This is a genomic window from Agreia pratensis, from assembly GCF_900177685.1.
In the GTDB taxonomy this organism is placed as follows: Bacteria; Actinomycetota; Actinomycetes; order Actinomycetales; family Microbacteriaceae; genus Agreia; species Agreia pratensis.
This window is the reverse complement of record NZ_FXAY01000002.1, coordinates 52,685-168,027: the sequence shown is the minus strand read 5'-3', so window position 1 is coordinate 168,027 and position 115,343 is coordinate 52,685. Positions and strand designations below refer to the sequence as shown.

Genomic DNA, 115,343 nt, shown 5'->3' with positions numbered 1-115,343 from the left:
CGCGCATGCCCGTGTCCTCGATGGTCAGCGAGTACATCGACAGGTGCTCGAGCGCGGGCCAGAACTGGCTGCGGGCGAGCTTCACGAACGCATAGGGGTGCTGCAGCGGCGGGTTCTGCGCCTCGACGTCGAACTTGTGCGGGTTGTTGAAGCCCGCCGTGTCGGGAACGACGGCCGGCCCCGAGCGCTTCACGATGTCACGCGGGTTCGTGTCACGTACGAGAGGCGTGAATGCGGATGCCTCGAGATCGTAGGTATTGCCGAGCACGGCATCCGACATGGTGCCGAAGGCGGCCTGAAGCGAGAAGTCCTCCGGCCTCTCGTGCGAGAACACCACCACGATCTCCGCCTCGTCGTCACCGATGTTCTCGATGTGGTGCAGCGAGCCGGAGTCGATCACGAACATCTGGCCCGTTTCGATCGTGAACGACGAGAAGCTGCTGCCGTTGTCGAGAATCGAGATGAGCACGGTGCCGCTCAGGCAATAGCCGATCTCGTCGGCGTTGGCGTGCCAGTGCGGCTCGCGGATGCTGCCGGGCTGCAGCACAAGGCGCTTGATCGACAGTCCCTTGAGAATGGGAAACGTGTCGGCGGTGAGGCGCGTGATCGAGCCCAGCTCGCTGTTGTGCTGGGATTCGCCGTCGAGCAGCGAACTTACGTGGCGTGATCCGGTGGGGTTCGTCATGCTTCGAACGTATGAGGCGAGTCGCTCATGCGCACTAGACATTCGTCGAAGACCCGGTCGACGGGCGTTCCTACCGCCGATCCCGGCTGTAGCGTCTATTCCATGTCCCGTCGCATCCCCACCGTTCGACACGGTGCCGGCTTCTGGATCGTCGCCGTCACGTTTCTGCTGGTGATGGCCTACTCGACCGTTCCCACTCCGCTGTACCCGCTCTATCAGCAGCGCGACGGTTTTCCGGCGTTCGTGATCACCATGATCTTCGCGGCCTACGCGGTCGGCGTGATCGTGAGCCTGTATCTCGCGGGGCACGTGAGCGACTGGCTGGGGCGCCGCCGGGTGCTCGTTGTCGCTGTGCTGATCTCCGCCTTATCGGCCGTCCTCTTCCTGCTCTTTCCCGAGGTTCCCGGGCTCATCGTCGCCCGCCTGATCAACGGCGCGAGCATCGGGATGCTCACGGCCACGGCCACGGCGCACCTCGGCGAACTGCGCCAGGCGGCCAGGCCCAACGAGAACACTGTGGTGGCGGCATCCGTCTCGGGCGCGGCCAACCTGGGCGGCCTGTCGCTCGGCCCTCTCGTCGGCGGCATCTTCGCCGAGTTCCTGCCCGACCCACTCGTACTTCCCCACCTCGTCTTCCTGCTTGTCTTGATCGTGGCCGCTGTCGCGCTGATGCTCGTACCCGAGACGGTCGACGTTCCCGACGAGCGACGCCCGTACCACCCGCAGAAGCTCTCGGTTCCTCCAGGGGCGAAGCGGCCCTTCGTCATCGCCGCGTTCGGCGCCTTCTCCGGCTTCGCCGTCTTCGGACTCTTCACCTCGTTGGCACCGACCTTCTTGGCAACGACGTTTGAGGCCGGCGACCACCTTCTGGCCGGGGCCACCTCGTTCGCCGTCTTCGCCGCCGCAGCCGCCGGGCAGATCCTTCTCACCCCGATCGCCGTGCACCGGCAGCTCACCGTGGCCATCGTGGCGTGCGCCTCGGGCCTTCTACTGATCGCACTCGGAGCCGTGCTGCCCCAGATCGTGCTGTTCATCGGCGGCGGCGTTGTGGCCGGCCTCGGTGTGGGCCTGCTGTTCAAGGGGGCTATCTCCACTGCCGCCTCTCTCGCCGACCCGAAGCGCAAGGGCGAGACGCTCGCGCTGATGTTTCTGGTCGCCTACGCCGGCCTCGCCATTCCGGTGCTGATCGTGGGAGCAGCACTCGCCTTCGAGCCGGCGACCGGCGTTCTGCTCGTGTTCGTGGCGCTGGTTCTCGCCGCCACCGTCACGGCCGGAACCCTCATGCGGCGCCGGGCACGAGCATCCATTCGCCCCTAGGAACTCTTAACTACGTGCTTTTGTCTGCGCCGAGACGAGCATTTAGAGGACAATCGATACAGGCGTTCGCGATCCATCCGATCAATTCACTAAGGAGCACACCATGGCAGTCTTCTCCCGCGGTTTCGGCTCTCGCAGGCGCGAGTCCGACCCGGAGCTTCCCCCCGGTCAGTACCTCACCGAAGACTTTCCGGTGCTCTCTGCGGGGCCTACCCCTCGCATCGACACCGCCGACTGGAGCTTCAGCATCACCACGGAGTCCGGCCAGGTGACGACCTGGAGCTGGGATCAGCTCATGGCTCTGCCCATCGAAGACGTGCACACCGACATCCACTGCGTGACGCGTTGGTCGAAGCTCGGCACCACGTGGCGCGGCGTCTCGCTCGACACGCTCTTCGCCGATATCGACACCTCGGATGCGTACACGATGGTCGAGTCGTACGGCGGGTACACGACGAACGTGCCGCTCGAAGATCTTCTCGATGGCAAGGCCTGGATCGCGTTCGAGTTCGAGGGCGAGCCGCTCGATCCCGAGCACGGCGGGCCAGCGCGTCTCTTGGTGCCGCACCTCTACTTCTGGAAGAGCGCGAAGTGGGTGCACGGCATCCGCATGCACTCCGACGACGACCCGGGCTTCTGGGAGCAGAACGGCTACAACATGTATGGCGACCCCTGGAAAGAGCAGCGGTACTGGTAGTGGCGATCGTCGCCGGCTGGCTTGTAGGAACGGTGGCTCGGGCCATGCGCGTCACGCCGCAGGGCCGGATTCTCGTTCTCGACGTGCCCGAGTGGCCGGGCAATCTGGCCGGGCAGCACCTCGATCTGCGCCTCACCGCTGAAGATGGCTATCAGGCCGTGCGGTCGTATTCGATCGCGTCGTTCGGCGACGGCACGACTGTCGAGCTCGCCGTCGATATGCTCCCCGATGGCGAGGTCTCGCCCTATCTCGTCGAAGACGTGGAGCCGGGCGACATGCTCGAGGTGCGCGGGCCGCTCGGCAACTTCTTCGTCTGGCGCGACTCCCAGACCGAGCCGGTGCAGCTCATCGCCGGAGGATCGGGCATCGTGCCGCTCGTCTCGATCGCCAGGGCACATCGGGCCGCCGCGAGCACGGCGAAATTCCGGATGCTGTACTCGGTTCGGGCGCCGGAGGACGCGTACTACGCACCAGAACTCGCAGAGCTCGTCGGCGACAGCTTCGTTCTCGACTGGGTCTACACCCGCACCGCGCCTGTCGGATTCGCGCGCGCCGCGGGGCGCATCACGCGCGCCGACATCGAGGCATCCACGCTGCCCGTCGCCGACAACCCGCTCGTCTATGTCTGCGGGCCGACCGGTTTCGTCGAGACCGTCGCGCGCATCCTCGTCGACCTGGGGCATCCGGCGGAGCGCATCAAGACCGAGCGATTTGGAGGCAAATGACATGCCACAGCATGCGCAGCAGGTGAACGTGCCCGTGAGCCGGGTCGACGGCAACGCTGCCGCAGGCCCGCTCGGCGAGATCCTGCGTCTCGACATCACCACGGCGATCGGCACGTGCCGGCACTGCGGATCGGCGGCGCCCCTGAGCGAGGCCATTGCCGAGCGCGACGCCGCTGGAGTCATCATGCTCTGCCGCTCGTGCGGCCACACCCTGGTCACGTACATCAGCCGCGCAGGCCGACAGTACGTGGAGTTCGCGGGCCTGAAGAGCCTGAGCACGCCCTAGGCGCGGATACGCCGATCCGCGCTGGTACCCTGCCTCAATGGCCTCCGCAGTAACGATCTACGATCTGCGCGGCGCTTCCCTGATGGCGCCGTTCAGCGACGAGCAACTCGACGAGCTCGCCGCGCACAGCTTCGTGGTGGCGCTCAGCCGCGGTGAGCTGCTCTTCGAAGAGGGCACGGGCAGCGCGCACTTCTACATCGTGCGCTCGGGCCGCATCCGCATCGCGCGGCGCTCGCCCGAGGGCGCGGAACTCGGCCTCTCCGTCGTCGAGAGCGGCGGAACGATCGGAGACCTCTCGGTGATGGATGGCCTCGCGCGCTCGGCGACGGCCGAGTCGATCGACGAAGCCGAGGTCATCGCGGTGCCGGCCGACCGCATCCGGAGCCTGTTGACGAGTTCGCCCGAGGCACTGATGTCGGTGGTCGAAGAGCTCGCGTCGATCGTGCGCAGACTCACGGGAACCCAGAGCGACCTCATCTTCCTCGACCTGCCACGGCGACTGGCGAAGCTGCTACTGACCTACATTCCCGAGTGGCGACACGACGCGAATCAGGTCGTCGTCGAGTTGCCGATGAGCCAGGCCGGTATTGCCGCACAGCTCGGGGTCGCTCGGCAGTCGCTCAACACCGCACTGCGCACCCTCACCCGCGACGGACGCATCACCGTCGACGGCCGGCGCGTGACCCTCACCGATGTGGCTGCGCTGAGGAACTACGTCGGATCGTAGCGCTGCTCGTCAGCTGGCGAGCGGGGTCGAGACCACCTCGCGCGCCAATTGCTCGAGGTCGTGCACCGTTCGACCGTCGGCGTCGCGGCCGGCCGGATTCGCGAGCGGCCACACGTCGATCGCCTGCTCGTAGAGGCGGCGAGCCGCGGCCGCAGCCCCGAGGCGGCGAGCCGAATCGGCGGCGACGAGCAGCCAGTGCACGGCACGTCTCGCCGCAGATTCGGTGGATGCCGACGGTGCCGTCTGCAGGTGCAGTGCGTCGACGAGGTGCTGGGCGATGACGGCGGCCGATCGTGAGCCCTCGTCGAGCGAGGACTCGAGGAAGTCGACCGTGGCCAGGTGCCGTTCGCTGCGCGACTTGCGCGACTGCATCTCGTAGGCGACCTGGCGAATGAGCGGGTGGCTGAATACATAGTGACCGCGCTCCGACGAGAGCGGGTCGGTGATCGAGATCACGATGCCGCGGGTCTCGAGCGTCGAGACGTCACTCACGAGCTCCCGCGCCGACCGCCTCGACACGGCCGCCAAGGCGGGCATCGAGAACGAGAATCCGAGCACGGAGGCGAGCTGAGCCACGAGCCGCGGGCCGGCATCGAGGGAGTCGAGACGCGACGCGATGAGCACGCGCAGGCTGGCGGGAGGCTCGGCGACCGCGAGCGCATCGGCCTTCACCCCGGGCGCCAGGCGCAGGCCGCCATCGGTGTTCTGCAGCAGGCCGTCATCGACGAGGCTGCGCAGGAGTTCGCGTGCGTAGAGGGGCACCCCGCCGACTCGAGCCGAAAGAAGACGCAGGATGTCGCGGGGCAGCTCGGGCGCGAGGCCCGCGATGAGTGCCACGATCGAGTCGTCATCGAGCGGGCCGAGGTCGAGCACGGTGGTGTTCTCGCCCGCCTCGACGTCGGCACGGCGATCGAGCAGCTCCGGGCGCGTGACGATCACGATCAGAACAGGGGCGGGCGTCGTGCGCTGCAGATGCTGCACGAAGTCGAGCAGACCGTCGTCGGCCCATTGGGCGTCTTCGATCACCCAGACGACGGGGGCGTTCTCGCCGGCGGACATCCGCTCGAACCAGAGCGACCATGCGGCGAAGAACTCGTCGCGCCCATACCCGGCGGAGCCTGAATTGAGCAGCGGGGCGCCACTCGCGCCGGCGCCCAGCAGCGGGGCGAGGCGCTCGCTCATCCAATCGAGGTCAGCCGAATCGGCCTCTCCCGCCGACGCCCAGCTCACGAGTTTGGTGCGCAGTCGACCGACGGCCACAGCCTGGCTCTCACCCTCGACCGCTCCGATGCGCGAACGTACCGCCGATGACAGCGCCGAGTAGGCGACGCCGTCGCCATACGAGAGGCAGCGCGCCGAGTGCCACATGATGGCCATCGGCACGTAGTCGAGGTGATCGCGCAGCTCGAGTACCAGACGACTCTTTCCCACCCCGGCATCGGCCGAGACCACGGCGACATGCGGTCGACCCGTGGCAACGACCCGGTCGAACGATGCGATGAGCACGTCGCGCTCTGCATCGCGCCCGACCAGGGTGGTGAGGATCTCGGCGGCGGGTGCCGCGCCCGACCCGGTCTCGGAGATGACGCGGAGCGCCTGGTAGGCGGGCACCTCCTCGGCGATCCCTTTGACGGCGACGAGCTTCTCGCGCCCGAAGTCGATGCGGTCGACGGTGAGGGCGCGCGTATGCGAGTCGGTGAGCACGGTTGCCGGGGCTGCGGCCGCCTGCAGACGCGCGGCCAGGTTCACGGCGGTACCGGTGACCATGCCCTCGCCCGCCGCTCCGAGCACCACCGCGACCTCATCGGTCACGATGCCGATGCGCACGGCCAGCGACCCGAGACCGGATGCCCGCCCGTAGTCGCCGACGGCCCGGGTCAGCTCGAGAGCCGCACGAACGGCGCGCTCGGCGTCGTCTTCGCGGGTGCGAGTGGCACCCCAGACCGCCATCACGGCATCGCCGATGAACTTCTCGACCACGCCGCCGAGCGATTCGATGGTGCGGCGGCAGAGGGCGAAGTACTCCGACTGAAGCTCACGCATGTCTTCGGCATCGGTGCGCTCGGCGAGCTCGGTGAAGCCCACGAGATCGGCGAACAGAATGCTGGTGTAACGCCGTTCAGCCCGCGGAGACTGCGGGTCGCTCGGCAGCGCGGCTCCGCACTGCGAGCAGAAGTTCGCGGCGTCGGTCGATCGTGTGGCGCATGATGCGCAGATACGGTCGCCGGATGCCGGAGAACCAGCTCGGCCCGGGCTCGCCACCGGTCCAGCGCTCTCTGAATCGGCGTGTGACCACATGCCCCTCATTTTAGGCACGCAGCAGTCGCAGACATTACACCTCGTTACTGCGCCCTGCCTGACGGGATCGAAAGCGACCGCGGATCGGTAAACTACCAGAATGGCTCGTACCCGTGAGTTCGACGATGAGGTGCTTCGCTCTGCCTCACGCGAGCTGTTCTGGAGCAATGGTTTCGCCAATACCTCCGTCGGCGACATTTCTGCCGCGACCAAGGTCGGCAACGGCAGTATCTACGCCGCATACGGCAGCAAATTCGACCTCTTCTTCACGATTCTCGAGTCGTACTGCCGAACACGTATCGACACCGTGGCATCGGCCATGTCGGTCGGACGAACGGCCGAAGAGTCGATCCGAGAGTTCTTCGATGTGATCGTGGCCGATTGCGCGGGCCAGGTAGACCGCCGCGGGTGCTTGATGCTCAACAGCATCGCCGAGTTCGGCGGCAGAGACGACCGCGTGATGGCGCTGTGCCGCACGACCACCGACACCATGGAGCAGCGAGTCGCCGAACGCATCCAGGCCGCCATCTCCTCGAACGAGATCGATGCCGTCGACATCGATATGCTCGCGGCGCAGATCATCCTGGTCTCGCAGGGCCTCATTCAGATGAGTCGGCTGGGAACCTCGCGCGAAAAGCTCGCCGCGGTCGCCGACTCGTACATCGAGACTCTTCCCCTAAACCCCAGTGCGCTCGCATCGGGTTGAGCGGTAGCGTGACTGCAGGGGCGGCCTTGGCCGTGGCCCCTCCATGACCGTGAGGAGCAGTTCGATGACAGACACCACTGAGATGCAGCCCATTCTGAACCACTGGGTCGACGGCGCAGAGTATCCGTCGTCGTCTGGCCGAACCGCTCCCGTCTACGACCCCGCGCAGGGCGTCGTCACCAAGCAGGTCGCCCTCGCCGACCAGGCAGAGATCGATGCGGCCGTCGCGAGCGCCAAGGCCGCGTTCCCCGGCTGGCGCGACACGTCGATCACGAAGCGGCAGCAGGTGCTGTTCTCCTTCCGCGAGTTGTTGGCGTCGCGCAAGGCCGAGCTGGCCGAGATCCTCACCTCCGAGCACGGCAAGGTGCTCTCCGACGCGATGGGCGAGATCACTCGTGGCCTCGAGGTCGTCGAGCTCGCCACAGGATTCCCTCACCTGATCAAGGGCGAGTATTCCGAGAACGTCTCCACGGGTGTCGACGTGTACTCGCTGCGACAGCCGCTCGGCGTCGTCGGAGTGATCAGCCCGTTCAACTTTCCGGCGATGGTGCCGATGTGGTTCTTTCCCATCGCGATCGCCGCGGGCAACACCGTGGTGCTGAAGCCCAGCGAGAAAGACCCCTCGGCGGCCAACTGGCTCGCGGCTCTCTTCAGCGAGGCCGGCCTCCCCGACGGCGTGCTCAATGTGCTGCACGGAGACAAGGTCGCGGTCGACGGGCTGCTCGAGCACCGCGATGTGAAAAGCATCTCGTTCGTCGGATCGACACCGATCGCCCAATACATCTACGAGACGGCGGCGAAGAACGGAAAGCGCGTTCAGGCTCTCGGCGGCGCGAAGAACCACATGCTGGTTCTGCCCGACGCCGATCTCGACCTCACAGCGGACGCCGCGATCAACGCGGGCTTCGGATCGGCCGGAGAGCGCTGCATGGCGATCTCCGTCGTGGTGGCCGTCGAGCCCGTGGCCGATGAACTGATCGAGAAGATCACGCAGCGAATGAAGGGCCTGAAGACCGGAGACGGCCGTCGCAACTGCGACATGGGTCCGCTCGTCACCGAGGCGCACCGCGACAAGGTCGCCGGCTACATCGACATCGCCGCGACCGACGGAGCGACGGTCGTGGTCGACGGCCGCGGCATCGAGGTCGACGGGGCGGCCGAGGGGTTCTGGCTCGGCCCGACGCTCCTCGACAACGTGCCCGTGACAAGTCGCGCCTACACCGAGGAGATCTTCGGACCGGTGCTGTCAGTCGTGCGGGTGGGCTCGTATGAAGAGGGCGTCGCGCTGATCAACGACGGCGCGTTCGGCAACGGAACCGCGATCTTCACGAACGACGGAGGGGCCGCCCGCCGGTTCCAGAACGAGATCGAGGTGGGCATGATCGGCATCAATGTGCCCATCCCCGTTCCCGTGGCGTACTACTCGTTCGGAGGCTTCAAGGACTCGATCTTCGGTTCGAACAAGGCCTACGGAGTGCACGGCTTCGACTTCTTCACCCGCGAGAAGGCGGTGACCAGCCGCTGGCTCGACCCGTCGCACGGCGGAATCAACCTCGGCTTCCCGCAGAACTAGGCACCTACCGTCGGGAGCCAGATGCGCATGGTCGAGGTGCCGCGGTTTCCCCACGAGTGGTACGGCAGGAGCTCTGCCGTGAACGTCGCAGCGTCCTCGTCCGCATCCTCGGACGCATCCTCGGCCGCGCGGAGCTCCGGGGCGTAGGGCCAGCCCTCCGTCGACTCCGGAACCACCCGCAGCGAGACGGTGAGGCGAGCACCGGCATCCGCCTCGCCCACCCGGCCCGTCTCGGCGGGCTGCACCCTGTCGTCGATCTCGATGCGGCTGAACTCCTCCTCGTTGCTGCCGAGCCCTTCCATGCCAGACGACTCGAGCGCGAAGACCTCGGGTCCACGCTCGACCGCGACCGAACCGCGGATCGCGTCGATGCGGGAGTCGGGGCGAGTGAAGCGCGCTCGCATGGGCAGGTTCAGCTCGATCACGTCTCCGGCAGAGAACACCCGCGTCTCCGTGGCATAGCCCGGCGCGACCTCGCGCGACGATCCTCCGACGAGCAGCGTCGCACCTGCCGCCCACGAGGGCACCCGGAGCGACAGGGACATCTCATCGGCCGGCGCCTCGACGACGCGCACGACCACTCGTCCAGAGCGCGGATAGTCGGTCTCGACCTCGACGGCGACACGGCGGCCGTCACCGAGAACCGTGTTGATCGTGGCCGGCGCGAACTGGTGCAGCTGCAGCCCGCTCCCGTCGACGGTGGCGACGTAGGCGGCGAGGCTCGCAAAGGTGCGCGCCACGTTCGGCGGGCAGCACGACACCTCGAACCAGGGCGCCCGAACCGACGACAACGCTCGCGGAGAGATCTCATCGGGCGAACCGGCCTCACCCGGAGTGCGCTGGTGCAGCGTGTTGGCATAGAAGAAGGCGGTACCCGCGGCCGACGGAGAGGTCGCGACCACGTTGAACAGCGTGCGCTCGATCAGATCGGCGTAGCGAGCGTCATTGCCCTCGAGCAGCAGTCGCCAGCTGAACATGATCGACGCGATGCCTGCGCAGGTCTCGGAATAGGCACGGTCGCTCGGAAGCTCCCAGTCTTCGCCGAACGCCTCGTCTTGATGGTGCGACCCCTGCCCTCCGGTGACGTAGGTACGCCGATCGACCGTGCGCTGCCACTGCTTTTTCAGCGCATCGACGAGCCCCGCATCCGAGTTCTCTACCGCGATGTCGACAGCACCGGCCGCCAGGTAGTTCGCCCGCACCGCGTGCCCCCGCAAGACGGTCGCGTCGCGCACGGGAATATCGTCCTGAAAATAGGCTCGCCCGAACTCGATGTCCTTCAAGGTCTGGTGTCCGCGTCGCTCGACGAAGAGCGCCGACAGCTCGAGGTACGACCGGTCTCCCGTGACCCGGCCGAGTTCGGCGAGACCCACTTCGACCTCGGGGTGGCCGCAGAACGACTGGATGCCGTCGGCCCCGAACGCATCGACGATCAGGTCGGCGGCGCGTCGGGCGATTCCCAGAAGCCCATCATCGGCGCCCGGCGCGGTGCGCTCCCGGGCGACAGCCGCCTGGAACAGGTGCCCGAGGCAATAGAGCTCATGACCCCACTCGAGCTCCGACCATCTCGGTTGCTGGCCCGCGTGACCGAAGCGGGTATTCAGGTAGCCGTCGGCATCCTGCGCTGCGGCGACCCGATCGACGACGGCCCGGAAGCGCGTCTCGAGTTCGGCGCTTCGGACGGAGTCGCCGACGCGCCCGATCTCCCACGCGACGGCCTCGAGGTACTTGTAGATCTCGGAGTCGGAGAACTCGCGACCCCGACGCCCTTCGGTGTCGGTGCTGCCCGCGGCGACTCGGTCGAAGTTGGCGAGCCAGCCCTCCTTCTCGAGCCAGTGCTCGATGTGCGCCAGAGTGGCCTCGCCGTTGACCTGTTGGCGGTCGTGCCAGAAGCCGCCGGTGATCTGCACCTCGTCGATACCGAGGGGGCGGAGCGCGCCGGAGGTGGGAACCACCGGAGCTGCGATGGTTCGAGTGGTGAGAGTCATGATTACCCCTTGAAGGCGCCGGACATAAAGCCGCGCACGTAGTGACGTTGAAGTATGAGAAAGAGCAGGATGCACGGGAGGGCCAGAACGACGACGCCGGCCTCGGTCGCGCCATAGTCGACGACGCCCTGAACCTGCCCGCGCAGATTGGAGACGGCGAGCGGCAGGGTCATCTTGGTCGAGTCGTTGATCAGGATGAGCGGCGCCATGAAGTCGTTCCACGCCGCGAGAAAGGCGAACAGCCCTACCGTGATGAGTCCGGGCTTCACGGCCGGAACGAGCACCTTCCACAGAACGGTCCAGGAGTTGCAGCCATCGACCATCGCCGCTTCATCGAGTTCTCTCGGGATCGATTCGAAGGCGATGCGCATCATGAAGGTCGAGAACGGCAGCTGGAACATCGTGAGCACCAGTGCCACGCCCACGAGGGAGTTCGACAGCCCCACCATATTGAGCAGGACGTAGAGAGGGATGAGCAGCGTGGCATAGGGCACCATGAGGATCGCGATCGTCGCGAGGAACAGCGCGTTCTTGCCGCGGAAGTTGAATCTCGCGAACGCATATCCCCCGAGCAGCGAGATCACGAGCGTGAGCACGACGGTCAGCAGCGACACGAACACCGAGTTGCCGATGTACTGCAGAATGCCGTCTTGATAGTTCGCGAGCGTGATGTAGTTGCCGAGCCCCCAGCCGTCGGTCTGGTTCGTGCCCGCGAGCGGTGCGACCGATGAGATCGCGGTCCACACCAGCGGGTAGAGAAAGATCACGGCCAGCGCGGCGGTCAGCACCCAGAACGGCATCTGGATGGCGAGTCCCCCGAGGCTCGTCGTGCGCGGGGCCTTGCGGCCCCCGCGGGGCGGCTCGGTCGGGCGGCCCGCCGCGACGGTGGTGGGCGGTTCGATGAGAGCGGTCACGAATCAGTCCTCGGCTTTCTTGCTGAACGCGCGGATCTGCACGATGTTGATGATGACGAGGGCGGCCAGCACGATGACCGAGAGCGCCCCGGCGACACCGAGGTTGTTCGGCCCCTGGAAGGCCACGTTGTAGATCAGTTGCACGACGGTGATGGTGCTGTTGTCGGGGCCTCCCTTGGTGAGGATGTAGAACTGCTCGAACGCGAGCAGCGATCCGGTGACGCACATCACCGTCGTGAGGGCGAGGGTGGGCTTGAGCAGGGGAATCGTGATGTCGCGGAAGATCTGCCAGCGCGATCCGCCGTCGATACGAGCGGCCTCGTAGACATCCTCGGGAATGCCTTGCAGCCCCACCAGCATCAACAGCATGTAGAAGCCGGCGAATCGCCAGACGATCAAGAACAGGGTCGACCAGAGCGCGGCATCCGGGGTGCCCAGGAAGGTGAAGCCCCACTGCTTGGTGAGCGCGGCGAACGGGCCGGCGATGGGCGAGTAGAGAACGTAGAAGAGAAGGGATGCCGAGGCCAGCCCGAGAGCCGAGGGAACCAGGAAGGCGGTGCGCAGAAAGCCCTTCCACCGGCTGGACTCCTGCACCAGCAGCGCCAGGCCGAGGCCGAGGCCGATGAGCAGCACGGTGGCCAGCACGGTGTACTTCAGAGTGAAGACCACCGAATCCATGAAGAAGCGGTTGTCGAGGGCCTTCGGAAAGTTCTCGGGAAAGTTGATGCCCTGATTGCCCCCGAGCAGCGGCCAGTTCGAACCGGCCATCTGAAAGACCAGCACGAGAGGCACGAGAAAGAGGAGCACGACGAAGAGCGCCGTCGGAAGCGCGAACAGCCAGCCGGTGACGGCGTTGCCCGAGCGTCGCATGCGACGACGGCCTGGCGCACGACCGGTGCGGGTCGTCGCGACCGGCGGCGATGCCGGGGTGACGGTGGTGCTCATGAAGGAGCCTTTCGCTGGAATGACACGTTCGAGATGGGGGGCGGGCTCCTCTCGGCGCCCGCCCCGGGGTGATGCGACTACTGGTGCCGGGCTCTACTGCGACAGCACGTCGGTGATCGCCTTGTTGTCGGCGTCGACCGAGTCGCTGCCGTCGAGCACCTCGTTGCGCACGAGCTGGAGCCACGGGCCGGTCGGAGAGTTGAACGCCTCCTGGAAGTTCTTCGACACGGGGGTGTCACCCTTGGCCGCGACCTCATTGATCGTGACCAGGCGTGGGTCCTTGTCGGAGTACTGGTTGCTCGACAGATCGCTGCGCGACACGACGTCGCTGTCCTTCGCGAGCACCTCTACCTGCGCGTCTTTCGACATCAGCCAGTTGAGGAAGTTCCACGCCTGGGGCGACTTCTTCGAGTCCTTCGAGATGCCGATGCCGTCTCCACCGACGAACGTCGAGGCTCCGCCATCCGGGCCCGGGATGCCGGCCACGCCGACGTCGAACGGGGTGGAGGAGAGCAGCGTGGCCGGGTACGGCATCACGCCGACCTTGCCCTCGGTGAATCCGGCGGTCCAGGTGGGGCCGGCCTCGTCTTTCGAGGAGGGAAGCACGGCTCCCGAACCCCACAGGTCGGCCCAGGTGGCGAAGACGTCTTTCGCGTTCTTATCGGCGAGCAGCGATTCGGTGCCGTCGGCGTTCATCACGTCGTCGCCGGATGCCCACACGCTGGGGAACCAGGTGAAGACGAGGCAGCCGCCGCAGTTGAGGCCGGTGGCGGTTCCATAGGTGTCGGGCTTGTTCAGAGCCTGCACGGCCTTGGCCTGGTCGGCGAACTCCTTGAGGGTCGTCGGCCCCTTCTCGGGGTCGAGGCCCGCCTCCTTGTAGAGCTCCTTGTTCCAGAACATCATCGACAGGTCGAGCACGAAGGGCAGCACGTGCTCTTTGCCGTCGACGGTTCCGGCTGCGAGGTGGCCCTTGTTGATGCTGTCCTTGAAGTCGAGGCCGTCGATGTTCGAGCTGATGTCCTGGAACAGGCCCTGCTCGACCCAGTTCGGCACGTAGACGATGTCGGCGGCGAAGAGGTCGGGGAGGCTGCCGGAACCGGCTGCTGCGCCGACTTTCGCCACATAGTCGTCGTTCGGAACGACGGTGAGCTTGACCTGGTTCTTGTGGCTCGCGTTGTACGCGTCGACCAGCAGATTGGCCTGCTTCTCGAGCGGCGCGCGGGTCCAGAGGGTGAGTTCGCTTCCGTCGTCGGTTCCTTCAGGACCGGCGCTGGCAGCGGGATTGGCGGCGGTTCCGCCACCGGAGCACGCGGCGAGGCCCGCGATGAGTGCGCCGGCGAGCAGCACGCCCCCCGCCCGACGCAAGCGATTACCTGCTGTGGTGATCATCTGTGATTCTCCTTATGACTCGTCGTTGAGCGGACCATACGAGGTCCTTCAGATCGGGGTAGAAGCCGAAAGCTTCGAAACGCCTTTCGGCAGGCTATCGCGTGGTCTGTGGCGACGTCAAGTGCGTTCTCCTGTAGCCTTTTCTTCACGAAAGAGGTGCGCATGTCAGACAACAGAACGGGCACAGCGGGGGGCCGCGCTGCCACGCTCAGCGATGTGGCGAAGATTGCCGGCGTGTCTCTTGCGACCGCATCGAAGGCCATCAACGGTCGCGGCGAGGTTGCGGCAGCGACGCGCCAACGCGTGCTCGAAGCGGCGAAGAAGATCTCGTTCACGCCGAATGAATTGGCGCGCAGCCTGATCAACGGTCGAACGGGAACGGTCGGCCTGCTCACGAGCGACCTCGAGGGTCGCTTCGTGATCCCCATTCTCATGGGTGCCGAAGACGCCTTCGGCGCAGGCCAGGTCAATGTCTTCCTCTGCGACGCCCGCGGCGACGCGATTCGCGAGCAGCATCACCTCAATGCGCTGCTCACGCGACGAGTCGACGGCATCATCGTGGTGGGTCGCTCGACAGACCCGCGCCCGTCGCTCGGGCACAACATCCCCGTTCCCGTGGTCTACGCCTATGCCCCGAGCGAAGACCCCACCGACGTGTCGATCACTCCGGACAACAGGGCGGGCGGCCGCCTCGCGGTCGAGCATCTCGTCGCGTGCGGTCGTTCGAAGATCGCGATGATCACGGGCGAGGCCGTCTATGCCGCCGCCCAGGACCGCGCCGACGGGGTCATGGATGCGCTGGGCGACGCCGGCCTCGAGCTCGTGGGGCGCCCCATGTTCTCGGAATGGTCGGAGCACTGGGGTCGCGACGCGTCGGCGATGCTCTTCCGGCAGTTTCCCGACATAGACGGTGTCGTCGCCGGCTCCGACCAGATCGCGCGGGGCGTGCTCGACACGATGCGTGATCTCGGACGAGAGGTTCCGCACGACGTTGCCGTGGTGAGCTTCGACAACTGGGAGATCCTGGCGACGAACTCGCGGCCCGAGCTCACGAGCATCGACGCCAATCTGCAGCAGCTCGGGCGCATGGCCGCGACCCGCATCTTCGACGCCATCGACGGCACGGCGGTGGCTCCCGGCGTCGAGCACCTCCCGGGCCGACTGGTCATCAGGGGATCGACGATAGCCCGCCGCTGACGGGTCTCGATACACGGCGCTGCCGAGTCGAGGGCCTGCGTCACCGTCGGCCGCCGTGCGAGACTCGAACCGTGACCCAGCCCTCGCGCATCCGAAACCGTCGAACCGCGACCACCCTTGCGGCCGTGGTGCTCGTCTCGCTTCTGTCGTTGACCGGATGCGTGAACACCGTTCGCGACGTGGCCATCGGCATGCGCGACGGAGGCCGCCCCTCACCGGAGATCACACCCGCGCCCAAGCGCACCGGCAACAGGCCCTCCCCGACTCCCCCTCCCGTTTCGCCGCCCCCTGCCGGCTCGACGCCCGCGCCCACCTTCGACCCCTCCGACTTCGACGCGACGCTCTCGGCCGGAACCGTCGCCGACGGCGCGCCCGCCAGCCTCTCCGGCTCGGGATCGGCGATCGTGAACTTCGAACTCGACCCCGCCCTCATGGTGGTCGTCGATCTCGACTGCTCGGCGTGCACGGGCGAGGTCGTCGTGAGCGCCCCGACCCGCAAGAATCCGCTCGGCACATCTCAGGCGCCATTGACAGCCTCGTACCTGAACGCGGTGCTCGACGACGACTCGCCCTCGCAGGGCATCACGGTCAAGGCGACCGGGTCGTGGAATCTGAAGATCACCACCTCGGGCGACTACCCCACCGTGAGCGGCACCCAGTCGGGCTCGGGACCGCGCGTGCTGAACTTCTCTGACTCGGCGAGCCACATCGCCGTCGACTACACGCCTCTCGATGGCGCGGACTCGCTGTTCCTGCGCGTCTTTCCGCTCTCGGGCCACACCAAGATCTTCGGCAACGACGACGCGCTGGTCGAGACGCTCGACGCGGATGTGCCGGGCATCGTCGCGGTATCGACGAACGGCAGCTGGACCCTGACGCCCACCCCGTAAAGGGCTACTGCTCGCCCGTTTTCAGGAATAACGTCGCAGATGAGCGGTTTTCGTACATGCCACCTCTGCTTCTCCTGCGTTGTGGCGACACGACAGAGAAGAGGCACACCATGCGCGCAATCACCTACGCCCACACCGGAGATTCGAGCGTTCTCGCTCTCACCGAGCGCGAGAAGGTCGAGCCGCAGAAGGGCGAGGTGCGCGTTCAGGTCGTCGTCTCCGGTGTGAACCCCACCGACTGGAAGTCCCGCGCGGGCGCCGGAGCCGGAAGCGGCGAGTTCGACGAGCCGAAGGTTCCGAACCAAGACGGCGCTGGCGTCATCGATGCGGTCGGCGAGGGCGTGACGCAGTTCGCGGTGGGCGACCGCGTCTGGCTGTGGGACGTGGCCTTCGGCACGAACATCGGCACCGCCCAGGAGTTCGTCACGCTGCCCGCCTCTCACGCCGTCGCGCTGCCCGAGAGGGCGACCTTCGACGACGGCGCGAGCCTCGGCATCCCGGCCCTGACCGCGGCGCTGGCCCTCGCCGCCAACGAGAACCTGCCAGGGCGCCTTACGCCTGGCTCGCTCGAGGGCCGCGTCATCCTCGTGTCGGGAGGCGCGGGAGCCGTTGGGCACGCGGCCATCCAACTCGCCGCCTGGGCTGGCGCCACCGTCATCACCACCGTCTCCTCCGACGAGAAGGCCGAGCTCGCACGCCGCGCCGGCGCCGAACACATCATCGACTACAAGACCGACGATGTGGCCGCCGGCATCAAGAAGCTCGCTCCCAAGGGCGTCGACACGATCGTCGAGGTCAATCTGCAGGCGAACATCGAACTCGACGAGAAGATCATCACCCGTGGCGGAACGATCGTGAGCTACGCGTCCGACGGCGACGACCGAGCATCGCTGCCGATCGGTGCGGCGATGGGCCGCAACGTGCGGCTGCGCTTTCTGCTCACCTACACGGTGACAGACGACGAGAAACAGGATGCGATCGCCTCGGTCTCCGAGGCGCTGGCCGCGGGCGTTCTGGGCGCCGGCGACGAGACGGGGCTGCCGATCACGCGGTTCACGCTCTCCGAGACGGCGGCAGCGCACGACGCGGTCGAGTCGGGAGTCGTCGGCAAGGTGCTCATCGACGTGGCGCAGTAGCGGGTCTCGAGAGTCGGTTCGTTCCTCGCCCAGCGCGGGGGTGCGCTGATCGAGTAGCCCGGCTCGCCCAGCGAGCCGGGCGTATCGAGATCGCATCCCATACATTGATCTCATGCCGACCTTCTCGACGACCGTCTCCGAGTCAGACCTCTCGCACCTGCGCCGCGCGATCTTCGTGTCGATCGAGGCGAAGCAGCACGGCAACCACCCCTTCGGAGCGGTGCTCACCGACGAGACCGGCACCCAGGTGCTCGAGGCGGAGAACACCGTGGTCACCCACTCCGACGTCACGGGCCACGCCGAGACCAACCTCGTGCGCCTCGCCACGAAGAAGTACTCCCTCGAGCAATTGCGCGGCTTCACGCTCTATACGAGCTGCGAGCCCTGCGCCATGTGCTCCGGCGCCATCTACTGGGCAGGGATCGGACGCATGGTCTACGCGCTTCCCGAACAGGCGCTCATTCCGCTCACCGGCAACGACCCGCAGAACCCGACCCTCGATCTGCCGAGCCGAGAAGTACTGACCCGCGGCCAGCGCACCGTCGTGGTCGCCGGCCCCGCCCTCGAGGAGCAGGCCGCCGAGCCCCACCGAGGCTTCTGGCGCTAGCCGGCACGCACTACTTGTCGCAGGCGATCCCGTCGCCGTCTCGGTCGAGATCGTAGATGTCGGAGCCGACCACGTACACCGGCCCCGAGACGTACGCGGGCCCGTTGCCCGACCCGCCCGCGCAGTCCACGTCTGACGCGATCGGAACGCACGGGCCCGAGTAGTTCGGGTCGCACCCTCCGTTGTCGGGCCCGGGGGCAGGAGCGGCTTCGGGCTCGGGTGCCGGCGGAGGCGGCGGCACCCTCGTGCCCACCGACGTCACCTGATCGACCGGGGCGACACTCGTCACGCTCGATACGACAGTGCGCCCGGTCTCGACACCATCGACGGTCGTCACGGCCCAGGTCGTGACCTTCGTGCCGTTCGCCCCATTCGTGGAGATCGCGGTCTGCCCCACATCGAGGGCGCCATCATCGACAGAGACGGCACCGAACGGGATGGGCTCCGCCACATCGACGTTCTTCACGACGATCACCGGCTTCGGCGTCGGCGTCGGCGTCGCGCTCGTCTTCTCGGCAACGTCGGTCGCCTGAGCCACACCTCCGGCAGGTGATCCGGATGCGCACGACACCGTCGTGAAGACGGTCGCCGCGAGCGCCAGCCCGAAAACGAACGATCGAATACGCGAGTGCGCCACAGAAGTCCCCTTGATGCGCTCCTCTCATCCGCGTCGATGCGATGCCGATCCGTGAGCGTCGGTCGAGGCTACCGAAGTCGTGACGACCTGTAACAGTTCCCCATCAGGGGCGTTTTGTGGCTCAGGTCGAGCCTCGGCCGCTGCGTCAGTCGCTGGGCGCGTCTCGCACGGGCGCATCCTGAACCGGCGCACCCGGCACCGGCGGGGCCTGAACCGGCTCGCCGTCGACCGTGGCCGGCAGCGTCGGCGGGTCGCACAGCCGAATGGCCGTCCAGATCGGCCCGAAGAGCGGCACGAGCAGCCAGAAGAGTTGGGTCCACGCGTTGCCGCCGTCGCGCAGCCGACGCACCGCGATGGCCAGCACGGGAACGACCGTTCCGAGTGTCCACAGGGCCGAGATGGGCCCCTCGGCCGTGCCGTAGGGAACCAGGCCCACCCCACCGAACGACTGGGGCAAACCCGGCAGCATCATGTCGAAGATCCGGGTGCCGGAGTTCACCAATACAACGAAGAGGATGAACCACCAGAACTCGGCGACCCCGGCGCGACCGTTGAAGTCGGCGTACTTGCGAAACCCCGTGGCGATGGCGGTGCCGAAAGACATGCGGGGTGATGTCGTCGTGAAGCTCATGACTGGCACACTACCGAACGCCTGGCGCGGCCGGCAGGTCGTCGGGCTCCGCCGACCCGAGGGGCAACCCGACGTAGCCGACGATGGCGGAGCTGTCTGCGCTGTTGCCGATGGGCGAAGAGATCTGGAACGAAGGACGGCCGGAGCCCTGTGTCCAGTACCGCTGGTCATCGAGCCCGGCGAGGCGATTCGCTACCCGTTCAGCGTCGGCGCTCGTGTCGACATCGACGGCCAGCGACGACCGCTCGGCGGCGACACCGCCGGCCGGGAGGAGGCCCTCCCCCGACGAGAACCAGATCGACCGCACCGAACGATCCTCGGAGAGCCGGATGACTTCGTCGATCATCGACGCCGAGGGAGATACGGCGCCGAGCTCGAGATGCAGCCCCTCCGAACCGTCGCCCGACAATGGGTCTCCCGAGTCGAGCGGGGCGATGAGAGACGGATTCTGCACGGCGCCGACGCCGAAACCGGGGCTGGCGCGAATCCCCGCCGCCACCGTGGGCCACTCGTCGATCCCGGTCGCCTCCACCCTCGGAGGCTCGTCATCTCGCCCGACGGTCACCCGGCTCACGCCAGCTACGCCCGCCAGCGCTCGCGCCGCCGTCACCCGTTCGGCGGCGACCCCGCCGGCGCCCACGTTCTCGTCGAAGAGAATCTCGGCATCCGCATCACCCGCGAGACGAGGCGCAACGATCACGGCGTAGATGTGCGCCTCCGGCCGAGCCTCGACGAGCGCCTCGACGACCTCATCTGCGGCGCGCTCGAGGTCGCGGCCTCCGGCTGCGGCATTCACCGTGAGGCGCACCACCCAGGCCTCGGGATCGGAGACCGATCCCTCGCCTCGGTAGTCGCGCAGCGTCACCTCGGCAGAGACCGACTCGACGCCCGGAGCTCCCGAGAGAGACTCCTTCGCGGTGGCGGCGGCCGCCGACACGGAGTCGGGTGCTCCGGGCAGCAGAGAACACGCGAAGAGACCCGACGAGACCACGACCGATGCGACAACAGCGGCGGCGAACGCGCTCCCCCTGCGTCGCCACGTCATGCCTCGACCGTATCGAAGAATCGCACCCGCACGCTCTTTCACCACGAGTCGCGGTGCCGCTCCTGATCGACCACAGCCTCCCGGTCGGCCAGCCGACGCAGCCCACTGAGCGGCTGCGCCATGCGGTGGTTGTGCCGGATGCGCGGCTCGACCCGGTCGAGAAACGCCCAGTATCCGGCGGTGAAAGGGCAGGCATTCTCACCCAAGCGCACCTTCGGATTGAACTCGCACCCGCCACAGAAGTCCGACATGCGATCGATGTACGCCCCGCCCGACACATACGGCTTCGTCGCCACGAGCCCTCCGTCGGCGTGCTGCGACATTCCGATCACGTTCGCCGGCATCACCCACGGTGTGCCGTCGACGAACATGTCGACGAACCAGTCGTTCAGCTCGACCGGGTCGTAGCCGTGCTGCAACGCCCAGTTTCCGAGCACCATCAGACGCTGGATGTGATGGGCCCAGCCGTGCCTGCGCATCCCGTCGATCGTCTCCCGCAGACAGTTCGAGCGGATGGCCGCCGCGTCGAGAAGCCGGAATTTCTCGGGAAGCGGCCTGCGCGCATCCAGAGCATTGTTGCCGGTGCGGTACCCCTCGCCGAGATACCAATAGAGGTGCCAGACGTAGTCGCGCCATCCCATGATCTGGCGCACGAAGCCCTCGACGCTCGACAGCGGGGCGCGGCCGGCGGCGTGCTCGGCCTCGACAGTCTCGATGGCGTGCAGCGGGTCGAGCAGTCCGAGATTCATGGGGGCGCTGAGCAGGGAGTGCGACATCGTCCAGTCGCCCGAGAGCATCGCGTCTTCGAAGGGGCCGAAGTCGTTCAGGCGCACCTCGACGAAGTCGGCGAGCGCCCGCTCTGCCTCGGCCGCTGTGGCCGCGAAGCGACGCGGACCGTCGTCGCCGACGAGCTGCACGACGCCCTCGCTCTGCCAACGGTCGAGGTCATGTCGCACCTCTTCGTCGATCTCGTCTTCGACGGGCCACCACGGATCGGGGAGGCCGAGACCAGCGGCGTTCTTCGGCGGCGGATTGCGGTTGTCATGGTCGAAGTTGAATCTGCCGCCCTCGGGCTGATCTCCGCGCATCAAGACGCCCGTTCGCTCGCGCACGCCGCGATAGAAGTCCTCGAGCAGCAGACGCTTGCCCTGGCGGGAGTCGGCCCAGACGGTGAAGTCCTTCTCGCTGGTCACGAACCCGCGGCTCGGCAGAACGTGGATGCCCCGCTCGCGCACGAAGCGTCGCGCGGCCCACGAGGTGGGGTCGATCACCTCGAGGTCATCGCGCCTATCGGCGCTGCCTCTGCCGCCACCGCCGACGACGTCGGAGTAGCGCTCGACCCGGTGGTACTCGACCCGGTCTCCGAGCTCTGTGGCACGGTGCCGCATCGCAGAGAGCAGCAGATGCGCCTTCGCCCGGTGCATGGGACGCCGCCCGAACACGGAGCGTGCCTCGACGATCATCATGGGGCCGCCATCGTCGAAGAGGGGGCCGAGCTGTCCCGCGAAGATCCAGCGGGTGCGGGCAGAGGAGGTCACCGGCTCAGACTAGGCCGACCGCACCGCGTCGCCTCAGCCGTTGACAAGGTCTCGTCGGCGGTGCGCTGCCATGCAGGATGAACCGCATCGCCACGTGCGAAAACGTCGCTTTAGGCCGGTTCCTCCTGAATTGAAGCGCGGCCCCCGGCTAGACGACGGTCAGGATGACTCGCTGGTACCCCTTCAAGGCAGGCACCCCGTCGTCGACCGCCTCTGCGATGAGGTGGATCGTCTGCTCGGCGACCGCGTCACCGGGAACCTCGACCTCGACCGAGATCTGCGTATCCGTCGCCCCGTCCACGGGGGTGAGCACCACCTGGCCGGCGTAGCTGCCCGCCTCGCGATACTGCCACCACCGACCGGACACGCTGTCGCCATCGGGATCGGAGACCGCCGCCGACAGCATCACCCGCTCACCGGCGCGCATCTCGAGGTCGACCCGATCGACCATCACCACGGGGGCATGGTTCGCCTCGTCGAAGCGAGACCGCACGCTCCACTGCAGTCGCGCCGCGAAGTCGTTCTGCGCGTCGGCGAACCACCTCGTCACCGAGCTCTCGTCGGATGCTGCTTCGTTGGGCGCTGCCTCATCCGGCGCCGCGACATCCGGCGCCGCGACATCCGGCGCCAGACCGTCGGCGCGCGCATCGACGGCGCCGCGCGTCTCCCAGGTGTCGGGGCCATCGCCGACGCGCCGCGCACGGCCGCCCCATCCGCCGTGCCCCGGATGCTCGTGGCCGCGCAGCCCCGGAACCAGCAGGTTGAGCATGGTGGTCGTGTCGCCCTCGGAGATCCACTCGCCGAGCCGTTGCGGCTCTACCCACACGGCGTAGCCGAGTTCTCGGAGCTCGTCGGCAGTCTGCCCGCTCAGGTGGAAGTAGTCGGTGAAGTCCCCCGGAACCATCTGTCGCCCGTCGCCCCAGGTGCGATAGAGCGCGCCGAGCGGGCCGACGGATGTGACGCTCTCGCGCATCCATTCGGCCCCGAGATACTGCAGCTCGGGTTGCTGAATGACCACGCGAGCGAGGTAGCCCCACGTCATCGTGGCCACGTCGGTGACACGAATATCGGGCCAGACCGGGCGGATATAGCTGTCGTACGTTCCGTCTTGCGACGCGAACTTGGTGATCACGGCCTTGCGCGAGACGGCGGCGTGCACGGCGGGCCACTCGGGCGAGCCGGCGAAGCGCTCTTCGATCGACATCAGAGCCCGCGCGATGGTGCTGGTGCCGGCCCACACCTGCAGGTGCACGGGTCGCGGATCGTCGTCGAGCAGAGTCTCGGCTATGAGTTGCGAGCCCGGAGTCTCTTCAGCGACATCGCCCTCGAACTCGACGTTGCCCACGCGCACGACCGCACGCAGCGCGTCGGCGCTCGGGTAGCGCGAGTCGTGCACGAGGAGGTTCGGATGCACCTGCTCATAGGCGTCGATTGCGTCGTCGATGAACCGCTCGCCCTGCGCCCAGCGCCACGACAGCTGCGGCTCGGTGTACTCCCGGCCGGGAAGAAAAAAGGGGGTCTTTCCGTCGCCCGACCAGTGGAAGCGGCTGCTGGCGTAGATGAGGCCTTCGACATCGAGCTCATTTGCGTAGAGCAGAAAGCGGATCATCGAGTTGAGGTCGTCGAGCTCCGGGTCGGCCGTGACGATGGTGCGGGCGCGGACGGGTCCGGTGGAAGAGACATCAACGCTGAGGGTCATGGCTCAAATCCTAACGATCGCTCGGTTTTTAGCAACCGATCTATTTTTGACCCGCGAGCAGGGCAAACTTGTAGCACCGCCCTCGAGCCAATGGAGCCCCATGTCTGAAGCAGTCGTCGTCACCGTCACTTTTCGCCCGGTCGAGGGAGCGCGCGACGAACTCGTGAAGGCCCTCTCGGTCGGCATCGCCGAAGTGCACACCGAGACCGGATGCGAGCTCTACGCGATTCACGATGCTCCCGACGGAACGATCATCATGCTCGAGAAGTGGAGCTCATCCGAGGATCTCGAGGCTCACGGAGCAGGCGACATCGTGGCGCGCATGAACGCGACGCTTGTCGGCCTGCTCGAGTCGGCTCCCGAGATCACCCTGCTGTCGCCGATTCCCGCGGGAAGCAGCTACCAGGGCCAGCTCTGATGGCGACGATCGGCGAGAGCGGCAGCAACGGCAACGCCGGCCGCGAGCTCGTGATCGTGGGCGGCGTCTCAGGGTCGGGCAAATCGACCGTCGGAGCGCTGCTGGCTCAGCGCCTCGAGGTTCCGTTCATCGACGCCGACTCGCTGCACCCCGAGGCGAACGTGGCGAAGATGGCGGCGGGACTGCCGCTCGACGACATCGATCGGGAGCCCTGGCTGGTGCGCATCGGCGAGGTGCTCGCCGAGCACGCAGACCGCGGTCTCGTTCTGGCGTGCTCGGCGCTGCGCCGCACATACCGCAACACGATCCGAGCGGTCGAGCCGTCGACGGTCTTCGTCACCCTCTCGGGCTCCCGCGAGCTGATCGCGGCGCGCATGAACGCCCGCGCCGATCACTTTATGCCGGCCTCGCTGCTCGACTCGCAACTCGCCGCGTTCGAGCCCCTCGAGGCCGACGAATCCGGCGCTGACATCGACGTCGACGCGCACATCGACGACATCGTGGATGCTGCCGCGAACGTGGTACGCCAGGGGCCGGCGCCGGCCTAGTTGGCCAGCCGTCGGCATCCGGCGCCCGTTTTCAGGAGGAGCCGGGCCGTCGAGTGCGAAACCCGCCCGCAACAGCCGTTTTTCCTGCAGAGCAGCGCGCATCCGACGACCGGCGCTCGACTTTCGTCGGATGCGCGAGGGTCAGGCTCGCAGCGGGATCGAGCCCACCAGCACTCCGACTGCGAGCATCGCCAGCGAGACGATCACGGCCCGCCACAGCACCTTCTTGTGGTGATCGCCGAGGTTCACGTTGGCGAGCGAGACGAGCAGCAGGATGGCCGGCACGAGCGGGCTCTGCAGATGCACGGGCTGGCCGGTGATCGACGCTCGGGCCATCTCGACCGGGGAGATGCCGAAGTGCGACGCGCTCTCGGCGAGTACGGGCAGGATGCCGTAATAGAACGCGTCGTTCGACATGAAGAACGTGAACGGGATAGACAGCACGCCCGTGATGACGGCCAGGAACGGGCCCATATCCGCCGGGATCACCTCGGTGATCCACGAGGCCATCGCCGTCACCATTCCGGTGCCATTGAGAACGCCGACCAGCACTCCGGCCGCGAGAACCATCGAGACCACGCCGACGATCGACGGCGCGTGCGCCACGATCTCGTCGGCCTGGCTCTTGAGCTTCGGAAAGTTCACGATCAGCGCGATGGACGCACCCACCATGAACACGAACGCCAGCGGGAAGAGGTCGAGCACGAGCAGCACCATGACCGCGACCGTGAGAATGAGGTTGAACCAGATGAGCTTCGGGCGCAGTGTCGCCCGGTTCGGGTCGAGCATCGTGTCGGCCATGGCCGTGTCTGCATCTTCGACGAGCGCCGCCGCTGCGACCCCTCCCCGGGCTCCGCGCACCGCGACGATGTTGCCGGTGTGAAGCGTTGCAGCGGCGCCCGGCTTCGACCCGGCACCGCGGAACAGGCGGGGACCGCCGAAGATGCCGTCGCCGCGGGTGCCGTCGAGGCGTGACGTGTCGATCGACCCGGCAAGGCGGCGACGCTCCCCCAGACCGAGGAACCAGGCGAACGTGAGGGTGATGATGAGCCCCGCCCCCAGAGACGGCAGCATGGGCACGAAGATGTCGGTCGGCTCGAGCGAGAGAGCGGATGCCGCGCGCACCGTCGGTCCGCCCCAGGGCACGATGTTGAGAGTTCCATTCATCAGACCCGCCACGCAGGTGAGCACCACCGGGCTCATTCCAAGGCGCAGGTAGATGGGCAGCATGGCCGACGTTGTGATGATGAAGGTCGTCGATCCATCGCCGTCGAGCGAGACCGCGCCGGCCAGCAGCGCCGTTCCCAGCACCACCTTCGCCGGGTCGTCGCCCAGAAGACGGGTGATCAGCCGGATGAGCGGGTCGAACAGGCCGACGTCGATCATGATGCCGAAGTACATGATCGCGAACATCAGCAGCGCGGCTGTCGGGGCCATCGACGAGATCGCATCGATCACCATGTCGCCGAGCCCGAAGCCCGCGCCCGCGAAGAGTCCGAAGATGGTGGGCACGACGATCAGCGCGACCATGGGAGTGAGTCGACGGGTCATGATGAGCGCCATGAAGGCGAGCACCATCACGAACCCGAGCACGACCAGCGTGCCATCCGACGGGGTGAAGGCCAGGTCGTAGCCCTCCTCGTCGGCAGCGGCCGCGAGGGCGGTGAGAACAGGGGGCATCTCGACTCCTTTGTCTGCGGCAAACGTTCCTCGTTAACCGGATCACGCGAATCTATGGACTTCTCGGCCGTCGCGCGCGCTATGTCTCATTGGCAGACCTTCTGCGCGAAGCGCGGGTTCAGCGCATTATGCTCACGGTGGAGGAATGATGAGGTTCGCTACCCGCGTGGTTCTGCTGCAGACGGCGACGGCTGTCGCCGTGGTCGCGGTGTGCGCCGCGGTCTTCTTGCTCCTCGGCGTGCAGCAGTTGCGCACCGAGGCAGAGAACTCCGCCCTCAACATCGCACGCACGGTCGCCGTCGACCCGCAGGTGCGCGCCGACGTGGCCGAGGCGAGCGCCGACCCCGGCACACCCCAGGCTGCCGAGCTGAGAGACGGTGAGCTGCAGCGGCTGGCAGGAGCGGTGACCGAACGCACAGGAACGTTGTTCGTCGTGATCACCGACGACCACGGCATCCGCCTCGCCCACCCCGACACCGACGCTCTCGGCCAGCCCGTCAGCACCGACTTTCGCGAGGTGCTCGCCGGAAAAGAGGTGGTGACCTGGCAGCAGGGCACGCTGGGTGTCTCCGCCCGAGCGAAGGTGCCCGTGCTGCCTCCCGACGGCGAAGGCACCGCGCCCGTCGGTGAGGTGAGCGTCGGATTCGAGCCGTCGAGCGTCTTCAACGACCTCCCGACACTGATCGGCGGAATCGCCGCCGCCGCCGCTGTTGCGCTACTTCTGGCCGCGCTCTCCGCCATGCTTCTGCGACGACGATGGGAGCGCCTGACCCTCGGTCTGCAGCCCGAAGAGCTCGTCGCGCTCGTGCAGAACCAGGCGGCGGTGCTCGACGGAGTCGGCGACGGGGTCGTCGCACTCGATGCCGACGGGATGGTGCGCCTGTGCAACGAGACCGCTCGCGACCTTCTCGGCCTCGCCGACCCGGAGGGCAAGAGCCTCGCCGCCCTCGGGGTCGCTCCTTCCATCCTCGTGGCCGTGCGCGAGGGCACCGCGGGAGACGGCATCGTGTCGGGAGATCGTGTTCTCTACGTCGATGCGCAGGCGGTGCGTCGGGATGGCCGCGATCTCGGCACGGTGTTGATCGTGCGCGATCGCACCGACCTGGTCGCCCTGAGCGAACGCCTCGAAACGGTGCGGGCGATGACGAGCGCGTTGCGCGTGCAGCGGCACGAGTTCGCCAACCGTCTGCACGTCGCGGCCGGGCTTCTCGACGCGGGTCGGGGGCACGAGGCGCGCGAGTTCCTCGGCGAACAACTGCAACGAGGTCCGGTCGACTACCCCGTCGAGAACATCGACCTGATCGGCGATGCGCTTCTTCACGCACTCATCGGGGCGCATGCGCTCGAGGCGGGCGAGCGGGGCGTGAGGGTGTCGGTCGCGGCCGACTCGCTGCTGCTGTCGCCGCTTCGTGACGTCGAGGATGTGGCCGCGGTGCTCGGCAACCTCGTCGACAATGCCGTGCGGGCCGCGGTTGCCGGGCACGAGCCCCGCAGCGTGAGCATCGGCTGTTACGGCGACGGAGCCGATCTCGTGTTGACCGTGTCCGACTCCGGACCGGGCGTCGTGGACGACGTCGACCTGTTTAGCCGCCGCGACAGCTCTCGCGGCGACACTGATCGCGTGCACGGCCTGGGAGTCGGCCTCCCGCTGTCGCGAGAGCTCGCCCGCCGCCGGGGCGGCGACGTCTGGCTCATCGAATCAGGCAGACCGGATGCCGTCGGCGCCGACTCGAATGCAGCCCCCAGCGGCTCGGGCGCCGTTTTCGGCGCACGCCTGTGTGACGTGCTGGAGACGACACCTACACAGACCACCGCTCTGGGGACACCCACCCCCGCAAAGGACGACGCCCCATGACCACACCCGTTCGTGTCCTCATCATCGAAGACGACTTCCGCGTCGCCGGGCTGCACCGCGACATCGTCGCCGAACGGCCCGGATACCTGGTGCTCGAGCCGGTGCGCACATTAGCCGAGGCAGCGGCGGCGGCGCGCGCCGAGCATCCCGATCTGCTGCTTGTCGACGCATTTCTGCCCGACGGCGACGGGGTCGATTTCGTTCGCGATGCCGGCGTCGACGCATTCGTGATCTCGGCCGCGACCGATGCCCGCACGGTGCGCAGGGCACTGCGCTCTGGCGCGCTCGGCTATCTGATCAAGCCGTTTGCGCAGCGCGCGCTCACCGATCTGCTGGACCAGTACCTGCGGTTTCGCAACATCCTCGATGACGACCGAGCGGTCGCCCAAGAAGACATCGATCGAGCCCTGATGATCCTCCGAGCGGGTGGCGACACGCCCTCGGTCTCTCGTTCCGCGACCGAGCAGGTGCTGCTCGAGGCTCTCGGCGACGCCGAGTCGTCGGCATCGGAGATCGCGGACCGCGCAGGCGTTTCGCGGGCCACTGCACAGCGGCATCTGTCGGCGATGGCAACTCGCGGTGTTGTCGACGTGAGACTCCGTTACGGCACGACCGGTCGCCCCGAGCACCGCTACCTGCGCGTGCACGCATGATGCCGGCCGTTCTGCTCGATCAGGTCGTCAACACCAGCTATGGCCAGTTCACCCTGGAGTGGGGCGGTTCCGGCGACGTCTGGGACGGCAATGCCGACCGCTTCTTCGCCGAGCAGCAGAACGGCTGGATCGGTGCCGCGGTCGAGGGAACCGTGGTCGTAGTGCTCGCTCGGTATGGGGGCGGTTCTGCCATGAGAGTCGAGCTGTGGCCCGAGGAGCCTCCGACCGACCTCGCATGGGAGGACTCCGTCGAGGTCTCGATGATCGTCGGCCCGGGAGGCACGGTCGCGTGGGGCACGTGGACGTGGACGGAGAGCGGCACCCTGGCCCTGCCGCCCGGCAGCTACCGACTGCGCGCCAACGCCCGCGGTCGCGACGCCGGCCACGCAGGCGAGTTCGACCCCGACGTCGTGGACTACTACCTGCTGCAGTTCTGGCCGGCTCCCCCGAGCCCCGATGCAGTCGTACGCACGACGAGTGACAACGCCACGTACTGGAATGAATCCTGGGGCAGCCGCCGCTCCTCGTCGTGAACTGCCTGGGCCCGGCTACCACGGCCCGCCCACCCTTTGCTGCCCCGCCGCACGCGCCGGATTCTGCCGACCGCGCCATCCGGGCTCGCGCACGTGCGGCTTGCCGCCGATCATCACGAGCTGCCACGCCGAGGTGTGGATCGTCGCGTGATGGAACGGGCAGAGCAGTGCCAGGTTGTCGATGTCTGTGCGTCCGGCAAGGAAACTGCTGCTCGTCCACGGAACGACATGGTGCGCCTGACACCGCGATGGCGGCGCCGTGCATCCGGGAATCACGCAGCCCCCGTCGCGAGCGGCGAGGGCTCTTCGTTGTCGGCGACTCGCCAATCGCTGCGACTTTCCTTGGCTCAGCACTTGGCCAGCCGCACCAAAGACGGTGGCAGTCAGCTCTGCATCGCACCCGAGCATCTGGATCGTACTCATGGGGATCGGCTCGGTGCTGCCGTCTATCCAGCCGACGCCGCGACCCGCTTCGAGGTCGCTCGCCGTGACGTGCACGTTGATGGTCGGCGCCGACCCGTTCAGTCGAGATGCCGCGGGTGACGCAGCCGCCAGCTCGATGAGCGCCATGACCGCATCGAGCAGCTTCTGCTCGGCGGTGCGCGAGTCGACGACCGCGATACCTTCCGGGTCAGCGGAGCCGCTCGGCCCAGTCGCGCCACTCAAGTCACCCGCGCCGTTCAAGCCGGCCGCCCCACCCACTCCAGTTCCACCGCTACCCCCGCCCGGCGCATCCGGATCGGCCGTGCGCGGACTCAGAATCGAGTCGACTGCGGCGAGGAACACGCCCAACTGCAGGGGCGGAAGCGCATAGCGACCGCGAGCCATTCCATCGACCCCCACCCTCGGGTAGCTGAACCCGCGCAGCTGCTGCTTGACGGCATCCCGTGGCTCGGCCCCATCGGGGTCAAGATGCTCACGGATGCGCGCGGCGAGTCGCGCAAGCTCCTCTACCGTATAGCGAGGCGTCAGCAACCCGTCGGTGTCGGCCTCGCCGAAGGTCTCAGTGGCCGCCTCGACCAAGCGCTGCTCGGCCTCGTCGACCGCCTCAGACCAAGCGACGTGCGACACCACCTCGGAGAGGGTGCGGCAGATGATCGACGCAGCATCGACCCCGACCTGGCCAGCGAAGAGCGCACGTTCGACCGCGGGGAAGCGACTCGGCAGCGGCAAGCCCGTCGGCGATAGCGACGAGCGCACCTGCCGCCCGACGGCCATTCGCGCGCCAGCCGTGCGTTCAGAGATGTTGGCCGTGGCCGCAACCAGCTTCTTGGCCGACGCGAACCCGTGCCGATAGGCCAGGCCCGAACCCTCTAGTTCACGACGCGACTCGTGCTCGACCTCTGCCGCCACCCATGCGCGCGCAGCATCGCTGGCCCGCCCGACCTCTTCCCACACCTGCACCGCCTCGAGCCACCCGTCGCCCGACACCGCGCTCGCAGCCGCCGCGCCGCGCTGCTCGGCGAGCAGATCACGCAGACGCACGGCGATGTCACCGATCGATGCGTCGAGGAGGTCCATATGAGAATTCAAACACCAGCCACCGACATCGATCTCGAGACACCAAACCAGCCTCTACCAGGGGATACACCTGTGGAAAAGCCGCCCATTCGCCCACCTGTGGAGGACTAGTCACCCAGCCACGCGCACACCCGCCTATCCACATAACCTGCCCCTCATTAGCATCGACACCATGCCCATCACACTCGAAAACGTCGCCATCGCGGTGCGCGACCTCGACGCGACGATCGCCTTCTTCACCGACCTCGGCCTCACCGTCATCGGCCGCGACGAGGTCAGCGGCGAGTGGGCCGACACCGCGGTGGGCCTCGACGGAAATCACGCCAAGATCGCGATGCTGCAGACCCCCGACGGCAACGGCCGCATCGAACTCTTCGAGTACATCCACCCCGACGCCATCGAGACCACGCCCACACTGCCGAACGAGATCGGCATGCACCGCATCGCCTTCTCGGTCGACGACATCGACGAGTCGCTCGCGATCGCGGCGAAACACGGATGCACCCCGCTTCGCGGGGTGGCGACCTACGCGGACATCTACAAGCTCACCTACGTGCGAGGTCCGAGCGGCATCATCGTGATGCTCGCGCAGGAGCTGAAGCCCGCTGCGAACGGGTAGCAGCGCAGCCTCGTGGCCGCGCTATCCCGATTCAGCATTGAGGTGCAGCAAATGACCCTTCCCCCGCGCAAAGAGGGGCATTTTGCCGCACAACAACCCCACAACCTTCGGCGCGTGCGGCTCGCACGTTCCGCACGTTCCGGCCCGCCAGTTCCGCCCCGCCCGTTCCGCCCGCATGAGCGGGATCACCGAACCAGAATCCGCCGCCGAGTCATCCATCCCACGACAACGCCGAGGCCCACGGCCGCCAGCACTCCCCCGATCGATCCTCCGGCGACACTCGCCGCCATCACCCCCACCAGAACGCACGAGAGAATCACCGCATCCGCCTGCCACGCTGCCACGACCAGCGCAGACGCATCACCCGCCGGCGTCGGCACGGGAGCCATCAGCTCCTGCGGCAACGGCCCCTTCGTCGAGTCATAGATCCGCACGAGAACGAGCAGCAGCACACCCAGCACAGCCGCGGCAAGCGCCGGCCACAGAGCAAAATGCCACAGCGCAAGGGACCACGGAGCTACGGACCACGGAGCCAGGCCCGACAAGACGGCCCCGACGACAACGCCGACCGCCGAGAACACCACGCCCCCGAACACCGGCAGCACCGCGTGCAACCCGATCAGACGCAGCGTCGACACACCGTACAGCGGAGGCGCCGACGCGACCTCGGCCGCGTGCCGGAATCCGTCGCTCCACACGCCCAGCGCGAGAAACCCCACGATCGCCGCCGCGCAGGCCGCGATCCACACCGCAACCCCGGATGCGCCGACCGCCACCGCGATCAGCAGACCGAACCCGAGGCATCCGGCGCACGCCAGAACGAAGCGCGCCGGCGTGCGCAGCGACCCCACGAGATCGCGCCGCGCGAACACCCCCACCAAGCCACCGCCACGACGACCGCCGCCGCGCCCTAGAGCCGCTAGCCCGCGCCCGCGCCGCGGCACCGCCCGGAACTCCCCCATCGCCATCGCGAGGTCCCCCGTGAAGGCGAGCGTTCCAGCCGCCTGCCAGCGCTGCGCCTGGGCCAGAAGCGCTGGCCCGCGAAGCCCATCGAGCAGCAGCGGAATCGCAGCAAGCGCCGCCGCCGCAAGCACCCCGAGTGCGCCGAGCGCGAAGCTCTGGCCGAGCGACAAGACATCGCCCGCGGGGAACACCGCTGCGATCCACCCCCACGGCAACACGGCAGAGACACCCGGCGCCGCCGCCCACAGCGCCCACGAAGCCAGAACCCCACTCACGATCGCCGCGCGAACCGCAGTCGACGCGCGCTGACCGAGCACCCAGCATCCGCCACACACGACACCGACGAGCGCACCCGCCCCCGCAAACGCGACCGCGCCGCCCACAGACGCGCTGCCCACGCTCACCAGAACGAGCGCGACCAGCAGAGCAGCAGCCGCGCCCGCCACCGCCAGCGCAAGCACCGCTCGCACCACCGGCCGCGCCATCGTGCGCCGCCTCGGATGCCCATTGCCTGCCACCGCGAGCGTCAGAAACGGCGTAAGCAGGGCCGGCCCGCGCACTCCGCCGAGCGCCACGAATGCCGCGCACCCGAGCGCGAAGACGGTTGCGCTGACGGCGGGGCCCACCGCCACGAGCACAGCGGATGCCGCCGGCTCGGCCAGATACAGAACGATGGTTCTCAGAATGGGCGCCACCACGATCGCGGCGACCATGACCCCGGCATACACGGCGTAGGCCACGTCGCCGCGCGAACGCCCCTCCGAGCGCGCCCGCCGGATCACACGAACCGCCCGCAGCACCGCCGCGGTCTCGCGGGCTCTCGGCGCGCGCTCTGGCCGGATGCTCGTGGTCGCCTCGGTCACGAGCCCTCGCCTGCCGGGTGGTCGGCTCGCGAGCCATCGGTCTCAGCTATGCCACCGCCCGCGAAAACGCCACCCAACCGAATCGACCGCGTCGCCACCGCATCGGCCAGCACCGCACTGTGCGTCGCGAACACCAGCGTGCGCCCCTCGGCGATCTCGCTCTGCAGAACCTCGCCCACAACGCCGAGCCGGTCGGAGTCGAGCCGCTGCTCCGGCTCGTCGAGCACGAGCACGTCATAGGGGCGCACCACCGCGAGCGCCAGCGCGAACAGTTGCGACTGCCCCGACGAGAGCTCGTGTGGAAACCTGCGCCTGAGCGCACCCAGCTGCCACCGCTCGAGCTCGTCCGCGGCGCGCTTCCGTGCGGCATCCACCGACTCGCCCCACGACGCGGCGACCAGCGCGAGGTGCTCTTCGAGCGTGAGGTCACGCGCCACGGGAGGCCGTCCGATCGATCCGCTGACCGCCTTGCGAAAGGCAGCGCTGCGCTCGTCGATAGCCGCCCCGTGGATGCGCACAGCCCCCGAGGTCGGTCGCGCCAGGCCGGCGAGAATCCGCAGCAGAGTCGTCTTGCCCGAGCCGTTCGAGCCGGTGACCGCGAGCGCCTCGCCCTGCGCTACCGAGAAGGAGACCGGCTCGAGCAGGGCGACATCGTCGATCGAGAGGGCACATTCTTCGACTTCGACGGCGCTGATCACGCTCTTCAGTATTGCGCAGCGCTCCATTTCAGGGAAAAGGGGCAGGCCGAGCGCGAAAACCACCTCTCCGGCCGATCGCCCCTGAATTGCAGCAGCACAGGCCACAAGCACGGAGTCGATTGGGGGCATCCGCCACCACCGCCCCACCACCGCCCCCCGAGGTCACAATTCCGCATCCGTGGGAACGGTTCCACGAAAACTCTTGACTCCCGGCGAACCGCGACCTAGTGTTTCTCGCAACCCATGGGAACGCTTCCACGGCCTGCGAACGGCCACGAATGAGAGCGCTCTCTGGCCCTGCCCACGCACACAAAGGAGTGACCGTGAAAACTTCACGACGAAAAATCGCCGCGTCAGTCGCCGGCGTCGCAACACTGGCATTACTCGCAACGGGATGCGCGGCATCCGGTTCGTCGGACGGCGGTGACGGCGGCAAGGTGACCCTGTCGATCACCACGTTCGGCACCATGGGCGTCGACGCCAACTACAAGAAGTACATGGAGGAGAACCCCAACGTCACCATCGAGGCGACCAACCTCGAGGGCGGCGGAGCGGCTCGCGACGACGCCTACGCGAAGATCGCGGCCGGCACAGGCCTCAGCGACATCGTCGCCATCGAAGAGGGCTGGCTCGGCACGATCGCCGAGGTCAGTGACTCGTTCGTCGATCTGCGCGACTACGGCATCGAAGACGAGAAAGACACGTGGCTCGACTGGAAGTACGCCCAGGGCACGGATGCCGACGGCCGGGTCATCGGCGCCGGTCTCGACATCGGCCCCCAGGGCCTCTGCTACCGCGGCGACCTGTTCGAGGCCGCGGGCCTTCCGAGCGAGCGCACCGCGGTCGCCGACTACTTCGGCGGCGAAGACGCCACGTGGGATCGCTTCTTCGAGGTGGGCCAGGAGTACAAAGACAAGAGCGGCAAGGCGTTCTATCACAGCCCCCGATTCTTCTGGAACTCCTTCGTGAACCAGCAGGAAGAGGGCTACTACAAGAAAGACGGCGAGACCCTCAACATCGAAGACAACGACGTTCTGAAAGACCAGTTCGTGAAGATCGTCGATGCAGAGAAGGCCGGACTCGGCGCGGGCCTGCCCGGCTGGGACGTCGGCCCCGAGGCCAAGGAAGGCAAGTACGCCGTGTACATGTGCCCGAGCTGGATGCTCGGCATCGTGCAGGGCTACTACGACGAGGGAACCACCGACAGCGGATGGGACTTCGCCGATGTTCTTCCCGGCGGATCGGCCAACTGGGGCGGCGCCTTCCTCGGTGTTTCCGAGTCGAGCGAGCACAAAAAGGAGGCCGCGAAGCTGGCTCTCTGGCTCGCTGCTCCCGAGCAGCAGGCTGCATCGTTCGAACTGGCAGGACCCTACCCGAGCACCGTCGAGGGCCAGAAGCTCGTCGCCGACACGAAGAGCGCCTTCTTCAATGACGCTCCCATCGGTGAGATCTTCGCTGCCCGCTCGGAGGGCGTCATCGCTCAGGTCAAGGGACCGGAGGACTCGAACATTCAGGACAACGTGTTCGGGCCGATCTTCGACCGAGTGAGCCAGGGCGAGATCACCGATGGTGAGACCGCCTGGAAGGAAGCGATGAAGCTGCTCGACCAGATCGTCGGCTAGCTTCCCCGCTCAACCCGGGGCGGCTCGACGAGACCGACAGGACCGACGGATGAACCGCACATCTGTCGCGGGCCTGTCGAGCCGCCCCTTCCCTTACCACCTGCACCCCGCGTCGCCTTTCGGATTGGCTCAAAGATGACCAGCTCCACCCTGACGAAACCGTCACACCCGTCGACACCGCCGAGGTCACCGAAACCGGCGAAGCCCGACCTGACCTTCAAGCAGAAGCTCGCCCGCTTCGACTACAGGGTCTCCCCCTACCTCTATATTGCGCCGTTCTTCATCCTCTTCGCGCTCATCGGCATCTTTCCGATCGCGTACACGCTGAACGTCTCGCTCTACGACTGGCACCTGCTGAAGGGCCAGGGCGACTTCGTCGGCCTCAACAACTACGTCGAGGTCCTCAGCGATCCGTTCTTCTGGAATGCGTTCCGCAACACGATCAGCATCTTCCTGCTCTCGGCCATTCCGCAGCTCATCATCGCCACGGGTCTTGCGGCCCTGCTCGATCAGGCGCTGCGCGGCAAGACCTTCTGGCGCATGAGCATCCTGTTGCCCTACATCGTGGCCCCGGTCGCCGTCGCCGTGATCTTCGCGCAGATCTTCAACCAGTACCACGGGCCCGTCGCCGGGCTCCTCGAGGCGTTCGGGCTCGAGCCCATCCGTTGGGCCTTCGACGTTCTGCCCTCGCACTTCGCGATCGCGAGCATGGTCAACTGGCGCTGGACGGGCTACAACGCGCTCATCCTGCTCGCCGCCATGCAGGCGATTCCGCGCGACGTCTATGAATCGGCCGCCCTCGACGGGGCGAACAAGATCCGTCGCTTCTGGTCGATCACGGTTCCCATGATCCGCCCGACGCTGATCTTCGTGGTCATCACGTCGACCATCGGCGGGCTGCAGATCTTTACCGAACCGAAGCTCTTCGACGGCCGCACCAACGGCGGCAGCGACCGCCAGTTCCAGACGATCGTGCTCTACCTCTACGAGCTGGCCTTCCCCCGTCGAGACTTCGGCCGAGCGTCCGCCACCGCCTGGATCCTCTTCCTCATCATCATTCTGGCCGGGCTCATCAACTTCGCCATCACCCGCGCCATCCGCACGGCCGACGCGAAACCGGTGCCCATCGCATCCGGCCCCGCGGCCGCGCAGCGAGCGAAAGGAGCGGCGTCATGACCGCGCTCATCACCACGCCGAAAGCAGATCCGGATGCGACGCGCCGGCTTCTCGACTCCGAGCGCCGGTCGCGCCGCAAGAAGGCCTACGAGCGCCCGGGCATGCTCAGCTATGCGCTGCTCGCCGCCTTCTTCATCGGCTCCGCGTTTCCGCTCTGGTGGTCGTTCGTCATCGGCAGCCGCCAGTCATCCGATACCAATCTCGTGCCCCCGGCCATCGTGCCCGGCCCGAACTTTCTCGACAAGGCCGCCGAGGTCTTCGCCACGGTGCCGTTCTGGCAGGCGCTGGCGAACAGCATCATCATCTCGGGCGCCATCACCGTCTCGGTGGTGTTCTTCTCGACGCTGGCGGGCTATTCGTTCGCCAAGCTGCGCTTTCGTGCCAGCAACGGCCTGCTGCTTGCGGTGATCGCGACCATGGCGATTCCCACTCAGCTCGGCATCATTCCCCTCTTTATGCTGATGGCGGAGTGGCACTGGATCGGCACCCTGCAGGCCGTGATCGTGCCCGGGCTCGTGACCGCCTTCGGTGTGTTCTTCATGCGGCAGTACCTGGTCGACGTGATTCCCGATGAGCTCATCGAGGCCGCACGCATGGATGGCGCGAGCATGTGGGGCACGTTCTGGCACGTCGCGGTTCCGGCCGCGAGACCCGCGATGGCCGTGCTCGCACTCTTCACGTTCATGGCCGCGTGGACCGACTTCTTGTGGCCGCTGCTCGTGCTCGGCCCGCGCAATCCGAGCGTGCAGACCGCGCTCGCCGCACTCAGCGCCAGCGGCGGGCAGACACCCGACAACTCGATGGTGCTCGCGGGCGCCGTGCTCAGCGTGATTCCCCTGCTCATTCTCTTCATCGTCGCGGGCAAGCAGCTCGTGGCGGGCATCATGCAAGGCGCAGTGAAAGGCTGACATGACCATCGACATCCTTCCCGATACCCGAGAGAGCCCCGAGGGCAACCCCGACTACCGGGATTCCGGTCTCGTCTTCGACACGGCATTCGTGATCGGCTCGGCCACGGCCTCGTATCAAATCGAGGGAGCTGTCACCGCCGATGGTCGCGGCACGTCGATCTGGGACACGTTCAGTGCAAAGCCCGGCGCGATCGTGAACGGCGACACCGGCGAGGTGGCCGACGACCACTACAACAGGCTCGAAGACGATCTCGATCTCATGGCCGATCTGGGGCTCGAGGCGTATCGGTTCTCGATCGCGTGGCCGCGCATCCAGCCTCTCGGCTCGGGCGCCGCCAACGAAGCGGGGCTCGATTTCTACAGTCGTCTGGTCGACGGATTGCTCGACCGCGGCATCCGGCCCATCGCCACCCTGTATCACTGGGATCTGCCGCAGGCGCTCGAAGATGCGGGCGGGTGGACGAACCGCGAGACTGCCTATCGCTTCGCCGAGTACGCCCGTCTCGTGGCGAGCGAACTCGGCGACCGGGTGCAGGTATGGACCACGCTGAACGAGCCGTGGTGCAGCGCGTTTCTCGGCTACGGCTCGGGCGCGCACGCGCCGGGCCGCGCATCCGGGGCCGACGCCCTTGCCGCGATGCACCACCTCAATCTCGCCCACGGCCTCGCGGTGCAGGTGCTGCGCGAGGTCGTGCCGAACGCCGAGGTGTCCGTCACGCTGAACTTCCATGTTCTTCGTGGAGACGACGAGAGCTCGCCGCAGGCCATCCGGCGTATCGATGCGCTGGCCAACCGGTCGTTCACCGGGCCGATGCTGGCGGGCGGCTACCCGGCCGATCTGATCGCCGACACCGCCGAGGTCACCGACTGGTCGTTCGTGCGCGCGGGAGACGCCGCGATCATTCACCAGCCGCTCGACTTTCTGGGCGTCAACTACTACTCCACGGCGAGGGTGCGCATGTGGAACGGCACGTCGCCGCGCGAGAACGCCGACGGGCACAAGGATGTCGGTGGGTCGCCTTGGCCGGGCAGCCTCGATGTCGAATTTCTCACGCAGGATGGGCCGTTCACCGCGATGGGCTGGAACATCGCCCCGGACGGTCTCGAGGAGTTGCTGGTGTCGCTGAGCTCGCAGTTTCCGGAGCTGCCGCTGATGATCACCGAGAACGGTGCGGCTTTTGATGATGAGGTCGTGGGTGGCGACGGCGGCGGTTTGAACGGCGGCGTCGACGGCGCTCGGGTGCATGATGCTGAGCGGCTCGACTATCTGCGGCGGCACTTCACCGCGGCCCATCGGGCGATGTCGCGGGGGGTCGATCTGCGCGGGTATCTCGTGTGGTCACTGCTCGACAACTTCGAGTGGGGCTATGGCTATAGCAAGAGGTTCGGCATCGTGCACGTGGACTACGCGACGCAGCAGCGCACGGTGAAAGACAGCGGGCGGTGGCTGTCGAAGCTCATCCGTTCGCACACGATTCCCGAATAAGCAGCCCTCGTTTGAAACTGACGAAAAGCCAATAAAGTGATGCAAGGCGCGGGCGTTCGCGCTTCTTATTCTTGTTTCGCCAGACAGATCGCAGGGCACCCACGTGACGACCGACATCCCCCGCGTTGAGCGTGCTGTGCGTGAGGTGTCGACCGCTCCTGCGGTCGCGACCCTCGAGGCGGTGGCCGCTCTGGCGGGCGTCTCGAAGTCGACGGCGTCGCGCGTGATCAACGGATCACCCCGGGTCACAGAGCAAGCGATCACGCGGGTGAACGCGGCGATCGCGCAGCTGCACTACGTGCCCAACCGCGCCGCCCGCAACCTCGTGCGTCGCCGCACCCAGATGATCGCGATGGTGATTCCGGAGCGCACGGCGGCGTTCTTCGCCGACCCCTACTTCGCCGAGGTGATTCAGGGCGCGGCCATGTATGCGTCGACGACCGACTACACGCTCACGCTGCTCATCGAGAGCGAGGCAGACGCCGAGAAGACGCACCGCTTTCTGCAGAGTGGAAGTGTCGACGGAGCCCTGCTGCTGTCGCACCACAGCTCGTCGGCCACCTACCTCGAGCTGTCGCGCTCACTGCCTGTGGTCTTCGGAGTGCGACCCGTCGACGACCTCGAGTTCGAGGCGCACACGGTCGATGTCGACAACGTCGCGGCAGCGGCGATTGCGACGCAGCACCTGGTTGATCGCGGGCGCACGCGCATAGCGACGATCACTGGGCCTCTCGCTGCGACGGCCGCGCGGGACCGCTTGGCGGGGTGGCGTTCCACGCTCGAGGCGGCGGGGCTCGCGTCAGGCTCCGCCTCCGAATCTGCTCTCGAACTGGTCGAAGAGGGCGACTACACCCCGGCCAGCGGAGCGGCAGCAGTCGAGCGCTTGCTCGCCCGCGGACTTCCGTTCGACGGCCTCTTCGTCGCCTCGGCCCAGATGGCGTCGGGTGCCCTGTCTGTTCTGCGGGAGCACGGACTCTCTGTACCGGGCGACGTTGCCATCAGCACGATCGACAACAACTCCTTCTCGACCGACACGAAGCCGCAGCTCACGACGGTCGACCTGCACACGTCAGAGAAGGGCGCGGAGATGGTGAAGGCGCTGCTGCAGCTGATCGCGGGCGAAGCGGTCGAGCGCGAGACGTGGATCCCGATCGAGCTCGTGCAGCGCGATTCGGCCTAGGGGCGGCTGCTCCGTCAGTCAGCCGCTCAGGAGGGAAAGAGCGTGGCCACGATGTCGTCTGTGTAGCCGACTGGCGCGAATTCGACGTACGACGTGGCGATCCACAGGCCTCCCCCGATGAAGTGCGTCTCTCCCCACGACGCATAATCATCGGTGCGGTCGATCTCGCAGCGAATGCCTGCGCGCTGCGGGGAGCAAGTGAATCCGGCTGCCGTCATGTCCGAGAGCAGAACTGATTCCTCGTCGCCATCGGTGAGGCTGATGGATGTGGCCAGCCCGCTACCGCTGCCGCCGCCCGGCGACACCCAGAAGCAGTCCAGCCGCTCTTTGGTCTTGAGCAAATCGATCAGAGCCGGCTCGGTAGAGCCCAAGGTGGCTTGCCCCGGGGTGGCCGTCCACTCAGGGTTGAGGGCGATGCCCGGTGTCGATCCGAGCTTGTCGAGGTATGCCGGGCTGTAGATCGACTCGCAGTTTCTCGGCAGCGCGGCGGCGCGGCCTCCGGTTTGGGCGCCGGATGCCTCCGGATCATCAGTTGCCGAGGGTGAAGCGCTCGCCGCAGGTGTCTTGCTGGGCTCACCAGTAGCCGAGGGAGCGTTGCCGACTCCCGCGGAGCATCCGGTCAGCGTCGCCAACGCGAGTACGAGAACGGTCGTCAGCCAGAGAGGACGTGTCACGCATTCACCATAGCGGCGGGGCCGCCATCGTCGGGGGTCGGAGATCCCATCCGAGCCCCGACGATGGCGGGTTCTTAGTACCCGGCTGCGGTGATCGCGTCGTACGTCTGCGTCGCCAGGAAGGTCGCTCCCACGAGGTTGGGGTGCAGCGACGCCGGGTTCACCAGGGGGCCCGTATCAGCGCTGTTGAACGCGATGCCGTTGATGTACGAGCTCGGTCCCTGCGGGCACATGCTGTGCGAGACACTCGCGGGCAGGTTGTCGACGAACGTCACACCCGCGTCAGCTGCCTGCTCGGCAATCGTCTGGTTCAGCTGCACCTCAACGGAGTGCAGGTATGCGACATCGGTCGCGGTGAACGAGACAGAGGAGGGCTCTGTTCCCAGGTCGGTATAGCAGCCCGCTGCAGGGGTGCTGGCGGCATCCGGGAACAACGACGGGTAGCCGACCACGAAGATCTGAGCGTTCGGGGCCGCCTTCTTGATGGTCTTGAACGTCGACTCGAGGTGTCGCGCCACCTTGTCGGCGATGTTCTTCGATAGTGTGTCGACGCCCTTCTTCATGTACTGCTCTGTGCAGTTCGGGTCTTTGAAGTCTTGGTTGCTTCCGGCGACCGGCCCGTCTGCCGACGTGGCGACGCACGACCGGATCACCGGGGCGAAGCCCGCGTCGTTGCCGCCGATGGTCACGGTCACGATGTTCGTGCTGGCGTTGAGGGCGGATGCCTGAACCGGGATGGACGTCGCCGCACCGGATGCATCCGTAACGGACTGCGGGTTCTTGCTGATGTTCTCTGTGACTGCGCCGGAGCACGTCATGTCGGTGAGGTTGTAGCCCAGCTTGGCGGCCAGCTGGTGCGGGTAGTCCTCAGCGGTCTGGTTGCAGCCAGCGGCCGGCTGCCCGGTCGGCGTCGCCAATCCCTGGCCTGCGGCGTACGAGTCACCGAGGGCGACGTAGTTCACCGTTGCATGGGAATCGGTGGTCGCGGCCGTCGCGCCGGCCGCGGGAACCACCGCCATAGAGGCAGCGAGAAGCAGCACCGCGGCTACCCCCGAACGTTTGATGGAACTGTTCACGTTGATCTCCTTCTTTACCCTCGCACGAGGGTCGCGAGAAGCGCCCCGGTGGCGCGACGGTTGATCATACGATCGTCTAACTAAAATTGGCACCGTGAGGTTGGCGCATCACGCCGGACTTTCAGGTTGGTAAACAGCCACCCCGTCGGGTCTACCTGCACACCTCGGCGTAGGCCTGCGCTCCAACTCAGGCTCGACCGGGGCACCGAGCGCGAAAAGGCACTCAGACCACGATTGATCCTGAATTGCAGCGCGATAATGTGGCAGCAGGAGGCCCCATGAGCACCGTCGATCCTTCACTCGCCCGAATTCAACGCACGCCGCGACGCCCCAGCCTCGGCCGGGTCATCTTTCTGCTCATCGTTCTGCTGGGCGGCGGCTTCGGTCTCGGCTACGGATGGGGCGGCTTCGGACTGTTCGACGGCATGGGCGAACCGCCGTGGCAGTCGATCGTCGGCGCGATTGTCGGGCTGATGATCACCATCCTCGGGTCGATCGGATGGTCGTGGACGGTAATGAAGAGAGCTGACGTCGGCATCGGCTACGGTCTCGCAGCGTGGTTCATCGGCGGCGGAACCGGTCTGCTCATCGTCGCGCAGCCGAGTGGCTCTCCCCCACTGGCAGCGATGATCGCCGCTGCGCTTCTCGCACTCGGGGTGCTCTTTCTCGTGCTCGGCCTGGTCGCGGCGATCAGTCGACGGCGACAGAGCTCACGCGACGAACGCACGATGCGCACCGGAACCCTCACCGCCGCCACCGTCAGCAACAAGGGCTACGACTTCTTTCGCGAGAGCCCACGCATTCTGACGACCGTCACCTTCACCTTCGTCGACCGGCAGGGGACCCAACGCTGGGTGCAGAAGACCATGGTGATCGAGCAGAGCGACCCCGTGGTCGACGGCCAAGAGACACGCCTCTGGTACGACGCGGCCAATCCGGGCGATGTGCGAGGCATCGTGGTGGAGCTGGCGCGCGAACGGCAGATGCGCCACTAGGCGCCCAGCGCGCTGATCGAGTAGCTAAAGGCCGCCCGACGCTAGGCGCTGATCGAGTAGCCGAAGGCCGCCCGCGGCCGACGCGTATCGAGATCACCGACCACTGTGCACTCAGCACCGCCCCTGTGCCGTGATGCTCAGCCCGTCGGCCGTGCCGCGAATGGTCGTCTGTTGCACTGGCGCGGTCGTCGATGCAGTGCCGAAAGCAAGTCGGCCCATCGCACCGCCCGCCGGCGACATCCCCGCGGCCTTCCATGAGTCCGTGATGGCGGCGTAGGCCGCGTCGGCGGTTTTCGCGACCTCGAAGACCGGAATCACGACCGACCCCTCCACCCGCAGGCCCGAATCGATCCCCTCGGCCTGGCATGCGACCGTCTGGATCGTCGGGGTGCCGCGGATTCCGGCGATGTCGCCCGCGGCATCCAATAACTGGGCGATGGCGACCTGGTCGTTCGCCACCCGCGCGGCCTGCTCGTCGGGCGTCTCTGGTGCGGGAGGAGGGGGCGGTGGCGCCGGAGCGGGCGAAGGCGTTGGCTTGCGCGCATCGTCGGGAGCCGGCGACCCGGCAGGCAGCCCCACGAAGCCGTCGACATTTACGCGTGACATGTCTTCGGGATACACCGTGACGTCGAAGGATGACCGGGGCATCGCGGCGTCGAGAGCCTGCGGATCTGCAAACGCCTCCAGCTCCGAGGCCACCGTCGCCTGAGTCTGCTCGTCGTTGACGCCGACCGACAGGGCGGGCCGCCATCCTGACCCGTCCGCTCCAAACTGCTGCCCGTCGGTCGGCTGCACACCGGTGAAGAAGACGGATGCGACGCCCGGCTCTGCAGTCAGCCTCCCGATGAGGCCGAGAATCTCGGGCGAAGGAGATGCGGCATCCATCGTCACCCTGGTCGTGTTGTGTGGTTCGTCGCTGGCCGAGTAGAGCACCGTCACAGAGGCGAGGTCGCCGACCCCAAAGTCAGGCAGCTGGCGCACGGCGGTTGCTGCCGCGGGAACATCGGTCGAACTCGCCACCCCGATCGAGGTCGGGTTGTGCAACCGGCCCAGTTCGATTGACGAGACGGAATCGATCGAGGCAATCTGCTCGGCCGTCGTAACGAGCTGGCTCGCCGGAGGCGCATCGGAACTTCCGCCGTCGACAGGGAGCGAGATCGTGGTGCCGACTCCGTGCGCTCCGATAGAAAGGTGCAGCTGGCCGTCCACTGGCACGATCCGCTTGACCGCATCTATGCGATCCGCCACTGCATCCGCCAACCCAGGCAGGTCAGCTGCATTCGACTTCGTCTCGACCGAGATGCTCGCGTACCAAGCCGAGGCATTCGAGAGCGGGCCGCCATCCATAAGGTCGTAGGGCGTGACATTCGAGGTGACGGATGCGACGCCCGCCGTCGAGCGCAGCTCGGTAACGGCATGGTCGACGGCGCTTGAGACGACGCCGGGCGGCTGTGGCTTGAGGAGCGAGCAGCCGGATGCTGTGAGGGCGAGGATGGCTGCGAGGGTGGCGGCCACGATGGGTCGGGAGCGCTTCGCCATTGTGCGCCGCCTCTCCGTCATAACGGCACCCTAGTCATTTGGGCTGTGGGCGGTCGATGACGATCTGTGACGCTAATGGTTGCGCGGGTTGCTGGCGAAGGAGTTGGGCGAGAGAGGTGGGTTTCGATTGAGCTTGTGGAGAGCGGATCGGCGTAGGTCAAACAACTAAGCACCGGACTTCACGCGCAAACAACCACCAACGCCCAGGCACAAACCGTTGAGAGCATCAGGTTGATTGCTTGCAAGTCGGCTCGAAATACCCGAATTAGGTCGCCCTCGTTGAGACCCTGAGTCCACTCGTGGCCCGACTTTGGCATCCGAGCCCAACTACCATCGGACCGTTAGGGGACGCTCGAAAGGACTCCGAATGGACCAGAATCAGTGGCTGGGTGACTTGCCCACTTGGATCACGGCGGGTGCCGTAATATTCGCCGCTCTCCAGTTTCTCGCTGACAAGAAACTGCGCATGACCGAGGAGGCCCGCGAGTCGAAAGCCCAAGCCACCGGCCTGACCGCCTGGACTGTCAGCGACATCACTAAGACGCCGAAACCTCTGGGCGCTGTGGTCTCGAACACCTCGGGCTCGACATTTCATGACATTGAACTCACGGTGCAATTCGGAGGTCGCCAGACCGATCGTCCCATCCGACTCGAGATCCTTCCTCCGGGCAGGTACTTCATCGCATACGACCCGCACGGCCAGTTCCTATGGAAGTTCCCGGTGGGCGTCGAGCATTACGACGGAAAGCTCCAGCCCTACATGAACGCAGCGGGTTTTCAGATCGTGAGCATGAGGTTCGCAGACAACCTCAACCAGCGCTGGTCAACAGATGCGCATGCAGTTCTGACCTCTGCTCAATAGGCCGGTGGCTTTCCGGCCGCGAGAACCTCACGAACCACAAGTTGAAAGACGCATCCTTCATGAAGCCGTCCATTTGGCGCAATCGATCTGAATTTGAATCTGTCATAGTCGAGGCGGCATTCGCCGGGCTGATGTGGGAGAGAGACGAGACAACGCTGTGGCAGGGTGGGAATCGCAAGCTCGTCGACGTCCGCGGCGACGGCCTCACCATTGACGCCAAGGTGGGGTTTGTGCACGACGTACTGCTCGGAGGCGACGAGAAAGTCTCTGCGCTTGGGTATATGGGTTCGAATCGGCCGGCTCCAGAAGTCAGGGCGGGGGTCTCGCATTACGGCATCGGGGTGGTCACAGGATCGACCGATGTGACGGTAGCCGGCCAGAGCATCCAGGTTGAAGGGAATTTGTCGGTCGACCGATATCTGATCCCCGCCGAAGTCATCAACGGAGACTTCAGCCGGAAACACATCCGGGCTGGGGGCACAGGCGCGGGTTTTAACCGGTACCTGCCACTCGATCTCGCCCGCCAGTTCCTCGTTCCCTAACGAACTACTCATTCGCATTCGCCGACTCCGCCATCATGACGTCCTCTAGGGTGAGGAAAGATCACGACCGTCCCTCACGACGCTGTAAGGAATCCGTCCCATGCTCACCCAGGTCACCTCACCTCAGCAAGTCTTCTTCAATCCTCAGCGCCTCATCGTCCCGCTCTTCCAGCGGCCCTACGTGTGGTCTAAGGAACAGCAGTGGGAACCGCTGTGGAACGACATCACCCGGTTGGTCGAGACGATAGAAGCCGGTGACGGGCAGGCAACGCACTTCCTCGGAGCCGTCGTTCTTCAGGGGCAGCCCACGGCTCTCGGTGGCCTCCCCCAATACACGGTCATCGACGGTCAGCAGCGGCTCACGACTCTGCAAATCCTTCTCGACGCACTGCACGGTCAGCTAGAGAGCCGGGGCTTGTCTGGCCTGGCTGGTCAGGTGGAGACTCTTGTCGAGAACCCGGAGGCGTTCCGTCTTGGACCGGACGATCGGTTCAAGGTATGGCCTACAAATCGAGACCGGGAGGTCTTTGCTGCAGCCATGTCAGCATCCACTCCGGTCGGCTACACCACCTTGCCTCCGGGCCGTCTGGCGGAGGCGCACGAGTACTTTTCGACTTCGATCGCAGAGTGGCTCGATGAAAATCCCGAGGACACCCTTACACGGGCGGCGACACTCGTACCGACGATCACCACCCGCCTCCAGATCGTCTCGATTCAACTGCTCGCAACGGAGGACGCCCAGGAGATATTCGAAACCCTCAACGCCCGAGGAACGCCACTGACTGCAGCAGACCTGATCAAGAACTTCGTCTTTCAACGCTTCGAGGGCGACGAGGTCGAGACTGAGCGCGCATACCAGAAATACTGGTCCGACTTCGAAACACCATTCTGGGAAGCGGAAGTTACAGCTGGCCGCATCCGCTACGCACGAAGTGCGCTCTTTCTCACCCAATGGTTGACGGCGCGAACGTTGAGAGATGTCCCCGCACGCGAAGTGTTCGCGCAGTTCAAACGCTACGTAGCGGCGTCAGAGAACGACGTGTTGACTCTGCTCAAGGAGCTACGGGCCGCGGCTGATCGATATCGGCTATTCACGGAACGTGCCGCGACCCGAGATGGATCGCTCAGCAGGCTCGATCTCTTCGTCTATCGAATGAGCACCCTGGATTCTGAGGTCGCCAAGCCACTTCTGATCTGGCTCGGAGAGCCCGAACAAGCAAACATAGAACCCGAGGAGCAGACACGGCTTTTAGCCATACTGGAATCCTGGTTCGTCCGCAGGGCTCTCGTCCGTGCCCAGTCCAAGGGCAACAATCGACTGCTAGTTGACCTCCTCGTGGCCCTGACAAAACGAGGCGTCGATGTGTCGATCGGTGACGCGGCCGAAGGATTCCTCGCCGCTCAAGCATCCGGCACGGGCTACTGGCCCGGAGATGCCGAACTCCGCCGAGAGATCATGGAGCTTAAGGCCTATAAGCGATTGCGAAAAGGTCGGCTCCGGATGGTGCTTGAGGCGATCGAGGACCGCTATCGGGGTTTCCAAGATGAGCGTACCTTTTCCGTGTCACCCGTGCCCCGCGGAATCTGCACGATCGAGCACATCATGCCTCAGGAGTGGCGCGCCAACTGGAATGCCTCGCCCGAACAGGCCAACGAGGAGGACCGTGACTCGTCCATTCATTTACTTGGGAATCTCACCCTCGTCACTCAGAGCTTGAATGCACGACTCTCGAATGCGGCATGGGTCGGCGACAACGGTAAGCGCGCCGCGCTGATTCGCCACGACACGCTCCTCCTTACTCGCGATGTCGTCCACGAACATCCCTATGCATGGACAGAATCTGACATTCGGGACCGTACAGACGACATGATCGAGGCCATCGCTTCGATTTGGCCGGTCCCCGACGGCCACCGCGGCTCGAGCGACGCGGCGGTCGAACGCGCCCAGTATCGAACCGAGGTAGTCGACCTCGTTCGCGCAGGCGCGGTGACGGCGGGAAGCACTCTTTACGCCAAACCTGCAGCGCATCGAGGCAAGACGGCCATCGTCAATTCTGACGGCACTCTCCTCATGGATGGAGTCACCTACGCCACCTTGAGCGGGGCAGCTCGCTTCCTGCAAGGAGGCGGCGCTATTGCGGGTTGGCAATTCTGGTGCGTCGATCCCCACTACACCCGCACGATGGCCGACGTTCGATCTGCCACTGCGGCAGGACCGTCGTGGGACTCGCTTTGACGACCACCGACGTTAAGTTTGAGACGAGGACCGTCCACGCTATTCGAGGGCTGGAATCGCGGACCATTGCAAAACTGGAGTCAGAAGGCTGGGAACTTGTCTCGCAACAACCCGGGCGATTGCGTACGGAATTATCGTTCCGACGGCCCAAGCCGAAAACTCGCTGGCTCCTCTGGACCGCGGGGGGCGGCGGACTAGCAGCGGTCATCGCTGTCGTCATCGTTCTCGGGATCATTGGAGAACGGAACACGCCCCCGGCAAAGACTCCAGCCAGCGAGCAGAGTCTCGCATCGCAAACGCCAAGCCCGTCGCCGTCAGTCGAGCCGTCCAAAGGCGATAGTTCGCAACAACCTGAAAACCAGATACTTACACCCGAAAACAACGCAGAGCTGGCGGCCGTCCTGGCTTTGACCGACTACTGCGACCCATCAATCGCCGCTTTTGCCGGAGCGTACAACGGCAGGACGATTTCCTTTCCTGGAAACATCCAAGATCTGACACCCCACGGGTCTGCCACCACGAGATACGACATTCTCATTGGCGCCGGAGATTACAGCCAGACCACGGGCACTGGGCCTGCATTCCAGTTTCGGGATGAGAATACGACGAACGATCTACACTTCATAGGCTCAGTTCCCGACACGATCGGCATTGGCACGAACCTTGAAGTTACCGCCCAGTTGAAGGCGTACGAGACCAACTCATGCCTGTTTCTCCTCGAACCCGTTTCAACCACTGTCAGATAGCCTGACCTAGAACGGTCGAGGGACGTCGTATGAACAGAAGCGCCATTGAAGAAGAACTGATCCGACAGGACGTCTTCCGCTGGCTCGATCAGAAGCTCGCGACGGGCGCATCTGAGGTCACGCGCGAGGAGCTCCGAAACTACACATTCGGAACCGAGAACATCCCGCTCGTAGACACGGCCCGAGGCATCCGAAATCCCGCCGACTTCGAGTCGACGTTGTCGATCTTGACGAGCATCAAGAGCCCATACGCCGACTCATTCACATCCGACGGCTTCGTTCACTACTCCTACCAATCTCGTGAGGGTGGCGACAACAAGAAGCTCCGCCGGGCGTTCGAAACCAGAGCACCACTCCTCTACCTCCACGCTGTTAGGCCAGGGGCATTCGTTCCCTACTACCCGGTCTACGTTGAGGCCGATGATCAGGAGAGACGCCAGTTTCTGATCTCGCTAGACCCCTCGCTCCACTTCGTGAAGGACCCGCTGAATCTTGATAGCGATGAACGCAGCTACGCCGAAAAGCTCGTAAGAACTCGTCTGCATCAACCACTTTTTCGGGCGCGTGTTATGCGGGCGTACGTGACAACGTGCTCGATCTGTCACCTGAAACATGCCGATCTATTGGATGCCGCACACATCATCGCGGATTCCGATGCCGACGGCATGGCCAGGGTCACCAACGGACTGGCACTCTGCAAGATTCATCACGCCGCATACGATCGCAACCTCCTCGGCATCACACCGGACTACGAGGTGAGGATCGACCGCGAGCTCCTTATCGAGGTTGATGGCCCGATGTTGCGTCATGGGCTGCAGGATATGCACGGCCAGAAATTGACACTTCCGAAGCGACCAAGTGAGCGCCCGGCGCGCGAGTCACTCGCCAGGCGCTTCGCGGAGTTCAGCGCATAAAGCTCGCTGGAGAGCACACTCAGGCGGGAAGGAGCGTGGCGACGATGTCGTCTGTATATCTGTATCGCCGTCAGGCGCAACGTCTTCGCCCAACCTCAGCAGCGCATCGAGGCAAGACAGCCACTGCCAATTCGAAGGGCACTCTTCTCATGAACGGAGTCACCTGCGCCACCCTGAGCGGGGCAGTTCGCTTCCTGCAAGGAGGCGGCGCCATAGCTGATTGGCAGTTTTGGTGCGTGGATTCCAGCTTCAACCGCACTGTGGCCCATGTTCGGGCCGATATCGCGCGCACTGTGGCCCATGTTCGGGCCGATATCGCGGCAGGAACATCTTCAAGCTAATATTGGGCTCATCGCAATATGTAGATTCATGCGCCGCTCCTACCTACAAGGCATACGGCACATGAGTGGATATTCCCGACTCAGCCGTCCACGAATCCGGATGCGGCTCGAATACGCTGCACTTTGGATGAAAGCAAGCGGCCAGTTCATTCGTCCGGATCGTGAAGGTGACGGCGGGCCTCCGGGCGTGGCAGGCTTGGCACATGAGTGAAACTGCCCCCGCCAGAACCTGGCTGACCATCCCAGACGTGTCCGAACGACTCTCGTCTACTCCGGGTCGTGTGCGAAAACTGATCGAGGAGCACCACCTCCTTGCGGTGCGTCGAGACAAGGCGCTCGTAATCCCCGATGTATTCATCCAAAACGGCGAGCCTATGCCCGAGCTCCGCGGCACGCTACTTGTGCTCCAGGACATGAGATTCTCTCCCGAGGAGTCAATGCAGTGGCTACTCGAAGTAGATGACTCCCTGGGTGTCGCTCCGATCGATGCCCTCCTGGCCGGCCGCAAGGCTGAAGTTCGACGGGTCGCCCAGGCGCTCGGCTGATCCGAGCAGGGTCGACGTCTTCGGTGTCTGGATTGATACAACCGAGATCAAAGCGGAAAGGGCGGGTTTTGCGTGCGATGCTCCAACAGAACAGAGAAGACCCCGGCAATCTAGGCCGCTAACGGTATACCTGCTAAGCACCCGATAGCGCCTCACTATCCTCACGGTTGGGTAGCCGCAACTGGTCGAACTTGAGGATGCGGGACCGAGGTGGCTTTCGCGGTACTCCGGCACTAGTTAGAGACTAGTCCTGGGTGGGAGACTCGTTCATGCTTACTATCCTGGGAGTAGACAACAACCGGAGGAGGAACGATGACGGCACACGTACCCTCCGAGGTACTGGTCAAATCAAAACGCCGCGTGGCCGATCATGGCGAGGTATTCACCCCAAACTGGATGGTTGAAGCCATGCTCGATCTGGTAAAGATCGAGTCAGAGCGCATTGATTCTCGCGTGTTAGAACCAGCCTGCGGCTCGGGGAACTTCCTAATTCCCGTTCTCAAACGCAAGTTGGCGACCGTCCATACTCGGTATGGGAAGAGCGATTTCGAGCGCCGGCACCATGCCCTACTCGCTCTCATGTGCATCTACGGCATCGAGTTACTCGCCGACAATGTCGCGGAGTGCAGGCAGAACCTCATGGAGTTGTTCGCCAACTACGTGGACGCCCGCCCTGACAGCCTCGTGGTTCGGGCAGCAGAACATGTACTTGTCGCAAATATCGTCCAAGGTGACGCTCTAACCATGACTGCCGTGGATGGCCGGCCGATCATGTTCCCTGAGTGGGGATATTTGGGCAAGGGGCGCTTCCAGCGTCGCGACTTTCGTTACGACAACCTGACCCAGCGCGCCTCCTTCCAAGGAACCCTCTGGGAGCACTTGGAAGAACATGAGATCTTTACGCCCTCGCAGGAGTATTCCGCTATGACGATCGAGCAGCTCGCGTCATGAGCAAGGACGTCTTCACGATCCGAGGAAGAAACCCAGACGTACTCACCTGTATTGCGAACCTCTCAAATGACGAGGTCTTCACGCCCCCAGAGTTCGCGAACAGGATGCTCGACGAAATAGAGAGGGCCTGGTCCGAATCGAACGAAGGCTCAAGCATCTGGGCTGACCCAAATGTGACTTTCCTTGACCCGTTCACAAAATCAGGCGTATTCCTCCGAGAGATCACTGCTCGGCTGACGCTCGGCTTAGCGAGCGCCATTCCAGATCTCACGGAACGTGTCGATCACATTTTGTCGAGACAGGTTTTCGGTATCGGCATTACCCAGCTGACCTCGATGCTTGCTCGTCGCAGTCTCTACTGCTCAAAGTGGGCGAATGGTGAGCATTCCATCGCCAAGTCGTTGACCACTGAGGACGGCAACATCTGGTTCGAACGCATCGAGCACACTTGGGTGGGACGCAAGATCGAGCGGCGCGCTCATCCGACTGAGAATCGCGGCATCACGGTCTCGCTTGAGGGAACGGGTCGCTGCAAGTTCTGCGGTGCCGGCGAGGCAGAGTACGGGCGCGGTGAGGAACTTGAAACTCATGCTTATGCCTTTATCCATACGAACGACATCAGAGCGCTGATTGCGCAGCTGTTTGGAGCCGAAATGCATTTTGACGTGATCATAGGAAACCCGCCCTACCAACTCAGCGACGGCGGATTTGGCACCAGCGCAGCCCCGATTTATCAACTTTTCGTGGAGAAGGCCCTTGCCCTCGATCCGCGTTACGCCGTTTTCGTTACTCCATCGCGCTGGTTCGCGGGCGGTAAGGGCCTCGATGATTATCGAGAGCGGATGCTCAGCGATCACCGCATGCGAAGCATCGTTGACTACCCGAAACTATACGAAGCTTTTCCAGGAGTGAAGATCCGCGGGGGGATCTCGTACTTTCTGTGGGAACGTGATTTCGATGGGCCATGTACCGTTCAGACGATGTGGGATGGAAAGCCACTCGGCGAGCCGGCAGATCGCTATCTTGATAACTTCGATGTACTAGTGCGCCGAAACGAAGCAGTCCCAATCCTTGAAAAGGTCCGGGCGAAGAAAGAGTCAACCCTAGAGAAGCGTGTGTCCAGCCGTAAACCCTTCGGTCTCGCGACAAACTTCATGGGAAATGCGTCGCAAACGGACCTGAGGCAGCCCGTGAAGCTATTCGCCAATCAGCGAATCGCTTGGATTGAGCGCGGAGATCTTCCCAGTAACGCATCTTGGGTAGATGAGTGGAAAGTTCTCATGACGCGCGTTCAGGGAACCAGTGCCGCCATTGAAACCAAATTTCTCAGCAAACCGATTGTTGCAGGGCCAGGCACGGCATGTACGGAGACCTACTTGGTCGCTGGCCATTTCCAATCTGAGGCAGAGGCCGAGGCCTACGCCTCCTACCTCCGCACTCGGTTCGTTCGCTTCCTAGTGTCGCTGCGGAAGCCGACCCAAGATGCCGCGAAGGGGGTCTACGGGTTTGTTCCTGATCTCAACCTGGATGAGGAATGGACTGACGAGAAACTTTATGCTCGGTATGCTCTTACCCCCGCCGAGGTTGCCTTCCTTGAGTCACAAGTAGCTGCGCATCCTGACGATTCTGGCGTAACCGAAACGCCCGGTGAGATGCTCGTATGACGAAGCCTGACGATGAGCTAATGCCGGAGCGTCCAGACGGACACCTCCGAATTTACGCGTACTCCATCCACGACGAACAGCACGCCGGATGGTTGAAGGTAGGACAAACAACGCAAGCGGTTAAAGCCCGCGTGGCACAGCAATTGAAGACTGCGGCCGTGACAAATTTTGAAATTGAAGTGGACGAATCGGCTCTTCGCGAAAATGGCACGTTCTTTCGAGACTTCGAGGTTCGGGAAAGGCTTAAGGCCAAGGGGTTTGCTAATCCCACACTGGAGTGGATGGACTGCTCAGTCGCCGATGTGCTGACAGCAATCACCGAATTGAGGACGGGCCAGGCGGTTGGAGGCACACATCACGAAACCTTCCCGATGCGCGCGGAACAGAGACGCGCGGTGGAGAAAACGCATGACTACTTTCATTCGATCTGGAAAGAGAACATGCATGCGGTACCGAGGTTTCTTTGGAACGCCAAAATGCGCTTCGGGAAAACCTTCACCAGCTACCATCTCGCAAAGGCGCTAGGTGCCACTCGTGTACTTGTAGTCACCTTCAAGCCCGCAGTTGAAGACGCTTGGGCGACTGACCTGCTCTCTCATAAAGATTTTGACGGCTGGCAGTATGTCTCCAAGTCTTCTGGAATCGATCCCGCAACGGTGGATGAAAAGAAACCACTCGTGTACTTCGGTTCCTTCCAAGACCTTCTGGGTCGCGACAAAGCTACGGGCCTGATGAAGGCGAAGAACGAGTGGATTCACGCAATCAACTGGGATCTCGTGATTTTCGACGAGTATCACTACGGCGCTTGGCGCGACTCAGCTAGAGAACTATTCGAAGGCGAGGATGAGAAAGAGGCCAAGGTAGAACTCGCGGGCGAATATGGCGAAGCTCTAGAAGTTTTCGATGAGGAACTTGACGAGCTTGGCAGCGACGAAAAGGACTTCCTGCCGATCTCAACTCGGGCGTATCTATACCTCTCCGGCACGCCTTTCAAGGCGTTGGCAGCCGGTGAATTCATCGAAGAACAGATATTTAACTGGACGTACACTGACGAACAACAGGCCAAAGCCGAATACTCGGATAAGAACCTCCATCACCTGAATCCGTACGGTGCTCTGCCAGAGATGCGACTTCTGACCTACCAAATGCCAGACGAGCTACTTAGCATCGCGAGCCAAGGCGAGTTTGACGAGTTCGACCTCAACGCTTTCTTCGCCGCAACCGGTGTCGGCACTAACTCATCTTTTAAGCATAAGGATGACGTGCAGAAATGGCTCGACCTGATCCGAGGTCAGCATTCGCCCTCCAGCATCGATGCCATGAAAACGGGAAAGAAGCCGCCGTTTCCCTATTCCGATACTCGCTTACTGCCTTATCTACAACATTCATTTTGGTTCCTCCCTAACGTCGCCGCCTGCCACGCGATGGCAAATCTTCTCGCCGAGCAGCACAACGCACCTTATTGGGGCCAGTACCAGGTGCTCAACGTTGCCGGTCCTGGGGCGGGATTAGGACTGGAAGCCCTTCCTCCTGTTCGCCGAGCGATCGGAAAAGGCGTAGATACGAAGACCATCACGCTTTCTTGCGGGAAGCTGACAACAGGCGTGACCGTGCCGCAGTGGGCTTCGATCCTCATGTTGCGCAACCTGAAATCACCCGAGACATACTTTCAGGCGGCTTTCCGAGTGCAGTCGCCGTGGTCTATCAGGAACCCAAATGGCGACGATCCGCACAAGGAGGAGGTGATGAAACCGGTCTGCTTCGTTTTCGATTTCGCGCCGACCCGGGCGCTGAGGCAACTTTCTGATTACGCAATTGGCCTTTCTCCGGAGAAGTCCAATCCGGAACACGCCGTCGAGGAGCTGGTGTCTTTCCTGCCGGTTTTGGCGTACGACGGCGCGAACATGACTCAGATCGATGCTGGGGGCATCCTCGACATCGCCATGGCCGGCACCTCAGCGACGCTGCTCGCCCGTAAGTGGGAATCTGCAATCCTCGTAAACGTCGACAACGATACGCTTCGCAGGATCATGAATAATGTTTCTGCCATGAGCGCGGTAATGAACATTGAAGGCTTCCGTGCGCTTGGCGACCAGGTCTTCGAAACGGTCGTAAATAAGTCTGAATCAGTGAAGGACACGAAGAAGGTAAAGGGGCACGCCCTCAATGCCAAGGAAAAGAAAGAACTCTCGGACGAAGAAAAAGAGTACAAATCCAAGCGGAAGCAGATCCAAGAGAAGCTGATTAAGTTCGCAACGCGCATTCCGGTCTTCATGTACCTCACCGACTACAGGGAACAGACCCTGAAGGACGTCATCACCAAGCTCGAACCAGGCCTCTTCAAGACTGTTACGGGCCTCACGGTTGAAGACTTCGACCTTCTCGTGTCGCTCGGAGTCTTCAATGCGGCGCACATGAACGCAGCTGTCTTCGCATTTCGTCGTTATGAAGATGCATCTCTCTCTTACACGGGCATAGCTTCGCACGAAGGACTTCGCCGCATAGGGCTATACGACACCGTTGTCGCAATGGAGCACTAAGGCGCACCCTTGGTGTGCCGTCGACCGTCACCTCCGCAGTGCCGTTAGACGGCACTAACTGCTGTGGACGGATGAGCCAACCCTGAAGCGACCTCCGCACGTCGCCACGGGTTGAAGCAGTTCAGCTAAATCAATGGCGACGCCAACTCCTGGGCAATGCTCGCAGAGCCGCCGTCGCTGAACGCGATCATGGTGGATCTCGCCGAGCTGTTCCGCCCCTCACGACCAGACGTCATTCTCGGCATCGAGGCAAACGGCTTTGTTCGGGCGCGGGCCGTCGCCGCCACCCTCGGCATCGGCTTCGTCCCTGTGCGCAAAAAACTCCAGATTTTTCCGGGTGACGTGATCCGCCGGATTACAAATGCAACACGGAGGCGCTCTCGGCCCGGCGAGATCTCATACGGCCGGACCAGCGTGTCGTGTTGATCGACGACTGGACCGAGACCGACCGCCAGAGCCTGGCCTCGGCGCAGCTCGTCTCGGCCCGCGGCGCAGAACTGTGTGCGGTCGTCGTCATCGTCGATGAAGCGAACCAGGATGCTCGCGTGCAGGTTCCACCCGTCCAGGCGCTCATGACAGCCAAAGAAATTCCAGGTCAGTCCAACTAAGAACCTTTTGCGCTGTCCAATAGCTCGTCTACCGTTGCCCTCCGGTAAGACGAGCGAGGCGACTGATCCGCAGGCAGGTGAATATGTCATCCTGGCCACCGGTGAGCCGACCTTTCAACGTGGTCAGAAAACGGGCGCAGGAGATTGAGGAGTTCGGAGGGGCCGCGTTGTTCAGCGGTTGTGACCGGACTCGATCAGCGAGGATAAGACAGGGAGCGTCAGGTTCTAGCAGAGCCCTCTCGATGTGCCCGCACAGCAAGCACAAAGAGGGCCGCTGAGGCGGCCAAGAACGCAGCGGCCAGAGCCCCATTGGTTCGACAACGCCGTCGCGATCGCAGCGGCGGGAAACCCAACGCGCCTTTTTACCACGTCGGTTCCTTCGTCGCGCGACTACTCAATCGGCGCGGGCTGCGCTGACCGAGTAGCCGCCCGATTCAGCACGCCGCGCTACCGGCTTCGCGGCGCCGCGAGGCGTCGAGCCGCCTCGACAACGAACTCGCGGCGGCGGGCGCTTTCCTTCGTGTCACCGGTGGGCGCATTCGTGATCATCTCGGCCAGCTGCGGCACTGTTTGCCACCAGGCGGCCAGCGCGATCGTGGCGAAGACAAGGTGGCCGGGATCGAGTCCGCGATCGAGCAGTCCGTCGCGGTGGGCAGCGGCGAAACGCGCCACCTTCTCGCGATAGTGAGTTGTTCGCCCGACGATGTCGGCAGCCGGTCCTCCTTGCAGCCCCTCCCATTGCAACAGGCGGCCCAGCTCAGGGTGATCTGCGTGGTCAATGCGCTGGCGCCGCGGCTGCGGCGCACGAACCTCGTCACCGGCATGAGCGTCGGGGGCGATTCTACCGAGGCCGCAAAGGGCTCAGTTCGTCTCGCATTGCTGCCCGACGACGGGCCCACAGGAGCCCTCTGGTCTTGGGACGGTAAGCGCGCGCCCTGGTCAGCCGAGCGCCTCTAATTCGTTTATTGAGAACCCTTATCGATAAGCTCAGATCCCGCTTCCCGACGACTTGCAAGGATCACCATGCCCGCACGCCCCCTTCTCTACCCCGCCCTCGCCGCCACTTCCCTTCTCCTTCTCTCCGGCTGCACCACGACGACGTCAGCCACTCCCCCAACCCCGGCCAATCACAGCTGGCTCGTCACCGCCGATGCCACGGCAAAAGAGCTCTACATCAACAACGCCATCACGGGCGAGAACACCGACACCCTGAACGGCATCACCCTGGGCACCCACGCGGGCTCCGTGCAACTCGGCGGCGGGCGGATCGCGTTAATGGACGAGTCCAAGCCTCAGCTAGACATCCTCTCCATCGACTCGAGCGGCAAAGCCACCATCGATCAGCACTACGCGATCCCTAATGACGACGGGCGCTGGAAGCGTGCCGGCTGGCTCTCGACCGACACGAGCCGGCGCTACGTCGCCATTGGCTCCGACTTCGACGACTCCACCGATCAGCGCGTCACCGTGGTCGACCTCGAGAAAGACACCGAGCAGACGGCCGACATCACCACCTCCGAGGTGACGCTCGCCACCACGGGCGAGACCGGAACCGAAGAGGTCGAGACCTTCTTGGTCGGCGATCCGCTGCGCCTCGTCGTCACCGCCGGCGGCCACCTCGACGCCTACTCCGTGTCGGCGATCATGGGCGGCGACATGCATCCGACCCCCGTCGCCACGACTCCGCTCAACGCCTACCCCCACGGCCCCATCGTGAATTCCGACGGAACCGTGATCGGCTCCGATCTCGCCACCGGGGTACAGACCGTCGGCGTCACCGACACCGGATTCACCGACTCCCAGTTCTCGTCGTACCCGCAGGCGAGCGTCGAGAGCTACCGGCCGCGCATGGCACCGGATGGCGCGACCGCCGTGGGCGCGCAGGCCGGCGCCACAGAGAAAGACGCCGGGTGGGACACCATTCCCGCCTACCTCACGAGTGCATCCACGACATCCGGCAAGCTGACCTCGGTGAGCCTGGGCAACGGCACGTTCACCCGCGTCGCCGTCACGCCACAGTTCGCCGCCGTGGCGCTCACCTCGGGCTCCGGCGATTCGCTCGTGCTCGTGAAGAAGGGCGACGACGGCGCCTTCAACGGAGAGCAGACGACGGTGGCGCTCGACCCCCTCAAGAACGGACCCGTCGTCGGCCAGCCGGCGACGAAGGCATCCGTTCGTTTCACCGCAGCCACCGACGACGGCAACAGCGTCTTCGTGACCCGCGGCGGCGAGGGCCAGATCACGCAGATCGACACCTCGAGCTCGATGCCCTCGGTGACGCGCACGATCACGGTTCCCTCAGATCTCTCAGACGGCGGATATCTGACGACCGTCGACTCCGCGGTGAAGCCCTACGACCTCAGCGGCCGCTGATCGGATATCAACCTGCCTCTCGAAGAGCGCGGTCAACACTGTCACATCGCTCACGGGCGAGTTTCTTTTGGGCCGCCGGGCGACATCGCACCTTGGCGCCCTAGGAATACGGACCGCTCCACCCCTCAGTTGCACATCTTTGGCACTTGGTGTCCCCAAAATATTCACCAGTCCCCCTGAATGGGGAATTACGAGGAACTGTCACGTCTGCCAGGCTCAGCGATCATGACATACCAAGAACCAGGGGTGGGCTCGCAGCAGAACCCGCCCACCTATGCACAACCACAGCAACCAGAGAACCCTTACCTCCAGCCGGGACATCGACCAAGTCCCGGCCGCAACATACTCGCCCTCGTGGCCTTCATCGCCTCAATCGTCGGGTTCATATTTTCCTGCATCCCCGGCGCACTCATCGTTGGCTGGATCCTGCTGCCGATCGCGTTCATCCTCGCCATCGTTTCGCTTTTTCTCAAAGGAACAGGAAAGGGGCTGGGGATCGCCGGACTGATCATCTCCGTCGTCGGCACGATCGTCGCTTTCGTAGTTTTCTTTGCGGTAGTGGCTACCTCATTCAACGACGCATTCGGCGATAAGAACGTCACCATCGACGAACCGGCTTCCTCGAGCCAAGCTCCGGCAGACGAAGCCCAAGCAGAGGACGCGAAGCAGGAGCCGGCTGGTGAAGCGGGCACACGTGAGAGCCCCGTTGCGGTCGGCTCAGTTATAACGGGTGACGACTGGACCATCGTGATCAACTCGTTCAACCCAGATGGCGCTGCCGTTGTCGCCGAAGCGAACCAATTCAACGAAGTGGCCCCTGCCGGCTCACACTACGGGATCGTCAATTACACCGTGACCTACACCGGCGAGGACTCCGCCTATGCAGTCGAAGTGGGTGTGGATATGGTCACCGGTTCGGGGAACGTGATCAACGGCTACGACGCTCTCGTTGTACTAAACGACAGCATCGGCCTCGGCGAACTTTTTACGGGCGCGTCCGCGACTGGTTCTGCCGCCTTCGTGATTCCGGATGGCGAGACCGCGCTCATCCGGGTCAGGCCGGGAATGCTCGCAGACGACATTTTCGTCAGCCCGTAACAACCCATCCGCAAGAGACCCTCGGACCGCGCTCCGAGGGTCTCTTGCGTTGCAGCACCCGCCTGTCGACTCGGACCCGCGGCGGCGAAGGCCAGATCACGCAGATCGACACCTCGAGCTCGAAGCCCTCGGTGACGCGCACGATCACGGTTCCCTCAGATCTCTCAGACGGCGGATATCTGACGACAGTCGACTCCTCGGTGAAGCCATACGACCTCAGCAGCCGCTGACCGAAGCCCAGCGAGGTCGTCCGTTCAAGCAACGATTTGGCGAGATCGACGCCCCGCTTTCGCCCTGGTTCAGTAGTGGTATCGCGCCTGAAGAATCGTTACCTGATCATCGCTCGCGACGTAGACCAGTCTGTTCGCCTCGTCGATTCGCCTGGACCATGCGCCGGCCAGAGCGTGCTTGAGAGCCTCGGGCTTGCCGATGCCTTCGAATGGATCATCGCGAACGATGTCAGCGATAAGTAGGTTAATGCGCTTGAGAACTTTTCGATCCTGGTTCTGCCAGTAGACGTAGTCCTCCCACCCCTCCGCAGTCCAGCAAATGCGTCGAGCACTCACGACTCGAGAAGCTCGCGTTCCTCAACGCCACCCGACCGCGCCTGCTCCAATGCACTCAACAGACGACGAGCATTCTTTGGAGACCTCAACAAGTAGCTGGTCTCGACGAGAGCGTCGTACTCGTCTTTCGACATCAGAACCGCAGAACCGCGCTTCGACGTGATCTCAACTTCGGTGTGATCGAGGTTGACGCGCTCGATTAGTCCGAACAGATCGCGACGAGCCTCGCTTGTTGTGATGGCCATGACTTCTCCTTAGTCGTACCAAATATGGTACCACTGGTTCCAAAACTGGCACGAGGATTCCGCGAATGCCCAATATCGCAGCCCATCGTGGCCAGTGAAGCGCTCGCGAGCATCGCTGAACCATTAGTAGACCCAGTCCAGTAATTCAAAACGCGTTTGCCCGTGCGCTAGGCAACAGCCACAGACCGTCCACCTCTCGGGCGGAGGCTTTACGCGTCATTCCCTTCCGTCACCCAGCGGAGACGCACGCCGGCGGCATGTTGCCCGCGACCGCCGGCGCCCCTAGAAGCACTACTGCCTACCCGAAAGCAGAAACGCGCACCATGAGTTCGAGCAAGCCCGAAAAGAACGCCCCCGACGTCACGCTGAACGCGGCGCCTCCCCTCGACAAGTCCAAGGCGTATCACGCCGATGTGCAGCCCGGTCTGAGTCGGCGCACCATCCTCCTGGGCGGGGCCGCCGCCATTCTTGCGGGGGTCGCTGCCGCATCCGGGCCGGGAGCGTTCGGCGAGAGGGCGGCAGCCGCATCCGGTCTCGCGACCAGCGCCAAGGCCGGGGCGACCAAGTCGATCAACGACGTGAAGCACGTGGTGATCTTGATGCAGGAGAACCGCTCGTTCGATCACTACTACGGCACCCTGCGCGGCGTTCGCGGCTTCGGCGACAAGCAGATGGTGGAGTATCCGGGCGGCGGCAACGCGTTCGCCCAACCCGATGCGACTCGGCCGGATGGCGGGGTGATGCTGCCGTTCCCCCTCGACAGCACGCACTACAACGCGCAGAACGCCGGCGGCCTCGACCACTCGTGGGGCGGCGGCCACACCGCCTGGAACAAGGGCGCCTGGAACAACTGGGTCGCGGCCAAGAGCCAGCAGACCATGGGCTACTTCACCCAGGAAGACCTGCCGTTTCACCACGCGCTCGCCTCGTCGTTCACGATCGCCGACCACTATCACTGCTCGGTGATCGGCCCGACGACCCCGAACCGCCTCTACCAGTGGACGGGCACCATCAACCCCGAGGGCGACCACGGCGGCCCCGCCACCGACAACCCCGACGACTACAAGCCCGTCTTCACCTGGGGCACCTACCCCGAGCGGCTGCAGAAGGCCGGCGTCACCTTTAAGACCTACGCCAACAACGAGATCGGCGACGACGGCACCCACCCCTACGTGGGCGACTACGGCGACAACCCCCTCTGGCTATTCCAGAGCTACCACGATGCACTCGCCTCGAAAGACCCAGCAGTGCGCGACCTCGCCCTGCGCGGCGGACTGAACGACGGCTGGCTGCCCGACTCGGGTAAGGGGCTCGACGTCACCTACCTGCTCAGCGAGTTCGGCAAAGACGCGGCCTCGAACACCCTGCCCGCGGTCTCGTATGTCGTCGCTCCCTACGGCTACAGCGAGCACCCGGCCGCGAGCCCCGACTACGGAGCGCACTACACGAACGCCGTCGTGCAGGCGCTGATGAGCAACCCCGACACCTGGGCGAGCACCGTGCTCATTCTCAACTTTGACGAGAACGACGGCTACTTCGACCACATGCTGCCCCCGCTCGCCGAGCCCGGCACGGCCGGCGAATACGTGGATGGCCTGCCGATCGGCTACGGCACCCGGGTGCCCCTCACCCTGGTCTCGCCCTGGAGCCGCGGCGGTTGGGTCAACTCGCAGGTGTTCGACCACACGTCAGTCATCCGGTTTCTCGAAACCTGGACGGGCGTGCACGAGCCCAACATCTCGTCGTGGCGGCGCACCATCTCGGGCGACCTCACCTCGTGCTTCGACTTCGCCAACCCCGACTTCTCGCTGCCGACCGCCTCCGAGGTGCCGCCGCTGAGCGTCACGCAAAAGCTCGTCGCCGCCGCAGACGCCGACATGGCGAAGCCCGACATTCGCGAGCCCGCCATCGGCGCGCAGACAATGCCGGTGCAGGATGCCGGCACGGCCCAGCACCGGCCGCTTCCATACCGGCAGCACGCCAACGTCGAGGTCGACCGGGCCGCCGCCACGGTCACGCTCACCATGCAGAACACCGGACACCAGGGCTTCTCGCACCAGGTGTTCGCCAACGCGCACCTGCCGTTCGAGTCGACGCCCTTCACGGTGCCCACGGGCAACTCGGCGACCTATGTCTGGAATGCGGCGGCGACCGGCGGGGCGTACGACTTCAGCGTGTACGGACCCGACCGCTTTCTGCGGCGCTTCGCCGGCACGGTTCACGCTGCTGGTGCGGCTGGCGCCGTTGGTCCTGTTCCTGTGGTCGTGGGCAATCCCGTGCGAGGCGAGCGCCGGTCGCTGCGGCTCGAGCTCGCGAACGTGGGCGACGCCCCGGTCACGTACTCCCTCGCAGCGAACGACTTCGTCGAGAACACGCAGTCGGTCACCGTCGCAGCCGGCCAGACCGAGCGCGCCTCCTGGCCCCTGGATGCCTCGGGTTACTACGACGTGATCGTCACCGCCGACTCGGGTGACGGGTTCCGCTACCGCTTCGCGGGGCGCATCGAGTAGGAGGCGCCGACCGGGGGGCCTCGGTTGCATCCATTCGTCTCATAACGCTCTGATTCGCGAGGATCAGAGCGTTTGGGCAGCAATGGATGCGCGTGGCGCTCGAGCTCAGGCCGCCGGCTGGTGGAGGCGGTCGGCTCTTCACGCATGTTCGCTCGCCGTCACCGTGGGGCCTTCGGGAGGACAAATTACGTGGGAGCGACCGGTACGAGGGGCGAGACGAAAATGTCCTCACTTAGCCACAGGGCTGCTCGGTTGATCGTTCTGCGCGAGCTAACGGAGCACGAAGAGGTCAACACGCGGTAGTCGCACGCCGGAGTGGCGGCGTGTCCCCCGATCCGTGCTCCGTTAGCCCGCCAGGCAGCGAAGCACCCTGAGCGACGTCACCACTTCGACAGGCTCAGGAGAACCATGCCGGCTCGCGCCTCGCGTAGCTACTCGATCAACCAGACGCTCGCGCCGGTCGCGCCGCCCGCGCCGGTCGCGCCGCTTGCGCCGGTCGCGCCGGTCGAGTAGCCCGAGGCCGCCCGCGGCCGAAGCGTATCGAGACCACCGTGCAGTGATCTCGATACGCGGTGCTCGTTCCTCGCGACCGCTACTCGATCAGCGTCAGAATTCCGCCGATTGCTTAATGAGAACAATTCTCAGCTAGAGTTCGAATCGGCTCCTCTGCCACTCCACACTCTGATCGAGAAAGTACTTCTATGCGCTCTTTGCGTTCCCCCGGGTCGGTGATGTCTGCATCCACCTTCCTGATCGTCGGGGTCGTGTGCGCGGGCATTCTGACCGCGTGCGCCTCCTCCCCCTCCGACGCTCGACACTCCCTGCCCGACACCGCGCCCGCGTGGGCAAAATCCGCGGCGCAGGGCAGCGATACTGCAGCACCCGACGGCGTCACCTCGGCCGTCGTGCTCTTCACCGAGAACGCAGACACCGCATCCATCTCGGCCGCCCGCACCTGGCTCGTCACCGCCGGACTCGACCTCGGCGACCAGCACGACAGCGTGCACAGCCAGTCGATCAGCGGCTCCTACGACGACTTCGCCCGCGCCTTCTCGACGACCTTCGCGACCACAGACATCCATGGCCGCACGGCCGTTGTGCCCACCATCGATCTGTCGGTGCCCGCCGACCTGACGGCCATCGAGACCGTCGCCGGCCTCGTGAGCACGGATGCGATGCAGCCCACGCTCGTGGACGCGTCGGCAACATCGGCAAGCGCCGCGAGCGCCACCACGAGTGCCACGACCACCGCGCTCGCGAGCCCGGCCGCCACCGCCACGGCACCCGCCGGCGCCGCACCCGCAGCCGCAGCACCCGCAACCGCAGCACCCACCGCGGCCACCGCCGCTCCCGTCACCAGCGACGACTGCGCCGCCTACTGGGGCCAGACCTTGAGCTCCGAGTGGCCGGAGTCGGTCACGGTCGAGCACCGCTCCAACGCGCTGTGCGGCTACGGTCCGCAGCAGTTGCGTGCCATCCATCAGCTGCCCGACGACGCCACGGGCGCCGGCGCGACCATCGCGATCGTGGGCGTCTTCGACGATGCGACCGTCGAGGCGAACACGAACGCCTACTTCACCAAGGCCGGCGCGCAGCCCCTGCGCGACGGGCAGTACACGCACCACGCCCCGACGAAGCCCGACAACAGCCGCTGCGGCGGCCCCAGCTCGTGGACTGTCGAGCAGCACCTCGACGTGCAGGCCGTGCACGCCATGGCACCCGATGCGAACATCGTCTACTGGGGAAGCGACACCTGCGAGGCCCAGTCGCTCTACCTGCGACTGCTCGACGCCGTCGAGAGCGGCACCCCCGAGAACGGCGCGCCCAACGTGATCTCGCTCTCGTTCGGCGCCCCCGAAGAGCTCGATACTGCCGCCGACCGCACCCTGCTCACCCGCGTGCTCGTCGAAGGCGCCTCGCGTGGAATCTCGATCTTCGCCTCGACCGGAAACGACGGCGACTACAGCCAGGCCGGCGACCACCAAGACGGCACCGATGTGGCCTCGCCTGCCTCGAGCCCCTATGTCACCGCGGTCGGCGGAATGAGCATCGGCCTCAACGCCGACAACACCGTGGCCGTCGAAGCGGGCTGGGAGACGCAGACGCGGTTCGCCCGCAACGGTGCCATCGTTCCGCCCGGCTTCATCTACGGCGCGGGCGGAGGAGAATCGGCGTACTACGACCGCCCCTCTTGGCAGCGTGACACCATCGCGCAGCCCGGCACCAAACGGCTACTTCCGGATGTCGCGTCGCTGTCTGACCCGAACACCGGCTTCATCGTGAACGCGCCCTCGAACGGCGTCGTGAGCGCCGAACCACACGGCGGCACGAGCCTCGCCACCCCGATGGTCGCCTCGATGGTGGCCATCGCCAAGGTGCGAGGCGGCAGTCACGTCGGCCTCGCCACTCCATCGCTCTACGCGCTCAGCGGCTCGACCGCCATCACCGACGTGCAGCCCGCGTCGGCGGCCACGTGGTTCCGCCGCTCGCCGTCGACCGGAGCCCTCTGGCTCGAGACCCTCTACCTGTGGGACACCAAACCGCAATCCCTGCAGTCAGGCCCCGGCTGGGACAGAGTCACCGGACTCGGCATTCCCCGCGGCACCGCTTTTCTCGACCAGTTCGGAGCACAGAAATGACTCGACGCCCATCCCGCTCCGTGCGGCTCATGACCGCGGCGGCCCTCGCGGGGATGCTCGCACTCGGCTTCACGGCGACCGCCGCGACGACCGCGATCGCCGCACCCGCGGCATCCGGAACCACGACCGCGAGCGCGACACTCGTCGCGGCCGCCGCCCAGACCGCCGCCACCAAACCCACCCCCGCCAACAGCGCCTTCGGCGTGCAGATGCTCGACTCAGACGGAGGCACCCTGCAGGCCTCCACTCCGCTCGCCGAGTGGACCTCGGGCGACACCGTCACGCAGAACGCTGCATCCACCGGCGACCTCTACAAACTGAACACCACGCGCACCGAGGGGCTCGTCTCGCGGGCCGCGTCTGACGGAGCGCGCTCGACCATCGCGTTGGGAACGTTCCAGCTGCGCGACCGCGTGCCCGTGGCGTTCACCGGGCTCACCTCCGAGTGCACCGCCGACGGATCGAGCACAGTGTCGTTCGACACCCTCACCGTGAACGGCGTCGACGCCCTCGACCCGGCGCGCATCGCCGCCGGCTACACGGTCGACCTGCCCGACTCGTCGACGTGGGGCGCCACCAAGCTCTACATCGGCGAGCGCACAACGGATGCGTCGGGTCGCGCTCAGACCACCGCGTTGCGAATCGAGGCCGAGGCCGGATCGTCGGAGATCTGGCGCGTGAAGCTCGGCCAGGTCGCCTGCTCCCCCGCGGCGCCGACCACCACGCCGGCACTCGTCTCGGGCATCACCGTGACCGCTCCGAACGGAACACCGATCGTGGCGGGCGAGCCCAGCCTCTCGGCATCGGGAACCAAGACCGACGCCACGTTCTCTGCGAAGGCTCCGCCGATCGCGGCGAGCGGCGTCACGGTCAGCCGCACCGACGACAGCGCGGCGAAGGTCTCGATCGACAGCTTCACGCAGGTGCCCGACACCTCGTCGATCGGTGATTACGTGTGGTCGGCGTTCCGCGTCTACGGGCTCGCCCTCGACGTGGCGGCAGACGGCAGCTCTGTCGTGTCGTTCCCCGGATCGAACTCGGGGCTCTTTGTGAACGGCGTCTGGATCAACACCGGAACCGACCTCTACACGGGCCTCGACGCGCAGGGCACCCCACGTGTGACCGTGCGCTTCAACGAGCGGGTCGCGCAGCCAGACGGCAGCGTACTCATCACGGCCGTGCACTACACCGACCTCACCGGCACCTACCCGTCGGTCGCGCTCGGCACGGTTCGATGGTCGGCGCCCAGCGCGGCTCCCACGCCCGACCCCGAGCCCACACCTCAGCCCGAGCCGCCGCTGCCGAGCCGCTATGCCTATGCGCTCAGCGCATCCGGCCCGTCGGTCGTGTCGCCCGTGGCTCTCGTGACACCGGATGCCGCTGTCGCGGCCGCCGCGACCGAGGCCGCCACCGAGAAGGCGCCGAACGCCGTGTCGGACTCCGACGCGGCTGCGTCTGATGCCGCCACCCTCGGCGCAGCCCAGCTCGAGGTCGCGACGGTGACCGACGGCGTCGCCGGGCAGATCTCGGCGACCGGAGCACGCGCATCCAACGCCGCGGGCACCGCGACAGCCCAGGTCGACTCGCTCACGCTCTACCCGGGGTCGAGTCTCGAGGTGTCGCTCAGCAACATCCGCGTGGCGCTCACGAAGACCGGCGCGACCATGACCACCGGAGGCGGAACCGTGGCGGGCAAGACCATCGCCGCCGGCGAGATCGCTCCCAACACGGTCGTGCAGCTGCCAGGACGATCGGCCGTGGTCACACTGAACCTGCAGACGGGTTCGGCCGCTGACTTCTCGGTCACCGGCGTCGACGTGAACGACACGCTCGGCCTGGGCGCGCGGGTGCGGGTGGCGGCGATCACGGCAGACGCTCCGGATGTTCCCACACCGGGCGATCCCGGAAGCGGGCCGGGCAGCGGCTCGGGTTCGCCAGGAGCCGGTACGCCGGGTACCGGGTCGGGCTCTGGAGCTGGCTCCGGCTCTGGTGGCGAGCTGGGCAACGGTGCGATCGGGCAGAACTTCGTCTCACCGCAGGCGAGCTCCACCCGCCCGCTCGCCAACACGGGCATGACGGCAACTCCCCTTGCCATAGCGGCGGCACTCTCCGTGCTCGCCCTGGCGACGGGGGCCGGCCTGCTCACGCGGCGGCGTCGGAGGCCCGCCGCATCCTGATGCACGCGCCGGCCGCGGTCTTCTCGCCCGCGGCCGGCGCGGCTTCGCGCCGGGCTGCACGCATGACCCTGCGCGACCCCACATTGCCCACCCACTTGTCAGAAATCGACCCATATTCGCGAACTTAGGTCGATATGCGCCAAGTCGCGTGGTCTCAGGCTCGTACTGAGTGAGCACTCACGTCGCTCCTTGCTCGCGACTACTCGATCAGCACAGAGCTCGGCCACACCTCGCCGCGGCCACGCGTAGGATTTTCTAGTGCCCCTGCAACCGCTGTACCTCGAGTGGCTGAGCGAACCCGACGGCAGGGTCTTGCGGGCCAAGGCCGCCAATCTGCGGCAACTGCGAATCACGTGGAACATGAGCCTGCGGAAGGCGCTTGGTCATCTGAATGCCGCGTCGATGCTCTGGTATCTCACCATTGCGCTCATCTCCATCGACACCGAGATCGACAAGCGGCACGACGGGCAGGTGCTGGGCAGCGACTGGGGCAGCCTGGCCTGGATGCTCGGAATCCTCGGCGTGTGGATCTTCGCCTCCGCAGGCATCGCCCATAGAACACGCTCGAGCGCGCGAGCGCAGTCGACCGTCACCGAGTGGCGACAGAATCTCACCGCGCTCGCCAACGGCTTTGAGCCTCAGCCCTCGCAGCGGGCGACATTCACGTCGATGATCACCGCAGACGGGGACTCCGTGGTCGAGAACCCGCGCTTCACGGCATCCGGTCTGGAATTCGGCTCTCTCACGACCACGCGACCGGGCAGCACGACCTGGCACTACCTGGCCGCGACCCTTCCGGCGCCGCTTCCGCGTCTCGTGCTCGACTCCACCTCGAACAACGCCTCGCGCAGCGATCTGCCCCCTCACTTCGGGCCGCTGCAGCGCATCTCGCTCGAGAGGGAGTTCGACCGGGCATTCGTGACCTACGCGCCCGTGGACAATCGCGCCGACGCCCTGTACGTGCTCTCGCCCGAGGTGATGTCCGAGCTGGTGCAGCACGCCAGCGACTACAACGTCGAGATCGTCGACGATACCCTCGTGCTCTTCACCGCGGCCCCGACAGACTTCACTGACGCGCAGAGCTGGAACGCGGTGTACACGCTGGTCAACACGGTCGTTCCTCGCCTCATCGAGAGAACACAGCGTTTCGTCGATGAGCGGCTGCCACGACCGCATCGTTCGCTTGCGACCGCGTTCGGGCGCACCGCGTTCGAGGGCACCGCAGCGCAGCCGGTCGCCTCGCCGGTTGCGCCGCCCGTCGCAGTCGGGGTGCTCGCCGGCGCCCCGGTTCCGCTCATCGCCCGAAGCGGCCGACGCTTCGTGGCGCAGAGACGCCCGTGGCGTCTGAGTTCCTTCCTCCGCGGCGCGGGCATGTACCTGGCCTACTTCGTGGGGTACTTCGTGCCCATTGTGCTGATCTTCGCGGCGATCATGTCGATCACCGACGGTCGGCCGTAGCGAGCTGCGCCGTCGCGCACCCCCGTCAGTCGTTGCCGCTCGCCGGCGGCGGACCCAAGGCCTCGATCGCCTCGAAGAAGCCCGCGGGCACCACGGCGTCGCGAAGACCCGACAACTGCTCCAGTCGCGCCACGGAGGAGACGCCCACAACGGTCGTCGCGACCAGCGGGTGACGCAGTGAGAACTGCAGCGCGGCAGCCGCGAGATCGACCGACCACTCGTCGGCGAGCGTGCGCACCACCGCAACATGCCGTGCGAACGCGGGCGGCATGGCGCGGTAGCCATAGTCCGACGAGCCGTTCGCCAAGGTGCCCCCTCCGAAGGGCGCGGCGTTGAAGACCGTCATCTCGAGCTCGCGGGCGAGACGGAAGGTCGGCTCGGCCGTTCGGTCGACCAGCGTCAGGCGATTGTGAGACAGCACGGCATCGAAGACACCGGTGGCCACGAAATCGTGCACCTGCGAGATCGTGCCCGAGGCGATGCCGATGGCGCCGATGACCCCTTCGTCTCGCAAGGCGATGAGCGCTTCGACAGGCCCACCGGATGCCATGGCCTGCTCGAACGAGATCGTGTACGGGTCGTGCAGGTGGTACAGCGGCAGAGAGTCGACGCCGAGACGCGTCAACGACTCGTCGAGCGAGCGACGCACCCGATCGCCGTCGAAGACCCCGGTCTCGATGTCTCGATCGGCCTTCGAATAGATGAGTAGACCAGGCGGAACGCCCCCGGATCGTGCGATGGCCGCTCCCAGAAGCGCCTCGCTGCGGCCCCCGGCATACATATTGCTCGTGTCGATGTTGCCGAGTGTCGATGCCAGCAGGGCGTCGGCCAGGGCGTCTCCCGCCGGGCGTTCGCCCAGGCTAGACGTGCCCAGCGTGATGGGCGTCGTTGTGATGGGTTTCATGATGTGCGCCCTCAGCCGGTCACGGATGCCCACGGGCCGTTCGGATCTCCAGGCTCCTGTCCGCGAGTCCACCATCTGGCCACGTACTCGACGCCGCCCAGCGTGGCGTGTTCGCCCGCCTCGAAGATGCGCGAGGGCGTCCAGACCGCGACTCCGTCGACCTCGATGAGCTGCTGCCACGGCCCGTTCGGGTCGCCGGGCGTCTGCCCGCTGGTCCACCACGAGGCGAGCCACACCGATCCATCGAACGCCACGGTGTCACCGCCGTTGTAGGCGGTCGAGCTGTTCCAGGCGACCCGCACCGCGAGGGTCAGCGTCGCCTCGACGGGCGCTGCATCCGTCGCCGTCAGCGAAGGGTCGACGGTCACCGTGACCACAGGGTCTCCCGCAACATCCGAGACGAAGCCCGCAACCTGGAACTGCTCGGGAGTGAGCGTCGCCGTCGTTCCATCGGCCCGCGTGGCGGTCACCGAGAGCGTCCCCGCATCCAGCGCCTCGCCGATCGTGAACACCGAACGGTCGCTGTGAACCGAGACAGAGGTGACCGCCGAGCAGAGCGACGCCGCAGCCTGCTCGAGTGCCGCACGGGCACCGTCGAGCGACGCTTGCGAGGCGGCGGGGGCAGCGAGCACGGCCTGCGCCGTGGCGAGTGCGGCAGCGAACGGCTGCCACGAGGTCGAGCCGTAGTCAGCCGACTCGCGCCCCGATTGCGCATCGACCAGAGCCTGCAACGCCGTGGGGTCGGAGGGCTGAGCCACGAGCGAGAGTCCATCGATCGTCACCGATTGATTGCCTCCGGCGCTGCGAGCCTCGATCGAGACCGTGACCGCGCCACCGGTGAGCGCGAGGTCGGGAAGCTCGACGTTGGTCCAGTCGCCGCCGACCGCAGCCAGGTCGAGGGTGTAAACCTCGCCGGCAGCGCCCGTGATCACGACCCGGGCATGCTCCAGGCCTCCGGTCGACTTCGCTTTCGCGGAGAAGCGGTAGACCCCCGCCGGCACGTCGTTCGTCTGCTGCACCGCGCCCGAGAACGCGCCGGCCGCGCCGAGTCGAAGAGCGAAACGGGTCTTGTCGGCGCCCGGCGACACGTTGCTCGTGAACGACGCGGCCGCGTTGTCGGCATCGGGCACGTTCGTCCAGCCCGTGATGTTCGACACCGCGACCCGGTCGGCCGCGAAGTCGGGATTCAGCACGTAGTTGTTCTTCGGGCCGACCCGCCACTCGCCGGTGACAGCGTTGAACTCCCAATTGCTCAGGGAGTTGAATTCGAGACCGTCATCGGTCTTCGAGAGCGGCGTCCACTGGTTGTAGCCACTGCCGTTCCAGGCGAACTCGGCCCAGCGGTCGCCCGCATAGAGCACCGTGTCTTGCTTCGTTCCGTGAACCGTCACGAAGAAGCCCGTCTGGGTGACGTGGCTGTAGTCCTTCTCGGTTCCGGGCAGCACGTACTCGGGGCCGTACGTGCCTTGGATGCCCGCGCCTGTCGACTCGACCACGTAGTTCACCGAGGTGTTCCAGCCGTGCAGCGCGGATGCGGCCACGTAATAGGTGTCGTCGAGCCGGAACATGGCGTTTCCCTCGCGCCCGGCAGCGTTACGACTGATCGCGGTCGCCGGCTCGATCGAGAGCGAGTCCGAATCCGCGATCTTGCTGACGAATCCCGTGCCGCGCCCGCGCGAGTTGGAGAAGATCAGATAGTCGGTTCCGTCGTCGTCGGTGAACACCGTCTGATCGCCCGTGCCTCGCGTGGGGGAATTGACGATCTGGGTCTGCAGATTGGCGTAGCTGAAGTCACCTGTCGGCGAGTCAGCCTGCAGAAAGAGCACGCTGTAGACGTTGGCGGCGTTCGGGTCGTTGTTGTTCATCTGCGAGATGAGCACGAACTTGCCGGTGTTCTCGTTGTAGGTGACGCCTAGGCGCCCGACCCAGGCGGCGTCTCCGAGAGTCTTCAGATCGGAGAAGTACGATCCGGCCGAGGCTGGAATGGACAACGTCGTGTCACGAGTGGCGACGTCGTTCTCGAAGGTCCAGTTCACGAGATCCTTCGAGGAGTACACCGGAATGGAGCCGAAGGTGGCCTTGCTGTAGATCTTCGAGGGGCTCTGACGGTAGGGGTCGGCCTCGAGGTATCGAACTCCGTACCAGTAGTAGGTGTCGCCGAAACGAAAAATTCCACCGCCCTGCGACGAGATCGGGTTGCCGTCTGTATCGGTCCAGAACGTGTTGTTCGTGATCGGCTCGAAGCTGCCCGCCGACACCGTCTGCAGAGCGGCGGCCGCGTCGAGAAGCGAGGTCTTGGCCTCGATGATCTGCGCGGGCGTGGACTCGGCCGATGCTCGAACGAGCTGAGCCGAGGTCAGGGCGGCCGCGAACGGGGCCCATGACTCTTCGGTGTAATCGGTGGGCACCCGAGAGAAATAGTCGTCGACGATAGATCCCAGGCCACCGCTCTCGGTGGTCGCGGTGGGTGCGCTGGCCGCCGCGGCAGCGGGCTCGGCTGCCGTGGCCGACAGAGCCGCACCGGATACGAGCATCGCGGCCGCCAGGGCCATCGCCGCGAGTGTCGAGGCGAGCCGGCTCGCCCCGCGTCGTGTTCGTGCGCTCATGTGTCATCTTTCTACGTCGTTGTAGCCACCCCGGTTTGCGAGGGCACTTCTAGGGTGCTCGGCCGAAGCCATCGCGCTCCATAGCCGAACCGCCGGATCGCCTGGACGATCCTCCGACTCGCCCGCACGACGCCGTGGTGCCGTTCGCGGCATCCATTCGGCATCCGTTCGGCATGCATTCGCGGCATCGATTCGTCCATGGTGTTCCTCTGCCGCACTATTCCTCCCGGAGCCCGCATTGGGCCATGGTTGTGTGGTGACTGACTTCTCCACGCCCGGCGCACCGCAGCGCATCCGGCTCTCGAACTCCCCCACCTCTTCATCGATCTCGACGCTTCGTCTCGGCGATGGCGCACCGGATGACGCCATCGTCGTGCGAGAGGGTCACCTCGAACGCGGCGGCATGCCATGGTTTCCGGTCGCCGGTGAATACCACTACGCCCGAACCGACCCGAAACGGTGGCGTGAAGACCTCGCCGCCCTTCGCAGCAACGGCATCACTCTTGTGTCGACCTACGCGATCTGGATCCTGCATCAGGAGCAGGAGGGGCCCGTGAGCTGGAAGGGCGCCCTCGACCTCCGCCGATTCGTCGAAGAGGCACGGTCGGTGGGTCTGGAGGTCGTGCTGCGCATCGGGCCCTGGGTGCATGGAGAGACCCGCAACGGCGGCTTTCCCGACTGGGTGCAGTCGGCCGCGGTCGTTCACCGCACCGACGACCCCGCCTATCTCGATCTCGTGCGGCCCTGGATCGAAGCCATGGCCGAGGAGCTGAGCGGGCTCTTCAGGAGCGCCGACGATCCGAGCGCACCGATCGTCGCCATCCAGGTCGAGAACGAACTCTACGATCAGCCTGCTCACCTCAGCACGCTCCGCCGCATGGCCGAGGATGCTGGCATGACGGCTCCTCTCTGGACCGCGACCGGTTGGGGTGGAGCGCAGCTGCCGCCGAACGAGTTTCTGCCCGTGTTCGCCGGCTACGTCGACGGGTTCTGGGAGGACAGCGACGCGGGTTGGCCGGCGAACTACGAGATGCACTTCCGCTTCACCGCGGAACGCGACGATCTGGGTGTGGGTGCGGATGTGCGGGCTGCCGCCGGAATCAGCGGCGAGATCGCCGAGGGCGCCGAGGGCGACGCAGACACGGGTGACGACGCGGGCGGCACGGATGCAGCCACCCGGGTGAGCGCCGTTCCGTACGCCACGTGCGAGCTCGGCGGCGGCATGCCCGTGGCCTACCACCGTCGCCCATTCGTCGACTCCGACGACGTGGCCGCCGTCGCCCTGGCGAAGATCGCGAGCGGTTCGGTCTTTCAGGGCTACTACATGTATCACGGCGGCGTTCAGGTGCTGGGGCGCGAATCCAGCACGCAGGAATCGCACGCGACCGGGTACCCGAACGATGTGCCTGTGCGCGACTACGACTTCGCCGCGCCCATCGGGGCGTTCGGCCAGCGTCGCCGGCATGCCGATCTGCTTCGCCTGCAGCATCTCTTCGTGCAGACCGCCGCGACCGAGCTGGCGCCGCTGACACCGTCGTTCTTCGACGGCGATGTGCGCGCATCCTTTCGGGCCGACGACGAGCAAGGATTCGTCTTCTTCTCGACCTACCAGCCGGCGGTCGCCCCGCTGCCGGCCGCCGAGGTTCAGTTCGAGCTGACCACGGGAGAGCACAGCACCGTTCTGCCCTCGAAGCCGACGCACATTCCGTCGGGCGAGTTCTTCGTGTGGCCCGTGCGCCGCTTGCTGCCCGACGGCAGCCGCTTCTCGGCGACAGCCCAGCTGGTGGCAGACGTCGAACTCGGCGGCATGCCGACCATCGTGCTCTTTCAGACGGCCGGGGTGCCGGTCGAGATCATTCGCGAGACAGCGAGCGGCGAGACGGAGCAGCACCTCTTGCCGGCGCTCGCGGTGCCGACGCTCGAGTCGACCGCACAGATCGGGGGCGCGCGGGTGATCGTCGTCGACGAGCCCACAGCCGAGTCCCTCTGGCTGGGGCGCATCCACGGCGAGCTGCATCTTGTGCTGAGCACGAGCGATGTCACCTTCGATGGCGGGCTGAACATCCGCATCGCCGACACCCCCGTGACGTTCTCGACTCTGCCCGCGCTGGCCCGGATCGCGGCGGGCGTTGAGCGAATCAACCCGAGCGATGACCTTCTGGCGCGGTACAGCATCGATGCCGCGCCACTGCCCGTGGCCGAGCTCGACGTGGTGCTCGAGAGCGCCGCTCTCGCAGCCGCCCCGGTGCGGCACGGCGGCAGCTCCAACAGGCTGTCCGCTCCGCTCGCCGACGATTTCGACCTTGCCGCGCGCTATCGGGTCGGGCTGTCCGATGCGCCAGCGCATCCATCGGATCGGCACATTCTGCAGATCGACTGGGTGGGCGATGCCGGTCGAGCCATGCACGGGGACGAGTTCATCTCGGATCAGTTCTGGAGTGGTCGACCGTGGGAGATCGATGTGACCGAGCTGACAGGAGAGCTGACCCTGTCTCTGCTGCCGTGGAGCGCCGACAGCCTCGTTCACCTCGACGGTCGCATCCGCCCCGAGGCCGATCGTGCGGGTCTTGCCGTCTACGGCGCCCGCGTGCATCGCAGCCGTCTGGTGCGCGTCACAGCCTGAGGGCACGAAGAAGGCCCGGCTCCTCGGAGCCGGGCCTTCTTCGTGCGGTTCGCTCTACTTGCCGGTGACGGTGAAGCCCTGCTCGTTGCCGTAGCTCACGAGCGTCTCCTGCCACTTCTTCAGACCGGGGTTCAGATCTGAGTTGTTGGCGTACGCCTGGCCGACCGAATCGGCGAAGATGGTCTGCGCGTAGGTCTGGTAGGGCAGGTACTGCCATCCGTCGGGCACCGTCTCAGACGCCGCGAGCAGAATCTTGTTGACCTGCTGGCCACCGAAGTAGTCCGACGTGGCATCCGCGAAGTCGGGGGCCTTCAGATCGCTGACGGTCGACGGGAAGCTACCGGAGTCCTGCAGCACCTTCACACCTTCTGGGGAGTCGTTCATCCACTTCACGAAGGCCGCCGCGAGCGCCGGGTTCTTGCTCTGCGACAGCACGCCCTGGGCGCTTCCGCCGAAGTTCGCCGAAGCGGCGGTTCCGTCGTACGTCGGCATCGGGGCGGCACGCCAATCGCCGGCGCCCTCGGGAGCCGCGGACTCGAGAAGGCTGGGCATCCAGGCGCCGCTGATCAGTGCGGCGATCTGGCCGTTGCCGAGCTGCTTGTACCAGTCATCCGTATAGCTCGGCGTGGGTGACAGCAGCTTCTTCTCGACCAGGTTGTTCCAGACACCGGTCCACTTCTTGGTGCCTTCGTCTTGCAGGTCGATCGTCACCTTCGTTCCGTCGACCTGGTACGGGTGTCCGCCCGCCTGCCAGATCATGCTGCTCGCGAAGTATCCGTCTCCACCATCAGAGGTGAGGTACTGGTTCGGGTCGGCGGCGTGCAGCTTCTCGGCTGCGGCACTGAATTCGTCCCAGGTGGTGGGAACGGTGATGCCGTACTGGTCGAAGACGCGCTGGTTGTAGAACATCGCCATGGGGCCCGAGTCTTCGGGAAGGCCGTATACCTTCTCGCCGTCCGCGACGGCGCCCCACGAACCCGGAATGAAGTCGCTCTTGAGGTCGCCGAAGCCATAGCTCGACAGGTCGACCAGCGATTTCGCCAGGTAGAACTGGGGCATCGCGGTGTACTCGATCTGGGCCACGTCGGGGGCGCCGGTGCCCGCCTTCAACGCGTTCGTGATCTTGGTGTATTCGTCGACGCCACTGCCGGCGTTCACGTAGTTCACTTTGACGTTGGGATACTTCGCCTCGAACGCCTTCGCCTTGGCTTCACCGGCCGGGGCCCAGGCCCAGTACGTTATCTCGCCGCCCTTTGACAGGGCCGCGTCGAGGTCGGCGGGCTTGCCGGCTGCGGATGTGTCGGATCCGCCACCGGGCGAGCAGGCGGCAAGCCCGACTGCGAACAGAGCGGCGGTCAGGGCGGCCGCTGCGATTCTCATGCTGCGTTTCATGGGTGTCACTTCCTTGTGTTGATGATGCTGTGGGTCGTGTAAAGCGGGAGAGCTACTTGACGCTTCCGGCGGCGAGGCCGGACTGCCAGTAACGCTGCAGAAAGAGGAACACGGCGATCAGCGGGATGATCGCGATGAGCGATCCCGTGATGATCAGGTTCTGGATGGGATCGGCGTTGGTGCCGGTCGACTGGGCGTTCCATTGGGCCAGCCCGAGCGTGAGCGGATACAGCTTGGGGTCGCTCAACATGATCAGGGGGAGGAAGTAGTTGTTCCAGGTCGTGACGATCGAGAACAGCAAGACGGTGACCAGGCCGGGAGCCAGGAGCCGCAGAGACACAGTGAAGAAGGTGCGGAACTCGCCCGCTCCGTCGATTCGTGCCGCCTCGAGTATCTCGCTGGGCACGGCATCCGTCGCGTAGGTCCACATCAGGTACAGACCGAACGGGCTCACGAGCGACGGGATGATGATGGCCCACGGCGTGTTGACGAGCCCGATCGAGCTGAAGAGCAGGAATGTCGGCAGCGCCAAGGCCGTTCCGGGAATCGCGACCGCACCGAGCACAACGGCGAAGACGGCGTTTCGACCGCGGAAGCGGAACTTCGCGATTCCGTAGCCGGCCAGCGCCGCGAGAATCGTCGCGCCGCCCGCCGAGACCACGACGTAGAAGATCGTGTTCAGAAACCAGCGCGAGTAGATGCCGTCGTTGTAGCTGAAGACCTCGCCGATGTTCTGGAAGAGGTTGAAGCTCGATCCGAACGAGAGGCCGAACGAGGTGAAGAAGTCGTCTTGCGACTTCGTCGAGTTGATGACGAGGTAGGCGAGCGGCACCAGCGTGTACAGAACCAGCACGACCATGAGGATCGTGAGGCTGATCGACGAGCGGGGAACGAGCCGGGAACGCCGCCGCTCGATGGGTGTGGCTCTCATGCCAGTTCCTTTCGGGTGCCCCGGAGCTGCACGACGTAGGCGATGATCGCGGTGATCAGCCCCATGACGATCGCTATGGTCGCCGAGTAGTTGTACTGCTGGCCCGCGAACGAGAGGGTGTAGGCATAGAGGTTCGGAGTGAAATTGCTGGTGATCGCATTGGGCGCGATCGGTTTGAGCAGGTTCGGCTCGTTGAAGAGCTGGAAGCTGCCGATGATGGAGAAGATCGTGGTGATCACGAGGGCTCCCCGCAGCGCAGGCAGCTTGATCGACATCACCGTGCGCAGGGGCCCGGCGCCATCGAGAGAGGCTGCCTCGTAGAGTTCGCTCGGCACCGTGCGGAGTGCCGCGTAGAAGATCACCATGTTGTAGCCCGCGAACTCCCACACCGAGATGTTCGCGATAGAGGCGAGAACCCAGTCGGGGGTGAGCGGTGTGAAGATCTGGGCGCCGAGAAAGTTGTTGATCGAGCCGACCAGGCCGAACCGTGGGCCGTAGATGAAGCCCCAGATCAGCACGGCGACGACGCCGGGAACGGCGTAGGGCAGAAAGAGCAGGATGCGATAGAAGCCGGGGGCTCGCAGCCGACCGCTGTCGATCGCCAGGGCTGCGATCAGCGAGAACGCCAGCATGATCGGAACCTGCACGATCATGAAGGCGATCACACGCCCTACGCCGGCCCAGAACTCGGGATCGGTGAAGGCTCTGACGTAGTTGTCGAAACCGACGAAACCCGACCCGCCAACTATCTGCTCGCGAAAGAGACTCAGGTAGATCGCGTAGACGACGGGGGCGAGGATCGCAATGACGAAGAACACCAGGAAGGGAGTGACGAACCCCCATCCGATGGGAATCCCCAGGCGTCGACGCGTGCGCGTCGGCGTCTTGGAGACGCTGGCAACCACTGCAGCCATGAGATCAACACTCCCTCGGGTTCTATAGCCCAAGGGCTACAACGAGCGATACTACGGATGCCGGGCAGCGCGCTCCGATAGACGGACAGATGATCCCCCTGGACAAATCGATGCCAGCGCGCTCCAGCTGATTCCCGATCCTGTTCATTTCCCGGGGAATCGCCTGGGCGGCGCTGGACGGATCACCTACACAACGGGGCCCGAACGATTGCGTGAGGTCAGCCGAAAGTCCGTTGGGCTCGTTCCATTGATCGCCCGGAATTGCCGGGAGAAGTAGAACGGATCGTCGTAACCGACCGCTCGCGCGATGTCGGCCACCGCCGCGTCCGTGGTGATGAGCAGCTCACGCGCCCGCGCGCTGCGAAGTCGCTTGTGATATTCGACCGCGCCCATGCCGGAGGCGAGCCGGAAGCGCGCCGAGAAATGAGAGATGCTGAGCCCCGCGATCTTCGCGAGCTCGGCCACGCTGGTGGATGCGTCGAGGTGCTCCCGCAGATAATCCTGCGCCGCCAGAATGGGATCCCCGACCTCCGTCGTTCCGCGTGCACGATCGGCAGCGAGCTGGGCGAGCAGGCCCCAGGCGGCACCGGATGCGGCGAGAAGGCTCGCCGTCGTGTCGTCGCGTTCCAGAGAGACCAGCACGTGCTCGAGCGCGGCCCGCGCAGCATAGGGGTCGTGCGCCTGGATGACCGGAAAGAACTCCCCAGCGGGCCGCGCGATCGCCGTGGCGAGGTCGTCGGCGTCGGCGCCCGTCACGTGCATCCACCAGATCGTCCATGGGTCACGAGGGTCGGCCCGATAGCGGTGAGGTTCGCCCCTCGGAAGAACCACCACTCGACCCGGTGCCATCTCGTACTCCTGGCCTCGAACCTCGACGTGACCGGCGCCCGAGGTGCACAGAATGACGACCACTTCGTCGGCGCCGCGTGGCCGATCTCGGCCATGCTCCGCGGCATGAGGGAACTGCCCGGCATCCGTCACCAACAACCGCTCGGTGACCGGAGAGCGCAATGCGTCTGCGACTCGAGGAGCGGGAAGCACTCGGAGGCGCTGGCCAGGGAATCCGTCTCGAATCAGCACAATCGCCAGTCTAAGCGCACCGATCAGCGATTTGTCCAGGCAGACCAACGGAGCAACTATGGTGCGACCCTCGTGCAATTCCTTAGCCTCGACGCTGTGAGCCATGCCGACGACGCCTATAGTCGCATCGATCTTCCCGATGCACCCGCCGACCAGAAGGCCGTCCTCGACGCGGGCGGCGTGGCCTGTTGGAGCGAGGCCATCGAGATCGACAGCTACGAGCCGGGAGAGCCGGATCGGTATCCGCTCTTTCTCGATCGTCGCGTCTACCAGGGCTCGAGCGGCAAGGTGTATCCGATTCCCTTCGTCGATCGCATAGCCCAGGAGAAGGCGCCCCGGCTGTGGCAGGCCATCCATCTCGAGAATCGTTACGTGCGCCTGGTTCTGCTGCCCGAACTCGGCGGTCGCATCCATATCGGCTACGACAAGACACGCGACTACGACTTCTTCTACCGCAACAACGTGATCAAGCCTGCGCTGGTGGGGCTCGCGGGCCCTTGGATCTCGGGCGGTGTCGAATTCAACTGGCCGCAACACCACAGACCCGCCACCTTTTTGCCCGTCGAGACCAGCATCGAACGCACCGACGAGAACACCGTCACCGTCTGGCATTCCGACCTCGATCCACTGCAGCGCATGCGTGGAGACCACGGGGTGCGTCTGCGTGGTGACAGTTCTGTCATCGAGGTGGCCGCGCGACTGCACAACCGAACGGATGAACCGCAGACCTTCCTCTGGTGGGCCAACGTGGCGGCGCGCTCGCACGACGATTACCAGTCGTTCTTCCCCACCGACGTCGGCTATGTGGCCGATCACGCGCGACGCGCGATCACGGCCTTCCCACGAGCAGACCGGCCGTACTACGGCGTCGACTATCCGGCGCTGGCCGACGACGAGCATCCGGATGCCGATCGGCTCGACTTCTACGGCAACATCCCGGTGCCCACGTCGTACATGGTCACCGACACCCGCGACAGCTTCTTCGGCGGCTACGACCATCGCGAGGGTGCGGGCTTCGTGCACTGGGCCGACCACTCCATCTCACCCGGCAAGAAGCAGTGGACGTGGGGCGATGGCCCTGTCGGCCACGCCTGGGATGCCCAGCTCACCGACGCCGACGGCCCTTACGTCGAATTGATGGCTGGCGTCTTCACCGACAACCAGCCCGACTTCAGCTACCTCGCGCCGGGCGAGACTCGCTCGTTCAGTCAGTTCTGGTATCCCATTCAAGACATCGGCCCGGCGCATCAGGCCAGCAACCGACTCGCGGTTCGCTTGGACGTCTCCGACGCCCGCGTTCGCGTCGGGGTCGCGAGCGCGAGTCGCATCGACGATGCCCTGGTCGTGCTGGAGCGCAACGACGGCGACGAGCCGACGACATCCATCGCCGAATGGACGGTGTCTCTCGAACCGGGCCGACCGTTCATCGAGACCTTCGCCGAGGTGCCCGGCGCTGGCGCGCTGACCGTGCGGGTGCTTTACGACGGCGTGGAGCTGATCGCGTACACCGCGACGCAGAACGAGTCTCGGGAGCAGGAGCCGTGGGTGGCCACGGAGCCCGCAGGCCCGGAACAGATCGACAGCATCGACGAGCTCTACCTGACCGGGGTTCACCTTCAGCAGTATCGTCATCCGACACGATCGCCGCTGCCGTACTTCGAAGAGGTGCTGCGTCGTGATCCGTTCGACTCCCGCGCCTCGACCGCGGTCGGCGCGCTGCACTACCGCCGCGGCGATTACGCGGCAGCGCGCGAGCACTTCGAGCGCGCGCTGCACCGGCTCACCCACCGCAATCTCAACCCGGCGAGTGGCGAGGCGAGTTATCGACTCGGCCTCGTTCTCGAACGGATCGGCGACCTCGACGAAGCCACCGGTCACTTCGGCAAGGCCGCGTGGGACGCGGCCTGGGCGTTGCCCGCCGAGCTGGCCCTGGCACGAATCTCGCTGCGCCAGTTGAGAGCCGACGACGCGCTGCGTCACGCTGCCGCCGCGGCGCAACACGACGCGGCGAATCCCGACGCCGCACTTCTGAACATCCTCGCCCTTCGCGCTCTCGGCAGACACGATGCCGCAGCCGCCGCGCTCACCGCGCGCGTGGAGGCCGATCCGCTCGACAGCGTGGCCCTGTCGCTCGCTGCGCTCGATAGCGGTGGAGCGGCGGAGTTCGCAGACCCGAAAACCGCGCTGACCGCTGCCGTCGACCTCGCCCGGCGGGGGCAGCTGCGCGACGCGCTCCTGCTCTCGACCCCGGTTGTCGCCCCTCGCACCCCCGCCTCGGCGCAGATCAAGGCATTCGGCAATCCCGTGCCCATTGCTCACTATCTGCGCGCGCTGTGGTGGCAGCGGCTCGACGAGCCGATCCGAGCCGCTGAGGAACGGATGGCCGCGCGCGAGGCGGACTCCAGATACGCATTCCCTTTCGGTCTCGACGAATACGACGCGCTCGTCGCGGCCATCGCGGCCGATGCGAGCGACCCCGTCGCGCCGGCCCTGCTGGGGGCGTGGCTGCTCGACGCGGGTCGCACCTCCGACGCCCTCGCCGCGCTGACGTCGGCGATGGAGCTCGGCAGCGCCGACCCGGTGGCGTGGCGCAATGCCGCCATCGCAACCGTCAACACGGGCGGCGACGCCGATACCGCCGACCACTACCTTGCCCACGCCCTGCAGCTGAGTGCCGACGACGCGCGCCTCGTGTTCGAACGCGACGTGCTTGCCCGCGTGCGCGGCATCGACGATCGCGAACGCCTTGCGGCGCTCGAACAGCACGGCCCCGTCGTTCTCGAGCGCGATGACCTCGCCGTGCACTACCTCGAACTCCTCGTGGCCGCCGGTCGCGCCCCCGAGGCTCTCGACATCCTGAGCACCAGGCGCTTCCAGCCGTTCGAGGGCGGGGAGGGCCAGGTGATCCGCGTATACGACGCCGCCTCATTCGAGGTGGCGCGAACGTCGATAGAGAGCAATCCCGCCGCTGCCATCGAGCTGCTCGAGGGCGGCATCGCGGTGCCCGCGAATCTGGGCGAGGGCCGTCATCCGGCCGGTTCGATGGCCGAGCGATTCGTTCTGCTCGGCGACGCCTTCAATCGGGCCGCACGCGTCGACGACGCCCGGGCCGCGTGGCAGCGGGCTCGCGCCGGAGCCGGCCCCCTGGCAGTGACCGCGCGCCCGGCCGAGCAAGCCGACTATTGGGTCGGGGTCGCTCATCTGCGCCTGGGCGAGCTGTCAGAGGCGGCGGCGGTGTGGACGTCGCTCGACGATCGTGCCGATGTCGTCGAGCAGCAGAGGGATGCCGTCGACTACTTCGCGACATCACTTCCTGAGCTGCTGCTGTTCGACACCGACACCGAGGGCGCCCGAAACGAGACGGCCCGGCAGTTGCGGGAGTGCGCCCGTCGGGGCCGCGCTCTTACGGCCGGGGCGCGCGACTGATCTGAGAATCAAGGGCACGGGCGCGTCGCCCGATGTCGCTCACATGCCGCAGTCCTGGCCGACCGCCTCGCCGCACATAATTCCGAGGGCGCCGTAGACGACCACGGCAACGATGACCGTGATCACCGCGAGAATCGGGTTGCCGATCACCAGAATCCAGCTGATCGCCGTGAGCCCCCGGCCGCGACGAGGCACCTTCGGCTGGCGGCGCCCCAGCGCCGAGTGGATGATGACCAAGACCATCGAGACAAGCCACAGTGGCAAAAGGGTCGCCACCCACAGCCCGACCGGCAGCGTTCCGTCGGTGAACTGCGCGAGCACTCCGCGCGGACCACCCGGCGCGGCGAAGATCGAGAAGAACATGATCACGTCGACGAGCACGAACACTACGCCGAGTGCGAAGCTGACGATCACCATCCACAGTCTCGGATCGGACCGCGGCGGCGGCTGAACGGAGCGCACCAGCTGCCATGCGGCATCCGGTGGCCAGCCTGCACCCACCAGCGACTGCACCACGGCTTCTGGCTGCTCGCCCGCTTCGAGACTCGACCGGGCGAAGTGCTTGGTGGCATCGTCCATGGCTCAACAGTATTCGAGGGTCGCAGACGGGTCTCGAACTAAGGGACCGGCGAACGCTGATGCTCTAGCCGCGTCAGGTTCGGGCCGAGCCCTTTCGCTGGGCTCGCACGGCGAGTACGAAGAGCGCTGCCGAGATCGCGAGGAATGCGGCGGCCAGCGCCCACTGGTTGGAGAGTGCGGTTGCGATCGCGGCGACGAGAAAGCCCACCGCTCCGATGTACCAAAGAACTGTTGTCATGATGCGTCCCCCTTGTGGCGTCGTTGTCGGGGGTAGTTTTTCATGCACGCGGAGTCGGCGTCAGCCCCCTTGTATCGCGGATGCGATCTCGATACGCGCTGCTCCTTCGTCGCAGTTCTGCGTTGGTCGAGTAGCCCGAGGCCGCCTGCGGCCGAAGCGTATCGAGACCACCGGATTCGATCTCGATACGCCGGCTCGTTCCTCGCGCGACTACTCGATCAGCGAAGCGCTGCTCCTTCGTCGCGACCGCTACTCGATCGGCGCAGAGGGCACAGCCAGCTCAGCCCAAAGGGGCCGGCTCTGCCGCCACTCCGAAGTTGTCGCGGAACACGAAGTCGGGGTCGACCTCAGCCTTGATAGCCCGAAGCCGCGCCAGCGTTGCCGGCGGGAACGCCTGCGCCACGATCTGCTCGCCCGTTCTGCTCTCGAAGCTCAGATACAGCCCGTCGAAATGCTCTGCGAGGGAATCCCACAGCTGCTCGAACCGCGCACTCCTGCCCACCGAGGTGATCGAGAAGTTGGCGGATCTGTGGGCGTAGGCCGTCGCATCCGGGGCCACGTCGTTGATCGCGCCGCCCACCGGGCGGATCTGGAACCACGGCGCCGAACCCGACGTCGCCAGGGCGGCCGCGGCGCGGGCGGTCGGCGCATCCAGGTGCTCGACCAGGCCCGAGCGGAACGACGGCTCGCCCTGCGCGTTGTGCGCGACATCCGAAGCGTTCGCCATGACCGCGGCATAGGGAAGCAGCTGCACCTGCTGGCCGACCAACGGGGCAAGCTCAGCGAACGGCTGCAAGCGCGCGATGATCGTGTCGGGGTCTGAGGAGTTCACCACTCCGTACATCTGCGCGGTCGCGGGCTCGGCGGGGCGACCGCCGCTCAGGATCAAGAACAGCGTCGTGTCCCGCGGTGACTCCTCTTGAAGGCGCCCGAACTCCTCGAGAAACTGCGCCGCATCGTCGACCTGGAACGCGAGCTGAGCCCATCCCACGTCACCCACCGCGTCGGCCACGAAGTCGAACGACACCACGATGCCCACGTTCGCTCCGGCGCCGCGCACGGCCCAGAACAGCTCAGGATTCTCCGTAGCCGAGGTGTGTGCCAGCGTTCCGTCGGCGAGCAGCACGTCGGCCGCCACCATGTGGTCGATGGTCAGGCCGTGCTCGCGTCCGAGAAAGCCCACGCCGCCGGCCGTTGCGAGTCCGCCCACGCCGACTCCGCCGTAGTCTCCGCTCGAGAGCGCCAGGCCGAAGGGCTGCAGCGCGGCGGCCACATCCATCCAGCGCGCGCCGGGGCCGATGCGCACGAGCCGGGTCTCTGCGTCGATAACCTCGATCTCGTTCAGTTTCTTGAGGTCGATCACGATGCCGCCGTCATTGGTGCTGCGCCCGCTGATGCCGTGTCCTCCGCTGCGGATGCCGAGCGGCAGCGACGGGTGCCGTCGCGCAAACAGCAGCGCATCGCGCACCTCGTCGACCGTGCTCGGTCGCAGCACGAGGCCGGGTGCACCGCCGCGCATATACGTGGAGCGCGCTCCCGCGTACGCCGAGTCTCCGGGCTCGATCGCACTCTCGCGCAGCGACTCGGGCAGCTCGTCGTAGGCGATGCCCTCGCGCCTCAGCGCGATCGCGCGGGCGGGCCGGATGTTGTCGCTCGCCACGGTTCCGCTCGTCGCCCTCGCCTCGGCGACGGTTTCGCGCAGCTGCGGCATGGTCTGCTCGGCGAAGCGCTGCAGCACCGCGGGGTCGTCGCCCATCACGATGAAGGTACCGATGCCATCGTCGAGCGCCATGCCCGCGAGCTGGTCGAGGCTCTCGGTTCCGGTGATGTTGAGCAGGCGCCGGATCTCCGCGGGATTGCGCCCCGCCTCGGCCGCCGCGTCGTCGATGCGGGCGTTTCCTGAGTGAAGGTCGCCCGGCTTGAGATAGGGCAGGCTCGGCAGCCATCCATCGCCCTTCTCGCCTGTGAGCCGCAGCATGCGCGGCTTGTAGGCGCCCACCCAGATGGGAATGTCGTGCGCCGGGGCGGGCCCGCGCTTGGCACCGTTGACCGGGTAGTACTCGCCGCCCTTGAGCACGGAGCGCTCGCCCGCCGCCCACGTGCCGCGCATGATGTCGATGGCTTCGCTGAGGGCATCCACGGCCTGACCCGGGGTCAGGCGCCGCCCGCCCATCGCCTCGATCGCATCCCAGAACCCGCCGGCGCCGAGGCCGAGGCTGAAGCGCCCGCCGCTCAGCAGATCGAGCGACGCGGCCGCGCGGGCCGTGACCGGCGCCGGCCGCAGGGGCAGGTTCAGCACGTTGGGCGAGATCTGGATGCTCGTGGTCGCCGCCGCGACGTACGACATCAGAGTCCAGGTGTCGAGAAACGACGCCTGATAGGGGTGGTCTTGAAAGGTGACGAGGTCGTAGCCGAGCGACTCACTCAGCTGCGCGAGCTGAACCGCGGCCTGGGGCTGCGCGGCGGTGGGGGTGATGAAGGTGCCGAAACGGAGGGTGTGTCCGTAATCCATGGGGCTAGTTCTTTTCTGCGGGAGCTGTGTCTTGGTGAGCCGCGCCGGGGCGCTCGGCCTCGGGGCGCTCGAGGTTGTTGGCTGCCCACTGGCCGAGCTGCTCGAGTAACGGAAGGAGCTGCTCGCCCTGCGGCGTGAGGGCGTAGGTGACGGCCACGGGCGGGCCGGCGTCGACGCTGCGGGTGAGCAGCTTGACCTCGGCCAGCCCGGTGAGGCGATCGGAGAGCATGGCGTCGCTGATGCCGGGAACCCCGCGCTTGAGCGCTGCGAACGAGAGAGGCCCGTTGCCCAGAGTGGAGAGCAGCATGCCGTTCCACCGCTTGCCCAGAATGCTGAACGCCAGGCTCACGGCGGCATCACACGTGTGCAGATCATGGGAGGAGGAGGCGGGCTTCGGGGTCATGCGCTACACAGTACACCGCTAGTTATTGAATAGCAACTCTGAAATATAGAGCGAGTGCGCTGATCGAGTAGCCGCGCGACGAAGGAGCCGGCGTATCGAGATCACAACGATGGATGGCCTCGATACGCTCGTTCCTCGCTACTCGACCAACGCGAGCATCCCAAGGTGGCGCTTGCTCAGCCCAGAACCTCGCCCTCTGCCGCCGCGCCGAGGCGCAGTGCGGGCCAGCCTTCGACGTCGCGGAGGAGCTGCCGATCGTGACTGGAGAGCACCACGGCCGCTTTCGTCGCGCCGAGGGCGTCGGTGAGTTCGTCGACGAGCGCGATCGACAGGTGATTGGTGGGTTCATCCAGCAGCAGCACGTGTGGCTTCGACGCGAGCACCAATGCCAGGTCGAGCCGACGCTGCTGCCCCATCGACAGTTCGCCGATACGTTTGCTCGACTCCCGCGCGCGCAGGAGCCCGAGCTGTGAAAGCCCGACCGCTTCAGAGCCAGACAGCGTTCCGGCCGCGACGAGCGCATCGACGTGGGCGGCGTACACCTCGCTCACCCGCCGTTGCAACGGCAACTCAGTCTCTTGTCGCAGGAAACCGAGACGAACACTCTGCGGCATGCGCACCGAACCCGTATCGGGGTGCAGCTCGCCCGCGATCACGCCGAGAAGGGTGGACTTGCCAGACCCATTCGGGCCGGTCACGACGAGTCGTCCGCGGTGCGAGAGCGAGAACGACACCGGCCCGGCCAGCCTGCCGTCGACACCGACGCACTCCGCGCTCAGCAGCGCTGCGCCTGTGCGGGTTGGCAGATCAGGGAACCGGAAACGCAAGGGCGGTTCCGGCACGGTCACAGCGTGCGCCTCGAGCTGTTCCTGCCGGCGATGCACGCTCTGCACGAGCCCGCCCGCGCGGGTCGCTCGGCCGTGCTTGTTGGAACCCTTCTCGGGTCGCCACCCCGAAACGAGGCGGTTCTGCGCCGAGCTGAGGCTGTCTTGCAGGCGGGCCTGCTCGGCTTGTTGCCGGTCGTATTCTTGCTCCCACCGTTCCCGCTCGGCCTGCCGGCCCTCGCGATATCCGGCGTATCCGCTGCGGTACACCCGCACCCGCTCATCAGGTGTCGGATCCAGGTCGACGATCGTTGCTGCGACGTCTGACAGCAGCGCGCGATCGTGTGTGACGATGACGACTCCGCCGGCGCGGGATCGGAGCTGCTCGCTTAAGAACTCGAGTCCGGATCGGTCGAGGTGGTTCGTCGGCTCATCGAGCAGCAAAAAGTCATCGCCAGCTCCAAGCAGGCACGCCAGACGCACGCGATACCGCTGCCCGACAGACAGGTCAGCAAGCAGTCGGGCCGGGTTGCTTTCTGCGTCGAGCGCGTCGAGTGCGATCTGCACCCGCCGCTCTGCATCCCACGCGTCGAGCAGTTCGGCGTGCTCCAACGCGGCCGCGTAACGCTCGTCGGCGCCAGGCGCGGCGACCGAGAGCGCCCGCGCCGCCGCGTCGAGAGATGCCAGAGCGTCGAGTGGTTCGGCTATTGCGTGCGCAACGGCCTGGCCCACCGTGCGGTCGTCGCCCGCAGACATTTCCTGTTCTGCGACACCGAGCGTACCGGTGCGATGCACCGTGCCTGAATCAGGAACGAGCGTGCCGTCGAGCACGTGAAGCAGCGTGGACTTTCCTCGTCCATTCTCGCCGACGATCGCCACGCGGGAGGAGGGCGTCAAAGCGAGGTCGACGTGGTTCAAGACGCGGCGAGCGCCGCGCATCACGGAGACGTCGGAGGCAATGAGTTGGGCGCGCTGGCGCGCCGGTAGATGGTTGGTCGGGCTGAGCATTCGAATCCTTCGAGACGACGCACCAACGAGCCCGCGCCAGGCGGGGAGGGTGCGCGGATGACGACGACCCACGATGTGGGGGTCGAGAACAAGCGGCCTCCGCAAGCTCGGACTACTCAACGAGCGCGGTGGGCCTACTCAGCCGTCAAAGGAAAAACAAATGCACGCCACGATCGTACGGCGCCGTCGCTACGGTGCGCAAACGATCCCTACTGGACAGAGAGGTGACGCGACTCGACGGATCCTTTCGGTGGCTACCTGCTACGACTCGATGCTCCGAATAACTCGCGCCACGTGCGCGCTCGCCCATTCGGGATCGAAAGTCTGGCTCCGAAGTAGCCAGCGATAGAAGATCGGACCGACGAACAGCTCAGCTACATCGCCTGACGCCGGCACCCCAGCCTCATCAAGCCGGGCAGAAATAGCACTGAGTTGAGGCCCAAGTAGCAACTCTCGGTACTGCGCGGCAAGAGCAGCATCCGATTGCAGGTCGGCCGTGACGGCGCGCAGCAAAGCCTCCTCGGTCGGGTCTGTCAGTTCCTCGATCATCCCGGTAGCCAACGCGAGAAGGTCACTCGTCAGGTCGCCAGAGTTCGGCACCACCACTCGGCCGCTGTCGTCGGCGGTGCGTGCCAGAAGCGCGTCGAACAGGACCGCTCCGGTAGACGGCCACGACCGGTAGACGGTTTGCTTGCTGACACCAGCCCGCCCTGCGATCCCCTCCATAGTCAGCATCCCTGTCCCGTTCGCATCGAGAGCCAACGAGAGGGCGGCAGCGTGCACTTTCGCACGGGTGTGGTCGCGGGCCATGCTCAGCAGCATACGCCAGTAAACGAGACGCTGCGTCCAGTTTCGCGATACGCTCGACATATGACTTCACCGCAGACCTGGATGATTACCGGAGCCAACCGCGGCCTAGGCCGAGCCCTCGTCGACGCGGCCCTAGAAGCCGGGCACATCGTCGTCGCGACCGTTAGAGGAGAGAGCGCCCTACCCACACGCGACCACTTAACGGTGCTGAACCTCGACGTGCGGGACCGCTCGGCAGCACAGTCGACGGTGCAGCGCGCCGCCGACTTGCTCGGAGGAATCGACGTCCTTGTGAACAACGCTGGCTATGGCCTCATTGGGGCGATCGAAGAGGCGTCAGAGGAGGACGCCCGTGCGATTGTCGATACGAATCTGCTGGGCCCGCTCTGGCTCAGTCAGGCCGTAATCCCCGGCATGCGTCGCCAAGGAGGCGGGCACATCGTGCAAATTTCCAGCGTGGGCGCGGCCGGCACGATGCCGATGCTCGGGCTCTACAACTCCACCAAGTGGGGGCTAGAAGCGTTCAGCGAGGCAATGGCCGGCGAGGTCGAGCGATTCGGCATCCGCGTATCTCTGATTGAGGCAGGAGCCCTCGACACGGACTGGGCCGGCAGCAGCATGCGATTCAGCTCGCCGCTGCACGCCTACGAGGCGCAGCGAGTCGAGATGTTCGGGACGGCGGAGGTTCCTTGGCCGTCAGAGGGAGAGGCGACCGGGGGAACGGCCCCGCGCGATGCCGCGACAGCGATCCTTGAACGGGTCGCCGCATCCGATGACCACCGCCTTCGGGTGCTCATCGGAGACGACGCACCCGATCAGGTTCGGCAGGCGCTCGATCTGCGCCAGCAGGACTACGCCCGCGATCTTCGCTACGCGGGCGCCGCCCAATAACGATGGTTTCTGGTCCGGTTGAGCCGCGACTTCTTTTCGATTCCCACGGCGCCGGCGGCGCGAAACGGCCTGGGTGGAGTCATGGGGTTCCGCGTATCGTGGACTCTTCACAACCCGGAGGTCATCGAGAGTGAGAACTGCACGTGGAATGAGTCCCCTGCTCGTTGTAGGGCTATCGATAGTCGGCTTGGCCGGCTGTGCATCCGATTCGCCGAAGGCCATGGTGCCTGCCTGCGGCCTCGTTTCACCCGAATTGGCCAAGCAAGCAGTGCCGGATCTGCCACGTGAATCCTCGACCGGAGTGGGGCTGATCCGCGACGGCGACTCGATCACAGTCGATCTTGATGACGCGCAAGGAGCCGAATGCACTCAGTCGAGCGCTACGGACAGTGGGAACACCCTCTCGATCCGCATCACTGCCCCGACCGAGGGAGAAATCGACCGGTTGAGAGCCGGGTCCCTCGACGCCGATGACCAGAAAGAAGGCTGCGAACCACTCGGAGTGGCAGGCGCGATTGGCTCGACCTGCCTCGTCGCCGGGCCCTCGAAACCGGTGGTTCATGTCTATTCAATCTGGGACTCGTACGTCATCTCCATCGACCTCAGCCGCAGTGACGGTCCGGCTGCAGATGATCGAACGCTAGCGGCCGAGATCGCTCAATCGGTCGAAGAACATCTGGAATAGCACGCACCGTAAACCATCGCTTATGGACAGTGCCATTACGGGATGTCGGTGAGGGTCTTCTCAATCGCATCGAGGCGAGAGTTGATGCTCCCGAGCGTGTCGAGCAGCGCGCGATTCGAGGAGGCTTGATCGTCGAGCGCCCGCACGAGTCGCCTGCGCCCGCCTATCTCTCGGGCGATAGAGATCGCTCCCCAACAGATGATTCCGGCGATCGCGATCCAGGCGAACCAGGGGATGTATTCCATGTCAGTTCTCTTCTCAGTCTGTTTCGTCGGCGGGTGAGATCGGCGACAGCGCCACCGCTGCGCTGATGGTCGGCAGGTCGATGGTGAGCACGAACGGCGTCGCCTCGAAGTACTTCAGTGCCTTGCCGTCCGCACTCAGCTCCAGCCCGCCGACGACGAAACCGGCGGCCTCGAGCTTGGTGAGGTGCATATAGAGCAGTGCGCGGCTCATGTCCACGCGCCGAGCCAGCGCGCTGACGTGCAGTCTGTCATCGGCAAGCGTCGCGAGGATCCGTAGCCGCTGCGGACTCGCGATCGCTGCCAGCGTCGCGGCTAACTGCTCGATATTCACTCATGCCTCTCGTATGCACCTGTAATAAAAACATTACACATGCAAGTCTTGGCGATCAAGAGCGTCTGGGGTGACCGGTGCCTGTCCCACCGAAGTTGACACGAGGTTGTCGAATGTCTCTAACGGTCGACGAGCTGCCGTAATCGATCGTTACTGGGGGCACTCCCATTACGAATGCGTACGCCTTCTCGATACAACCCGCGTTGGGCTGGACTTTCTGTAGCCGATCCCTGAGACGATCGAGAGGTGAGCGAGGAAACGAAAACGACGTGGGCCAATCCTGAGCCGCCCATCCATCACGCGATCGCACTATGGGCGGCAAGATGCGCAGAGCGCGCCCTGCCCATCTTTGAGAAACAGCGACCAGATGATGACCGCCCTCGCGCAGCGATCGCAGCCGTCCGCGCGTGGGAGCGCGATGAGCTTCCGATGACAGCATGCCGCACCGCTGCGTTTGCAGCCCACGCCGCTGCGCGCGACGCGACCGAAGCAGGTGAGACAGCGGCCGTCGCCGCCGCTCGTGCCGCCGGCCAGGCGTGCGCAGTAGCCCACATGTTCGACCACGCGCCGCACGCTGCGACCTACGCCGCGAAAGCCGTTGGCCTCTACGGTGACGGCAATGTTGCTCGAGACACTGAGCGCGCCTGGCAGTGGGAGAACTTAGCCCCCGAACTGCGCCCCATCGGCTTCCCCAACGGCAGCATCACACGCGTGCAGGTCGATGGGAGGAGGCGGGCGGCGGGCAGCTCATCCATTCGTCGCGAAATGCTCTCTCGGAGGTGAATGAGAGCATCTGGGCCACAATGGATGCGCCATTGTCGCCCTATGCCCCGAAATAGGCCTTCACGGCCGCCGGGCTGGGTCAGACCATTCGGGTGGCGATGAACACCAACACGAGCGGCATGACGATTCCGGCCGCTCCGAGAATGATGCCGATCCGCGCCTGCGCCATCCCGTCTCCTCCGCGAGCCGCCAAGCGAAGCGCACAAAGCCCGAAGATCACCGCCGCGACCCCCTGAAACGCGGCGAGCGCTCCCGCGATCGTGCCGAACCCGGAGATCAGCGCGAGGAGGGCGAACAGGGCAGACCCGCAACCCACGACGAGAGCCGTGGACGCGAGCGGGTTGGTCGATGCGGCCGCAGGCGTTCTCTTCATGTGGCCATCGTGACACAACCGGGCAGCGTGCCAGGCTGGAGTCATGACTGGCGAACTCCCCACCATCGAGGTTGCCGATGCGTACTCCGGTCGGGCGGCCGAGTACATCGAGCTCCTCGGATCGGTCGAGGCCATGCACCCCTCCGACACAGCGCTCATCGCAAGCTGGGGCGCTCAGATCGAGGGCCCGGCGTTCGACGTCGGATGCGGCCCCGGCCATTGGACCAACTTTCTCGCCGAGCGGGGCGTCGACATTCGCGGCGTCGACCTCACGCCCGCGTTCGTCGAGCACGCTCGCGCCACCTACCCCGACGTGCGGTTCGCGACGGGCGGCGTCGAGGCGCTCGACGCATCCGACGCCTCACTCGGCGGCGCGCTCGCCTGGTATTCGCTGATTCACCACAGGCCGGATGCGATCGGCTCGGCTCTCGACGAGATCGCGCGCGTGCTGCGGCCGGGCGGGCTCCTGCTGGTGGGGTTCTTCGAGGGGCCGGTGCTCGAGCCTTTCGACCACGCGGTGACGACGGCCTACCGCTGGCCGGCGGCCGAACTCGGGGAGCGGCTGCGCGCATCCGGATTAGAGATCGTCGAGACGCACACTCGCACCTCGCCGAACACCCGACCGCACGCCGCCATCGTCGCTCGACGCCTCGAACTGTGAGGCTTATCGCTGGTTGAGCAGCGAGGAAGGAACGTATCGAAACCACGTCGACGGTGATCTCGATACGCGGGCTCCTCCGTCGCGCCACTACTCGATCAGCGCACAGGGCGCCGAAGCGTGAAACCTCCTCGCTGGTCGAGTAGGCCGCCCGCGGCCGTATCGAGACCACCGCGGGGTGATCTCGATACGCGGGCTCCTTCGTCGCGCCGCTACTCGATCAGCGCACAGGGCGCCGCTACTCGATCAGCGCACAGGGGTGCCGAAGCGGATCGAGCGCGCGCTTAGCGGGCGAGCGCGCCGGCGCCGAACGCGCGGTCGCCCGCTAAAGGCGCGCTCAGCAAGCTGGCACTCGCTCGAAACATGAACGGGCACCGCGAAACCTGAATTTAACAATCGCGAAACGGGCGCGCAACTGCCGTCGCCCAGCATGGGAGCATCACCTGTCAATCGACAGGTATTCGAGTCCCTGTCCGCGGAAGGTCGCGCCCATGAGTGCCCCGGAACCATCCCCGATCCACCTCGCTCCAGCCCACCAGAACCACAAGCTCTACCGCCAGGAACTGCACCGCGGTGTCGGCTCCTTCGCCTCGTTCGCCGCAGGCTTCTCGTTCGTCTCGATCCTCACTACCGTGTTCCAGCTCTTCGGGCTGGGCTTCGGAATCGGCGGCGCCGCCTTCTTCTGGACCTGGCCGCTGGTGTTCGCCGGGCAGCTTCTCGTGGCGCTCAACTTCGCTCAGCTCGCCGCGCGCTGGCCGATCGCCGGCTCCATCTTTCAGTGGGCGAGCCGCCTCGCAGGCACGACCTTCGGCTGGTTCACCGGCTGGGTCATGATCGTGGCGCAGACGCTCACCGTCGCGGTCGCCGCCATCGCGGTGCAGGCCGTGCTCCCGGCCATCTGGGACGGCTTCCAGATCGTCGGCGGCCCCACCGCAGACCCCACGCTCACCTCTCCGACCGGCGCCCAGAACGCCGTGCTGCTCGGCGTGATCCTGCTCGTGATCACCACCGTCGTCAACATTCTCAGCGTGCGCATCATGGCCCTCGCCACGAGCGTGGGCGTGATGATCGAGATCGTCGGCGTCGCAGTGCTGGTCACCGCCCTGCTCCTACTTCCCGCCCGCAGCCCGTCGGTGGTCTTCACGACCGAGGGCACGGCTCCATCCGACTCTCCGTATATCTGGGCCTTCCTCGCCTCGTCGCTGATGGCGGCCTACGTGCTCGTGGGCTTCGACTCGGCCGGCGAACTCTCCGAAGAGACGCACGCTCCGCGCAAGACGATCCCCAAGACGATCATCCGCGCGGTCGTGGTGTCGGGCCTCGGCGGTGCACTGCTGATCATCGCCGCCCTCGTCGCGGCCCCGAGCCTCACCGACGGAAGCCTCGCCGGCGGTGGCATCGCCTACGTCGTCACCGAGCGCCTCGGCCCGGTCTTCGGTCGACTGCTGCTCGTGGCCGTCGCGGTCGCCGTGTTCGCCTGCACCCTGGCGGTGCAGACATCCGGTTCGCGCATGATGTTCTCGATGGCCCGCGAGCGCGCGCTGCCCTTCTGGCGCACGCTCGCGAAGGTGTCGCCCCGCACCGGAACCCCGATCGCCACCAGCATCGTCATCGGAGTGGGCGCGGCCCTCGCCCTGGCAGTCAACTTCGGGCAGGCCGCCATCTTCACCGCCCTCTCGAGTCTGTGCATCGCCATGCTCTATCTGGCCTACCTCGGCGTCACGGTGCCGCTGCTCGTGCGTCGCCTCAAAGCACCCGATCAGGGATTCCCACCCGGCGTCGACGAGACGGGCAAGCCGCTGTTCAGCCTGGGCCGGTGGGGACTTCCGGTGAACATCATCGCCGTCGCGTACCAGATCGGCATGGTCATCAACCTGGTCTGGCCCCGCGCCGAGATCTACGACCTCACCGGCGAGACCTGGTGGCTGCAGTGGAGCGCGCTGCTCTTCATCGGCGCCACCCTTGTCGTCGGCTTCTTCGTGCACAGGCACGCCCGCACCCGCCACGGAGCGATCAGTCTCGGTCACCTGCCGGCATCCGCGAGGCCGAGCGGCACGCACGCCGAGGCCGGCGCCGTCGCAACCATCGCCTAGAGCCGCCGCCCAGACCGGCCGCGTAGACCCACCGCCCGGGCCGCGTCACACGGATGCCGTGACGCGGCCCGACAGCACCCCGCACCACCCGAAAGAGAGCACCACCACGATGACCTCGATAGCCGACGACCACCAGACCGACAGCGTGCTGGCGGCGCGGGCCGACGCACGAGCCCAGGCCGTCCGCACCGCCGACTACATGCCCTACCGTCCGGCATCCACCTCGCCGGTGGTGCCCGACGGAGTCGATCGCAACAGCCTGGTCTGGGCCGAGACGGTGGCGCCCGGCGGCTACACCCATCGGGTCATCGCGCGCGGCACCCGGCTGCGCCTCGATGACCCGACGGGCAGCGCCTGCGCTCACGTCATTCTCTACAACGCGCTCGAGACGAACGAACGACTGAACGTGGCCGACACGATCAAGATCCCGTGGCAGGCGTACCTCGGAACCGGTCATCCACTGCTCTCGGGAGACGGCCGCGCGCTGGCGACCATCACCGCCGACACCTCCGGCAGGCACGACACGTTCTGCGGCACCAGCACCGACGAATCCGCGACGGCGAGATACGGATCGGCGGCTCCCGAGGGGCCGTCGCCATCCGGCCGCTCGCGCTTTCTGCTCGCCGCCGCCAAGCATGGCCTCAGCGGGCGCGACCTGCCACCCAGCGTCTCGTTCTTTCAGGGCGTTCACGTCGAAGCGGATGGCGGACTCACCTTCACGGGTAGCGCCGGCGAGGGCACGCACGTCGAACTCGTGGCCGAGCTTCCCCTGCTCGTGCTGATCGTGAATGTGCCGCATCCGCTCGACCCTTCCAACGACTACCTGGTCGGGCCGCTCAGGGTGCACGCCTGGCCGGGCGCCCCCACCCTGCCCGGCGACCCGCAGTTCACCGCGACCCCCGAAGTGAACCGCGCCTACCTCAACTCGATCGACTACGCGGAGGCCCGAGGACTATGACCGCCACCACCACCCACACCATCGGCGACCGCGTCATCGAGACGACAGTTCCGGTCGGCGCCCACTACGCAGAGGGCACTATCCTCGACCCGAACGGCCCACTCGCGAGCGGCGCCGACGCCCACGCCGACGCCGACGCCGACGCCGTCGTCCTCGACGAGACCGTCGCACCGCTCGCCCCCTGGTCGGCTCGGCTCCTCGCCGGCCAGACCCTCACGATCGTGGATGTCGGTGGCAATCAGTCCGCAGACTTTCTGGTCTACAACGCGCAAGACACTCTCGAGCGGTACTCCACCCCCGACACTCTGGCCTGGCAGCAGAACGCCTATCTCAGGCAAGGATCGATTCTCCGCTCGAACCTCGGCCGCCCCCTGATGACCGTCACCGGCAACGAGATCGACCGCCAAGACACGATCGGTGGCGCCTGCTCCAAGGAGTCGAACACCCTGCGCTACGGCTTTCACACCGAGCACCAGCACGGCTGCCGCGAGAACTTTCTCGCCGAAGCCGCCCGGCACGGCCTGGGCGCCCGCGACCTCGTCTCGAACATCAACTGGTTCATGAACGTTCCGGTCGAGGCCGACGGCACCCTCGGCATCGTCGACGGCATGTCCGCCCCCGGCAAGCGCGTGGCGCTGCGAGCCGAGATGGACGTGCTCGTGATCGTCTCCAACTGCCCGCAGATGAACAACCCCTGCAACGACTTCAACTGCACCCCGCTGCGAATGATCGTGACCAGCCCAGCGCTCGCGACGAAAGAGAACCACGCATGACCGGCGCCTTCGACACCCTGCTCATCGCCAACCGCGGCGAGATCGCGCGCCGCATCATCCGCTCGGCTCGCACCCTCGGCCTGCGAACGGTGGCGGTCTACTCCGACGCCGACCGTGCAGCCCCGCACGTGCGCGAGGCCGATGAGGCCGTGCGGCTCGGACCAGCACCCGCCAAGGAGTCGTACCTCGACATCGACACGATCCTCGAGGTCTCCGAGCGACTGGGCGTGGGCGCGATCCACCCCGGCTACGGCTTTCTCTCTGAGAACCTCGACTTCGCCCGCCGCATCGAGGCCGCGGGCATGAGCTTCATCGGGCCCACCGCCGGGCAGATCGCCTCGTTCGGCGAGAAGCACACGGCCCGAGAGCTCGCCGCCCGCGCCGGTGTTCCGATGCTCGCCGGCACCGGGCTTCTCTCCTCGGCCGACGAAGCCGTGGTCGAGGCCGAGCGCATCGGGCTGCCCGTGATGCTCAAGGCCACGGGCGGCGGCGGCGGAATCGGCATGCAGGCCTGCATGAGCATCGACGAGGTGCGCGAGGCCTACGACCGAGTCGCCCGCCTCGGCGAGAAGAACTTCGGATCGGCCGGCGTCTTCCTCGAGCGCCTGGTGCGCCCAGCCCGCCACGTCGAGGTTCAGCTCTTCGGCGCGGGCGACGGCCGCGTCGCCGTGATCGGCGACCGCGACTGCTCGCTGCAGCGACGCAACCAGAAGGTCATCGAAGAGGCGCCCGCCCCCGCGCTTCCGGATGCCGTGCGGCGGCAACTGCACGATTCCGCCCGCCAGCTCGCGGCATCCGTCGACTACCGCTCGGCCGGCACGGTCGAGTTCGTCTACGACCCCGTGCGTGAGGAGGCTTCCTTTCTCGAGGTGAACACCCGCCTGCAGGTCGAGCATCCAGTCACCGAGGAGGTCTACGGCGTCGACCTCGTGGCCATGATGCTGCGCCTCGCCCGCGACGGCGCCGACGGCATCGACCCCTCGATCTTCACGACGCCGTTCGAGCCGAACGGCCACGCCTTCGAGGCCCGCGTCTACGCCGAAGACCCCGACAAGAACGGACTGCCCAGCTCGGGCCTCGTAACCCACGCGGCGTTCCCCGGCTTCGGCAGCGCCGAGCTCAGCGGCGTGCGCGTCGACGGCTGGATCGAGACCGGCCTCGAGGTCTCGCCCTATTACGACCCCATGCTGGCGAAGGTCATCGCCGCCGCTCCCAGCCGCGACACCGCGCTCGACCTGCTGCGCGAGGGGCTCGATGCCAGCCGCGTCGACGGCGTCGTCACCAACCTCGGCCTGCTGCGCTCGCTCACCGACGAGACCGGGCTGCGCGCCGCCGTGCACTCGACCTCCACCCTCGATCAGACCGCAGACCCCGACCCTCGCATCGATGTTCTGGATGCCGGAGCGATGACGACGGTGCAGGATCTGCCCGGGCGCACCGGATACTGGCAGATCGGCGTGCCGCCGAGCGGTCCGATGGATTCCGTCTCGTTCTCGGAGGCGAACCTCGCCGTCGGGAACCCGGCCGGCGCCCCGGCGTTGGAGATCACAGCCACCGGCCCGACCCTCAGATTCAGCGCGCCGAGCCTGATCGCCCTGACCGGCGCACCGGCATCCGCCACCCTCGACGGAGTCGAGGTGCCGTTCTGGGAGCCGATCGAAGCGGCCGCCGGCAGCGTGCTGGCCATCGGCACCCTGCTCGGGCCGGGCCAGCGCGCCTACCTCGCCGTGCGCGGCGGCATCGACGTTCCCCTCTATCTCGGCAGCGCATCCACCTTCACGCTCGGCAAGTTCGGCGGGCACGCCGGCCGCGCCCTGCTGCCCGGCGACGTGCTGCGACCCGGCTCGCCCGATTCGGATGCCGCGCATCCGGCTTTCGCGACAGGCACGCGCCTGTCGCTGGTCGGCGGCCCGACCCCCGCCGATCGCAGGCCAGCGCTCACTACGAGCTGGCAGATCGGCGTGACGGAAGGGCCACACGGCGCCCCCGACTTCTTCACCCGCGCCGACCTCAACGTCTTCTATGCGACCGACTACACGGTGCACTACAACTCGGCCCGCACCGGCGTGCGCCTCGACGGACCGCGCCCGGAGTGGGCTCGCGAAGACGGCGGCGAGGCAGGGCTGCACCCCTCGAACATCCACGACAACCCCTACGCCGTGGGGGCCATCGACTTCACCGGCGACACCCCGATCATCCTCGGCCCCGACGGCCCCAGCCTCGGCGGCTTCGTCTGCCCCGCCGTGGTCGCCAGCGGCGAGCTCTGGAAGCTCGGACAGCTGCGCCCCGGAGACACGATCCGCTTCGTGCCCGTGCGCGAGGCCGACGCGGCCGCCCTCGACGCCGACCGCGCGTCATTCAGCGTCAGAAGTTCTGGCGGCGACGGCGACGACGGCGTGATCGACCGGCTCGCGGCAACCGAGTCGCGCCCGTCTGTGACGTATCGCCGCGATGGCGACGACAATCTGCTCGTCGAATACGGCGACCTCACGCTCGACCTGGGGTTGCGGATGCGCGTGCACGCGCTGATGGAGAGACTGCAGAGCGAGTCGCCGACCGGGGTGCTCGAGCTGACCCCGGGCATCCGCTCGCTGCAGATTCACACCGACTCCTCCGAGCTGAAAGCCACCGCGCTGGCGGGCCTGCTGCGCGAGCTGGAGAACGATATTCCGGCCACGCACGAGCTTGTCGTGCCCTCGCGCACGGTGCGGCTGCCGCTGTCGTGGGACGACCCGGCCACGCATCTCGCCATCGAGCGCTACATGAACGGTGTGCGCGCCGATGCGCCGTGGACCCCGTCGAACATCGACTTCATCCGCCGCATCAACGGCCTCGACTCGGTCGACGACGTGATGAAGACCGTGTTCGACGCCACCTATCTGGTGCTCGGGCTCGGCGACGTCTACCTCGGTGCCCCCGTGGCCACCCCACTCGACCCCCGGCACCGGCTCGTGACCACCAAGTACAACCCCGCTCGCACGTGGACGGCAGAGAACTCCGTCGGCATCGGCGGCGCCTACATGTGCATCTACGGCATGGAGGGGCCGGGCGGCTACCAGTTCGTCGGCCGCACCGTGCAGGTCTGGAACCGCTTCCGCCGCGGCGGCCTGTTCCAAGAGAACCCGTGGGCGCTGCGCTTCTTCGACCGCATCGAGTGGTACCCGGTGGGTGCCGACGAGCTGCTCGAGCTGCGCGCCGAGACCGACGCCGGCCGAGGCCACTACGAGACCGAAGAGGGAACCTTCGCGATCGCCGATTACCAGCGCTTCCTCTCCGAGAACGCCGGCTCCATCGCCGATTTCCGCGAGACGCAAGCCCGCGCGTTCGGCGAGGAGAAGGAGCGCTGGCGCGCATCCGGCGAATTCGACGTGCGCCCCGACGAGAAGCAGGCCGCACCCGCCGACGCCGTCGTCGTCGCGGAGGGCTCGGTCGGAGTGGCAGCTCCCTTCACCTCCACCGTGTGGCAGATCGGCGTCGAGCCGGGCCAGGCGGTGAGTGCCGGGCAGAAGCTCATGGCGCTCGAGGCCATGAAAATGGAATCGGCGGTCGTCGCCGCATCGGAGGGCGTTGTGGGCGAGATCCACGTGCGACCCGGAGACCAGGTCTCGCCCGGCCAGATTCTCATCTCGATTATTGGAGCAGCAGCATGACGCCCACCAGCACCGCCGTCGATCGGGTCGCCGCCGCATACGAGCGCATCCGCGCCGTGGATCGCCCCGAGATCTGGATCAGCCTGCGCGACGAGCAGGATGCGCTCGACGAGGCCGCGTCGATCGACGAGCGCGTCGCGGCGGGCGAAACGCTGCCGTTGGCCGGAACCGTGGCCGGGGTCAAAGACAACATCGACGCGGCCGGTTTCGACACGACGGCCGCGGCCCCGAGCTACCGCTATCGCCCGGATGCGGACTCGACCGCGGTCAGTCGCCTTCGCGAGGCCGGCTCGGTGATCATCGGCAAGACCAACCTCGACCAGTTCGCCACCGGGCTCGTCGGCACCCGCAGCCCCTTCGGCGCGGTGCGCAACGCGTGGCGACCCGACCGCATCTCAGGCGGCTCAAGCTCGGGCTCCGCCGTGGCGGTCGCTCTCGGCCTCGTCGATGTCGCGCTGGGCACCGACACCGCGGGCTCGGGTCGCGTGCCCGCCGCGCTCAACGGCATCGTCGGCGTCAAGCTCACCCGCGGTCGCATCCCGACCACGGGCGTTGTGCCCGCCTGCCGCACCCTCGACTGCGTCACCGTCTTCGCCCGCGAGGCCGCCCTCGCCTACAACACGGCCGAGCTGCTGGCCGGGCCCGACGGCATCGATCCCCTGGAACGCACCCTCGAGGAGGCCGCGCGCGCGACCGGCACCGCGCTTCCCGCACGCCCCCGTGTCGGTATCCCGACCGCAGAGCATCTGGATGGCCTCGCCCCGGGGTGGGCAGACGCGTTCCACGCCGCGGCGGGCCGCCTCGCTGACACCGGCGTGGAGATCGTCGAGGTCGACATCGCTCCCCTGCTGCAGGCAGCACGGATGCTCTACGAGTCGTCTTTCGTGGCCGAGCGCTACGCGGCCGTCGGCGAGCACATCGACGCTCACCGAGAGCTCATCGGCACAGACCTCGACCCCTCGGTCTCGACGATCGTACTGGGCGGCGCCGACCGCACCGCGGTCGAGCTCTACCGCGACCGCGAGCGGCTCGACCGGCTCGGTGCGGTGGCCAAAGCCGCGCTCTCCGGATGCGACGCGCTGCTCACCCCGACCACCACGTGGCATCCGACCCTCGCCGAGATCGCCGCCGACCCGATCGGCGGAAACAGCCGAATGGGCCGCTATACGAACTTCGCCAATCTGCTCGACATGGCCTCCAGCTCGGTGCCCGCCGGCACCGTCGACGGCCTGCCCTTCGGAGTGATGATCACCGCTCCGGCCTTCCACGACCTCGCCGTGCATCAGCTGGCACAGCGCCTACTCGCACCGGCCCTCGAGATTCTGGTCGTGGGCGCCCACCTCACCGACCAGCCGCTCAACCACCAGCTCGTGGCAGCCGGAGGCTCCTTCGTTCGAAGCACAACGACCAGCTCCGACTACGCGCTCTTTGCTCTCGACACCACCCCGCCCAAGCCGGGACTGCTGCGAGTCGCCGGCGATGGGGCATCCGTTGCCGGCGAGATCTGGTCTCTACCGGCATCCGGTTTCGGCACCTTTGTCGCCGCCCTGCCTGCCCCGATGACCATCGGCCGGGTCACCCTGGCCGACGGCGACTCGGTGTCGGGCTTTCTCTGCGAGCCCATCGCCACCGAGGGGGCCGAGAACATCAGCGCGCACGGCGGCTGGTTGGCGTGGCAGCGATCCCGGGTGGTCGAATGACCTCTGCTCCCAGCGAATGAGAGCATGGGTCATATGAGTTCTGTCACCACATCGGGCAAAGCGGGCCGGCCACGCGCCAGCGCACCCAAGCAGAATTCCGCGCTGAGTGCGCGCGAGCAAATTCTCGACGCGGCGGCGGCACTGTTCTCCGAGACCGGTTTCTCGGGGTCGTCGACGCGCGCCATCGCCGACCGCGTGGGCATCCGGCAACAGTCGCTCTACTACCACTTCGCCGGCAAAGACGAGATTCTGGCCGAGCTGCTCAGCGGATCGGTGCGACCGAGTATCGAGTTCGTGCAGCGCATCGAGGAGCGCGTGCCCGACGAGATCACGCCGGCGGGCGCGCTGTTCGCTCTGGCCAGCATCGATGCCCGTACGCTGCGGCAGACCCCGCACAACATCGGCACCCTTTATCTGCTTCCCGAGATCCAGGAGTCGCGCTACGACGCGTTCCGCATCGAGCGCGAGCAGCTGCGCGCGAGCTACGGCCGGCTCGGAGTCGCCGCGGCACACCCCGACGTGGCGGCGACGATGGGCGAAGACCGCATCGGCGCCATCCTGATTCAGCTCGCCGAGCTCGTCATCCGGCTGCGTCGCGATGGCGGCACAGCGGCAACGCCCGAAGACGACGACACCACGATCGCCACGTCGTGCCTGCGGGTGCTCGGGCTGTCGTCGGCCGAGATCGCCGCGGCCCGCGACGAAGCGGGCGCGGTGACCGCGCTCAGCGCATCCCTATGACATCAGCGGCAGTCGACCCACGATCTTGTCGATGCGGTTCTTCGGCCCCACGGGCAACGACGACGTCGTCATTCATGTCGGCGTGCGCCACACCAACGATCTCTACGCCTTCGTCATCGACCGCGATCCGCCACGTGGCGGCCGAGCGCGCGCACAGCGGGCGAACGCGCCGTCGTGCGCAGCGCGTTCGCCCGCTGACGGCGCGCTCGAAGGCAGCGGCCAGCCGCCCACCTCAAGAAAGTACTTGCCTAATTGGAAAGTACTTGCCATGATTGAGGAAACGACGAGGAGACCTCTCATGGAGAACAGAACACCCGTAGCCCCGGCCGACGCGCAACTGCTGCTCGACCGGGCCGACCAACTCAGCAGATCGGCGCACAACGCCACGCGCTGGCCGTACATCACGTTCATCCTGTCGCTCGGAGTAGCGACCTCGATGGGCACGCTCGCCATGGGCCTCACGACCGGCAACGCCTTCGGTCTGGCCTACTTCGGCACGCTCGCTGCAGCCTTCGCCCTGATCATGTTCTTCATGATCTCGATCCGCGGCCGCTCCGCCTTCTCGCGCGGCCGTCGGTGGACCGGCTACATCGCCGCCTGGTTCGTGACCTACGCCGCGGCCATCTCGGTCGTGATCTGGGCGCACGGCTCGGTGCTGTGGTCGGGCGTTACGTCGGCGCTCATCCTGCTCGTGACCATGGCGTGCGCTGCTCGCGAGGCCCGCCCGTGACCGCCGTTGAGCAGCACCCGCGTCACCGCCTCGACGAGCTGCTGCAGAACCCCGTGCGCTTCTCGATCGTGGCCGCGCTCGATCGCGCCTCGACCCTCTCGTTCAAAGAGGTTCGCGACGCCGTCGAGATCACAGACTCGGCCCTGAGCAAGCAGGTCTCCCTGCTCGAAGGTGCCGGATACCTGGCGGTCGGCAAGTCATTCGCGGGAAAAATGCCGCGCACCTCGCTCACGCTCACCAAGCAGGGCCGCACCGCGTGGAACGCACACCTCGCGACGCTGCGCGAGATCGCCGGGCTGGAGTAGCGCCTCACAGCGGCCCTCCTGCTGCGGGCCCGCGCCAGTAGCGGACCAGATGTGAGCGCGCCCTTATCGGGCGAGCGCGCCACTCTGCACCGCGCGCGTGCCCGCCAAGGGCGCGCTCGACCCGGGGCGAGCGTCGGCATACGCTTGACGAGTGAAGATCGCCTGCTCGTTCGTGGGCGGCGCCGGGCACCTGGTGCCCCAGCTTCCTCTGCACCGCGCCCTCGCCGAGGCGGGGCACCAGCTCACCGTGATCGGTCGGCAGTCGGCGCTCGCCGCGGCGCCCGCCGAACTCTTCGAAGCAGCGGTCGCACGCCCCGATCCTCGCTCGGCGACATCATCCGCCATCGCACCCCTCAAGCGCGTCGACGTCGATGCCGAGTTGACCGTCGTCGCAGACCACTTCGCCGCACGCGCAGCACAGCAGTCCTTCCAAGCCGTGGCACCCGCCCTCGTCGGAGCCTCGCTTCTCGTCTGCGATGAGCTCGACTTCGGCGCGATGGCTGCTGCAGATCTGGCCGGTGTTCCGGTCGTCGTGGTCTCGGTTATCGCAACGGGTTCACTGGTGCGCCCGCCACTCGTCACCCCGTCCGTGCTCCGGCTGCGGGAGCTTTACGGCATCACCGGCTCTCCCCGACTCCGCGGCGACCTGTTCGTGGTTCCGTTCGCACCCTCGATGCGGCAGGCCGCATCCGAAGAATGGGCCGACGGCCCCGACACGCTCTGGATGCGCCCGGGCGCCACGAATCAGCAGATCGACAGTGCGGCCACAGCACCCGATGACTCGATCGTCGTGACCCTCGGCACGGAGTTCAACACGGAGTCGGGTGATCTCTTCGACCGCATTCTGGCGGCACTGAGCACGATCGAAGCACCCGCCGTCGTCGCTATCGGGCGAGACCTCGACCCCGCTCGCTTCGGCCCTCAGCCGGCACGCATTCGCGTCGAACGGTTCGTCGACCTGGCCACACTGATTCCGCGGGCGAGCGTGGTCCTCCATCACGGCGGCAGCGGGGTATTCACCGTCTCGGCTCTGGGCGGCGCGCCACAGATCGCGTTCCCGATGGGCGCCGATCAACCGTTCACAGCAGAGAGAGTCACCGCGCTGGGCATCGGCCTGGCGATGGATGCGATGACGTCGACTCCCGAGCAGATCCTGGGAGCCATTCAGCAGCTTCGGGCCGACACGGCCCAGCGAACGAAAGCAGCAGCATTGCGTGACGAGCTGCTCTGCCTGCCGAGTCCGGAGTCTCTGCTGCCGGCGATCATGGCACTGACCGGTTGAGCTCGCGCCGAGGCCGAGTTGTAACCCGAGCGCGCCTCCAGCGGGCGAGCGCGCCTTCCTGCATGGCGCGCTCGCCCGCTAACGGCGCGCTCGCCGCGGTGCCTCCGGCGCTCGCCTGGCACAATGGCTCGATGCCCGACTCCGCCGACTCCGCGCTCGAACCCGCCCTCGTTCCCGAGTTTCTCGTCACCAACCTCGACGCGAGCCTCGCCTTCTGGCGCGATCTGTGCGGCTTCACCGTCTTGTACGACCGGCCAGAGGAGCGCTTCGCCTACCTAACGCTCGGCTCCGCCCACCTCATGCTCGAAGAGATCGGCGACGGTCGACACTGGATTACCGCCCCGCTCGAGCTGCCGTTCGGTCGAGGCATCAACTTCCAGATCAGCGTTCCGGATGCCGAAGGCCTCGCCGCCTCGATGTCCGCGGCGGACATCCCGTTCTTTCTGCCGCTCGAGACCACCTGGTATCGCGTCGGCGACGAGGAGACCGGCGTGACTCAGTTCATCGTCACCGATCCCGACGGCTACCTCGTGCGTTTCCAGTCGTCGCTGGGCCGCCGCCCGCTGCGCGTCAGCGCAGCGTAGCCGGCACCAGTCCCGCCTCCGCGAGCGCGGTCCACAACGCGGGCGGCACCTCCGTCGTGGCGCGCGCCACGTTCTGCTCGACCTCCTCGGGCGACCTCATGCCGAGCGCCACTGCGGTCACCGCGGGGTGCAGCAACGGATACGCCATCGCCGCTGTGGGCAGGTCGACCCCGTGGGCCTCGCAGATGTCTGCAATCGCGGTCGCACGAGCGAGAGCATCGGCATCAGCGGCGCGGTACTCCAGGGTCGCCCCGGCCCGAGGCCTCGGCGATGCGAGCAGGCCCGTGCCGAACACTCCCACCGCGACCACGGCGACTCCGGCAGCCTCGGCCGGCTCGAGAACGCTCGCGACGGCATCCTCGGTCAGCAGGCTGTACCTGTTCGCCAGCATGATCACGTCGACGGTGCCCGCCTCAATATGAGCATCGAGGCCCACCGCGGAGTTGGTGCCGACACCGACGGCCTTCACCCGGCCGTCTGCTTTCAGTGCCGCGAGCGACTCGAGGCCCTCGTTCGCGGCACCGGGCCAGGCCTGGTCGGGGTCGTGCACGAACAGAACATCGATGAAGTCCAGCCCGAGGCGCTCGAGGCTCTCATCGAGCGAACGCTCCACACCCGAGAACGAGAAGTCCCAGCGCCTGGCGAGGTCGCCCGGCACCGCGAAGCCGTCATCGTCGAACTCCTGCGGATTCTCTGCCGGCACGACGAGTCGGCCGACCTTGCTCGAGACCACGAAGTCCTCACGCTTTCGTCCGGCGAGACCAGCCCCGAGACGACGCTCCGAGAGACCGAGCCCATAGTGCGGGGCCGTGTCGAAGTACCGGATGCCCCTCTCCCACGCTCGCTCGATCGTCGCCTCGGCCGCCTCATCGCTGATGGCGGATCCGAAGTTGCCGAGCGGCCCGCCACCGAGGCCGATCTGCGACAGCGGGGCCGGGGGCGCGGTACGACCCACGCGCTGGAACAGGTCACTCATCTCGGGTCCAATCTCTAGAAGCGTGCGGCATTCGCGCCCGGCTCAGCGCCATGCGACGACGCCGGCGCCGAGCTGGCTCAGCGGCCAGTCAGAACCGTACATCACTCGCGACGACCCGAAAGCGCCGAAGCCTGTACTTACGATGTGAGCGAGATGGGCCTCGGTCTTCACTGTGCACAATAACTGTTGCGCAATGGTTCTTGTGTAGTTACGGTGGGTGCATGACCCCGAAAGACCGAAGCCACAGCCCCCTCACATCGGCGGCCTCGATGCGAGTTCTCGCACACCCCACCCGCCTGACATTGCTCAGCCTCCTGCGCGAACGCGGCCCGCAGACGGCCGCCCAACTCGGTGACATCGTTGATGAGGCACCGGGCACGGTGAGCTATCACCTCGCCAAGCTGGCATCCATCGATCTCATCGAGCCGGCCGTGCCGCAGAGCACCGACAAGCGGGAGCGGTGGTGGAAAGCCACGGCACCGCTCACCAGCTGGGACATGGCCGAGTTGCTCGACGATCCCGAGAAGGCAGCGGCCTCGTGGGCGCTGCAGAAGTCGATCGGGCAGGCCTATGCCGCGCGCTTCTCCGACTACATCGACGCCGCGCCGGCGATGCCGCGCGAGTGGGTCGAAGCCGGCGCGACCGGCGACCGCGTGCTGCAGCTCACGGTCGACGAGCTCGCCGCGCTGACAACCGAACTCGAGTCGCTGGTCACGCGCTATGCCGAGACGAGCGCGGGCCGCGGCGACTCCGATATCGAGACCGCGCCCGTGTCGGTGATGTACCAGGCCTACCGCCGGCCGTGACCGCTGTGCCGCCGCTGACATCACTCGAACGGCGCCGCGCATTCGGATCGCTGTCGGCCCTGCTCGCTGCACACGCGATCTCGCAGACCGGCAACGTCATTACGACCTTCGCGATCCCCTTCTACGTGCTCGGTCTCGGGGGATCCGGCGTCGAGGTGGGAATCGCCGCCTTCTTCTCCACGGTTCCGATCGTGATCGGCGGCGCACTGGGAGGCGTGGTCGTCGATCGCGTCGGGCATCGTCGCGCCGCCATCGTCGCCGACGCGATCAGCGGAGCCACCGTCCTCGCCATCCCCGTGCTCGCGCTCACGGTCGGGCTGCCGTTCTGGGCGCTTCTCCTCCTCGTCTTCGCAGGCGGCCTGCTCGACACCCCCGGCCAGACCGCGCGCCGCGTGATGCTGCCGCGGATCACGGAACGGGCGGGCATCCCGCTCGAGCGCAGCGTCGGCCTGCTCGACGGATCGGATCGACTGGCCCGATTGTTGGGCGCCACACTCGCCGGGTTACTCGTTGCGCTGATGGGGCCTATCGCCGCACTCTATGTGAACGCAGCGACCTTCGTGGTCTCGGCACTGCTCACCTGGGCGTTCGTCGTCGCGGCTCCGGTTGCGCCCGCCGACAACGCGCCCACCGACGCGACCGGGCCCGATGAGCCGAGCGGCTACTGGCGCGACCTTGCCGCGGGCCTGCGCTTCGTCATCCGCGACCCGCTCATGCGGCTGATCGTCGCCCTGGTACTCATCACGAATCTCATGGATGCCGCGCGAGGCTCGAGCCTGCTGCCTCTGTATGCGAACGACCGGCTCGGCGGCGCGGCCGCGCTCGGCCTGCTCGTCGCCGTGATGGGCGGATGCGCGTTGCTCGGCAACGTGGGTTTCGGATTCGTGGCGCATCGGGTCGGGCGCCGGGTGACGCTGGTGGTGTGCTTCGCGCTGGCCGGAGGCCCATCCAGCGCGGCCTTCGCCCTCGGCGCGCCTCTTCCGGTACTCGTGGCCGCGACGGCCCTGGGTGGACTCGCCGCCGGAGCGATCAATCCGATTCTCGGCGCCGTCCAGCTCGAGCGCGTTCCCCAGCACATGCGCGGCCGGGTATTCGGCCTCGTGAACGCGGGAGCATGGGCGGGGGTACCGTTCGGCGCGCTACTCGGAGGAATCGCGGCGGACACCATCGGGGTGAACTGGGCATTCGGCATCATCGCGATCGCGTACACGCTCGTGACCCTGACCCCGCTGCTCGGCGGATCGTGGCGACAGATGGAGAGGCAGCCCTCGCCGAGCGCGGGAGTTCACGACCACCGCGGTGGTTGAACCCGAGCGCTCGGCGAGAAGGACCGCGCTGACGACGGGATCAGCTCGCCGGAACCACATCCCAGTGCTCGCGGATGAGCTTGTCATCGACCCTGAAGATGTCGACAGCCAAGAACGGATCGCTCGCCTTCGCCCCGACGCTCTGCGAGAAAGTCCACACGAGGTCACCGTCCGAGAGCGAGATCGAGGACTCCTGCGGCGGGAACTTCGTGGATCCCGAGAAGAAGCCCTTCAGCGCGGCCGTGCCGTTCGGTGCCACGGAGTTGTGCTGTAGGTAATTCGGATCGAACGAGGTGTCGAGCACCGAGACGTCCTGGTCGCGGAACAGCGTGTTGTAAGCGCCGACGGCGAAGGTTCGATTGGTCTCTTCCTGCGCCTCGGTCACCGACCCCGGCTTGGCCGCCTTCGCGTAGAGGTCGCTGAACATGGTGTTCGTGTTGCCGCTCGCCGGGGTGCCCGTCGGGATCGGCTGCGCGAACGACCACCGCTCCACGATCTTGCCGTCGGTCACGCGGAACAGGTCGACCGCGGCCTCCCCGGTGCGCTCATCGTTCGGGTCGGAAGCGACCTGCCAGTGCACGGCCACGAGGTCACCGTCGGCAGCCGCGTGCTTGACAACCGCCTGGGCGTTGGCGACGCGGGTGTGCGCCGCTGCGAACTGATCGAGCAGGCCGCTCGGTCCGGCTGCGAGGCCGGTTCCGTGCGCGACCGCGTCGGGGGCGACCACCGCTGCGGCTTCGGTCTTGGCCGACTCCGATGTCGGATCGGGGAAGACGTCGGCGAGAAGGGTGAGCACCGTCTTCTCATTGGCAGCTTCGACGGTCGAATTCGAGCGGTCGGCGCTCGTTCCGCCTGCTGAGGTCGTGTCGACCACCGCAGCCGCTGTCGGGCTGGATGCCTTATCGCCGGACGATGAGGCCGAACCGGCCGTCGAGCATCCGGCAAGAATGGCGACGCCCGCAACGGCCGCCGCCACCCGAGTGACCATGCTGAGGGTTCCTCTATTAGTTGTCATGACAACTATTCTTCGGGCGGAGACTGAGAGTGGCCCCACAGTCAGGTGCGGTTAACCCGTCAGAGCTCGGGGTCACAGGGAAGGGACAGGTTCGAGCATGCCCCCCCTCGCCTGCCGTCATGTCATCGAGAACGGCATACTGGGCGAATGACTCGTGCGCTGCTCATCGTCGACATCCAACTTGACTACTTCGACGGGGGCGCCTTTCCCCTTGTCGGGCCCGATGCTGCGGCCGCTGCGGCGCGCACCGTCCTCGACGCCTTCCGCGCATCCGGTGAGCCTGTCGTGCACATCTTTCATGTGTCGACCGATGCCGACGCGACTTTCTTCGCACCGGGAACGCCAGGCATCGGCATCCACCCGCTCGTCGCTCCGGTCGGCGACGAGATCGTGCTGGAGAAGCACGAGCCCAACAGCTTCATCGGAACGGGATTGCAGCAGGTGCTCGCCGACGAGGGAGTGACCGAATTGGTCGTCGTCGGCATGATGAGCAGCATGTGCATCGACTCCACGACACGCGCCGCCAGCGAGTTGGGCTTCGAGGTGACCGTCGTGAGCGACGCCTGCGCGGCACCCGATCTCAGCTTCGGTGACACCGTGATCCCGGGCGCGATGGTGCACGCGTCGTTCATGGCCGCGCTCGACGGCAGCTTCGCCACGGTGCTCGCAAGCGACGAGTTGGAGAAGTGATGTCCGACGATCAGGGAATCCTCCTCTTTCTCGGCGCAGGAGTCGTCGTGCTCGCGCTCATCGCGGTGATCGGAATCACTTCCGGTCGGCGCAAGAAGAAGGCGGGCGTTGCGTCGTGGAGTGTGACGGTCGACTGGATCGGCGACCAGCCCCTCCTGTCATCGAGCGATGCCCTCCTGAACGATGCATGGCAATGGAAGCAGTTTCAGGAGCGCTACCCGATCGGATCGCCCGTCGACTCGATACGCGTCGGCGATGAGACACGCACACTCCACATATCGAGGGTGTCGCAGGGCCTCCGCGCCGGCTGGCCTCTGGCGAAGGCGGGCTTCACGGCCTACTTCGAGGAGTACGAGATGAGCGAATTCCCTGTCGCCTTCACCGTGAAGGCAGATCGCGGCGTCGTCGAAGTACGTCTCGACCACGCGGGCCTAACGGCGGTCGACGCATCCGGCACCCGTGTTTTTTCGGGCCCGTGGTCGACGCTGCTGTTCTCTAACGGACCCGACCTCATTCTCACCAACGACACGGGCATGATTCACGTCACGTTGGGGCAGGGCGGCAACGACGCGCTCGAGGAGCTCGTCGTCAAGTACGGCACCCTGAAGCAGATGCACTTCTGATCCACGCGGGCCACGTCGGCTCGCGTACGATTCGGCTCGGCACCGCAAGGGGATGTCGGCCACGCCGCCCCCGCCGTACGATGCCGACATGAGCTCACACGACAAGACCCAGGACGCCCCCATCATGGACGGCGCGAACGAAGCGACCGAAGCAGAGAAGCAGGCTGGGCGCGAAGACCAGATCAAGGCCGACAACGCCCGCGACGGAGGACTCGACGACGATCTCCGCAGCATCCGCGTCGTCGACGAGGGCAAGAACCGCGCCCGCACCGAGGGCAACGGCAGTGGAGCCGACGGAGCCGTCGACATCTCGAACAGTTCCGACGTCGAGCGCACCGGCGACAACGACTGAGATGACGCAGTCGGCGACCTGACGCTGTGTCCAGGTCGCCATCTGCGACATATCGGCACCGCTGCCGGCTAGCGCGGCATCCACCCGGTGACCCATGATCGAGGGATGACCTACCTCGCAGACTCGGCCCGTTACGACCGCTTCCCCTACCGACGCACAGGCCGAAGCGGCCTCAAGCTGCCCGCCGTCTCGCTTGGCCTCTGGCAGAACTTCGGTGACGACGTGGCCATCGAGACGCAGCGCGCGATTCTGCGCCGCGCCTTCGACTCGGGAGTCACGCACTTCGACCTCGCGAACAACTACGGCCCGCCCTATGGCAGCGCCGAGACGAACTTCGGCCGTATCTTCGCAGAGGACTTCGCCGGCTACCGAGACGAGCTCGTTCTCTCGACCAAGGCGGGCTACGACATGTGGCCGGGGCCTTACGGCGACCACGGATCGCGCAAGTACCTGCTCGCCTCGCTCGATCAGTCGCTGGCCCGCATGGGCGTCGACTACGTCGACATCTTCTACAGCCACCGCGCAGACCCCGACACTCCCCTCGAAGAGACGATGGGCGCGCTGCACACGGCCGTGCAGTCGGGGCGCGCACTCTACGCCGGCATCTCGAGCTACTCGCCCGAGCGCACCGTCGAGGCAGCCCGTATTCTCGCCGAGCTCGGAACTCCCCTGCTCATCCACCAGCCCTCGTATTCGATGTTCAACCGCTGGATCGAAGACGGCCTGCTCGACACCCTCGGCGACCTCGGCGTGGGATGCATCGCGTTCTCGCCGCTCGCTCAGGGCCTGCTCACCGACCGCTACCTCGACGGCATCCCGGCCGATTCGCGCGGCGCGCGAGGCGGCTCGATGCAGAAGCGGATGCTGACCGACGAGACACTCGCGCGGGTTCGGGGTCTCAACGAGATCGCTTCAGAGCGCGGGCAGACCCTCGCGCAGCTGGCGCTGTCGTGGGCGCTTCGCGACGAGCGCGTGACCTCGGTGCTGATCGGCGCTTCATCGGTCGCGCAGCTCGACGACAATCTCGGTGCGGTGCAGAATCTCGCGTTCACGAACGACGAACTGGCTCGCATCGACGAGCTCGCGGGCGACCGCGACATCAACCTCTGGGCGAACTCGAGCGCCGTCTAAGCTTGCATCGAGGCCAGCCGCCGGCGAGGCCCCTCGTCAGGTGGCTCGTCATGCCCTAGAGCGGCGCAACGCTGCTTCGGGCACCAGTTGCGGGTGGCTGCCCGCCGGAGAGGCTTGCAGGAGGGCGCCCCAGCGGAACCCTCTCGGTACACTGCGACGGTGCACTTCATTGATTGGCTCAATCGATTCAATGCCACTCATCCTTGGAGCCATAACGACTTCTACGGCCCCTGGATTGTCCGCCAGGTGAGGTCGAGAGGAGCTCGAAAAGTCCTTGACGTGGGGTGCGGAACCGGAAACCTTGTGGCTCGTCTGATTCCGTGGGCAGATTCGATCACGGGTTTGGAACCTCACACAGCGACCGCGAGAATCGCGGCCGAACGTTTTGCGAGCAACGAAGCCGTCGAGATTCGACCGGAGCCCTTCGAACAGAGAGATCCAGGCGACAGATTCGAGGCCATCACTCTCGTCGCAGTACTGCACCATTTACCGCTTCAAGCATCGATGAAGGGCCTCGCTTCGGCTCTTGACTCCGGTGGACGTCTCGTGATCGTGGGGTGTTATCGCGAGTCAACGCGAGCTGACCGCCTGGTTTCATTCGGAGCGCTCTTGCTCAACCCAATGATGGGGCTGATAAAGACCCTTCGAGACACACCTGCCGATCGGGAGGGCATGACTGCTCCTACCGCACCGGCACGCGAATCTCTCGCAGAAATAGCCGCTGAGGCTGCACTCTTCCTTCCCGGGGCGCGAATTCGGCGGCGGCTGTTTTGGCGGTATTCATTGGTCTACGACGCGCCCCGCAGAGGGGCCCTCAGTTGATTGGGCGAAGGTTCACCGCCGAATCAGTCAACAGTCATGCGCGCCGCGCCGCACTCCGCCTCTAGCTAGCGGCGCGCGATCGGCTGGATGCCGAATGCCTTGGCGAGACGGTCGATCTTCTCGGCGCGTCCCAACCTCGGCAGGTCACTGCCGTCGCGGATGACCCGGCCGCGCGACTCGAAGTCGTCGAGAAAGTCGCGCGCCCACGTGGCATCCGACACCGTGGGGCTGATCGTCTCGTTGATCACCGAGAGCTGGTCGAGGTCGAGGCACAGCTTTCCCGTGAGCCCCATGGCCACAGCGTGCTCCGACTTCTGGCGCAGCACCGGATGGCTGCTGCCGACCGTCGGGCCGTCGATAGGGCCGGGCAGGTTGCCGATGCGGCTGGCCACGACGAGGCGTGATCGCGGGTATGCCATGGCGAGGTCGTCGGCGCTCGTGCCGGTGTCGCGCCGGTAGTCGCCGCTGCCGAAGCCGAGGCGGAAGGCGCCTCGGGCGCGGGCGATCGAGGGCGCCTCTTCGATTCCGAGCGCCGACTCGACGAGGGCGAGAACGGGCACCGTGCCGCCGAGGCGGTCGAACGTCTCGGTCACGTGCTCGGCCGATTCGGTCTTGGCCAGCATCACGCCGGAGAGGCCAGGGACACCTTTGAGGCCGTCGACGTCGCCGCTCCAGAACTCGGTGCTGCGGTCATTGATGCGCACCCAGCCGACACCGCCGGCCGTGAGCCAATCGATGACCGAGCCGCGCGCATCCGCTTTGAGCTTGGGGTCTACGGCGTCTTCGATGTCGAGAATGATCTGGTCGGCGCGAGAGTCGCTGGCCGCATCGAACTCTTCGGATCTGATGCCTGAGACGAGCAGCCAGGAGCGGGCGATTGCGGGATCGATGGTCGATGCGGTCATCTACTGTCTACTTCTCTGTCGGAGATTCG

At 66.0% G+C, this 115,343-nt stretch carries 103 protein-coding genes (1 of these 103 cut by a window edge); 64 read left to right on the top strand and 39 right to left on the bottom strand.

Annotated elements, in window-relative coordinates; translation table 11 throughout:
• Positions 1-685 carry the 5' portion of a cupin domain-containing protein gene (locus tag B9Y86_RS06210; RefSeq protein WP_139824774.1) on the bottom strand. Its footprint begins 362 nt before the window's first position, so only the first 685 of its 1,047 coding nucleotides appear in the window; its start codon is at positions 683-685; its stop codon lies off the left edge, out of view.
• Positions 686-787: 102 nt separating this feature from the next.
• Here B9Y86_RS06210 and B9Y86_RS06205 point away from each other — a divergent pair, with 102 nt between their 5' ends.
• From B9Y86_RS06205 to B9Y86_RS06185, 5 genes are all read left to right on the top strand, one after another.
• Entirely contained in the window at positions 788-2,002 is a 1,215-nt protein-coding gene (locus B9Y86_RS06205) for an MFS transporter (protein WP_139824773.1), read from the top strand.
• A gap of 103 nt (positions 2,003-2,105) precedes the next feature.
• On the top strand, positions 2,106-2,699 hold the full coding sequence (locus B9Y86_RS06200; RefSeq protein ID WP_085484121.1) for a sulfite oxidase-like oxidoreductase: 594 nt from the start codon (positions 2,106-2,108) through the stop codon (positions 2,697-2,699).
• Complete coding sequence (locus B9Y86_RS06195; protein WP_342351715.1) at positions 2,699-3,424, top strand: ferredoxin reductase; 726 nt, start codon at positions 2,699-2,701, stop codon at positions 3,422-3,424. Before B9Y86_RS06200 ends, B9Y86_RS06195 begins: the two co-directional genes overlap by 1 nt.
• A gap of 1 nt (position 3,425) precedes the next feature.
• On the top strand, positions 3,426-3,710 hold the full coding sequence (locus B9Y86_RS06190) for a DUF6510 family protein (protein ID WP_085484119.1): 285 nt from the start codon (positions 3,426-3,428) through the stop codon (positions 3,708-3,710).
• A 37-nt stretch (positions 3,711-3,747) separates the two neighbouring features.
• On the top strand, positions 3,748-4,437 hold the full coding sequence (locus B9Y86_RS06185; protein WP_085484117.1) for a Crp/Fnr family transcriptional regulator: 690 nt from the start codon (positions 3,748-3,750) through the stop codon (positions 4,435-4,437).
• Between the two features lie 9 nt (positions 4,438-4,446).
• Here B9Y86_RS06185 and B9Y86_RS06180 read toward each other — a convergent pair whose 3' ends face one another.
• Positions 4,447-6,735, bottom strand: coding sequence for an ATP-binding protein (locus B9Y86_RS06180; protein ID WP_176223279.1), 2,289 nt, complete (start codon positions 6,733-6,735; stop codon positions 4,447-4,449).
• A gap of 100 nt (positions 6,736-6,835) precedes the next feature.
• Between B9Y86_RS06180 and B9Y86_RS06175 the strand changes: the two genes are divergently transcribed.
• Positions 6,836-7,441 (top strand): TetR/AcrR family transcriptional regulator, encoded by a 606-nt coding sequence (locus tag B9Y86_RS06175; RefSeq protein WP_085485253.1) that lies wholly within the window; start codon positions 6,836-6,838, stop codon positions 7,439-7,441.
• A gap of 64 nt (positions 7,442-7,505) precedes the next feature.
• A complete protein-coding gene (locus tag B9Y86_RS06170; protein WP_085484112.1) occupies positions 7,506-9,014 on the top strand; it encodes a CoA-acylating methylmalonate-semialdehyde dehydrogenase in 1,509 nt (502 codons plus the stop codon).
• On the opposite strand, the gene B9Y86_RS06165 is transcribed toward B9Y86_RS06170, so the two are convergent.
• From B9Y86_RS06165 to B9Y86_RS06150, 4 genes are all read right to left on the bottom strand, one after another.
• Positions 9,011-11,002, bottom strand: a complete 1,992-nt coding sequence (locus B9Y86_RS06165; RefSeq protein WP_085484110.1) for a glycoside hydrolase family 127 protein — start codon at positions 11,000-11,002, stop codon at positions 9,011-9,013. The two genes, B9Y86_RS06170 and B9Y86_RS06165, sit on opposite strands and share 4 nt — an antisense overlap.
• A gap of 2 nt (positions 11,003-11,004) precedes the next feature.
• Positions 11,005-11,916 (bottom strand): carbohydrate ABC transporter permease, encoded by a 912-nt coding sequence (locus B9Y86_RS06160; RefSeq protein WP_342351714.1) that lies wholly within the window; start codon positions 11,914-11,916, stop codon positions 11,005-11,007.
• Positions 11,917-11,919: 3 nt separating this feature from the next.
• A complete protein-coding gene (locus B9Y86_RS06155) occupies positions 11,920-12,861 on the bottom strand; it encodes a carbohydrate ABC transporter permease (RefSeq protein WP_085484108.1) in 942 nt (313 codons plus the stop codon).
• Positions 12,862-12,954: 93 nt separating this feature from the next.
• Entirely contained in the window at positions 12,955-14,250 is a 1,296-nt protein-coding gene (locus B9Y86_RS06150; protein ID WP_085484106.1) for an ABC transporter substrate-binding protein, read from the bottom strand.
• A gap of 162 nt (positions 14,251-14,412) precedes the next feature.
• On the opposite strand from B9Y86_RS06150, the gene B9Y86_RS06145 reads away from it, so the two are divergent.
• From B9Y86_RS06145 to B9Y86_RS06130, 4 genes are all read left to right on the top strand, one after another.
• Complete coding sequence (locus tag B9Y86_RS06145) at positions 14,413-15,447, top strand: LacI family DNA-binding transcriptional regulator (RefSeq protein ID WP_085484104.1); 1,035 nt, start codon at positions 14,413-14,415, stop codon at positions 15,445-15,447.
• Positions 15,448-15,518: 71 nt separating this feature from the next.
• Positions 15,519-16,337 (top strand): hypothetical protein, encoded by an 819-nt coding sequence (locus B9Y86_RS06140; RefSeq protein WP_085484102.1) that lies wholly within the window; start codon positions 15,519-15,521, stop codon positions 16,335-16,337.
• A 110-nt stretch (positions 16,338-16,447) separates the two neighbouring features.
• Positions 16,448-17,473 (top strand): NADPH:quinone reductase, encoded by a 1,026-nt coding sequence (locus tag B9Y86_RS06135; RefSeq protein WP_085484100.1) that lies wholly within the window; start codon positions 16,448-16,450, stop codon positions 17,471-17,473.
• Positions 17,474-17,585: 112 nt separating this feature from the next.
• A complete protein-coding gene (locus B9Y86_RS06130; protein WP_085484098.1) occupies positions 17,586-18,080 on the top strand; it encodes a nucleoside deaminase in 495 nt (164 codons plus the stop codon).
• Between the two features lie 10 nt (positions 18,081-18,090).
• Here the strand turns inward: B9Y86_RS06130 and B9Y86_RS06125 are convergent, their stop codons facing one another.
• From B9Y86_RS06125 to B9Y86_RS06110, 5 genes are all read right to left on the bottom strand, one after another.
• Positions 18,091-18,717, bottom strand: a complete 627-nt coding sequence (locus B9Y86_RS06125; protein WP_244894658.1) for a G5 domain-containing protein — start codon at positions 18,715-18,717, stop codon at positions 18,091-18,093.
• Positions 18,718-18,862: 145 nt separating this feature from the next.
• Positions 18,863-19,348 carry a DUF805 domain-containing protein gene (locus B9Y86_RS06120; protein ID WP_176223278.1) on the bottom strand — a complete coding sequence of 162 codons (486 nt, stop codon included), beginning with the start codon at positions 19,346-19,348 and terminating at the stop codon, positions 18,863-18,865.
• 10 nt (positions 19,349-19,358) lie between these two features.
• Positions 19,359-20,393 (bottom strand): hypothetical protein, encoded by a 1,035-nt coding sequence (locus tag B9Y86_RS17495; protein ID WP_176223277.1) that lies wholly within the window; start codon positions 20,391-20,393, stop codon positions 19,359-19,361.
• Between the two features lie 38 nt (positions 20,394-20,431).
• Entirely contained in the window at positions 20,432-21,931 is a 1,500-nt protein-coding gene (locus B9Y86_RS06115; protein ID WP_244894657.1) for a cryptochrome/photolyase family protein, read from the bottom strand.
• Between the two features lie 148 nt (positions 21,932-22,079).
• Positions 22,080-23,630: a DUF1593 domain-containing protein gene (locus tag B9Y86_RS06110; protein ID WP_085484092.1), complete on the bottom strand. Its 1,551-nt coding sequence runs from the start codon at positions 23,628-23,630 to the stop codon at positions 22,080-22,082.
• A 100-nt stretch (positions 23,631-23,730) separates the two neighbouring features.
• On the opposite strand from B9Y86_RS06110, the gene B9Y86_RS06105 reads away from it, so the two are divergent.
• Positions 23,731-24,048 (top strand): putative quinol monooxygenase, encoded by a 318-nt coding sequence (locus tag B9Y86_RS06105; RefSeq protein ID WP_085484090.1) that lies wholly within the window; start codon positions 23,731-23,733, stop codon positions 24,046-24,048.
• Entirely contained in the window at positions 24,048-24,596 is a 549-nt protein-coding gene (locus B9Y86_RS06100) for a gluconokinase (protein WP_085484088.1), read from the top strand. Before B9Y86_RS06105 ends, B9Y86_RS06100 begins: the two co-directional genes overlap by 1 nt.
• Positions 24,597-24,737: 141 nt before the next feature.
• Here the strand turns inward: B9Y86_RS06100 and B9Y86_RS06095 are convergent, their stop codons facing one another.
• Complete coding sequence (locus tag B9Y86_RS06095) at positions 24,738-26,276, bottom strand: CitMHS family transporter (protein ID WP_085484086.1); 1,539 nt, start codon at positions 26,274-26,276, stop codon at positions 24,738-24,740.
• A 148-nt stretch (positions 26,277-26,424) separates the two neighbouring features.
• Between B9Y86_RS06095 and B9Y86_RS06090 the strand changes: the two genes are divergently transcribed.
• From B9Y86_RS06090 to B9Y86_RS06080, 3 genes are read left to right on the top strand one after another with little or no spacing between them, the layout of a single operon-like run.
• Entirely contained in the window at positions 26,425-28,131 is a 1,707-nt protein-coding gene (locus B9Y86_RS06090; RefSeq protein WP_085485249.1) for a sensor histidine kinase, read from the top strand.
• Entirely contained in the window at positions 28,128-28,784 is a 657-nt protein-coding gene (locus B9Y86_RS06085) for a response regulator (RefSeq protein ID WP_085484084.1), read from the top strand. Before B9Y86_RS06090 ends, B9Y86_RS06085 begins: the two co-directional genes overlap by 4 nt.
• Positions 28,781-29,317: a hypothetical protein gene (locus B9Y86_RS06080; protein ID WP_085484082.1), complete on the top strand. Its 537-nt coding sequence runs from the start codon at positions 28,781-28,783 to the stop codon at positions 29,315-29,317. The genes B9Y86_RS06085 and B9Y86_RS06080 overlap by 4 nt, the downstream gene beginning before the upstream one ends.
• Positions 29,318-29,332: 15 nt before the next feature.
• Here the strand turns inward: B9Y86_RS06080 and B9Y86_RS06075 are convergent, their stop codons facing one another.
• A complete protein-coding gene (locus B9Y86_RS06075) occupies positions 29,333-30,838 on the bottom strand; it encodes an HNH endonuclease signature motif containing protein (RefSeq protein ID WP_085484080.1) in 1,506 nt (501 codons plus the stop codon).
• 172 nt (positions 30,839-31,010) lie between these two features.
• Here B9Y86_RS06075 and B9Y86_RS06070 point away from each other — a divergent pair, with 172 nt between their 5' ends.
• Positions 31,011-31,457, top strand: a complete 447-nt coding sequence (locus B9Y86_RS06070; protein WP_085484078.1) for a VOC family protein — start codon at positions 31,011-31,013, stop codon at positions 31,455-31,457.
• A gap of 185 nt (positions 31,458-31,642) precedes the next feature.
• Here the strand turns inward: B9Y86_RS06070 and B9Y86_RS06065 are convergent, their stop codons facing one another.
• Positions 31,643-33,283 carry a hypothetical protein gene (locus B9Y86_RS06065; RefSeq protein WP_085484076.1) on the bottom strand — a complete coding sequence of 547 codons (1,641 nt, stop codon included), beginning with the start codon at positions 33,281-33,283 and terminating at the stop codon, positions 31,643-31,645.
• On the bottom strand, positions 33,280-33,981 hold the full coding sequence (locus B9Y86_RS06060) for an ABC transporter ATP-binding protein (protein WP_139824772.1): 702 nt from the start codon (positions 33,979-33,981) through the stop codon (positions 33,280-33,282). Before B9Y86_RS06060 ends, B9Y86_RS06065 begins: the two co-directional genes overlap by 4 nt.
• Before the next feature lie 323 nt (positions 33,982-34,304).
• Between B9Y86_RS06060 and B9Y86_RS06055 the strand changes: the two genes are divergently transcribed.
• The 5 genes from B9Y86_RS06055 (at position 34,305) to B9Y86_RS06035 (ending at position 40,356) form a co-directional block, all read left to right on the top strand.
• Positions 34,305-35,603, top strand: a complete 1,299-nt coding sequence (locus tag B9Y86_RS06055; RefSeq protein WP_244894656.1) for an ABC transporter substrate-binding protein — start codon at positions 34,305-34,307, stop codon at positions 35,601-35,603.
• Positions 35,604-35,738: 135 nt separating this feature from the next.
• On the top strand, positions 35,739-36,779 hold the full coding sequence (locus tag B9Y86_RS06050) for a carbohydrate ABC transporter permease (protein ID WP_085484070.1): 1,041 nt from the start codon (positions 35,739-35,741) through the stop codon (positions 36,777-36,779).
• Entirely contained in the window at positions 36,776-37,687 is a 912-nt protein-coding gene (locus B9Y86_RS06045) for a carbohydrate ABC transporter permease (protein WP_085484068.1), read from the top strand. The genes B9Y86_RS06050 and B9Y86_RS06045 overlap by 4 nt, the downstream gene beginning before the upstream one ends.
• Before the next feature lies 1 nt (position 37,688).
• Entirely contained in the window at positions 37,689-39,176 is a 1,488-nt protein-coding gene (locus B9Y86_RS06040; protein WP_085484066.1) for a GH1 family beta-glucosidase, read from the top strand.
• A 103-nt stretch (positions 39,177-39,279) separates the two neighbouring features.
• Positions 39,280-40,356: a LacI family DNA-binding transcriptional regulator gene (locus B9Y86_RS06035; protein ID WP_244894655.1), complete on the top strand. Its 1,077-nt coding sequence runs from the start codon at positions 39,280-39,282 to the stop codon at positions 40,354-40,356.
• A 26-nt stretch (positions 40,357-40,382) separates the two neighbouring features.
• Here B9Y86_RS06035 and B9Y86_RS06030 read toward each other — a convergent pair whose 3' ends face one another.
• Both B9Y86_RS06030 and B9Y86_RS06025 read right to left on the bottom strand, forming a co-directional pair.
• On the bottom strand, positions 40,383-41,030 hold the full coding sequence (locus B9Y86_RS06030) for a hypothetical protein (protein WP_085484062.1): 648 nt from the start codon (positions 41,028-41,030) through the stop codon (positions 40,383-40,385).
• Positions 41,031-41,104: 74 nt separating this feature from the next.
• Positions 41,105-42,106 (bottom strand): SGNH/GDSL hydrolase family protein, encoded by a 1,002-nt coding sequence (locus B9Y86_RS06025; protein ID WP_085484060.1) that lies wholly within the window; start codon positions 42,104-42,106, stop codon positions 41,105-41,107.
• A 278-nt stretch (positions 42,107-42,384) separates the two neighbouring features.
• Between B9Y86_RS06025 and B9Y86_RS06020 the strand changes: the two genes are divergently transcribed.
• Positions 42,385-43,101: a DUF3592 domain-containing protein gene (locus B9Y86_RS06020; RefSeq protein ID WP_085484058.1), complete on the top strand. Its 717-nt coding sequence runs from the start codon at positions 42,385-42,387 to the stop codon at positions 43,099-43,101.
• A gap of 111 nt (positions 43,102-43,212) precedes the next feature.
• On the opposite strand, the gene B9Y86_RS06015 is transcribed toward B9Y86_RS06020, so the two are convergent.
• The gene (locus tag B9Y86_RS06015) at positions 43,213-44,640 is read right to left on the bottom strand and encodes a hypothetical protein (protein ID WP_085484056.1); all 1,428 of its coding nucleotides are present in this window, start codon (positions 44,638-44,640) and stop codon (positions 43,213-43,215) included.
• 367 nt (positions 44,641-45,007) lie between these two features.
• Between B9Y86_RS06015 and B9Y86_RS06010 the strand changes: the two genes are divergently transcribed.
• From B9Y86_RS06010 to B9Y86_RS05960, 11 genes are all read left to right on the top strand, one after another.
• Positions 45,008-45,502 carry a hypothetical protein gene (locus B9Y86_RS06010; protein WP_085484054.1) on the top strand — a complete coding sequence of 165 codons (495 nt, stop codon included), beginning with the start codon at positions 45,008-45,010 and terminating at the stop codon, positions 45,500-45,502.
• A gap of 59 nt (positions 45,503-45,561) precedes the next feature.
• Entirely contained in the window at positions 45,562-46,044 is a 483-nt protein-coding gene (locus tag B9Y86_RS06005) for a hypothetical protein (protein ID WP_085484052.1), read from the top strand.
• Between the two features lie 100 nt (positions 46,045-46,144).
• Entirely contained in the window at positions 46,145-48,280 is a 2,136-nt protein-coding gene (locus tag B9Y86_RS06000) for a GmrSD restriction endonuclease domain-containing protein (protein ID WP_085484050.1), read from the top strand.
• Positions 48,277-49,026 (top strand): DUF4839 domain-containing protein, encoded by a 750-nt coding sequence (locus B9Y86_RS05995; RefSeq protein WP_176223276.1) that lies wholly within the window; start codon positions 48,277-48,279, stop codon positions 49,024-49,026. The genes B9Y86_RS06000 and B9Y86_RS05995 overlap by 4 nt, the downstream gene beginning before the upstream one ends.
• 29 nt (positions 49,027-49,055) lie before the next feature.
• Positions 49,056-49,940, top strand: coding sequence for an HNH endonuclease (locus B9Y86_RS05990; protein WP_085484046.1), 885 nt, complete (start codon positions 49,056-49,058; stop codon positions 49,938-49,940).
• Positions 49,941-50,484: 544 nt separating this feature from the next.
• Complete coding sequence (locus B9Y86_RS05985) at positions 50,485-50,826, top strand: Rv2175c family DNA-binding protein (protein WP_085485247.1); 342 nt, start codon at positions 50,485-50,487, stop codon at positions 50,824-50,826.
• 312 nt (positions 50,827-51,138) lie between these two features.
• Entirely contained in the window at positions 51,139-51,777 is a 639-nt protein-coding gene (locus B9Y86_RS05980; RefSeq protein WP_085484044.1) for an N-6 DNA methylase, read from the top strand.
• The gene (locus B9Y86_RS05975) at positions 51,774-53,441 is read left to right on the top strand and encodes an Eco57I restriction-modification methylase domain-containing protein (protein ID WP_085484042.1); all 1,668 of its coding nucleotides are present in this window, start codon (positions 51,774-51,776) and stop codon (positions 53,439-53,441) included. The genes B9Y86_RS05980 and B9Y86_RS05975 overlap by 4 nt, the downstream gene beginning before the upstream one ends.
• Positions 53,438-55,981, top strand: a complete 2,544-nt coding sequence (locus B9Y86_RS05970; RefSeq protein ID WP_085484040.1) for a DEAD/DEAH box helicase family protein — start codon at positions 53,438-53,440, stop codon at positions 55,979-55,981. Before B9Y86_RS05975 ends, B9Y86_RS05970 begins: the two co-directional genes overlap by 4 nt.
• 156 nt (positions 55,982-56,137) lie before the next feature.
• Complete coding sequence (locus B9Y86_RS05965) at positions 56,138-56,407, top strand: type I phosphoribosyltransferase (protein WP_085484038.1); 270 nt, start codon at positions 56,138-56,140, stop codon at positions 56,405-56,407.
• A complete protein-coding gene (locus B9Y86_RS05960; protein WP_139824771.1) occupies positions 56,404-56,589 on the top strand; it encodes a hypothetical protein in 186 nt (61 codons plus the stop codon). The genes B9Y86_RS05965 and B9Y86_RS05960 overlap by 4 nt, the downstream gene beginning before the upstream one ends.
• A gap of 447 nt (positions 56,590-57,036) precedes the next feature.
• Here B9Y86_RS05960 and B9Y86_RS05955 read toward each other — a convergent pair whose 3' ends face one another.
• Positions 57,037-57,333 carry a hypothetical protein gene (locus tag B9Y86_RS05955; protein WP_244894654.1) on the bottom strand — a complete coding sequence of 99 codons (297 nt, stop codon included), beginning with the start codon at positions 57,331-57,333 and terminating at the stop codon, positions 57,037-57,039.
• Positions 57,334-57,612: 279 nt separating this feature from the next.
• Between B9Y86_RS05955 and B9Y86_RS05945 the strand changes: the two genes are divergently transcribed.
• The 3 genes from B9Y86_RS05945 (at position 57,613) to B9Y86_RS05935 (ending at position 60,290) form a co-directional block, all read left to right on the top strand.
• Positions 57,613-58,962, top strand: coding sequence for a hypothetical protein (locus B9Y86_RS05945; RefSeq protein ID WP_085484032.1), 1,350 nt, complete (start codon positions 57,613-57,615; stop codon positions 58,960-58,962).
• A 354-nt stretch (positions 58,963-59,316) separates the two neighbouring features.
• Positions 59,317-60,060, top strand: a complete 744-nt coding sequence (locus B9Y86_RS05940) for a hypothetical protein (protein ID WP_244894653.1) — start codon at positions 59,317-59,319, stop codon at positions 60,058-60,060.
• Between the two features lie 44 nt (positions 60,061-60,104).
• Positions 60,105-60,290: a hypothetical protein gene (locus B9Y86_RS05935; protein ID WP_085484030.1), complete on the top strand. Its 186-nt coding sequence runs from the start codon at positions 60,105-60,107 to the stop codon at positions 60,288-60,290.
• Positions 60,291-60,359: 69 nt separating this feature from the next.
• On the opposite strand, the gene B9Y86_RS05930 is transcribed toward B9Y86_RS05935, so the two are convergent.
• Together B9Y86_RS05930 and B9Y86_RS05925 are read right to left on the bottom strand one after the other, a co-directional pair.
• Positions 60,360-60,626: a Txe/YoeB family addiction module toxin gene (locus B9Y86_RS05930; protein ID WP_085484028.1), complete on the bottom strand. Its 267-nt coding sequence runs from the start codon at positions 60,624-60,626 to the stop codon at positions 60,360-60,362.
• Positions 60,623-60,871, bottom strand: a complete 249-nt coding sequence (locus B9Y86_RS05925) for a type II toxin-antitoxin system Phd/YefM family antitoxin (protein WP_085484026.1) — start codon at positions 60,869-60,871, stop codon at positions 60,623-60,625. The genes B9Y86_RS05930 and B9Y86_RS05925 overlap by 4 nt, the downstream gene beginning before the upstream one ends.
• A 323-nt stretch (positions 60,872-61,194) precedes the next feature.
• On the opposite strand from B9Y86_RS05925, the gene B9Y86_RS05920 reads away from it, so the two are divergent.
• The 4 genes from B9Y86_RS05920 (at position 61,195) to B9Y86_RS05905 (ending at position 69,655) form a co-directional block, all read left to right on the top strand.
• A complete protein-coding gene (locus tag B9Y86_RS05920) occupies positions 61,195-63,381 on the top strand; it encodes a phosphocholine-specific phospholipase C (RefSeq protein ID WP_085484024.1) in 2,187 nt (728 codons plus the stop codon).
• Between the two features lie 701 nt (positions 63,382-64,082).
• Positions 64,083-66,020, top strand: a complete 1,938-nt coding sequence (locus B9Y86_RS17825; protein WP_280522297.1) for a S53 family peptidase — start codon at positions 64,083-64,085, stop codon at positions 66,018-66,020.
• The gene (locus tag B9Y86_RS17820) at positions 66,017-68,197 is read left to right on the top strand and encodes an LPXTG cell wall anchor domain-containing protein (protein ID WP_139824770.1); all 2,181 of its coding nucleotides are present in this window, start codon (positions 66,017-66,019) and stop codon (positions 68,195-68,197) included. Before B9Y86_RS17825 ends, B9Y86_RS17820 begins: the two co-directional genes overlap by 4 nt.
• Positions 68,198-68,455: 258 nt before the next feature.
• Entirely contained in the window at positions 68,456-69,655 is a 1,200-nt protein-coding gene (locus B9Y86_RS05905) for a hypothetical protein (protein ID WP_085484020.1), read from the top strand.
• 25 nt (positions 69,656-69,680) lie between these two features.
• On the opposite strand, the gene B9Y86_RS05900 is transcribed toward B9Y86_RS05905, so the two are convergent.
• Both B9Y86_RS05900 and B9Y86_RS05895 read right to left on the bottom strand, forming a co-directional pair.
• A complete protein-coding gene (locus tag B9Y86_RS05900; protein ID WP_085484018.1) occupies positions 69,681-70,559 on the bottom strand; it encodes an aldo/keto reductase in 879 nt (292 codons plus the stop codon).
• Between the two features lie 11 nt (positions 70,560-70,570).
• Positions 70,571-73,165: a family 43 glycosylhydrolase gene (locus tag B9Y86_RS05895; protein WP_085484016.1), complete on the bottom strand. Its 2,595-nt coding sequence runs from the start codon at positions 73,163-73,165 to the stop codon at positions 70,571-70,573.
• Positions 73,166-73,421: 256 nt separating this feature from the next.
• On the opposite strand from B9Y86_RS05895, the gene B9Y86_RS05890 reads away from it, so the two are divergent.
• Positions 73,422-75,788 (top strand): beta-galactosidase, encoded by a 2,367-nt coding sequence (locus B9Y86_RS05890; RefSeq protein WP_139824769.1) that lies wholly within the window; start codon positions 73,422-73,424, stop codon positions 75,786-75,788.
• A gap of 54 nt (positions 75,789-75,842) precedes the next feature.
• On the opposite strand, the gene B9Y86_RS05885 is transcribed toward B9Y86_RS05890, so the two are convergent.
• From B9Y86_RS05885 to B9Y86_RS05870, 4 genes are all read right to left on the bottom strand, one after another.
• Complete coding sequence (locus tag B9Y86_RS05885) at positions 75,843-77,168, bottom strand: ABC transporter substrate-binding protein (protein ID WP_244894651.1); 1,326 nt, start codon at positions 77,166-77,168, stop codon at positions 75,843-75,845.
• Positions 77,169-77,232: 64 nt separating this feature from the next.
• Positions 77,233-78,111: a carbohydrate ABC transporter permease gene (locus B9Y86_RS05880; protein ID WP_085484009.1), complete on the bottom strand. Its 879-nt coding sequence runs from the start codon at positions 78,109-78,111 to the stop codon at positions 77,233-77,235.
• Positions 78,108-79,025, bottom strand: a complete 918-nt coding sequence (locus B9Y86_RS05875; protein WP_085484007.1) for a carbohydrate ABC transporter permease — start codon at positions 79,023-79,025, stop codon at positions 78,108-78,110. The genes B9Y86_RS05880 and B9Y86_RS05875 overlap by 4 nt, the downstream gene beginning before the upstream one ends.
• Positions 79,026-79,211: 186 nt before the next feature.
• Positions 79,212-80,105 carry an AraC family transcriptional regulator gene (locus B9Y86_RS05870; protein WP_244894650.1) on the bottom strand — a complete coding sequence of 298 codons (894 nt, stop codon included), beginning with the start codon at positions 80,103-80,105 and terminating at the stop codon, positions 79,212-79,214.
• A 96-nt stretch (positions 80,106-80,201) separates the two neighbouring features.
• Here B9Y86_RS05870 and B9Y86_RS05865 point away from each other — a divergent pair, with 96 nt between their 5' ends.
• Positions 80,202-83,531 (top strand): DUF5107 domain-containing protein, encoded by a 3,330-nt coding sequence (locus B9Y86_RS05865; protein ID WP_085485238.1) that lies wholly within the window; start codon positions 80,202-80,204, stop codon positions 83,529-83,531.
• Positions 83,532-83,570: 39 nt separating this feature from the next.
• On the opposite strand, the gene B9Y86_RS05860 is transcribed toward B9Y86_RS05865, so the two are convergent.
• The 6 genes from B9Y86_RS05860 to B9Y86_RS05840 form a co-directional block, all read right to left on the bottom strand.
• Positions 83,571-84,110 (bottom strand): hypothetical protein, encoded by a 540-nt coding sequence (locus tag B9Y86_RS05860; protein ID WP_085484005.1) that lies wholly within the window; start codon positions 84,108-84,110, stop codon positions 83,571-83,573.
• Between the two features lie 73 nt (positions 84,111-84,183).
• Positions 84,184-84,348, bottom strand: coding sequence for a hypothetical protein (locus tag B9Y86_RS17490; RefSeq protein WP_176223275.1), 165 nt, complete (start codon positions 84,346-84,348; stop codon positions 84,184-84,186).
• 280 nt (positions 84,349-84,628) lie between these two features.
• A complete protein-coding gene (locus B9Y86_RS05855; protein WP_085484003.1) occupies positions 84,629-86,860 on the bottom strand; it encodes an LLM class flavin-dependent oxidoreductase in 2,232 nt (743 codons plus the stop codon).
• Between the two features lie 4 nt (positions 86,861-86,864).
• A complete protein-coding gene (locus tag B9Y86_RS05850) occupies positions 86,865-87,263 on the bottom strand; it encodes a winged helix-turn-helix transcriptional regulator (RefSeq protein WP_085484001.1) in 399 nt (132 codons plus the stop codon).
• Positions 87,264-87,439: 176 nt separating this feature from the next.
• A complete protein-coding gene (locus tag B9Y86_RS05845; protein WP_085483999.1) occupies positions 87,440-89,095 on the bottom strand; it encodes an ABC-F family ATP-binding cassette domain-containing protein in 1,656 nt (551 codons plus the stop codon).
• A gap of 261 nt (positions 89,096-89,356) precedes the next feature.
• Positions 89,357-89,905 (bottom strand): TetR-like C-terminal domain-containing protein, encoded by a 549-nt coding sequence (locus B9Y86_RS05840; protein ID WP_085485236.1) that lies wholly within the window; start codon positions 89,903-89,905, stop codon positions 89,357-89,359.
• A 60-nt stretch (positions 89,906-89,965) separates the two neighbouring features.
• Between B9Y86_RS05840 and B9Y86_RS05835 the strand changes: the two genes are divergently transcribed.
• The gene (locus tag B9Y86_RS05835; protein WP_244894649.1) at positions 89,966-90,796 is read left to right on the top strand and encodes an SDR family NAD(P)-dependent oxidoreductase; all 831 of its coding nucleotides are present in this window, start codon (positions 89,966-89,968) and stop codon (positions 90,794-90,796) included.
• 148 nt (positions 90,797-90,944) lie between these two features.
• Positions 90,945-91,481, top strand: a complete 537-nt coding sequence (locus B9Y86_RS05830) for a hypothetical protein (RefSeq protein WP_139824768.1) — start codon at positions 90,945-90,947, stop codon at positions 91,479-91,481.
• 35 nt (positions 91,482-91,516) lie between these two features.
• On the opposite strand, the gene B9Y86_RS05825 is transcribed toward B9Y86_RS05830, so the two are convergent.
• The gene (locus B9Y86_RS05825) at positions 91,517-91,726 is read right to left on the bottom strand and encodes a hypothetical protein (protein ID WP_085483993.1); all 210 of its coding nucleotides are present in this window, start codon (positions 91,724-91,726) and stop codon (positions 91,517-91,519) included.
• Between the two features lie 13 nt (positions 91,727-91,739).
• A complete protein-coding gene (locus tag B9Y86_RS05820; RefSeq protein ID WP_085483991.1) occupies positions 91,740-92,057 on the bottom strand; it encodes an ArsR/SmtB family transcription factor in 318 nt (105 codons plus the stop codon).
• A 246-nt stretch (positions 92,058-92,303) separates the two neighbouring features.
• Between B9Y86_RS05820 and B9Y86_RS05815 the strand changes: the two genes are divergently transcribed.
• Entirely contained in the window at positions 92,304-92,840 is a 537-nt protein-coding gene (locus B9Y86_RS05815; protein ID WP_342351713.1) for a putative immunity protein, read from the top strand.
• A 79-nt stretch (positions 92,841-92,919) separates the two neighbouring features.
• Here B9Y86_RS05815 and B9Y86_RS05810 read toward each other — a convergent pair whose 3' ends face one another.
• Positions 92,920-93,213, bottom strand: a complete 294-nt coding sequence (locus tag B9Y86_RS05810) for a hypothetical protein (RefSeq protein WP_085483989.1) — start codon at positions 93,211-93,213, stop codon at positions 92,920-92,922.
• Between the two features lie 43 nt (positions 93,214-93,256).
• Here B9Y86_RS05810 and B9Y86_RS05805 point away from each other — a divergent pair, with 43 nt between their 5' ends.
• The 11 genes from B9Y86_RS05805 to B9Y86_RS05755 all read left to right on the top strand — a co-directional run bounded on the left by B9Y86_RS05805 (position 93,257) and on the right by B9Y86_RS05755 (position 106,687).
• On the top strand, positions 93,257-93,874 hold the full coding sequence (locus B9Y86_RS05805) for a class I SAM-dependent methyltransferase (RefSeq protein ID WP_085483987.1): 618 nt from the start codon (positions 93,257-93,259) through the stop codon (positions 93,872-93,874).
• 488 nt (positions 93,875-94,362) lie between these two features.
• Positions 94,363-95,964: an APC family permease gene (locus B9Y86_RS05800; protein WP_085483985.1), complete on the top strand. Its 1,602-nt coding sequence runs from the start codon at positions 94,363-94,365 to the stop codon at positions 95,962-95,964.
• Between the two features lie 58 nt (positions 95,965-96,022).
• The gene (locus B9Y86_RS05795; RefSeq protein WP_244894648.1) at positions 96,023-96,922 is read left to right on the top strand and encodes an urea amidolyase associated protein UAAP1; all 900 of its coding nucleotides are present in this window, start codon (positions 96,023-96,025) and stop codon (positions 96,920-96,922) included.
• On the top strand, positions 96,919-97,695 hold the full coding sequence (locus B9Y86_RS05790; protein ID WP_085483983.1) for an urea amidolyase associated protein UAAP2: 777 nt from the start codon (positions 96,919-96,921) through the stop codon (positions 97,693-97,695). Before B9Y86_RS05795 ends, B9Y86_RS05790 begins: the two co-directional genes overlap by 4 nt.
• On the top strand, positions 97,692-101,345 hold the full coding sequence (gene uca, locus B9Y86_RS05785; RefSeq protein WP_085483981.1) for an urea carboxylase: 3,654 nt from the start codon (positions 97,692-97,694) through the stop codon (positions 101,343-101,345). Before B9Y86_RS05790 ends, uca begins: the two co-directional genes overlap by 4 nt.
• Positions 101,342-103,045 (top strand): allophanate hydrolase, encoded by a 1,704-nt coding sequence (locus B9Y86_RS05780; RefSeq protein WP_085483979.1) that lies wholly within the window; start codon positions 101,342-101,344, stop codon positions 103,043-103,045. Before uca ends, B9Y86_RS05780 begins: the two co-directional genes overlap by 4 nt.
• A 33-nt stretch (positions 103,046-103,078) precedes the next feature.
• Complete coding sequence (locus tag B9Y86_RS05775) at positions 103,079-103,786, top strand: TetR/AcrR family transcriptional regulator (protein ID WP_085483977.1); 708 nt, start codon at positions 103,079-103,081, stop codon at positions 103,784-103,786.
• A gap of 298 nt (positions 103,787-104,084) precedes the next feature.
• The gene (locus tag B9Y86_RS05770; RefSeq protein ID WP_085485231.1) at positions 104,085-104,516 is read left to right on the top strand and encodes a chemotaxis protein CheY; all 432 of its coding nucleotides are present in this window, start codon (positions 104,085-104,087) and stop codon (positions 104,514-104,516) included.
• Positions 104,513-104,821 carry a winged helix-turn-helix domain-containing protein gene (locus B9Y86_RS05765; protein ID WP_085483975.1) on the top strand — a complete coding sequence of 103 codons (309 nt, stop codon included), beginning with the start codon at positions 104,513-104,515 and terminating at the stop codon, positions 104,819-104,821. The genes B9Y86_RS05770 and B9Y86_RS05765 overlap by 4 nt, the downstream gene beginning before the upstream one ends.
• A gap of 151 nt (positions 104,822-104,972) precedes the next feature.
• Positions 104,973-106,103, top strand: a complete 1,131-nt coding sequence (locus tag B9Y86_RS05760) for a glycosyltransferase (protein WP_085483973.1) — start codon at positions 104,973-104,975, stop codon at positions 106,101-106,103.
• Positions 106,104-106,165: 62 nt separating this feature from the next.
• The gene (locus tag B9Y86_RS05755; protein ID WP_217809178.1) at positions 106,166-106,687 is read left to right on the top strand and encodes a bleomycin resistance protein; all 522 of its coding nucleotides are present in this window, start codon (positions 106,166-106,168) and stop codon (positions 106,685-106,687) included.
• Here B9Y86_RS05755 and B9Y86_RS05750 read toward each other — a convergent pair.
• Positions 106,674-107,663, bottom strand: coding sequence for an aldo/keto reductase (locus B9Y86_RS05750; protein ID WP_085483972.1), 990 nt, complete (start codon positions 107,661-107,663; stop codon positions 106,674-106,676). The genes B9Y86_RS05755 and B9Y86_RS05750 overlap by 14 nt on opposite strands.
• A gap of 221 nt (positions 107,664-107,884) precedes the next feature.
• Between B9Y86_RS05750 and B9Y86_RS05745 the strand changes: the two genes are divergently transcribed.
• Both B9Y86_RS05745 and B9Y86_RS05740 read left to right on the top strand, forming a co-directional pair.
• Positions 107,885-108,469: a winged helix-turn-helix domain-containing protein gene (locus tag B9Y86_RS05745; RefSeq protein WP_176223274.1), complete on the top strand. Its 585-nt coding sequence runs from the start codon at positions 107,885-107,887 to the stop codon at positions 108,467-108,469.
• On the top strand, positions 108,466-109,776 hold the full coding sequence (locus B9Y86_RS05740) for an MFS transporter (RefSeq protein ID WP_139824765.1): 1,311 nt from the start codon (positions 108,466-108,468) through the stop codon (positions 109,774-109,776). Before B9Y86_RS05745 ends, B9Y86_RS05740 begins: the two co-directional genes overlap by 4 nt.
• A gap of 40 nt (positions 109,777-109,816) precedes the next feature.
• On the opposite strand, the gene B9Y86_RS05735 is transcribed toward B9Y86_RS05740, so the two are convergent.
• A complete protein-coding gene (locus B9Y86_RS05735) occupies positions 109,817-110,791 on the bottom strand; it encodes a nuclear transport factor 2 family protein (protein WP_085483968.1) in 975 nt (324 codons plus the stop codon).
• 147 nt (positions 110,792-110,938) lie between these two features.
• Between B9Y86_RS05735 and B9Y86_RS05730 the strand changes: the two genes are divergently transcribed.
• The 5 genes from B9Y86_RS05730 (at position 110,939) to B9Y86_RS05710 (ending at position 114,409) form a co-directional block, all read left to right on the top strand.
• Positions 110,939-111,481 carry a cysteine hydrolase family protein gene (locus tag B9Y86_RS05730; protein WP_085483966.1) on the top strand — a complete coding sequence of 181 codons (543 nt, stop codon included), beginning with the start codon at positions 110,939-110,941 and terminating at the stop codon, positions 111,479-111,481.
• Positions 111,481-112,104, top strand: a complete 624-nt coding sequence (locus B9Y86_RS05725; protein WP_085483964.1) for a hypothetical protein — start codon at positions 111,481-111,483, stop codon at positions 112,102-112,104. Before B9Y86_RS05730 ends, B9Y86_RS05725 begins: the two co-directional genes overlap by 1 nt.
• Positions 112,105-112,192: 88 nt before the next feature.
• A complete protein-coding gene (locus B9Y86_RS05720) occupies positions 112,193-112,456 on the top strand; it encodes a hypothetical protein (RefSeq protein ID WP_139824764.1) in 264 nt (87 codons plus the stop codon).
• A gap of 105 nt (positions 112,457-112,561) precedes the next feature.
• Positions 112,562-113,587, top strand: a complete 1,026-nt coding sequence (gene mgrA, locus B9Y86_RS05715; RefSeq protein WP_085483960.1) for an L-glyceraldehyde 3-phosphate reductase — start codon at positions 112,562-112,564, stop codon at positions 113,585-113,587.
• 93 nt (positions 113,588-113,680) lie between these two features.
• A complete protein-coding gene (locus B9Y86_RS05710) occupies positions 113,681-114,409 on the top strand; it encodes a class I SAM-dependent methyltransferase (RefSeq protein WP_342351712.1) in 729 nt (242 codons plus the stop codon).
• A gap of 65 nt (positions 114,410-114,474) precedes the next feature.
• Here B9Y86_RS05710 and B9Y86_RS05705 read toward each other — a convergent pair whose 3' ends face one another.
• Positions 114,475-115,314: an HpcH/HpaI aldolase/citrate lyase family protein gene (locus tag B9Y86_RS05705; protein ID WP_085483958.1), complete on the bottom strand. Its 840-nt coding sequence runs from the start codon at positions 115,312-115,314 to the stop codon at positions 114,475-114,477.
• Between the last annotated feature and the right edge of the window lie 29 nt (positions 115,315-115,343).

Bases quoted from the DNA above. Each gene is read 5' to 3' on its own strand.
- B9Y86_RS05970 (WP_085484040.1), top strand. From the start codon at position 53,438: ATGACGAAGCCTGACGATGAGCTAATGCCGGAGCGTCCAGACGGACAC.
- B9Y86_RS05875 (WP_085484007.1), bottom strand. From the start codon at position 79,025: ATGGCTGCAGTGGTTGCCAGCGTCTCCAAGACGCCGACGCGCACGCGT.
- B9Y86_RS05790 (WP_085483983.1), top strand. From the start codon at position 96,919: ATGACCGCCACCACCACCCACACCATCGGCGACCGCGTCATCGAGACG.
- B9Y86_RS06095 (WP_085484086.1), bottom strand. From the start codon at position 26,276: ATGCCCCCTGTTCTCACCGCCCTCGCGGCCGCTGCCGACGAGGAGGGC.
- B9Y86_RS06010 (WP_085484054.1), top strand. From the start codon at position 45,008: ATGGACCAGAATCAGTGGCTGGGTGACTTGCCCACTTGGATCACGGCG.
- B9Y86_RS05725 (WP_085483964.1), top strand. From the start codon at position 111,481: ATGTCCGACGATCAGGGAATCCTCCTCTTTCTCGGCGCAGGAGTCGTC.
- B9Y86_RS05805 (WP_085483987.1), top strand. From the start codon at position 93,257: ATGACTGGCGAACTCCCCACCATCGAGGTTGCCGATGCGTACTCCGGT.
- B9Y86_RS05720 (WP_139824764.1), top strand. From the start codon at position 112,193: ATGAGCTCACACGACAAGACCCAGGACGCCCCCATCATGGACGGCGCG.
- B9Y86_RS05975 (WP_085484042.1), top strand. From the start codon at position 51,774: ATGAGCAAGGACGTCTTCACGATCCGAGGAAGAAACCCAGACGTACTC.
- B9Y86_RS06130 (WP_085484098.1), top strand. From the start codon at position 17,586: ATGCCGACCTTCTCGACGACCGTCTCCGAGTCAGACCTCTCGCACCTG.
- B9Y86_RS06015 (WP_085484056.1), bottom strand. From the start codon at position 44,640: ATGGCGAAGCGCTCCCGACCCATCGTGGCCGCCACCCTCGCAGCCATC.
- B9Y86_RS05895 (WP_085484016.1), bottom strand. From the start codon at position 73,165: ATGAGCGCACGAACACGACGCGGGGCGAGCCGGCTCGCCTCGACACTC.
- B9Y86_RS06040 (WP_085484066.1), top strand. From the start codon at position 37,689: ATGACCATCGACATCCTTCCCGATACCCGAGAGAGCCCCGAGGGCAAC.
- B9Y86_RS06180 (WP_176223279.1), bottom strand. From the start codon at position 6,735: ATGTGGTCACACGCCGATTCAGAGAGCGCTGGACCGGTGGCGAGCCCG.
- B9Y86_RS05745 (WP_176223274.1), top strand. From the start codon at position 107,885: ATGACCCCGAAAGACCGAAGCCACAGCCCCCTCACATCGGCGGCCTCG.
- B9Y86_RS05770 (WP_085485231.1), top strand. From the start codon at position 104,085: ATGGAGAACAGAACACCCGTAGCCCCGGCCGACGCGCAACTGCTGCTC.
- B9Y86_RS06200 (WP_085484121.1), top strand. From the start codon at position 2,106: ATGGCAGTCTTCTCCCGCGGTTTCGGCTCTCGCAGGCGCGAGTCCGAC.
- B9Y86_RS05885 (WP_244894651.1), bottom strand. From the start codon at position 77,168: ATGAGAATCGCAGCGGCCGCCCTGACCGCCGCTCTGTTCGCAGTCGGG.
- B9Y86_RS05945 (WP_085484032.1), top strand. From the start codon at position 57,613: ATGCCCGCACGCCCCCTTCTCTACCCCGCCCTCGCCGCCACTTCCCTT.
- B9Y86_RS05920 (WP_085484024.1), top strand. From the start codon at position 61,195: ATGAGTTCGAGCAAGCCCGAAAAGAACGCCCCCGACGTCACGCTGAAC.
- B9Y86_RS05830 (WP_139824768.1), top strand. From the start codon at position 90,945: ATGAGTCCCCTGCTCGTTGTAGGGCTATCGATAGTCGGCTTGGCCGGC.
- B9Y86_RS05980 (WP_085484044.1), top strand. From the start codon at position 51,139: ATGACGGCACACGTACCCTCCGAGGTACTGGTCAAATCAAAACGCCGC.
- B9Y86_RS06100 (WP_085484088.1), top strand. From the start codon at position 24,048: ATGGCGACGATCGGCGAGAGCGGCAGCAACGGCAACGCCGGCCGCGAG.
- B9Y86_RS06185 (WP_085484117.1), top strand. From the start codon at position 3,748: ATGGCCTCCGCAGTAACGATCTACGATCTGCGCGGCGCTTCCCTGATG.
- B9Y86_RS06145 (WP_085484104.1), top strand. From the start codon at position 14,413: ATGTCAGACAACAGAACGGGCACAGCGGGGGGCCGCGCTGCCACGCTC.
- B9Y86_RS06110 (WP_085484092.1), bottom strand. From the start codon at position 23,630: ATGACCCTCAGCGTTGATGTCTCTTCCACCGGACCCGTCCGCGCCCGC.
- B9Y86_RS05835 (WP_244894649.1), top strand. From the start codon at position 89,966: ATGACTTCACCGCAGACCTGGATGATTACCGGAGCCAACCGCGGCCTA.
- B9Y86_RS06175 (WP_085485253.1), top strand. From the start codon at position 6,836: ATGGCTCGTACCCGTGAGTTCGACGATGAGGTGCTTCGCTCTGCCTCA.
- B9Y86_RS05705 (WP_085483958.1), bottom strand. From the start codon at position 115,314: ATGACCGCATCGACCATCGATCCCGCAATCGCCCGCTCCTGGCTGCTC.
- B9Y86_RS06050 (WP_085484070.1), top strand. From the start codon at position 35,739: ATGACCAGCTCCACCCTGACGAAACCGTCACACCCGTCGACACCGCCG.
- B9Y86_RS06020 (WP_085484058.1), top strand. From the start codon at position 42,385: ATGAGCACCGTCGATCCTTCACTCGCCCGAATTCAACGCACGCCGCGA.
- B9Y86_RS06075 (WP_085484080.1), bottom strand. From the start codon at position 30,838: ATGGACCTCCTCGACGCATCGATCGGTGACATCGCCGTGCGTCTGCGT.
- B9Y86_RS06135 (WP_085484100.1), top strand. From the start codon at position 16,448: ATGCGCGCAATCACCTACGCCCACACCGGAGATTCGAGCGTTCTCGCT.
- mgrA (WP_085483960.1), top strand. From the start codon at position 112,562: ATGACCTACCTCGCAGACTCGGCCCGTTACGACCGCTTCCCCTACCGA.
- B9Y86_RS17825 (WP_280522297.1), top strand. From the start codon at position 64,083: ATGCGCTCTTTGCGTTCCCCCGGGTCGGTGATGTCTGCATCCACCTTC.
- B9Y86_RS06150 (WP_085484106.1), bottom strand. From the start codon at position 14,250: ATGATCACCACAGCAGGTAATCGCTTGCGTCGGGCGGGGGGCGTGCTG.
- B9Y86_RS06165 (WP_085484110.1), bottom strand. From the start codon at position 11,002: ATGACTCTCACCACTCGAACCATCGCAGCTCCGGTGGTTCCCACCTCC.
- B9Y86_RS06070 (WP_085484078.1), top strand. From the start codon at position 31,011: ATGCCCATCACACTCGAAAACGTCGCCATCGCGGTGCGCGACCTCGAC.
- B9Y86_RS05855 (WP_085484003.1), bottom strand. From the start codon at position 86,860: ATGGATTACGGACACACCCTCCGTTTCGGCACCTTCATCACCCCCACC.
- B9Y86_RS05755 (WP_217809178.1), top strand. From the start codon at position 106,166: ATGGCGCGCTCGCCCGCTAACGGCGCGCTCGCCGCGGTGCCTCCGGCG.
- B9Y86_RS06170 (WP_085484112.1), top strand. From the start codon at position 7,506: ATGACAGACACCACTGAGATGCAGCCCATTCTGAACCACTGGGTCGAC.
- uca (WP_085483981.1), top strand. From the start codon at position 97,692: ATGACCGGCGCCTTCGACACCCTGCTCATCGCCAACCGCGGCGAGATC.
- B9Y86_RS06080 (WP_085484082.1), top strand. From the start codon at position 28,781: ATGATGCCGGCCGTTCTGCTCGATCAGGTCGTCAACACCAGCTATGGC.
- B9Y86_RS06105 (WP_085484090.1), top strand. From the start codon at position 23,731: ATGTCTGAAGCAGTCGTCGTCACCGTCACTTTTCGCCCGGTCGAGGGA.
- B9Y86_RS05780 (WP_085483979.1), top strand. From the start codon at position 101,342: ATGACGCCCACCAGCACCGCCGTCGATCGGGTCGCCGCCGCATACGAG.
- B9Y86_RS05850 (WP_085484001.1), bottom strand. From the start codon at position 87,263: ATGACCCCGAAGCCCGCCTCCTCCTCCCATGATCTGCACACGTGTGAT.
- B9Y86_RS05810 (WP_085483989.1), bottom strand. From the start codon at position 93,213: ATGAAGAGAACGCCTGCGGCCGCATCGACCAACCCGCTCGCGTCCACG.
- B9Y86_RS06005 (WP_085484052.1), top strand. From the start codon at position 45,562: ATGAAGCCGTCCATTTGGCGCAATCGATCTGAATTTGAATCTGTCATA.
- B9Y86_RS05825 (WP_085483993.1), bottom strand. From the start codon at position 91,726: ATGGAATACATCCCCTGGTTCGCCTGGATCGCGATCGCCGGAATCATC.
- B9Y86_RS05925 (WP_085484026.1), bottom strand. From the start codon at position 60,871: ATGGCCATCACAACAAGCGAGGCTCGTCGCGATCTGTTCGGACTAATC.
- B9Y86_RS05750 (WP_085483972.1), bottom strand. From the start codon at position 107,663: ATGAGTGACCTGTTCCAGCGCGTGGGTCGTACCGCGCCCCCGGCCCCG.
- B9Y86_RS05985 (WP_085485247.1), top strand. From the start codon at position 50,485: ATGAGTGAAACTGCCCCCGCCAGAACCTGGCTGACCATCCCAGACGTG.
- B9Y86_RS05990 (WP_085484046.1), top strand. From the start codon at position 49,056: ATGAACAGAAGCGCCATTGAAGAAGAACTGATCCGACAGGACGTCTTC.
- B9Y86_RS06155 (WP_085484108.1), bottom strand. From the start codon at position 12,861: ATGAGCACCACCGTCACCCCGGCATCGCCGCCGGTCGCGACGACCCGC.
- B9Y86_RS06085 (WP_085484084.1), top strand. From the start codon at position 28,128: ATGACCACACCCGTTCGTGTCCTCATCATCGAAGACGACTTCCGCGTC.
- B9Y86_RS06090 (WP_085485249.1), top strand. From the start codon at position 26,425: ATGAGGTTCGCTACCCGCGTGGTTCTGCTGCAGACGGCGACGGCTGTC.
- B9Y86_RS05775 (WP_085483977.1), top strand. From the start codon at position 103,079: ATGAGTTCTGTCACCACATCGGGCAAAGCGGGCCGGCCACGCGCCAGC.
- B9Y86_RS05735 (WP_085483968.1), bottom strand. From the start codon at position 110,791: ATGACAACTAATAGAGGAACCCTCAGCATGGTCACTCGGGTGGCGGCG.
- B9Y86_RS05880 (WP_085484009.1), bottom strand. From the start codon at position 78,111: ATGAGAGCCACACCCATCGAGCGGCGGCGTTCCCGGCTCGTTCCCCGC.
- B9Y86_RS17495 (WP_176223277.1), bottom strand. From the start codon at position 20,393: ATGACGTGGCGACGCAGGGGGAGCGCGTTCGCCGCCGCTGTTGTCGCA.
- B9Y86_RS05900 (WP_085484018.1), bottom strand. From the start codon at position 70,559: ATGAAACCCATCACAACGACGCCCATCACGCTGGGCACGTCTAGCCTG.
- B9Y86_RS05845 (WP_085483999.1), bottom strand. From the start codon at position 89,095: ATGCTCAGCCCGACCAACCATCTACCGGCGCGCCAGCGCGCCCAACTC.
- B9Y86_RS06000 (WP_085484050.1), top strand. From the start codon at position 46,145: ATGCTCACCCAGGTCACCTCACCTCAGCAAGTCTTCTTCAATCCTCAG.
- B9Y86_RS06120 (WP_176223278.1), bottom strand. From the start codon at position 19,348: ATGAGCTTCACGACGACATCACCCCGCATGTCTTTCGGCACCGCCATC.
- B9Y86_RS05730 (WP_085483966.1), top strand. From the start codon at position 110,939: ATGACTCGTGCGCTGCTCATCGTCGACATCCAACTTGACTACTTCGAC.
- B9Y86_RS05965 (WP_085484038.1), top strand. From the start codon at position 56,138: ATGCTCGCAGAGCCGCCGTCGCTGAACGCGATCATGGTGGATCTCGCC.
- B9Y86_RS17490 (WP_176223275.1), bottom strand. From the start codon at position 84,348: ATGACAACAGTTCTTTGGTACATCGGAGCGGTGGGCTTTCTCGTCGCC.
- B9Y86_RS05800 (WP_085483985.1), top strand. From the start codon at position 94,363: ATGAGTGCCCCGGAACCATCCCCGATCCACCTCGCTCCAGCCCACCAG.
- B9Y86_RS06045 (WP_085484068.1), top strand. From the start codon at position 36,776: ATGACCGCGCTCATCACCACGCCGAAAGCAGATCCGGATGCGACGCGC.
- B9Y86_RS05860 (WP_085484005.1), bottom strand. From the start codon at position 84,110: ATGGACGATGCCACCAAGCACTTCGCCCGGTCGAGTCTCGAAGCGGGC.
- B9Y86_RS06205 (WP_139824773.1), top strand. From the start codon at position 788: ATGTCCCGTCGCATCCCCACCGTTCGACACGGTGCCGGCTTCTGGATC.
- B9Y86_RS06190 (WP_085484119.1), top strand. From the start codon at position 3,426: ATGCCACAGCATGCGCAGCAGGTGAACGTGCCCGTGAGCCGGGTCGAC.
- B9Y86_RS05840 (WP_085485236.1), bottom strand. From the start codon at position 89,905: ATGGCCCGCGACCACACCCGTGCGAAAGTGCACGCTGCCGCCCTCTCG.
- B9Y86_RS17820 (WP_139824770.1), top strand. From the start codon at position 66,017: ATGACTCGACGCCCATCCCGCTCCGTGCGGCTCATGACCGCGGCGGCC.